The organism is Pseudomonas sp. S1_E05 (genome assembly GCF_056337105.1).
Genome location: NZ_JBFRHM010000001.1, coordinates 1826474 through 1939314, shown reverse-complemented (window position 1 = coordinate 1939314; position 112841 = coordinate 1826474). Strand labels below are relative to the sequence as shown.

103 protein-coding genes, 6 pseudogenes and 1 riboswitch (2 of these 110 running past the window's edge) are annotated in these 112841 nt (G+C 60.8%); of the genes and pseudogenes, 47 read left to right on the top strand and 62 right to left on the bottom strand.

Translation table 11 applies throughout. The features are described 5' to 3' along the window. On the bottom strand, positions 1-226 hold the beginning of the coding sequence (locus AB4N33_RS08835) for a methyl-accepting chemotaxis protein (RefSeq protein ID WP_460155229.1). Its footprint begins 866 nt before the window's first position; the window shows 226 of its 1092 coding nt (coding positions 1-226); its start codon is at positions 224-226; its stop codon lies beyond the left edge, outside the window. A 207-nt stretch (positions 227-433) separates the two neighbouring features. Next, a pseudogene (locus AB4N33_RS08830) lies at positions 434-733 on the bottom strand (PAS domain-containing protein); the annotation flags it as partial. A 204-nt stretch (positions 734-937) separates the two neighbouring features. Here AB4N33_RS08830 and AB4N33_RS08825 point away from each other — a divergent pair. After that, on the top strand, positions 938-1600 hold the full coding sequence (locus tag AB4N33_RS08825; protein ID WP_476457024.1) for an ATPase: 663 nt from the start codon (positions 938-940) through the stop codon (positions 1598-1600). Between the two features lie 72 nt (positions 1601-1672). Beyond that, complete coding sequence (locus tag AB4N33_RS08820) at positions 1673-2461, top strand: DeoR/GlpR family DNA-binding transcription regulator (RefSeq protein WP_460125730.1); 789 nt, start codon at positions 1673-1675, stop codon at positions 2459-2461. Here the strand turns inward: AB4N33_RS08820 and AB4N33_RS08815 are convergent. Next, the gene (locus AB4N33_RS08815; protein ID WP_476457023.1) at positions 2446-3345 is read right to left on the bottom strand and encodes a bestrophin family protein; all 900 of its coding nucleotides are present in this window, start codon (positions 3343-3345) and stop codon (positions 2446-2448) included. The genes AB4N33_RS08820 and AB4N33_RS08815 overlap by 16 nt on opposite strands. Then, positions 3342-4196 (bottom strand): CAP domain-containing protein, encoded by an 855-nt coding sequence (locus AB4N33_RS08810; protein ID WP_460141935.1) that lies wholly within the window; start codon positions 4194-4196, stop codon positions 3342-3344. The genes AB4N33_RS08815 and AB4N33_RS08810 overlap by 4 nt, the downstream gene beginning before the upstream one ends. 196 nt (positions 4197-4392) lie before the next feature. On the opposite strand from AB4N33_RS08810, the gene AB4N33_RS08805 reads away from it, so the two are divergent. Continuing rightward, positions 4393-5007 carry a cell wall hydrolase gene (locus AB4N33_RS08805; protein WP_476457022.1) on the top strand — a complete coding sequence of 205 codons (615 nt, stop codon included), beginning with the start codon at positions 4393-4395 and terminating at the stop codon, positions 5005-5007. A gap of 60 nt (positions 5008-5067) precedes the next feature. Here the strand turns inward: AB4N33_RS08805 and AB4N33_RS08800 are convergent, their stop codons facing one another. Genes AB4N33_RS08800 through AB4N33_RS08790 form a run of 3 tightly spaced genes read right to left on the bottom strand, consistent with a single transcriptional unit; the run spans position 5068 to position 6607 of the window. Next, entirely contained in the window at positions 5068-5778 is a 711-nt protein-coding gene (locus AB4N33_RS08800) for a dienelactone hydrolase family protein (RefSeq protein WP_476457021.1), read from the bottom strand. Between the two features lie 55 nt (positions 5779-5833). Continuing rightward, complete coding sequence (locus AB4N33_RS08795) at positions 5834-6349, bottom strand: HvfX family Cu-binding RiPP maturation protein (RefSeq protein WP_476457020.1); 516 nt, start codon at positions 6347-6349, stop codon at positions 5834-5836. A 54-nt stretch (positions 6350-6403) separates the two neighbouring features. After that, a complete protein-coding gene (locus AB4N33_RS08790; protein ID WP_460125720.1) occupies positions 6404-6607 on the bottom strand; it encodes an HvfA family oxazolone/thioamide-modified RiPP metallophore in 204 nt (67 codons plus the stop codon). Between the two features lie 319 nt (positions 6608-6926). Between AB4N33_RS08790 and AB4N33_RS08785 the strand changes: the two genes are divergently transcribed. Beyond that, complete coding sequence (locus tag AB4N33_RS08785) at positions 6927-8429, top strand: aldehyde dehydrogenase family protein (RefSeq protein WP_476457019.1); 1503 nt, start codon at positions 6927-6929, stop codon at positions 8427-8429. 7 nt (positions 8430-8436) lie between these two features. Here AB4N33_RS08785 and AB4N33_RS08780 read toward each other — a convergent pair whose 3' ends face one another. The 3 genes from AB4N33_RS08780 to AB4N33_RS08770 form a co-directional block, all read right to left on the bottom strand. Further along, complete coding sequence (locus AB4N33_RS08780) at positions 8437-8739, bottom strand: hypothetical protein (protein ID WP_460125717.1); 303 nt, start codon at positions 8737-8739, stop codon at positions 8437-8439. A 261-nt stretch (positions 8740-9000) separates the two neighbouring features. Continuing rightward, a complete protein-coding gene (locus tag AB4N33_RS08775; RefSeq protein ID WP_476458799.1) occupies positions 9001-9330 on the bottom strand; it encodes a hypothetical protein in 330 nt (109 codons plus the stop codon). A gap of 538 nt (positions 9331-9868) precedes the next feature. After that, positions 9869-11818: a DNA topoisomerase III gene (locus tag AB4N33_RS08770; RefSeq protein ID WP_476457018.1), complete on the bottom strand. Its 1950-nt coding sequence runs from the start codon at positions 11816-11818 to the stop codon at positions 9869-9871. 249 nt (positions 11819-12067) lie between these two features. Between AB4N33_RS08770 and AB4N33_RS08765 the strand changes: the two genes are divergently transcribed. Continuing rightward, positions 12068-12436: a DUF427 domain-containing protein gene (locus AB4N33_RS08765; RefSeq protein WP_476457017.1), complete on the top strand. Its 369-nt coding sequence runs from the start codon at positions 12068-12070 to the stop codon at positions 12434-12436. Positions 12437-12468: 32 nt separating this feature from the next. Here the strand turns inward: AB4N33_RS08765 and lldD are convergent, their stop codons facing one another. The 3 genes from lldD to AB4N33_RS08750 all read right to left on the bottom strand — a co-directional run bounded on the left by lldD (position 12469) and on the right by AB4N33_RS08750 (position 17156). Beyond that, positions 12469-13623 carry an FMN-dependent L-lactate dehydrogenase LldD gene (gene lldD / locus AB4N33_RS08760; protein WP_476457016.1) on the bottom strand — a complete coding sequence of 385 codons (1155 nt, stop codon included), beginning with the start codon at positions 13621-13623 and terminating at the stop codon, positions 12469-12471. Between the two features lie 193 nt (positions 13624-13816). Beyond that, positions 13817-15439, bottom strand: a complete 1623-nt coding sequence (locus AB4N33_RS08755; RefSeq protein WP_460125707.1) for an MFS transporter — start codon at positions 15437-15439, stop codon at positions 13817-13819. A gap of 10 nt (positions 15440-15449) precedes the next feature. Then, positions 15450-17156 carry a GMC family oxidoreductase gene (locus tag AB4N33_RS08750; protein ID WP_476457015.1) on the bottom strand — a complete coding sequence of 569 codons (1707 nt, stop codon included), beginning with the start codon at positions 17154-17156 and terminating at the stop codon, positions 15450-15452. Between the two features lie 120 nt (positions 17157-17276). On the opposite strand from AB4N33_RS08750, the gene AB4N33_RS08745 reads away from it, so the two are divergent. Beyond that, on the top strand, positions 17277-18164 hold the full coding sequence (locus tag AB4N33_RS08745; RefSeq protein ID WP_476457014.1) for a LysR family transcriptional regulator: 888 nt from the start codon (positions 17277-17279) through the stop codon (positions 18162-18164). A gap of 107 nt (positions 18165-18271) precedes the next feature. On the opposite strand, the gene AB4N33_RS08740 is transcribed toward AB4N33_RS08745, so the two are convergent. The 3 genes from AB4N33_RS08740 to AB4N33_RS08730 form a co-directional block, all read right to left on the bottom strand. After that, positions 18272-19372 carry a DNA alkylation repair protein gene (locus AB4N33_RS08740; RefSeq protein ID WP_476457013.1) on the bottom strand — a complete coding sequence of 367 codons (1101 nt, stop codon included), beginning with the start codon at positions 19370-19372 and terminating at the stop codon, positions 18272-18274. 142 nt (positions 19373-19514) lie between these two features. Beyond that, positions 19515-21323 carry a monovalent cation:proton antiporter-2 (CPA2) family protein gene (locus AB4N33_RS08735; RefSeq protein ID WP_476457012.1) on the bottom strand — a complete coding sequence of 603 codons (1809 nt, stop codon included), beginning with the start codon at positions 21321-21323 and terminating at the stop codon, positions 19515-19517. Positions 21324-21444: 121 nt separating this feature from the next. Next, positions 21445-22515 carry a diguanylate cyclase domain-containing protein gene (locus tag AB4N33_RS08730; protein ID WP_476457011.1) on the bottom strand — a complete coding sequence of 357 codons (1071 nt, stop codon included), beginning with the start codon at positions 22513-22515 and terminating at the stop codon, positions 21445-21447. 206 nt (positions 22516-22721) lie between these two features. Here AB4N33_RS08730 and AB4N33_RS08725 point away from each other — a divergent pair, with 206 nt between their 5' ends. Continuing rightward, positions 22722-23060 carry an FKBP-type peptidyl-prolyl cis-trans isomerase gene (locus AB4N33_RS08725; RefSeq protein WP_460125698.1) on the top strand — a complete coding sequence of 113 codons (339 nt, stop codon included), beginning with the start codon at positions 22722-22724 and terminating at the stop codon, positions 23058-23060. Positions 23061-23063: 3 nt separating this feature from the next. On the opposite strand, the gene AB4N33_RS08720 is transcribed toward AB4N33_RS08725, so the two are convergent. Continuing rightward, on the bottom strand, positions 23064-24095 hold the full coding sequence (locus tag AB4N33_RS08720) for a D-cysteine desulfhydrase family protein (protein ID WP_476457010.1): 1032 nt from the start codon (positions 24093-24095) through the stop codon (positions 23064-23066). 200 nt (positions 24096-24295) lie between these two features. Here AB4N33_RS08720 and AB4N33_RS08715 point away from each other — a divergent pair, with 200 nt between their 5' ends. Together AB4N33_RS08715 and AB4N33_RS08710 are read left to right on the top strand one after the other, a co-directional pair. Beyond that, a complete protein-coding gene (locus AB4N33_RS08715; protein WP_476457009.1) occupies positions 24296-25516 on the top strand; it encodes a putative DNA modification/repair radical SAM protein in 1221 nt (406 codons plus the stop codon). Beyond that, positions 25513-26343 (top strand): TIGR03915 family putative DNA repair protein, encoded by an 831-nt coding sequence (locus tag AB4N33_RS08710; RefSeq protein WP_460141925.1) that lies wholly within the window; start codon positions 25513-25515, stop codon positions 26341-26343. The genes AB4N33_RS08715 and AB4N33_RS08710 overlap by 4 nt, the downstream gene beginning before the upstream one ends. 283 nt (positions 26344-26626) lie before the next feature. Here the strand turns inward: AB4N33_RS08710 and AB4N33_RS08705 are convergent, their stop codons facing one another. From AB4N33_RS08705 to AB4N33_RS08685, 5 genes are all read right to left on the bottom strand, one after another. Next, complete coding sequence (locus AB4N33_RS08705) at positions 26627-27646, bottom strand: branched-chain amino acid aminotransferase (RefSeq protein ID WP_460125689.1); 1020 nt, start codon at positions 27644-27646, stop codon at positions 26627-26629. Between the two features lie 236 nt (positions 27647-27882). Further along, positions 27883-29265 (bottom strand): dihydrolipoyl dehydrogenase, encoded by a 1383-nt coding sequence (lpdA, locus tag AB4N33_RS08700; RefSeq protein ID WP_476457008.1) that lies wholly within the window; start codon positions 29263-29265, stop codon positions 27883-27885. 3 nt (positions 29266-29268) lie between these two features. Then, a complete protein-coding gene (locus tag AB4N33_RS08695; RefSeq protein WP_476457007.1) occupies positions 29269-30540 on the bottom strand; it encodes a dihydrolipoamide acetyltransferase family protein in 1272 nt (423 codons plus the stop codon). Further along, complete coding sequence (locus tag AB4N33_RS08690) at positions 30541-31599, bottom strand: alpha-ketoacid dehydrogenase subunit beta (RefSeq protein ID WP_460125683.1); 1059 nt, start codon at positions 31597-31599, stop codon at positions 30541-30543. A gap of 1 nt (position 31600) precedes the next feature. After that, positions 31601-32836, bottom strand: a complete 1236-nt coding sequence (locus tag AB4N33_RS08685) for a 3-methyl-2-oxobutanoate dehydrogenase (2-methylpropanoyl-transferring) subunit alpha (protein ID WP_460141923.1) — start codon at positions 32834-32836, stop codon at positions 31601-31603. Between the two features lie 186 nt (positions 32837-33022). Between AB4N33_RS08685 and bkdR the strand changes: the two genes are divergently transcribed. Further along, complete coding sequence (bkdR, locus tag AB4N33_RS08680; protein ID WP_460125679.1) at positions 33023-33511, top strand: Bkd operon transcriptional regulator BkdR; 489 nt, start codon at positions 33023-33025, stop codon at positions 33509-33511. 1 nt (position 33512) lies between these two features. On the opposite strand, the gene AB4N33_RS08675 is transcribed toward bkdR, so the two are convergent. After that, on the bottom strand, positions 33513-34376 hold the full coding sequence (locus tag AB4N33_RS08675; RefSeq protein ID WP_476457006.1) for an MBL fold metallo-hydrolase: 864 nt from the start codon (positions 34374-34376) through the stop codon (positions 33513-33515). A gap of 160 nt (positions 34377-34536) precedes the next feature. Here AB4N33_RS08675 and AB4N33_RS08670 point away from each other — a divergent pair, with 160 nt between their 5' ends. The 4 genes from AB4N33_RS08670 to nahK all read left to right on the top strand — a co-directional run bounded on the left by AB4N33_RS08670 (position 34537) and on the right by nahK (position 40759). Further along, positions 34537-35343 (top strand): sulfite exporter TauE/SafE family protein, encoded by an 807-nt coding sequence (locus tag AB4N33_RS08670; RefSeq protein ID WP_476457005.1) that lies wholly within the window; start codon positions 34537-34539, stop codon positions 35341-35343. Positions 35344-35532: 189 nt separating this feature from the next. Continuing rightward, a complete protein-coding gene (locus AB4N33_RS08665) occupies positions 35533-36717 on the top strand; it encodes a porin (protein WP_460125673.1) in 1185 nt (394 codons plus the stop codon). 294 nt (positions 36718-37011) lie between these two features. After that, a complete protein-coding gene (gene nosP, locus AB4N33_RS08660; protein ID WP_476457004.1) occupies positions 37012-38175 on the top strand; it encodes a nitric oxide-sensing protein NosP in 1164 nt (387 codons plus the stop codon). Continuing rightward, positions 38105-40759, top strand: coding sequence for a hybrid sensor histidine kinase/response regulator NahK/ErcS' (gene nahK, locus AB4N33_RS08655; protein ID WP_476457003.1), 2655 nt, complete (start codon positions 38105-38107; stop codon positions 40757-40759). The genes nosP and nahK overlap by 71 nt, the downstream gene beginning before the upstream one ends. A gap of 110 nt (positions 40760-40869) precedes the next feature. Here the strand turns inward: nahK and AB4N33_RS08650 are convergent, their stop codons facing one another. The 6 genes from AB4N33_RS08650 to AB4N33_RS08625 form a co-directional block, all read right to left on the bottom strand. Next, positions 40870-41535: a response regulator gene (locus tag AB4N33_RS08650; protein WP_460125667.1), complete on the bottom strand. Its 666-nt coding sequence runs from the start codon at positions 41533-41535 to the stop codon at positions 40870-40872. A gap of 56 nt (positions 41536-41591) precedes the next feature. Further along, positions 41592-42149, bottom strand: coding sequence for a PQQ-dependent catabolism-associated CXXCW motif protein (locus tag AB4N33_RS08645; RefSeq protein ID WP_460125665.1), 558 nt, complete (start codon positions 42147-42149; stop codon positions 41592-41594). 225 nt (positions 42150-42374) lie between these two features. Then, entirely contained in the window at positions 42375-43166 is a 792-nt protein-coding gene (locus AB4N33_RS08640) for an ABC transporter permease (protein WP_460125663.1), read from the bottom strand. After that, positions 43163-43894: an ATP-binding cassette domain-containing protein gene (locus AB4N33_RS08635; protein ID WP_476457002.1), complete on the bottom strand. Its 732-nt coding sequence runs from the start codon at positions 43892-43894 to the stop codon at positions 43163-43165. The genes AB4N33_RS08640 and AB4N33_RS08635 overlap by 4 nt, the downstream gene beginning before the upstream one ends. After that, positions 43891-44850, bottom strand: coding sequence for a YVTN family beta-propeller repeat protein (locus AB4N33_RS08630; protein ID WP_460125659.1), 960 nt, complete (start codon positions 44848-44850; stop codon positions 43891-43893). Before AB4N33_RS08630 ends, AB4N33_RS08635 begins: the two co-directional genes overlap by 4 nt. Before the next feature lie 33 nt (positions 44851-44883). After that, complete coding sequence (locus AB4N33_RS08625; protein WP_476457001.1) at positions 44884-46068, bottom strand: ABC transporter substrate-binding protein; 1185 nt, start codon at positions 46066-46068, stop codon at positions 44884-44886. Between the two features lie 156 nt (positions 46069-46224). Here AB4N33_RS08625 and AB4N33_RS08620 point away from each other — a divergent pair, with 156 nt between their 5' ends. The 3 genes from AB4N33_RS08620 to AB4N33_RS08610 are packed head-to-tail and all read left to right on the top strand — an operon-like array spanning position 46225 to position 48256. Beyond that, positions 46225-46347: a hypothetical protein gene (locus AB4N33_RS08620; protein ID WP_460125655.1), complete on the top strand. Its 123-nt coding sequence runs from the start codon at positions 46225-46227 to the stop codon at positions 46345-46347. A 2-nt stretch (positions 46348-46349) separates the two neighbouring features. Next, a complete protein-coding gene (locus AB4N33_RS08615; protein WP_460125653.1) occupies positions 46350-47627 on the top strand; it encodes a sensor histidine kinase in 1278 nt (425 codons plus the stop codon). Next, entirely contained in the window at positions 47624-48256 is a 633-nt protein-coding gene (locus tag AB4N33_RS08610) for a response regulator (RefSeq protein WP_476457000.1), read from the top strand. The genes AB4N33_RS08615 and AB4N33_RS08610 overlap by 4 nt, the downstream gene beginning before the upstream one ends. Positions 48257-48386: 130 nt before the next feature. Here the strand turns inward: AB4N33_RS08610 and AB4N33_RS08605 are convergent, their stop codons facing one another. Both AB4N33_RS08605 and exaA read right to left on the bottom strand, forming a co-directional pair. Further along, positions 48387-49028 (bottom strand): pentapeptide repeat-containing protein, encoded by a 642-nt coding sequence (locus AB4N33_RS08605; RefSeq protein WP_476456999.1) that lies wholly within the window; start codon positions 49026-49028, stop codon positions 48387-48389. Positions 49029-49176: 148 nt separating this feature from the next. Beyond that, positions 49177-51059 (bottom strand): annotated as a pseudogene (gene exaA / locus AB4N33_RS08600) (quinoprotein ethanol dehydrogenase). A 255-nt stretch (positions 51060-51314) separates the two neighbouring features. Here exaA and pedF point away from each other — a divergent pair. From pedF to AB4N33_RS08535, 13 genes and pseudogenes are all read left to right on the top strand, one after another. Beyond that, positions 51315-51776, top strand: a complete 462-nt coding sequence (pedF, locus tag AB4N33_RS08595) for a cytochrome c-550 PedF (RefSeq protein WP_460125645.1) — start codon at positions 51315-51317, stop codon at positions 51774-51776. A 3-nt stretch (positions 51777-51779) separates the two neighbouring features. Next, the gene (locus AB4N33_RS08590; RefSeq protein WP_476456998.1) at positions 51780-52655 is read left to right on the top strand and encodes a substrate-binding periplasmic protein; all 876 of its coding nucleotides are present in this window, start codon (positions 51780-51782) and stop codon (positions 52653-52655) included. Beyond that, on the top strand, positions 52652-53410 hold the full coding sequence (locus AB4N33_RS08585; RefSeq protein WP_460125641.1) for a quinoprotein dehydrogenase-associated SoxYZ-like carrier: 759 nt from the start codon (positions 52652-52654) through the stop codon (positions 53408-53410). The genes AB4N33_RS08590 and AB4N33_RS08585 overlap by 4 nt, the downstream gene beginning before the upstream one ends. A 10-nt stretch (positions 53411-53420) precedes the next feature. After that, positions 53421-54347, top strand: coding sequence for a quinoprotein relay system zinc metallohydrolase 1 (locus AB4N33_RS08580; protein ID WP_476456997.1), 927 nt, complete (start codon positions 53421-53423; stop codon positions 54345-54347). Between the two features lie 255 nt (positions 54348-54602). Beyond that, positions 54603-56378: a PQQ-dependent methanol/ethanol family dehydrogenase gene (locus AB4N33_RS08575; protein ID WP_460125637.1), complete on the top strand. Its 1776-nt coding sequence runs from the start codon at positions 54603-54605 to the stop codon at positions 56376-56378. 249 nt (positions 56379-56627) lie between these two features. Continuing rightward, positions 56628-58148, top strand: a complete 1521-nt coding sequence (exaC, locus tag AB4N33_RS08570; protein ID WP_460125635.1) for an acetaldehyde dehydrogenase ExaC — start codon at positions 56628-56630, stop codon at positions 58146-58148. A 254-nt stretch (positions 58149-58402) separates the two neighbouring features. Further along, a complete protein-coding gene (gene pqqA / locus AB4N33_RS08565; protein WP_003253598.1) occupies positions 58403-58474 on the top strand; it encodes a pyrroloquinoline quinone precursor peptide PqqA in 72 nt (23 codons plus the stop codon). A gap of 55 nt (positions 58475-58529) precedes the next feature. Next, complete coding sequence (gene pqqB, locus AB4N33_RS08560) at positions 58530-59444, top strand: pyrroloquinoline quinone biosynthesis protein PqqB (RefSeq protein ID WP_476456996.1); 915 nt, start codon at positions 58530-58532, stop codon at positions 59442-59444. Positions 59445-59513: 69 nt separating this feature from the next. Next, a complete protein-coding gene (gene pqqC, locus AB4N33_RS08555; RefSeq protein ID WP_460125631.1) occupies positions 59514-60266 on the top strand; it encodes a pyrroloquinoline-quinone synthase PqqC in 753 nt (250 codons plus the stop codon). Beyond that, entirely contained in the window at positions 60263-60535 is a 273-nt protein-coding gene (gene pqqD / locus AB4N33_RS08550; RefSeq protein WP_460125629.1) for a pyrroloquinoline quinone biosynthesis peptide chaperone PqqD, read from the top strand. The genes pqqC and pqqD overlap by 4 nt, the downstream gene beginning before the upstream one ends. Then, positions 60513-61655 (top strand): pyrroloquinoline quinone biosynthesis protein PqqE, encoded by a 1143-nt coding sequence (pqqE, locus tag AB4N33_RS08545; protein WP_476456995.1) that lies wholly within the window; start codon positions 60513-60515, stop codon positions 61653-61655. The genes pqqD and pqqE overlap by 23 nt, the downstream gene beginning before the upstream one ends. 191 nt (positions 61656-61846) lie before the next feature. Continuing rightward, positions 61847-63007, top strand: a pseudogene (ercA, locus tag AB4N33_RS08540) (alcohol dehydrogenase-like regulatory protein ErcA); the annotation flags it as partial. Between the two features lie 141 nt (positions 63008-63148). After that, positions 63149-64720 (top strand): ATP-binding response regulator, encoded by a 1572-nt coding sequence (locus AB4N33_RS08535; RefSeq protein WP_476458798.1) that lies wholly within the window; start codon positions 63149-63151, stop codon positions 64718-64720. A gap of 11 nt (positions 64721-64731) precedes the next feature. Here the strand turns inward: AB4N33_RS08535 and AB4N33_RS08530 are convergent, their stop codons facing one another. The 7 genes from AB4N33_RS08530 to AB4N33_RS08500 form a co-directional block, all read right to left on the bottom strand. After that, positions 64732-65694 (bottom strand): aldose 1-epimerase, encoded by a 963-nt coding sequence (locus AB4N33_RS08530; protein ID WP_476456994.1) that lies wholly within the window; start codon positions 65692-65694, stop codon positions 64732-64734. Between the two features lie 67 nt (positions 65695-65761). After that, complete coding sequence (locus AB4N33_RS08525; RefSeq protein ID WP_460125619.1) at positions 65762-67042, bottom strand: TRAP transporter large permease; 1281 nt, start codon at positions 67040-67042, stop codon at positions 65762-65764. Continuing rightward, positions 67042-67569 (bottom strand): TRAP transporter small permease, encoded by a 528-nt coding sequence (locus AB4N33_RS08520; protein ID WP_460125617.1) that lies wholly within the window; start codon positions 67567-67569, stop codon positions 67042-67044. The genes AB4N33_RS08525 and AB4N33_RS08520 overlap by 1 nt, the downstream gene beginning before the upstream one ends. Before the next feature lie 76 nt (positions 67570-67645). Next, positions 67646-68617, bottom strand: a complete 972-nt coding sequence (locus AB4N33_RS08515; protein WP_476456993.1) for a TRAP transporter substrate-binding protein — start codon at positions 68615-68617, stop codon at positions 67646-67648. Between the two features lie 69 nt (positions 68618-68686). Then, positions 68687-69574, bottom strand: a complete 888-nt coding sequence (locus AB4N33_RS08510) for an SMP-30/gluconolactonase/LRE family protein (RefSeq protein ID WP_476456992.1) — start codon at positions 69572-69574, stop codon at positions 68687-68689. Between the two features lie 45 nt (positions 69575-69619). Continuing rightward, positions 69620-70438 carry an NAD-dependent epimerase/dehydratase family protein gene (locus AB4N33_RS08505; RefSeq protein WP_476456991.1) on the bottom strand — a complete coding sequence of 273 codons (819 nt, stop codon included), beginning with the start codon at positions 70436-70438 and terminating at the stop codon, positions 69620-69622. 266 nt (positions 70439-70704) lie between these two features. Beyond that, positions 70705-72006, bottom strand: a complete 1302-nt coding sequence (locus tag AB4N33_RS08500) for an OprD family porin (RefSeq protein WP_476456990.1) — start codon at positions 72004-72006, stop codon at positions 70705-70707. A gap of 354 nt (positions 72007-72360) precedes the next feature. On the opposite strand from AB4N33_RS08500, the gene AB4N33_RS08495 reads away from it, so the two are divergent. The 3 genes from AB4N33_RS08495 to AB4N33_RS08485 all read left to right on the top strand — a co-directional run bounded on the left by AB4N33_RS08495 (position 72361) and on the right by AB4N33_RS08485 (position 77314). Continuing rightward, positions 72361-73857, top strand: a complete 1497-nt coding sequence (locus AB4N33_RS08495; RefSeq protein ID WP_476456989.1) for a helix-turn-helix transcriptional regulator — start codon at positions 72361-72363, stop codon at positions 73855-73857. A 134-nt stretch (positions 73858-73991) separates the two neighbouring features. Next, positions 73992-74246, top strand: coding sequence for a DUF1652 domain-containing protein (locus tag AB4N33_RS08490; protein WP_460125605.1), 255 nt, complete (start codon positions 73992-73994; stop codon positions 74244-74246). 551 nt (positions 74247-74797) lie between these two features. Then, positions 74798-77314: a hypothetical protein gene (locus tag AB4N33_RS08485; RefSeq protein ID WP_476456988.1), complete on the top strand. Its 2517-nt coding sequence runs from the start codon at positions 74798-74800 to the stop codon at positions 77312-77314. A 112-nt stretch (positions 77315-77426) separates the two neighbouring features. Here the strand turns inward: AB4N33_RS08485 and AB4N33_RS08480 are convergent, their stop codons facing one another. The 5 genes from AB4N33_RS08480 to AB4N33_RS08460 all read right to left on the bottom strand — a co-directional run bounded on the left by AB4N33_RS08480 (position 77427) and on the right by AB4N33_RS08460 (position 81520). Then, positions 77427-78194, bottom strand: a complete 768-nt coding sequence (locus tag AB4N33_RS08480; RefSeq protein WP_460125601.1) for an SDR family oxidoreductase — start codon at positions 78192-78194, stop codon at positions 77427-77429. Between the two features lie 39 nt (positions 78195-78233). Next, the gene (locus AB4N33_RS08475) at positions 78234-79301 is read right to left on the bottom strand and encodes a phosphotransferase family protein (protein ID WP_476456987.1); all 1068 of its coding nucleotides are present in this window, start codon (positions 79299-79301) and stop codon (positions 78234-78236) included. Between the two features lie 145 nt (positions 79302-79446). Then, positions 79447-80412 carry a 2-hydroxyacid dehydrogenase gene (locus AB4N33_RS08470; protein WP_476456986.1) on the bottom strand — a complete coding sequence of 322 codons (966 nt, stop codon included), beginning with the start codon at positions 80410-80412 and terminating at the stop codon, positions 79447-79449. Between the two features lie 112 nt (positions 80413-80524). After that, on the bottom strand, positions 80525-81109 hold the full coding sequence (locus tag AB4N33_RS08465) for a TetR/AcrR family transcriptional regulator (protein ID WP_476456985.1): 585 nt from the start codon (positions 81107-81109) through the stop codon (positions 80525-80527). 27 nt (positions 81110-81136) lie between these two features. Next, positions 81137-81520 carry a tautomerase family protein gene (locus AB4N33_RS08460; RefSeq protein ID WP_476456984.1) on the bottom strand — a complete coding sequence of 128 codons (384 nt, stop codon included), beginning with the start codon at positions 81518-81520 and terminating at the stop codon, positions 81137-81139. A gap of 266 nt (positions 81521-81786) precedes the next feature. On the opposite strand from AB4N33_RS08460, the gene AB4N33_RS08455 reads away from it, so the two are divergent. Continuing rightward, the gene (locus tag AB4N33_RS08455) at positions 81787-83067 is read left to right on the top strand and encodes an HAAAP family serine/threonine permease (protein WP_476456983.1); all 1281 of its coding nucleotides are present in this window, start codon (positions 81787-81789) and stop codon (positions 83065-83067) included. A 90-nt stretch (positions 83068-83157) separates the two neighbouring features. On the opposite strand, the pseudogene AB4N33_RS08450 reads toward AB4N33_RS08455, so the two are convergent. Continuing rightward, a pseudogene (locus tag AB4N33_RS08450) lies at positions 83158-83774 on the bottom strand (DNA-3-methyladenine glycosylase family protein). A gap of 31 nt (positions 83775-83805) precedes the next feature. Continuing rightward, positions 83806-84888, bottom strand: coding sequence for a bifunctional transcriptional activator/DNA repair enzyme AdaA (locus AB4N33_RS08445; protein ID WP_476456982.1), 1083 nt, complete (start codon positions 84886-84888; stop codon positions 83806-83808). A 181-nt stretch (positions 84889-85069) separates the two neighbouring features. Here AB4N33_RS08445 and yfcF point away from each other — a divergent pair, with 181 nt between their 5' ends. Beyond that, positions 85070-85702, top strand: a complete 633-nt coding sequence (gene yfcF / locus AB4N33_RS08440) for a glutathione transferase (RefSeq protein ID WP_476456981.1) — start codon at positions 85070-85072, stop codon at positions 85700-85702. 64 nt (positions 85703-85766) lie between these two features. On the opposite strand, the gene AB4N33_RS08435 is transcribed toward yfcF, so the two are convergent. From AB4N33_RS08435 to AB4N33_RS08425, 3 genes are all read right to left on the bottom strand, one after another. Beyond that, entirely contained in the window at positions 85767-87140 is a 1374-nt protein-coding gene (locus AB4N33_RS08435) for a J domain-containing protein (protein WP_476456980.1), read from the bottom strand. Between the two features lie 6 nt (positions 87141-87146). Continuing rightward, the gene (locus tag AB4N33_RS08430; RefSeq protein ID WP_460125583.1) at positions 87147-88838 is read right to left on the bottom strand and encodes an Hsp70 family protein; all 1692 of its coding nucleotides are present in this window, start codon (positions 88836-88838) and stop codon (positions 87147-87149) included. Positions 88839-88960: 122 nt separating this feature from the next. Next, entirely contained in the window at positions 88961-90220 is a 1260-nt protein-coding gene (locus tag AB4N33_RS08425) for a hypothetical protein (protein ID WP_476456979.1), read from the bottom strand. 313 nt (positions 90221-90533) lie between these two features. Here AB4N33_RS08425 and AB4N33_RS08420 point away from each other — a divergent pair, with 313 nt between their 5' ends. From AB4N33_RS08420 to AB4N33_RS08410, 3 genes are all read left to right on the top strand, one after another. Further along, positions 90534-91004 carry a DUF1254 domain-containing protein gene (locus AB4N33_RS08420; protein ID WP_476456978.1) on the top strand — a complete coding sequence of 157 codons (471 nt, stop codon included), beginning with the start codon at positions 90534-90536 and terminating at the stop codon, positions 91002-91004. 19 nt (positions 91005-91023) lie between these two features. Continuing rightward, entirely contained in the window at positions 91024-91473 is a 450-nt protein-coding gene (locus tag AB4N33_RS08415; protein WP_476456977.1) for a hypothetical protein, read from the top strand. Positions 91474-91538: 65 nt separating this feature from the next. Next, entirely contained in the window at positions 91539-92207 is a 669-nt protein-coding gene (locus AB4N33_RS08410) for a DUF3313 domain-containing protein (protein ID WP_476456976.1), read from the top strand. Between the two features lie 121 nt (positions 92208-92328). Here AB4N33_RS08410 and AB4N33_RS08405 read toward each other — a convergent pair whose 3' ends face one another. Genes AB4N33_RS08405 through AB4N33_RS08395 form a run of 3 tightly spaced genes read right to left on the bottom strand, consistent with a single transcriptional unit; the run spans position 92329 to position 95116 of the window. Further along, on the bottom strand, positions 92329-93093 hold the full coding sequence (locus tag AB4N33_RS08405) for an ABC transporter ATP-binding protein (RefSeq protein WP_476456975.1): 765 nt from the start codon (positions 93091-93093) through the stop codon (positions 92329-92331). After that, positions 93090-94094: a FecCD family ABC transporter permease gene (locus AB4N33_RS08400; protein ID WP_460142140.1), complete on the bottom strand. Its 1005-nt coding sequence runs from the start codon at positions 94092-94094 to the stop codon at positions 93090-93092. The genes AB4N33_RS08405 and AB4N33_RS08400 overlap by 4 nt, the downstream gene beginning before the upstream one ends. Positions 94095-94102: 8 nt before the next feature. Beyond that, positions 94103-95116: an ABC transporter substrate-binding protein gene (locus tag AB4N33_RS08395; protein WP_476456974.1), complete on the bottom strand. Its 1014-nt coding sequence runs from the start codon at positions 95114-95116 to the stop codon at positions 94103-94105. 129 nt (positions 95117-95245) lie between these two features. Then, a riboswitch (cobalamin riboswitch) is annotated at positions 95246-95440 on the bottom strand. 112 nt (positions 95441-95552) lie between these two features. Here AB4N33_RS08395 and tspO point away from each other — a divergent pair. Beyond that, positions 95553-95996: a tryptophan-rich sensory protein TspO gene (gene tspO / locus AB4N33_RS08390; RefSeq protein WP_476458797.1), complete on the top strand. Its 444-nt coding sequence runs from the start codon at positions 95553-95555 to the stop codon at positions 95994-95996. A gap of 122 nt (positions 95997-96118) precedes the next feature. Continuing rightward, complete coding sequence (locus tag AB4N33_RS08385) at positions 96119-96616, top strand: cupin domain-containing protein (RefSeq protein WP_476456973.1); 498 nt, start codon at positions 96119-96121, stop codon at positions 96614-96616. A 12-nt stretch (positions 96617-96628) separates the two neighbouring features. On the opposite strand, the gene AB4N33_RS08380 is transcribed toward AB4N33_RS08385, so the two are convergent. The 3 genes from AB4N33_RS08380 to AB4N33_RS08370 all read right to left on the bottom strand — a co-directional run bounded on the left by AB4N33_RS08380 (position 96629) and on the right by AB4N33_RS08370 (position 98665). After that, the gene (locus tag AB4N33_RS08380) at positions 96629-96955 is read right to left on the bottom strand and encodes a hypothetical protein (protein ID WP_460125567.1); all 327 of its coding nucleotides are present in this window, start codon (positions 96953-96955) and stop codon (positions 96629-96631) included. A 234-nt stretch (positions 96956-97189) separates the two neighbouring features. Further along, on the bottom strand, positions 97190-97648 hold the full coding sequence (locus tag AB4N33_RS08375; RefSeq protein WP_476456972.1) for a sn-glycerol-3-phosphate transporter: 459 nt from the start codon (positions 97646-97648) through the stop codon (positions 97190-97192). Positions 97649-97768: 120 nt separating this feature from the next. Next, entirely contained in the window at positions 97769-98665 is an 897-nt protein-coding gene (locus AB4N33_RS08370) for a DMT family transporter (protein WP_476456971.1), read from the bottom strand. Positions 98666-98928: 263 nt separating this feature from the next. On the opposite strand from AB4N33_RS08370, the gene AB4N33_RS08365 reads away from it, so the two are divergent. Together AB4N33_RS08365 and AB4N33_RS08360 are read left to right on the top strand one after the other, a co-directional pair. Next, positions 98929-100260 carry an aminotransferase-like domain-containing protein gene (locus AB4N33_RS08365; RefSeq protein WP_476456970.1) on the top strand — a complete coding sequence of 444 codons (1332 nt, stop codon included), beginning with the start codon at positions 98929-98931 and terminating at the stop codon, positions 100258-100260. Between the two features lie 183 nt (positions 100261-100443). After that, a complete protein-coding gene (locus AB4N33_RS08360) occupies positions 100444-101031 on the top strand; it encodes a LysE family translocator (protein WP_460125559.1) in 588 nt (195 codons plus the stop codon). Here AB4N33_RS08360 and AB4N33_RS08355 read toward each other — a convergent pair. Then, positions 101028-101861 carry a helix-turn-helix transcriptional regulator gene (locus tag AB4N33_RS08355; RefSeq protein WP_460125557.1) on the bottom strand — a complete coding sequence of 278 codons (834 nt, stop codon included), beginning with the start codon at positions 101859-101861 and terminating at the stop codon, positions 101028-101030. The genes AB4N33_RS08360 and AB4N33_RS08355 overlap by 4 nt on opposite strands. Before the next feature lie 256 nt (positions 101862-102117). Here AB4N33_RS08355 and AB4N33_RS08350 point away from each other — a divergent pair, with 256 nt between their 5' ends. Both AB4N33_RS08350 and AB4N33_RS08345 read left to right on the top strand, forming a co-directional pair. After that, complete coding sequence (locus AB4N33_RS08350) at positions 102118-102369, top strand: transmembrane sensor/regulator PpyR (protein WP_476456969.1); 252 nt, start codon at positions 102118-102120, stop codon at positions 102367-102369. A gap of 255 nt (positions 102370-102624) precedes the next feature. Continuing rightward, positions 102625-102873 (top strand): type II toxin-antitoxin system Phd/YefM family antitoxin, encoded by a 249-nt coding sequence (locus AB4N33_RS08345; protein WP_460125553.1) that lies wholly within the window; start codon positions 102625-102627, stop codon positions 102871-102873. Between the two features lie 75 nt (positions 102874-102948). On the opposite strand, the gene AB4N33_RS08340 is transcribed toward AB4N33_RS08345, so the two are convergent. After that, positions 102949-103860 (bottom strand): LysR family transcriptional regulator, encoded by a 912-nt coding sequence (locus tag AB4N33_RS08340; RefSeq protein WP_476456968.1) that lies wholly within the window; start codon positions 103858-103860, stop codon positions 102949-102951. Positions 103861-103975: 115 nt separating this feature from the next. On the opposite strand from AB4N33_RS08340, the gene AB4N33_RS08335 reads away from it, so the two are divergent. Beyond that, complete coding sequence (locus AB4N33_RS08335) at positions 103976-104821, top strand: oxidoreductase (protein WP_476456967.1); 846 nt, start codon at positions 103976-103978, stop codon at positions 104819-104821. Between the two features lie 200 nt (positions 104822-105021). Next, the gene (locus AB4N33_RS08330) at positions 105022-105603 is read left to right on the top strand and encodes a GGDEF domain-containing protein (RefSeq protein ID WP_476456966.1); all 582 of its coding nucleotides are present in this window, start codon (positions 105022-105024) and stop codon (positions 105601-105603) included. A 25-nt stretch (positions 105604-105628) separates the two neighbouring features. On the opposite strand, the gene AB4N33_RS08325 is transcribed toward AB4N33_RS08330, so the two are convergent. Next, positions 105629-106054, bottom strand: coding sequence for a VOC family protein (locus AB4N33_RS08325; RefSeq protein ID WP_476456965.1), 426 nt, complete (start codon positions 106052-106054; stop codon positions 105629-105631). 115 nt (positions 106055-106169) lie between these two features. Between AB4N33_RS08325 and AB4N33_RS08320 the strand changes: the two genes are divergently transcribed. Beyond that, positions 106170-107036, top strand: coding sequence for a LysR family transcriptional regulator (locus tag AB4N33_RS08320; RefSeq protein ID WP_476456964.1), 867 nt, complete (start codon positions 106170-106172; stop codon positions 107034-107036). A 178-nt stretch (positions 107037-107214) separates the two neighbouring features. Here the strand turns inward: AB4N33_RS08320 and fabI are convergent, their stop codons facing one another. From fabI to AB4N33_RS08295, 5 genes and pseudogenes are all read right to left on the bottom strand, one after another. Beyond that, positions 107215-108009: an enoyl-ACP reductase FabI gene (gene fabI / locus AB4N33_RS08315; RefSeq protein WP_056727657.1), complete on the bottom strand. Its 795-nt coding sequence runs from the start codon at positions 108007-108009 to the stop codon at positions 107215-107217. 19 nt (positions 108010-108028) lie between these two features. Beyond that, entirely contained in the window at positions 108029-109639 is a 1611-nt protein-coding gene (locus tag AB4N33_RS08310; protein ID WP_460125541.1) for an ABC transporter ATP-binding protein, read from the bottom strand. A 1-nt stretch (position 109640) separates the two neighbouring features. Next, on the bottom strand, positions 109641-110660 hold the full coding sequence (locus AB4N33_RS08305; RefSeq protein ID WP_476456963.1) for an ABC transporter permease: 1020 nt from the start codon (positions 110658-110660) through the stop codon (positions 109641-109643). A 1-nt stretch (position 110661) separates the two neighbouring features. After that, a pseudogene (locus AB4N33_RS08300) lies at positions 110662-111734 on the bottom strand (microcin C ABC transporter permease YejB). 3 nt (positions 111735-111737) lie between these two features. Then, positions 111738-112841 (bottom strand): annotated as a pseudogene (locus AB4N33_RS08295) (extracellular solute-binding protein) (it continues 737 nt past the right edge of the window).

Genomic DNA, 112841 nt, shown 5'->3' with positions numbered 1-112841 from the left:
TGACGAAGGCGGTTTCGAGGCGTGCCTGGGGACCACGAGCGTCGCTGTACATTTTTGCGATCAACCCGTCAGACGTGGTGGCTTCGGACATTTGCAACACGTGCAGCGCGCCTTGATTGCGTCGACGCGATACCAGCACGGCGAGGGGTGCCGACACCGCGACCGCCAGGATGGCGGCCGGTACAGGGCCGAGCAGGGCGCCGCCAAGGGTACCTGTCGCGCCCATCGCCAGCAGCGGCAGCCAGTCGAGGAGGGCCGGTAGCCATTTATCGCTGCCCGGCAGCGCCGCCTTGCCTTCACTGATGCGTTTGTAGAGCACTTGCGCACGGCGTATCTGATCGGCGTCAGGTTTCACCCGTACCGATTCGTAACCGACGATTTTGCTGCCGTCGAACACCGGCGTGACATACGCATTGACCCAATAATGGTCGCCGTTGCACGAGCGATTCTTGACGATGCCCATCCAGGGCTTGCCTTGCTTGAGCGCGCTCCACATATGGGCAAAGACAGCGGGGGGCACATCGGGGTGGCGAACGATATTCTGGGGGGCACCGATCAGATCCGAGCGGTTGAAACCGCTGATCTCGACGAAGGCGTCGTTGCAATAAGTGATGTTGCCATGGGCGTCGGTTGTCGAGATGAGTTTCTGCTGAGGTCCCAGGGCAACTTCATGCTGCGTGACTGGTTGGTTGTTTCTCAATCTGTGTTGCTCCTTTTGCTGATGCAGATCCATCGGCTGTCCGAAGTGAAAGGTTAGCAAGGAGAAAGAAAAACACCTGCTGTACGTCGGAAAAACGTCAGTGATGTCGTTTTGCGATCATCTAGATGCAATCATTCGTTTAATCGATGACCACCATCAACAAACGCAAGTTCTGTTTTTGCGCCAAGGGAGGAGGATGGGCACATACCGAATTCGCCTTTGTAAGGAACCCGCGCGATGAAAATGCCTAAATGGCTGGTCCTTCTTGCTGTACTGACTGGCGGCTTAACCGCCACGGCCCAGGCCGCTGAACCTTCCTGCCATTTCCTGCCGGTTACCGACAGCAGTGCCACGTTGCAGTCCGGGCAGTCGGTGGGTGTGCTCTACAGCGAGAATACCCTCGACACATTGGCCTACCTTGAGCAATACCATACGGTAGCGCTCAAGGGCGCGAGCAATCCGGCACTGGACTCGCGCATCAGCTCGGCTTTTGTCAGCAGTTCCGACCCGAAACGGGCCATCGACTGGTTACTCGGCTCGCTGCACAAGGAGTTTGCGTCGGTAACGGTCTACGACAACCTCGATGCACTGGTGGACGCCCACCCTGACGTGGTGGTGATGCTCGACACTTACAGTCGGTTGGTGTCCAAGGGTAACAACCAGGTAGAAGCGCGCTTCCTGGCCAAGTTCTACGATTCGAACCTGCAATATATCGGCAAGGCTGAAGGTTCACGGGCGCAGCAAATGCCATCTGTCTGGGTGCAGGGCAAGGCAGCGCCGGAGATCGCCGCGCAGATAGACCAGCAAACGGCATTGCAAGTGAACGCACTTCAGCAATTTGATGCTTCGCTCAAGGCATTGGTGACCGCCGGGAATGTCGCCCAGGTTGCGAGCAATTGATCACGTTGCAGCGTTTGCCATTGTGAAAGGGTTTGGCTAATCTCGCACAAACCCGCACGTTCAGGCATTACCATGCACGAGTCGCATTCCGTCACTGATCTGCCGCATCTTCGCCGGCAGAAAATCCTGTTGATTCTCGAGCGTGACGGCAAAGTCATGTCTGGCGAGTTGAGCCAGCATTTCGCCGTCTCCGAAGACACCATTCGCCGCGACTTGTCCGAACTGGCCACGGCAGGCCTGGTCCAGCGCGTCCATGGCGGGGCGCTGCCCAGGCCGAAAGACACGGGGAAGGACTACTTTACCCGGGTCAGTGAAACCGATGAGACCAAGACCCGGTTGGCGCAACTGGCTGCGGGCCGGGTTGAAGATGGTCAGATCGTCATGTTCGACTCCGGCAGCACCACCTTGCAGATCGCTCGTTCGTTGCGCCACGACATCACCATCACCGCCGTCACCCCATCGCCAATGACCGCGATCACCCTGGCCGAATACCCGGGCATCAAAGTGATCCTGGCCGGTGGTCAATTGAACCTGGCCACCCTGTCGGTCAGCGGTCACGAAACCGTGCGCCTGTTGCAGGGGATCAAGGCCGACCTGCTGTTCACCGGAGTCTGCGCGATCCATCCGGAGGTGGGCATCAGCTCGCTGCATTTTGACGAAACGCCAGTGAAGCAGGCGTTGATCGACAGCGCTTCACAGGTGGTCGCCGTCACCACGGCGGACAAGTTGGGGGCGGTAGAGCCCTTTGTAGTCGCCCCGTGCGATCGCATCCACACCTTGATCACCGAGCACCATGTGGCATCGGGTGATATCGACGACTATCGCAAGCTGGGCATCGAGGTGATTCAGCTCAGCACATAGTCAACCGGGACGAGCACGGGCGGCAGGGCCGTGTCGCCCAGGGCCGCCAACACGTCGCGCTCGATGTTGCGCACGATGGCCTGCGTCGGCAGGTCGTTTTCGTCGCGCCCGAATGGATCTTCCAGTTCATCGCCAATCGCGTCCAGGCCAAAGAAGGTGTAGCTGACGATGGCGGTGAACAGCGGGGTCAACCAGCCCAGCGATTCCGCCATCGCAAAGGGCAGGAGGATGCAGAACAGGTAGGTGGTGCGGTGGAGCAACAGGGTGTAGGCGAACGGCAAAGGCGTGTGCTTGATCCGCTCACACACGGCTTGGGCATGGGTCAGGCTGGTCAGGTGATTGGCCATGATCGTATAGCGCCACTCACTGATCGCCCCGGATTCGACCAGCGTCGAACATTGTTGGCCGACGTTATCCAGAATGCGGCCACTGATGTCCGGTGCGTTGCCGTCCGGCTGCGGCTCAAGCCAGCCGTTGGCGGCCTCCAGTTCGTTGCGAGCGTGCAGCCTGGCATTCAACGCATAGGTGAACCCGCAGAGGTTGCGCAGAATGGCCTGGCGTTGGGCCGGGTCCTTGATGACCTGGCTTTCGCGGATCATCGAACGGATCGCCACCGTCATATCGCCCCAGGCCTTGCGTGCTTCATACCAGCGGTCGTAACAGGCGTTGTTGCGAAAGCTCATGAAGATCGACAGCGATAGACCCAGTAGCGTGAAAGGCGTCGCGTTGACCTTGGCGAAGTAGTTCGGTTGCAGCGTTTCCACCAGCACGATGGCCGATGCCAGCAGCGTCACCATCAAGCAACGCAGGACAATCTTCTTGAAAATCGAACCCTTGAGCGATGTGAGAATGTTGATCAGGTTGGGTTTTGGGCGGACGATCATTGCGCCGCACCGAACATCGTTGTCCAGTAAATCCCCGAGTCACTTTTCGGGTCCGCCGCGTACGCTGCGCCCAGTTCCTGATACTGCGGGTTCATCAGGTTGGCGCAGTGACCGGGGCTGGCGACCCAGCCTGCGACTACGCGCGCCACGCTGTCCTGACCAGCGGCGATGTTTTCGCCCACCCATTGGCCGCTGTAGCCGGCCAGTTCTGCGCGGTCACCCGGTGTACGACCGTCGCGGTCCTTGTGATCGAAGTAATTGTTGTTGGCCATCGAGCGCGAGTGTTCTTCGGCAGCCGACGCCAGCACAGGGTTCCAGGTCAGCGGTGGTGCAGCGCCAAAGGATTGAGTGCCACATTGGCGTGGCTGACTGCGGGCGGCGTTGAGTTCGGTGAGCAGCTTCTGGCCTTCGGCCTGCGAGGTGCCCAGGCGTGCGCTCAGCAGCGGACGGGCGACCACGATGCGCCAGTTGCGGTCATCGCGGCTCACGCCGATGTCGACAAATTGCGGGTCGAGCACGATCTGGCAAAAGCTTTCCTGGATCGCCTTGAACGCTGACGCCGCATCCCGTGGCCCGGCCAGCGTGATGGCCTGCACATTCTTCATCGGGTACCCCGCGCTCACCATGGCCTGTTGCAAATTGCCGATGCTGGTGGCGGACAGCGCCAGTCGTGGGTCGCCCGCCAGCGGCGGCAACTCAGACGACACCTGGCCGGCACAACGCTGTATCTGGCTGCGGTAGTCGTTGATCGAATCGATCAGTTGTTTCTCATCGGCCGCCAGCGCCTGGGCGGCGAACAGCAGGCTCAATGACAACGTGGCAAGACGCAAAGCGGATGGCAGGACACCCATGGAAACCTCCCTTGATCGGACTTCGCACATGATGCGCGATGACACCCCGGTTTGCGCAATGCCTTTTACGCGAAATGCACTGCAGAGGGCGCCATGCTAAATGGCAATTGGCAACTACACTGAGGCCATGTCGCCCGAACGACGCTGTGTGCCGACATTGTGTTGATTGAATCCGCCTCATTTGAAAGGGTTGATCATGCGATTTTTCTCGATGGCAGCTTGCATCGCACTCACACTACTCAGCGGCCAGGTATCGGCCACTGAACAGGAACAGAAAGCTGCAGAAAACAAGGCAGAAGTACTCGAAGAGAAAGCGGCGCAGAAGGAGGGTGATCTGCCGGTGCCCAAGGCCGAAGCCATTACCACTTCCGAGGTGCAGGCGGTCGATCCGGCGGGCGTGGCACCACTGGATGACGCTATCACTTGCCTGGCTCGTTCCATTTATTGGGAGGCCAAGGGCAAATCCACAGCCGACATGGAAGCGGTCGCCAGCGTGGTGATGAATCGCCTGGGGCACGAAGGATTTCCGGACACGGTGTGCGCGGTGGTCAAACAAGGCTCGGAAAGCAAGAACTGCCAGTTTTCATGGTGGTGTGACGGGCGTCCCGACACGGTCCAGGAAGCCACGCAGTACGCCATCGCCAAGGAAATCGCGCGCAAGGCGCTGAACAAGCAACTCAACGACCGCACCCATGGCGCGATGTATTTTCACGATCGCAACGTGAAGCCTGACTGGGCAAGGAAATACATCAGGACCGCAGAGACAAAGATGTTTCTCTTCTACAAGCCCAAAGGTGGGGATGCACGATAACCCGGCGGACACCTGGCCCCTGTAGGAGCGAGCTTGCTCGCGCCCACAGGGGTTCAGGGTTCAATCGCCGTTTGGCATTTCCATACCCAGGAAAATCAACGTATTGCCATGGGCTTCCGCCGCTGCACGCTGGTTGTAGCTGTCGCGATGCGAGCAGTTGAAACCGTGTTCCGCGTCCGGATACACGATGATTTCCACGTTGTCGTTGTCGTCCAGACGCTGGGCGATCAGTTCCACATCGTCCAGGGAAATGTGGCTGTCCTTCTCGCCGAATTGCAGCAGCAACGGCACCTGGATGTCATCGGCGCGATCCAGTTGATTCTGGATCCCGCCGCCGTAGTAGGCGATGGCCACGTCCACCAGGCCGTTGGCGGCGGTGAGATACGACAGCAGTCCGCCGAAGCAGTAACCGATGGAAGCGACGCCGCCGTCATGGTTCGGCAGGGCCTTGAGGGCATCGATGGTCAGCTCGATGTCCTTTTGCGCCTTGACGATGTCGGTGGCGTTCATCAATTCGACGGCGCGAGTCCAGCCGGCCTGGTCGTAGCTCAGCTCGATACGCTTGCCTTCGCGCCAGAACAGGTCCGGTGCGAGCACCACGTAGCCGTCGGCGGCGTATTGCTCGGCGACAGAGCGAATGTGTTCGTTGACACCGAAAATTTCCTGGATCAGCACGATCCCCGGGCCTTTCAGGGTATGCGGGATCGCCAGGTAGGCGCCGAATTTACCTTCGGCGCTGTCGATCTCGATCCATTGGGTGGTCACGCTCATGGTGGCTCCTGTCTACGCAAGTGAGGTGGAACGTACAGGCTGCCACATTAACATTTCACTGCTGGTTGCGGCGCCAGAAATATCGGGCGAGCAAGGCGTCCAGGCTGAGTTTTCCGGGACCGGACAGCAAAAGCGGGAGCATGGCGGCGAGGTAGATCAGCGGCAGTTTGAAATTGCCGTGACCCTTGTTAGTGATGGCGTAACCCTGGGCAAGTTCACTCAGTGTCGACCAATCGGACGGCCAGTGGACTGCTGCGGTTGCCACCACCGTGACCACGATCAGGACGATCGCCGAGATGCGTGTCCCCAAACCAACCAGGATGGCGAGGGCGCAGATCAGTTCGGCCCACATTGACAGTTCCCAGTTCAGCGTGGCGGGCAGTTGGTCGAACGGAAACGGAAAGCGCTCCTGAATGTCGGCGAACCAGTTTTCGCCATTCCATTTTTCCAGGCCGGACTCGAAGAACTCCCAGGCGATAAACAGCCTCAAGGCGAGGGGAGCGAGCCACACGCCGGCACGGTCAAGATTGAGGTGCAGGCCTTTGACGGCTGATGAGATTGCGGTGTTCATGGACTGGATCTCCATTCAGTCAGTGATGCGGGGCTCGACGGCCCCGCGCAGGGTTCATTCGCCGGCGCCGCACTTGCCTTCGCCGCATTTACCTTCAGCGGGTTTTTCGGTGCCGTCGGCCTGAACCTGGCTGTAGCCGTGGGCCAGCTGTTTCATGCTGAACGCCTCGGATTCGGAAGCCGATGCCACGTTGGCCAGGGCCAGGCCGCCAGCGACGATCAGGCCGAGGGTCAGGGAAGAGGTCGAGAGCTTGAACATGGTGATACTCCGTGCATTGAGTGAGTTGAGTGTCTGAGTTGGCTGAGCCAGTCGACAGGCGTATTTCATCAATGGGGTGTATCTGCGATGTGTCGCTGGGGGCGGGTTTTGTTGAGGGGTGTGTCGAGAACGGGGGTTTATACACTGGGATACACTCCACGGCAGGAGCTGGCTTGTCGAACCGTCGCGAAGGCCGTTAAACGATCACGCTGGGTGCCCGATGCCTCGCGGTGTTCTTGATTCCATCGCGAGCGTGCTCGCTCCTACCGGGAGTTTGCTATACATTTCCTGGCCGCCCACTGCATGGTGAAACCGTTTCATGTCTCTCGCGCTCGAACGTCTAGTCGCTGGTACGCCTATCCCTTTCGCTGGTAACCGCGTCACCGTGGTCAGCCCCGAACTGGCCTTGCGCTTTCAGCCCGGGGACCACCTGTTGGTGGAGCAGGTCACTGGCGAACTGTTGCTGATCCCCGTCGCGGACCAGAAGGCTGCGGCGGTGGCGATCGAGCGCGCGCAAGCGGCGTTCACGGCGATGTCGGCGGTGTCGGATGAGGCCATCAGCGAGTTCTTCGACCTGTTCGCCCAGCGCCTGGACGATCAGGATTGCTGGGACTTGATCGAGGCAGCCAACCTGGCCGATATCGAGTGGGCCAAGTCACGGGGGCGTTCGACCACGCGTCTGCTGGCCGATGAGCGCATGCGCCGGGACATGATCGCCGGCCTCAGGGCCTGGCGCGATGCACCTGCCACGCGCGGCAAGGTGATCAGTTGCGTCGAACACGAAGGCTGGAAAGTCGAGCAGGTGGTTTCACCGCTGGGCATTGTCGCGTTCGTCTTTGAAGGCAGGCCGAACGTTTTCGCCGACGCCGCGGGTGTGCTGCGCACTGGCAACACTGCGGTGCTGCGCATTGGCAGCGATGCCTTGGGCACGGCGCAAGCCATCGTCGCCCACGCCTTGAATCCTGCGTTGAGCGCCGCCGGTTTGCCGGTGGGGGCGGTGTCGCTGGTGGAAAGTGTCAACCACGCCGCCGGCTGGGCGATGTTCGCCGACCGGCGCCTGTCGCTGGCCGTGGCCCGGGGCTCGGGACGTGCAGTCAGCCAATTGGGCAGCATCGCCCAGCAGGCCGGCACCGCCGTGAGCCTCCACGGCACTGGCGGCGCCTGGTTGATCGCCGACCAGGACGCCGATGCCACGCGATTTGCCGCTGTGGTGCGCAACTCCCTGGATCGCAAGGTCTGCAACACCCTCAACGTTTGCCTGATTCACCGCGACCGCGCCGCCGAGCTGGTGCCGTTGTTCTTGCAGGCATTGAAAGCCGCCGGGGCGGCACGGGATGAAGGCTGCAAGTTGCACATTGTCGAGGGCAGTGAGTCTTGCCTGCCTTTTGAATGGCGACATGCAACGGTCGAGGTTTGCCGTGCGGAGGGCTACCAGGCCGAGGCCATGGCCGAGCCGCAGCCGGAGGATCAGTTGGGTCGCGAGTGGGAATGGGAAGAGACCCCGGAAGTCAGCCTGAAAATCGTCGACGACCTGGACAGCGCCATCGCCTTGTTCAATCACTACAGCCCCCAGTTCACCGTGTCGCTGATCAGTGAAACGCCTGAAGCGCACGAGCGTTTCTACAATGCGGTCAACGCGCCGTTTGTGGGCAACGGCATCACCCGTTGGGTCGACGGCCAGTACGCGCTGAACAAACCGGAGCTGGGTCTTTCGAACTGGGAGAGCGGCCGCCTGTTTGCCCGTAGCGCCATTCTCTCGGGCGATGGCGTGTTCACTGTCCGCAGTCGCATGACTCAGACCGATCTGTCGGTCAAGCGCTAGGCGAGGATCAGTCGTCGACTGACTGGCACGTCCCATTGGGTGCCTTGCCGGTCGATGACACCTCCACCGAGTCGTCATCGGCGATCACGATCGACAGGGTAATGCCCGATCCCTTGGCTTCGAAGCTGCGGTCGGTGAGCGCGCGTGTTTCGGCTTCCTTGCTGTTGATCAGCACCGGCCCGTCCTGATCGGCCTGGACGAGGAATTTGCCGGGGCATTCCACGGCGAAGGAGGGCACGCCCTGAACATTGTTGGCCTGGGCCGCACCTGCTCCCACCAGCAACAGCGCAGCGATCAGCTTGGTTCTCATTGCACATCTCCAATGGACGACATCGCGTGTGTTAACGATAGCTGCGTTTGGCGGTTGCACATGCTCACACATAACCCTGTAGGAGCGAGCATGCTCGCGATGGAGGTACGGACACCGCGGGGAGTCAGGAAGCCAGCGTTATCGTTGACGACCATCGCGACGGTTCGACGCCTCGACATGCTCGCTCCTACAAGGATTGAAAAACATAAAAAAGGCCCCACTCGAATTATCGAGCGGGGCCTTTTCAGTTAAGCGACTTAATTAATAAAACCGGTCAATCACCTGAACTTCGTTCTTGTTCTGCATCGAGTCCCAGGCCTGTTTGAGTGTTTGGAAAACACTGCTGATGAAGTCTTTGTCGGCCGCGGCTTTCTTGCCGACGTAACCCTGGCCGCGACGGTACATCTTCAGGCGCGCCACCAGGTTCTCGTGGTTCTGTTCAAACTCGGCTTCGTGGGCGTGGGGCGCCAGGCAGTCGATCTGAACCTGGCCCGATTTGCTGATCCACAGGATATGGCTGTCATGGCTGTCTTTTTGCGCAGCGAACATACGAGCCAATTCATCGATGGTTGGTTGATTGTTCAGGTTCATCATTAAAGCCCCCTTGACCATTTGGTGATCTTTTTCAAAGTTGATTCGCTAATACAGTTAGCCCATCGGTTAGTTGATCCCTGGCACCGAAACCAGGACGTCAGCAGTCGTCCGCCGAAATTGGCGGGGCCTGCGTCTGTTGCATGTAGTCGTGTTGAATAACTGCTACGCAATAGCGTCACAACGAGGAGAAGCAGCGATAACCTTCAGGCCACTACCGACGTTTCACGGTCGGCCACAAGCTTCATGAGGATTGATCGCCAGCGCTTCTCGTCCTTGTACTGGACGTTCGGGCCAGGTCAGCTTCTTCAATCTGCCTTGTGGGCAGCGTGTATCCGGGAAAAACAGCTCGGCGGTCAGACGAGCTTGCTCAAACATGTTGCCTTACTCCCGATCGGGGAGATGGCTGCATCATGCAAGGGCAAATCGAAGTCGTCAACGGTTTTGTAGTGATATTTTCAAGTCACTACATATTGTCTGACAAAGCTGTTTGGAATGAGAGGACGGAACTCACGGCAGGTTTGGCAGGGGCCGCGCATCAAGCCTTGCCCGCTGGTTTTGCCGCCCGTTTGCGGCCTGTCACCGGCTTGCCCTTGGCAGACTTGCGCTTGTTTTTCCACGGTGTGGCGCCGCGTCCGGCCGGGCTTGCCGGCCCGCTGATGGTCAGGTTCAGCCCGGCGCAGCGGGCGACCTGCTTGCTCATCCACGCGGCCTGCTTGGTGACGAACTCTTCGAGGCTCATTTCCCCGCTCTGCACCATGTCCAGCGCCTGTTCCCAGATGGCCGTGGTGCCGGGGTCGGCGATGGCGCGGGGCACCGCATCGATCAGGCTGAACGCGGCCGGTGTCGCGGCCAGGGCTTTGCCATGCTTGATCAGGTAACCCCGGTCGAGGAGGCCCTGGATAATCGAGGCGCGAGTGGCTTCGGTGCCGATGCCGGTGGTGTCCTTGAGCTTCTGTTTGAGCACAGGGTCCTCCACCAGTTTGGCGACGTTCTTCATCGCCTTGATCAAGTCGCCTTCGGTAAAGGGTTTGGGGGGTTGGGTCCACAGGTCCTTGAGCTTCACCTCGGCCACCGCACATTCGTCCCCTTCGCTGAGTCTGGGCAGGGTTTGTGGCACCGGCGCTTCGCGGCCCCTGGCCGGGGCGAGGGCTTCAGGCAGGGCGCGTTTCCAGCCCGGTTCGACGATCTGCTTGCCGACGGCGCGCAAGGCTTGGCCGGCGCAGTCGAAGTCGGCCTGGGTACGGTCGAATTCATGATCGGGCAGGAACTGCGCGAGGTAGCGTGCGCGGATCAGGGTATAAACCGCGCGCTGCTTGCCGGCGAGCCGTTCTAGATTTTTTGCCGCCGCGGTGGGAATGATGCCGTGGTGCGCGCTGACTTTTGCGTCGTTCCACGCCCGTGAGCGACGCGCAGGTTGCAGGTGCTCGTGCAACGCTTCGAGCGTCGAATCCGCCTGCCTCAACGCCGCCAGGATGCCTGGCGCCTCGCTGTGCTGGCTAAGCGGCAAGTAGCCGCAATCGCTGCGCGGGTAGGTGATGACCTTGTGGGTTTCGTACAGCGCCTGGGCGATGTCCAGGGTTTCCTGTGCGCCCAGGCCGAGCTTCTTCGAACACACTTCCTGCAACGTACCAAGATCGAATGGCAGCGGCGCCACTTCACGCAGGCGCTCGGTGCGCAGCCTGGTTACCCTGGCATTCGCAGCACTGGACAACGCCGTTGACGCCTGTTGCGCGATAGCCTGATTGAGGCAACGGTCCTGGTCGTCACAGGCGTGGGAGGGCGCACGCCACTGCGCGGTGAATGTGCTGCCCTCGTGCCGCAGCTGCACGTCGATGGCCCAGTAGGCAACGGGGACGAAATCAGCAATGCTGCGGTCGCGGTCCACAACCAGCCGCAGCGTCGGCGTTTGCACCCGGCCGACGGGCAACACCCCCTGATAACCGGACTGGCGTCCAAGCAGGGTGAACAAACGGCTCATGTTCATGCCGATCAGCCAGTCGGCCCGCGAACGGCCCAGCGCCGAGTGATACAGGCTGAACGTCTCGGCGCCTGGCTTTAACGCAGCCAGCGCCTTGCGGATCGAAGCATCATCCAGTGCCGACAGCCACAGGCGCTGGATCGGTCCACGATAACGGCAGTGCTCAACGAGTTCCCGGGCGATCATTTCGCCCTCACGGTCGGCGTCGGTGGCGATCACCAACTCATCAGCTTCGCCGAGCAGACGTCTGACGGCCTTGTACTGGCTGGCCGTACGCGGCTTGACGGTCATTTTCCATTTGTCCGGGATGATCGGCAGGTCGGCCAGCACCCAGCGCTTGTAGCGTGTGTCGTAGGCATCCGGCGCAGCGGTTTCCAGCAGGTGTCCGATGCACCAGGTGACCGTGACTCCCGTTCCCAGCCAGCACCCGTCGCCACGGCGCTTGGCGCCGAGCACGGCGGCAATGTCTTTGGCCTGGGAAGGTTTTTCACAGAGGTACAGCCGCATGACCACCAACGCTCATCAATAATTGCCGGAAGGTGCACAGAATGGCGGCTGATGAGCGACGGAGCAATCTTTATCTGTATGGATGTACAGTTTTGTGTGTCAGGCGAGGCCGTATTCTGCGTGCCATCGACGAGAGCGGACGCCAGCCTCCGTTCGGCTGCGAAGCCGTCGTAATGGTTAAATGTGGGTTATACCTGACAGGGTGTCGTCTCGATTTTCAGGTTCACTTCGTGCCGAGGAATGCATTACATGAAGAGCTCAGGTCCCAGTCCTGTCATTACCATCGCCGAGCAGCCGGGCTGCGTGATGGTGAAGTTTCACGGTGTCGAAGTGGCGGCGTCCACCCGGGCGCTGGTGTTGCTGGAAGCCAACTATCCGCCGGTGTATTACCTGCCACGGGATGACATTGAGGATGAGTATTACGTGCGTACCGACCACACCAGTTACTGCCCGTACAAGGGCGATGCGAGCTATTTCAGCCTGAAGGTCGAGGGGCACGAGGCGCAAAATGCGGTGTGGAGCTACGAAGAGCCCAAGGTGTCGGTGGCGCAGATCAAGAACTATGTGGCGTTCTATCCGGACAAGGTCACCTTCGAGCTGCTTCCGGACGTTGGTTGAGCGAGGCGCCCTGCGCTGGCAGGGCGCGAGTATCAATCCTTGAGTTCGCGCGCCGCTTGCACCAGCGTCGTGGAATCGATCTGGTCAATCGAGGTGACGCCCGTCAGCGTCATCGCCACGCGCATTTCCCTGGCGAAGATGTCGAGCATGTTTTCAACCCCACGCTGGCCATCGGCAGCCAGTGCATAGGCCATGGATCGACCCAGCAGGACGCCTTTGGCACCCAGGGCGAGCATGCGCACCACGTCGAGCCCCGAGCGGATGCCAGAATCGACCAGCACCGTCAGTTCGTCGCCAATTGCTTGCTTGATCGGTGGCAAGGCCTTGGTGGTGGACAGCACGCCATCGAGTTGTCGGCCACCGTGGTTGGACACGACAATCCCGTCCGCACCAAAACTCACGGCGTCCCGGGCATCCTGGGGGTCGAGGATGCCCTTGATGATCATTGGCCCCTGCCAGAAATCCCGAATCCATTCCAGGTCGCTCCAGCTGATTGACGGGTCGAAGTTGTTGGCGAGCCAACCCATGTAGTCTTCCAGGGTGACGGCTTTGCCCAGATACCTCGAAATATTGCCCAGGTCGTGGGGGCGGCCCATGACGCCGACGTTGAAGGCCCAGTCGGGGCGAGTGATGGCCTGAAGGATCCGGCGCGAGGAGGCAAACGGCCCGGACATGCCTGAGTGGGCATCCCGGTACCGTGCGCCGGGCGTTGGCATGTCCACGGTGAATACCAGGTTTTTTATCCCTGCGGCCTTGGCCCGTTCCAGGGCGTTGCGCATGAAACCGCGGTCCTTCAGCACATACAGCTGGAACCAGATGGTTTGCTCGGTCTGGCTCGTGACTTCTTCGATGGAGCACACCGAGACCGTCGACAGGCACAGCGGGATGCCTTTGTTTTGGGCGGCCTTGACTGCCTGAACTTCACCGCGGCGGGCGAACATGCCGGTCAACCCGACTGGTGCGAGGACGATGGGCATTGCCAGCGGCTGGTCGAACAGAGTGGTTTCCAGGCTCAGGGATTCGACGTTTTTGAGGATGCGCTGGCGCAGGCTGATGCCTGAGAGGTCGGCGCTGTTAGCCCTCAGCGTATGCTCGGCGTAGGCGCCACCATCGATGTAGTCGAACAGGAAACGGGGAAGTTTGCGGCGTGCGGCCTCGCGATAGTCGGATGCGGAGGAAATGATCATGGGGCCTCGTTCGGGCAGGTGGCGGGGCGATGGTGCAAGAGTAGCGAAAGCGAAAGGTTTTGTGGGCACGATCAAGACTATTGTGGGAGCGGGCTTGCTCGCAATAGCGGTGTGCCAGTGACCGTTGATGTATCTGACACACCGCTATTGCGAGCAAGCCCGCTCCCACAGGGGGGAGGGGCTGCGGGCTAAATCAGTTGTTGTTCAAATCCACCTGCTTGGTCTCACGCAGACAGATCATCCCCACCACCAGGCTCACCGCCGTGATCAGCACCGGGTACCAGAGACCATAGAAAATATCGCCGGTGTACACCACCAGCGCAAACGACACCGTCGGCAGGAAACCACCGAACCAGCCATTGCCGATGTGATACGGCAGGGACATCGAGGTATAGCGGATGCGCGTGGGGAACAGCTCCACCATCAGGGCGGCCAGGGGACCGTAGCACATGGCCGAGATGATGATCAGCGCGACGATCAGCGCCACGATCATGGTCTTGTTGATCGACTGGGTGTCGGCCTGTGATGGATAGCCGGCCAGCGTCACGGCGCCACGCAGGGCCGCTTCGTCATAACCTTCGATCTTCACGTCGCCGATGCTGATCTGCACATTGCTGCCGGCGGGTGCGGCTTCGCTGCTGTAGGGCAGGCCCTGTTTGACCAGGAAAGTCTTGACCTTGTCGCAAGGGCTGTCGAATTTGGCCTTGCCCACCGGGTCGAACTGGAAGGTGCAGGTGGCCGGGTCGGCGTGCACCGTGATCGGCGCCTGGCGGCTGGCCAGGTCGATGGCCGGGTTGGCATAGTGGGCCAGGGTCTTGAAGATGGGGAAGTACAGCACCGTGGCCAGCAGCAGGCCGAGCATCAGCACCGGTTTGCGCCCGACCTTGTCCGACAGCCAGCCGAAGAAGATGAAGAACGGCGCGCCGATGGTCACGCTGATGATCAGCAGTGTGTTGGCCACCGCAGGGTCCATTTTCAGGAACTGGGTGAGAAAGAACAGCACATAGAATTGCGCGGCGTAGAAGGTCACGGCCTGCCCGGCGTTGATGCTGAACAAGGCGATCAGCACGACCTTGAGGTTTTCCCATTTGCCGAACGAGTCACGCAGCGGCGACTTGCACAGCTTGCCTTCTTCTTTCATTTTCACGAACGCGGGGGATTCGTGCAGGCTCAGGCGGATCCAGGTGGAGATGCCCAGCAGCACGATGGAAAACAGGAACGGAATGCGCCAGCCCCAGACTTCGAATTGATCACCGGTGAAATAGCGGCAGCCGAGCACCACCAGCAACGACAGCAGCAGCCCCAGCGTGGCCGTGGACTGAATCCAGCTGGTGTGGAAACCGCGCTTGTCGATGGGGGCATGTTCGGCGACGTAAGTCGCGGCGCCGCCGTATTCGCCACCCAGGGCCAAGCCCTGGAGCATGCGCAGCACCACAAGGATGATCGGTGCGGCAATGCCGATGCTGGCGTAGGTCGGCAACAGGCCGACGCAAAACGTCGCCACGCCCATCAGGACAATGGTAGCGAGAAATGTGTATTTACGCCCGATCATGTCCCCCAACCGGCCGAACACCAATGCACCAAACGGCCGCACGATGAAACCGGCAGCGAAGGCCATCAGGGCGAAAATGAATGCGGTGGTGTCGTTCACCCCTGCGAAAAACTGCTTGCTGATCACTGCCGCGAGGGCGCCGTAGAGGAAGAAGTCATACCACTCGAACACCGTCCCGAGCGATGAGGCAAAGATGACTTTGCGGGTGTCGCGGCCAATGTCGGCGCTGCGCGTGATGTTGAGTGGCTGAACATGTTCTGACATATCGGTTCCCTCACAGTGATTGTTTTTGTTGTTCCACTGTCGGCACCTGCCTTGTGGGCGGGTGCCGCTTCCTGTCGCACACATCTCCTACAGAGTTTGGATTATCAATTCGTGTCGCTGCCTCAAGGATCATCTGCGCCGCCTTCTCGGCAATCATCAGCGTCGGCGTGCAGGTATTGCCCGAGGTGATGCGCGGCATGATCGACGCGTCGGCCACCCGCAAACCGGGAATGCCGTGGACCTTGAGTTGCGCATCGACCACTGCGTCCGCACCGTTGCCCATCCGGCACGTGCCGACCGGATGGAAGATGGTCGTGCCGATGCGTCCGGCAGCCTCGTGCAACTGTTCTTCACTCTGCAAACTCTGGCCAGGCAGGTACTCCACTGGCTTGAACGCTTGCAACGCCGGCGCTGAGACGATGCGCCGGGTCAGGCGAATCGCGTCGGCCGCCACGCGCAGGTCCTGGGGGTGACTCAGGTAGTTCGGCTGAATCAACGGCGCCTGCTGTGGGTCGGTCGAGCGGATGTCGACGCGACCACGACTCTGTGGGCGCAAGTCGCAGACTGATGCGGTGAAGGCGGGGAAGGGGTGCAACGGCTCGCCAAAGCGCTCCAGCGACAGCGGTTGCACATGGTATTCAAGGTTGGCCGAGGTCTGTTCCGGCCCCGATCGGGCAAACGCACCGAGCTGGCTTGGGGCCATCGACAGCGGCCCGCTGCGGTCATACAGGTAGCGCAGGCCCATGCCCATCTTGCCCCACACGCTGGCGGCAATCTGGTTGAGGGTACGGGCGTTTTCCAGTTTGTAGATCAGTCGCAATTGCAGGTGATCCTGCAGGTTGCCGCCGACCCCCGCAAGCTCATGGACGACACCGATGCCGATTGTTTCCAGAAGGGGACGAGGGCCGATGCCGGAGCGTTGCAGGATACCGGGGGAGCCGACAGCACCCGCACACAGAATGATTTCCCGCCGTGCCTTGAAGCTTTTTGCCTGGCCTTGCCAACGGGCGGTGACGGCCGAGGCGCGTCCGTTTTCCAACAGCACGCGATCCACTTCGACTTCGGTCAGTACGATGAGGTTGGGGCGTTGGCGGATCGGCTTGAGAAACGCCTTGGCCGCGTTCCAGCGAACGCCGCCTTTCTGATTGACCTGGAAGTAACCGCAACCTTCATTGTCGCCCTGGTTGAAGTCATCGACGCTGGCGATGCCGCTTTGCTCGGCAGCGTTGCGAAAGGCATCGAGAATCGGCCATGACAGGCGCTGGCGCTCGACGCGCCACTCACCGCTGGCACCGTGGGCTATCGAATCGCCCGCAAAATGGTTTTCACTTTTCCTGAACAGCGGCAATACGTCGTTCCAGGCCCAGCCAGGGTTGCCATCGGCCGCCCAGCCATCGTAGTCGCCGCTCTGGCCACGCATGTAGATCATGCCGTTGATTGACGAGCAGCCACCGAGCACCTTGCCTCGGGGGTAACTGAGTGCCCGTCCTTGCAGGCCCGGCTGCGCCTCGGTCTTGAAGCACCAGTCGGTGCGCGGATTGCCGATGCAGAACAGGTAACCGACGGGAATGTGAATCCACGGGTAGTTGTCGCGGCCACCGGCCTCCAGCAACAGCACGCGATGTTGCGGGTTCGCCGACAGGCGATTGGCCAACAAACAACCGGCCGGCCCGGCCCCGACCACGATGTAGTCGAACTCATCAAGGGAAGTCTGCATCCCTGACCTCTATTTTTGTTCTTGTTGTCGGTCATCCTAGTTGTTAGCTTTCGACAAAAGAATGTTAGTTTTTGCGCAGCTGCTGTGCGTTTTTAAACAGCCAGTTCTCGGGGACGGTTCATGTTCGACTGGAATGACCTGCGGTTTTTTCTCGAATTGCAGCGCAGCGGGCGTTTGCTGACGGCGGCGCGTCGCCTGCACACCACCCATGCCACCGTGGCCCGGCACATCGAGGCCATCGAGAAGAGCCTGGGCGCGGCGCTGTTCGTCCAGCACGCCCAGGGTTACGAGCTGACACCGGCCGGCGAGGCGCTGCTAAAGCACGCCGAAGCCATGGAAAACGTCGCGTTATTGGCCCAGGAAGAGATCAGCCAATCCACGGCGCCATTGGGCAAGATACGCGTCGGTGTGACCGAAGGCCTGGGCATCATGTTCCTGACCAGTCGCATGAACGGGCTGTTCGAACGTTACCCTGGCCTGGAAGTGGAGTTGGTTGCGGTGCCGCGCTTCGTCAGCATTCTCAACCGCGAAGCGGAAATCAGCATTCACCTGGAACGGCCATCGGCGGACATGCTGGTCACGCGCAAACTCACCGATTACCGCCTGGCGTTATACGCAAGCCAGGCCTATCTCGACCGGGCGCCGCCGCTGCACAGCCGCGAAGACCTCAGCCGGCATGCCTGGATCGGCTACGTGGATGATTTGTTGTTCAGCCAGGAACTGATGTTGCTCAACAGTTTCTGCCGCAACCCGCAGGTGGTCTTCCACAGCACCAGCGTCATTGCCCAGCAACAGGCGGCACGCGCGGGTCTGGGCATCGCGGTGCTGCCCTGCTACATGGCCAGCGACGATCCGCAGTTGGTGCCGTTGTTCCCGGAGGAAAGCATCCAGCGCAGCTATTGGATCAGCACTCGTCGCGAACTGCACAAATCCGTGCGGCTGCGGGTGATGTGGGATTACATCGTGCAGATGTGCGAGCGTGAGCAGGGTCTGCTGCTACCCCTGTAGGAGCGAGCACGCTCGCGATGGTCGTTAACGATAACGCTGGAAGCCTGAAACCCCGCGGTGGCCGCACCACCATCGCGAGCATGCTCGCTCCTACAGAGGTCACGGGTTCAGGGCAAAATATCGAAATGGGTGCTCGCCAACCGCTCCCCATTCACCAGCACATGCACCGCGTGCCGGCCAGCATAGTGCCGGCGGGTGGTCAGTTCCTTGATGGATTGACTGCGACTGACAAACTCGTTGGCGCCCACCGGCAGGGTCAGCGTCTTGAGCTTGAACACCTTGGCCGACGTGCTGCCGTTGGCTTTCACGTAGTCGATGGCGTAGTCGATCACCAGGCGCTGGCTGCTCTCTACCTTGGACCTGACCGTGAACGACAGGGTGATTTTCTCCCCGAGTGTTATCACCGCCGGTTCGACCTTGACCCCGATAATCTCGACCTCGGCCTTGCCCGTGGCACCGATGATCGCCAACGCTCGCGGGTTGCCTTGCTTGATCAGGCTGCGCAAGGCATGTTTGGCGATCCAGGCTGTGTGTTTGTTGTCCAGTGACCAGCCTTCGATGATGTCCAGCACCCAGTCGGGATGGTCCTTGGTGATGTCGTTGAGGTGGTTGGCCACGGATTTGCGCACGTACAGGCTGTCGTCGGCCTTGAGGTTGTCGAGGATCGCGGCGGCCAGGCGCGGGTCGGCCTGAATCCGCTCCAGGCGAAACGACCAGGGCAGGCGCGGCCGGCTGCCTTCACTGGCCAGGCGGCGAACGTGTTCGTTGTCGTCCAGTGACCAGTCGTGCATCACGGCCAGGGTGCGCTCGAAATCGTTGCGCAGGAAATGGCGTATGGCGAACTCGGCGGAGCCGAAGGTCGTGAAATACTTCAGCGCCTCCATGGATTGCTCGAGGGCATGGCTACCGTAGGTGGCGACGTAATGCGGCAGCGAAACGCTGACGAAGCCGCTGTTGAGGCGTGGGGCGAGGGCGCGCAGTACGTCGAGCGAGTCTTCGTAACTCATTGGCAGCGTGGCGTACAGGCACTCGCTGACCCGGGCCATGCGCTGCATGATGGACAACTCGGCCAAGCCTTCGTTGGCCATTTTCAGGAAAGCCGCAGCGTTGAAATCGGGGTAAACCGCGCTCATCTCGGTGGCGATGTGCTGGAGGCGCTCGGCGTTGAAGATTTCCTTGAGGGCTTGGGCGGGTTGGTCGGTTGCCATTATTGGTTCCTTGTATTCAGGTGGACCGCGTTATCGTTCATCGTCGGAACGCCCCCGGAGCAAGCCCGCTCCCACATTGGATATGCGAACACCGGGCCATTGTGGGAGCGGGCTTGCCCGCGATGGGGCCCTGAAGCTCACCTCAACTCTTGCCAGCCTGCTCCTCAAGCTGATCCGACTCAAACAACTTGGCCAGTTCAGCCCGGGCTTCCTGCGCCGTCTGCAACACCTTCGCTGCATCGTCATACACCGCGTGCTGCGCTTCCAGCACTTGCTCGTCATGATGCTTGAAGCGCTTGATGCGCGCATCCGCCTGAGCTTGCGTCAGTCCCAGCCCGACCAATGTGCGCCGGCTCATCTCCAGGCTTGAATAGTAGGTCTCGCGGATCGCCTCGGCACCCAGGTCCACCAGGCGGTGCACGTGCTGGCGGTTACGGGCGCGGGCGATGATCTTGATGTGCGGGTACAGGCGATGGACCACCTCGGCGGTCTTGATGTTGGTGTCCGGGTCGTCCGTCGCGATGATGAAGTACTCCGCCTGCTCGACCTTGGCGGCGCTGAGGATTTCCGGGCGCATCGGGTCGCCATAAAACACCGGTACACCACCGAAGCTGCGTGACAGCTCGATGGTTTCCACCGACGTGTCGAGGGCGACGAACTTGATGTTCTGCGCGCGCAGGATACGAGCGATGATCTGACCCATGCGCCCCATGCCGGCGATAACCACGCGTGGCTCGTCGGTGTCGATTTCGCGGAATTTTTCCGGCACCACCACCGGTTGCACTTTCGGGCTGACCAGCCTTGCGCAGACCAGCAGCAACAGCGGGGTCAAGGCCATGGACAGAGTAATGGTCAGCACCAGCAGGTCGTACAGGCGCGGCTCGAACAGGCCTTGATCGCGACCGATCTTGAACACCACGAAGGCGAATTCACCGCCCGCCGCCAGCACGATACCCAGGCGAATCGCGCTGACCTTGCCCAAGCCCCCGGCCAATCGACCGACCACGAACAACAACGGCAGCTTGATCGCAATCAGCAGCAGGGTCAGGCCCAGCACGGTGATCGGCGCGCTGAGCAGCAAACTGAGGTTGGCGCCCATACCGACGCTGATGAAAAACAGACCCAGCAGCAAGCCCTTGAACGGTTCGATCTGCGCTTCCAGTTCGTGGCGATACTCCGAGTCGGCCAGCAACAGGCCGGCCAGGAAGGCGCCCAATGCCATCGACACACCGACCATGTCCATAAGCCATGCGGTGCCAATCACCACTAACAGAGCCGTGGCGGTGGACACCTCCCGCAAACCGGTGCGAGCCACAACGCGAAACACCGGACGAAGCAGGTAGCGACCACCGATCACCACCACGGCGATGCTGCCGAGCACTTGCAGGGCGTGGTTCAGGCCCTGTGCGCCGCTGGTGGTGTGATCGGTGCCCGCCAGTAATGGCACCATGGCAATCAATGGGATCGCGGCGATGTCCTGGAAAAGCAGGATCGCAAACGCCAGCCGGCCATGGGGGCTGGTCAGTTCCTTGCGCTCGGCCAGGCTTTGCAGGCCGAAAGCGGTGGACGACAGGGCCAGACCCAACCCGAGCACGATGGCACTGTTCAACGGCTGACCGAACAGGAACAGCGCGACCACACCGACGACTGAACCGGTCAGCAACACCTGCGCCAGGCCTACGCCAAATACGGATTTGCGCATCACCCATAAACGCCTTGGCGACAACTCCAGGCCAATGATGAACAGCAACAACACCACCCCGAGTTCGGAAATATGGCTGACGCTCTGCGGGTTGCCGATCAGGCCCAACACCGATGGGCCGATGATCACCCCGGCAAACAGATAGCCCAGCACCGCCCCCAGTTGCAGGCGCTTGGCGAGGGGAACGGTGAGCACCGCCGCGAACAGGAATACGACAGCGGCTTGTAGCAGGTTGCCTTCATGGGGCATTGAGGAAACTCCAGGAATCGGTGGGGCGGGGGCGCAAGGATAAAGGTTGAGGCTGCGTGCGTCAGTAAAAGCCATCGCGGGCAAGCCACAGTCGCCAAAAAAAATCAGGCTGACAAGTCAATCAATGACCAACCGCCTGCCCACCCAGCCGGTACTGATTATTCCCACTTCGCTTGGCCTCATACATCGCGAGGTCAGCAATGTGAATCAGGCGGTCCATGCTCGGCGCATGGTCGGGGAAAACGGCAACACCCAGACTGGTGCCGATATGGCGATGATCATTGCCGATGGCAATGGGCGGAGACAGCTCGATGAAAATCTTCTGGCAGATCACACGCGCTTCATCTTGCAGGCAACCGCCTTGCGCCAAACCCTGGAGGATCACCACGAATTCGTCGCCTCCGATACGGGCCACCGTGTCCGTGGCGCGTAGGATTCTTTTCAGGCGCGTCGCCATGGTCACAAGCACGCGGTCGCCGGCGCCATGGCCGTAGCGGTCGTTGATCGCCTTGAAACCGTTGAGGTCGATGAACACCAGTGCCACGCGAGTACCGCTGATTCGCGCCTGTTCCAGCGCATCCGACAGTCGCTCTTCGAGCACCAGGCGGTTGGGCAGACCTGTCAGCGGGTCGAAATGGGCCAGGTGCTGCAAGTAACTGGCGGAAGCTTTCTCATCGGTGATGTCACGGACCACGCCCATCATCTTGATCGTTTCATCGTGGGCGTTCTTCACCACGTTACCGGTTTCACGCAACCAGCGAATGGTGCCGTCGGACCAGACGACCCGGTATTCCTCGTCGTGGTTTTCACCGGTTTCCAGGCATCGCAGCTCGCCGGCTCGCACCCGCTCCCGGTCATCGGGATGTACGCAACTGCAGAACAGGGCGTAGGAGGGCACCACTTCGCCAATCTTGAACCCGAACATGCCGAAGATCGCGTCCGACCAGTACAACCGTTCAGTGTCGACATCCCAATCCCAGGTGCCGATCCGCGCAAAATACTGGCTGCGCTTGTAGCGTTCCGCATCGCCTTTTTCAACGGCGGATTGTCGGTCGGCCAAACTCGCGATCCGCCTCTGATACTCGGCCAATTGCCTGCGCAGCGTGCGCTCGCGCCAGATCATGCCGGCGATCAGGAACGCCACCGTCGCGCCAAGTCCTGCGCTGATCCAGACGAAGTTGGGTGCCATCATAGCTGGCCATCATTGCGTATTTGCGCCTATGGTAGACCACGCGCCTGCTCAATAGCAGCAAAGTCCTAATTCACTTCAGCCATTTTCGAGCACGATAGATCCCGTGCGCAGACGCAAAGCCAGGTTCCTGCGATTGCCTTTGACGATGAATTCTGCGAAAAACTGCGTCCGCGCCCGTAACCGGGCGACAGTGGATGAGTGGAACCATGAACGACGAATTGCAAATCATCGACATTGAGCCGGGCGACGGCAAAGCCGCCGTCAAAGGCGCGCTGATCACCACCCAGTACCGCGGCTGGCTGGAAGACGGCACGGAGTTCGATTCCTCCTACAGCCGAGGTAAACCTTTCCAATGCGTCATTGGCACCGGTCGGGTGATCAAGGGGTGGGATCAGGGCCTCATGGGCATGCAGGTCGGCGGGAAACGCAAGCTGCTGGTCCCGGCGCACCTGGCGTATGGCGAACGCACCATGGGCAAGATCACGCCGAATTCTAACCTGGTGTTCGAGATTGAATTGCTGGAAGTGCTGACGCGGGATGATTGAAGGTCAAGCCTCAAACGTCTCCCGATACGCATACAGCCCCGGCGTGCCTCCCGTCATGATGAACAGCACGTTGTCTCCCGAACGGAAGTGCCCTTGTTCGAAATCGGCCAGCAGGCCCGCGAAGGCTTTGCCGGAGTAAACCGGATCGAGCAGCAGGCCCTCGCTGCGGGCCATCAGGCGGACGGCGTGCTGCATCGCGTCGGTTGGCAAGCCGTAGCCTTTACCCAGTTGGTTGCCGTCGATGACGATTGCTTCAGGGGGCAAGCTGTTCGGGTCCCCCAGCAGTGCCAGGGTGTCCTCGGTCAGGCTCAGGGTGCGAATGGCCGATAGGTGCCGATCGGACAGCACAGAGTAGGACTTGACCAACGAGGTGCCGCGCCCCAGTACATGGAAGCCCGCGGCCAGCCCAGCGTGGGTGCCGGCGCTGCCATTGGGCACGACGACCTGGTTGAAGGCCACGCCGAGTTCAGTTTCCTGCCGAGCGATCTCTCCGGCACAGCGGGCATATCCGAGACTGCCCAGTGGTGTCGAACCCCCCATGGGAATGACCAGCACCTTGCGCCCCATCTCTCGAAGTTGGGTGGCGCGGTCTTCTGCCTTTGCGAGTGCATCTGTACCTGCGGCCAACACCTGTAGCTGCGCGCCAAACAGTTGGTCGAGCAACACGTTGCCATTGAGCTCGTAGTCCGTGTCCGCCTTGGGAACCGAGCGGGTCAGGATCAGCTCACAGGCGAGGTCCAGGTTTGCGCAAGCGGCGGCGGTCAACCGCGCATGGTTCGACTGGACGCCGCCCACGGTAATGACCGTGTCGACAGCCGCAGCCTGAGCGGCGCCAAGATGGAACTCGAGCTTGCGCAACTTGTTGCCACCACCGCCCAGTGACATGTGATCGTCACGCTTGAGAAACAGGCCGATCCCCCGAATATCCAGCCCCAGGAATCGTTCCAGTCGCCTGGCTCGCTGAATGGGCGTCGGGCCTTGCATCAGGTCTGTTCGCGTGAAGGCACTCAGGGATAGGTCCAGTGGGCTTTGCATCGTGGTGCCTCGTTGACGATCGATGGGGGGACTGTATGGACAAAGGCCCAGATGATAAACGGCAAGCCAGTCACAACAGCGTTAACGCGATGTAATGAATGGCGCATGAGATGGCCGCGAGCTGACCAAGGGTTGATGCGTGGGCTTGTTTGCTCGGCTCTGGCGATATACTGTATGGCTATACAGTAAAAGGCTGACCTATGGAACTCATCGACAAGCTCAGCATTCTCGCCGACGCCGCGAAGTACGACGCCTCTTGCGCCAGCAGTGGCGCGCCCAAGCGCAGCTCCGAAGGCAAGAGTGGGTTGGGCGCCACCGATGGCATGGGCATTTGCCACAGCTACACCCCGGACGGGCGCTGCGTGTCGCTGCTGAAGGTGTTGCTGACCAACTTCTGTCTTTACGACTGCCAGTATTGCGTCAACCGACGTTCCAGCGACGTGCCCCGGGCGCGCTTCACGCCGGAAGAAGTGGTGAAGCTGACCCTGGATTTCTACCGACGCAACTGTGTCAGCGGGCTGTTCCTCAGTTCCGGGATCATTCGCTCGGCGGACTACACCATGGAGCAATTGGTTCGTGTCGCGAAACTCTTGCGTGAAGAGCACGAGTTCCGTGGTTACATTCATCTCAAGACCATTCCCGAAGCCGATCCGGCGCTGATCGAGCAAGCGGGGCGCTACGCCGATCGCCTGAGCGTCAACATAGAATTGCCTACCAACGCCAGCCTGCAGACCCTGGCACCGGAAAAACAACTCGGCTCGATTCGCCAGGCGATGCGCACGATCTACACCGGTGAGCAAACCGTGCTCAACGAGCCCCGTGCGCCGAAGTTCGCGCCTGCCGGGCAGAGCACCCAGATGATCGTGGGCGCCGACGATACCGACGACAGCACCATTCTCCACAGCGCCCAGGCGTTGTATGGCAATTACAAGTTGCGCCGGGTGTATTACTCGGCGTTCAGTCCGATCCCCAACAGCCCCAAGAGCGTGCCCCTGGCCGCGCCGCCGCTGATGCGCGAGCATCGTTTGTATCAGGCGGATTTCCTGTTGCGTAGTTATGGCTACACCGCTGGCGAACTGTTCAAGGGGCCGGGGCATCTGGCGCTCGACATCGACCCGAAATTGGCCTGGGCATTGGCCAATCGCGAGGTGTTTCCGCTGGACCTCAACCGCGCCGAGGCCACCTTGATCGCGAGGATTCCCGGCATTGGCCTGCGTACCACCGAGCGTCTGGTGGAGTTGCGCCGCCAGCGCCGGATTCGTTACGAAGACCTTGCACGCATGCGTTGCGTTCTGACCAAGGCCAAACCGTTTTTCATCACCAGCGATTACCACCCACAACAGTCGGAGGTCACCAGCGATCTGCTGTACCAGCAAATGCGTGATCGACCGCAACCGCAGCAAATGGGGTTGTGGGGGTGATCAATCTCGATTGCGACGACCTGTTCGACACCTGGCGCCAGCAAGCGCGCTGGCTGTTGAGTCACGGGGTGGACCCGAGCCAGGCCAGTTGGGCTACGGAAGGCGCGACAGATCTGTTCGCCACCGACGAGCCTCTGCCGCAAGCCTTGGGGCCGTTTCAGGCACGCATCCCGCGAACGCTGCTGGAAACACTGGAACAGGCCGCCCGATATCGCGGCGACCAGCGCTGGAGCCTGCTGTATGAAGTGCTATGGCGGGTCAGCCACGGTGACCGCACGGCGATGATGGCCGGGGACAAGCTTGGAAGTGAATTACAGAGAAGAATCAAGCAGATACGACGTGAAGCTCATCATCTACATGCATTTGTGCGGTTCGTTGCGTTGCCTGAAAATAGTGGGCCGCACTATGTGGCGTGGCACGAACCGGCGCACGACATTCTGCACAGCGCCAGCGAACATTTCATCGGCCGCATGGGCCGTCACCGTTGGTTGATCGCCACGCCTCGGGATGGGGTTTACTACGATGGCGAACAACTCATCTACCAGCGCGAATGCCCGGCGCCGTGGCAGCAAATGGCACAGAACGTTGACGACCCCCATGGCGACATGTGGTTGACCTACTACAGCCACATCTTCAACCCGGCGCGGCTGAACCCGAAAGTGATGCAGGGCCATCTGCCCGCCAGGTTCTGGAAAAACTTGCCCGAAGGCGCGCTGATTCCCGGACTGATCACCCAGGCCCGCACCGGCAAGCAGCAGGATGGCCAGGCGAGCGGCATCAAGGGCAGGTCGGGTAAGCGGATTGGGCATGAGGGGCGTGAGCGATGAGGCGGGCTGTCTGGTAGCCAGCGTTGCCTGGCCCACCATCGCAACGGTTCGACGCCTCGACAAGCCCGCTCCCACAGAGGTCGGCGGTGTTCACAAAACCTGTAGGAGCGAGCATGCTCGCGATGGAGGCCAACGATAACGCTGGCTGCCTGGTGCCCCGCGGTGTCTGGTCTACCATCGCGAGCAAGCCCGCTCCTACAGGGGGAGGGGTGAATTCGCCGTTGAGACACAAAAAAGCCCTCCATCGCCAACGCGATGGGGGGCTTTTTCTTGCGGCGTCAGATCAAACCTTGACGATCCAACCCGCTGGCGCTTCGACGTCGCCGGTTTGTACGCCGGTCAGCTCTTTGTAGAGCTTCTGGGTAACCGGGCCGACTTCGGTTTCGCTGTGGAACACGTGCAGGTGGTCGTTGTAGCTGATGCCGCCGATCGGCGTGATCACCGCAGCGGTGCCGCAGGCGCCGGCTTCCTTGAAGTCCGACAGCTTGTCGATCAACACGTCGCCTTCCACCACTTCCAGCCCCAGACGAGTCTGGGCCAGTTCGATCAGCGACAGACGGGTGATACCCGGCAGCACCGATGGGGATTTCGGGGTCACGAACTTGTTGTCGTGGGTAATCCCGAAGAAGTTGGCAGAACCGACTTCCTCGATTTTCGAGTGGGTCATCGGGTCCAGGTAAATGGCATCGGCGAAGTTCGCCTTTTTGGCCTGCGAGCCCGGCATCAGGCTGGCAGCGTAGTTGCCACCGACCTTGGCGGCACCGGTGCCTTGTGGCGCGGCGCGGTCGAACGTGGAGATGAGGAAGTTGTGCGGGGTCAGGCCGCCCTTGAAATAAGCGCCGACCGGGATCGCGAACACCGAGAAGATGAATTCCGGCGCGGTACGCACGCCGATGTTGTCACCCACACCGATCACGAACGGGCGCAGGTACAGCGCGCCGCCAGTGCCATAAGGCGGGATGAAGCGCTCGTTGGCGCGAACCACTTCCTTGCACGCTTCGATGAACTGCTCGGTGGACACATGCGGCATCAGCAGGCGGGCGCAGCTACGCTGCATGCGTGCGGCGTTCTGGTCCGGGCGGAACAGGTTGATCGAGCCGTCCTTGCAACGGTAGGCCTTGAGGCCTTCGAAGCATTGCTGGCCGTAGTGAAGGGCAGTGGAGCCCTCGCTGATGTGCAGCACGTTATCTTCGGTCAGGGTGCCCTTGTCCCACTCGCCATTGCGAAAGTACGACAGATAGCGCTTGTCGGTCTTGATGTAGTCAAAACCCAATTTGTCCCAATTGATGCTTTCGTTACCCATGACACCCTCTATCACTGAACAACCGCCGAAACGGTTCAAGGCTTCTGACGTTTTTTGGATGGGCACAACAATACTTCATTCCGGGGTTGTTTCGCAGCCCGGACTATCGGATGACGGGCAGAAAATCTCGTCGTCCTGAAAAGATCGCGACGGTTCGACGCCTCGACAGGCTCGCTCCTACAGGGGAATGCGTTGCAATGTAGGAGCGGGCTTGCCCGCGATCGGTGCGCCGCGATCTAAAGGTGCAACGCATGCCCCAACGCACGCAACGCCGCTTCCTGTACCGCTTCGCCCAGGGTCGGGTGTGCATGGATGGTGCCGGCGATGTCTTCCAGTCGGGCACCCATCTCCAGGCTTAGGGCGAACGCGGTCGACAACTCCGACACGCCCACACCCACCGCCTGCCAACCGACAATCACGTGATTGTCCCGCCGCGCGACCACCCGCACGAAACCGGTTTTCGATTCCAGAGTCATGGCCCGGCCATTGGCCGCGAACGGGAAGTTCGACACGATGCAGTCCAGGCCCGCAGCCTTGGCATCGTCCGGGGTCTTGCCGACCACCACCAGTTCCGGGTCGGTAAAGCACACGGCGGCGATGGCGGTCGGGTTGAAATCGCGTGATTTACCGCTGATCAACTCGGCGACCATTTCACCCTGGGCCATGGCCCGGTGCGCAAGCATCGGTTCGCCGCTCAGGTCTCCGATGGCGTAGACGTTGCGCATGCTGGTCTGGCAACGCTCGTCGATCTTGACCGACGCGCCGTTCATGTCCAGGTTCAGCGCTTCGAGATTCCAGCCTTGAGTGTTCGGCTTGCGACCGACTGCCACCAGTACCTGATCGGTTTCCAAGGCCAAGGTATCGCCATTCGGGTCAATAACTTGCAGCGTATTGCTATTAGAATTAAAGCCTTGGACGCTATGTTTCAAGTAAAACTTCACGCCGAGCTTTTTCAGTTCTTCGTGTACGGGCTGAGTCAGTTCGGCGTCGTAGGCCGGCAGGATACGCTCCTGCGCCTCGACCACGCTGACATCCGCGCCGAGCTTGCGGTACGCGATGCCCAGTTCCAGCCCGATGTAACCACCGCCCACCACGACCAGGCGTTTTGGCAACGACTTCGGTGTCAGGGCCTCCGTGGAGGAGATGATCGGCCCGCCGATCGGCAGCATTGGCAGGTTGACGCTCTTCGAACCGGTGGCCAGCACCAGGTGTTCACAGTGGATACGGGTGTCGCCGACCTCGACGGTTTTGCCGTCGATCACCTTCGCCCAGCCCTGGACCACTTGAACCTTGTTTTTCTTCAGCAGCGCGGCGACGCCTGTCGTCAGGCGATCAACGATGCCGTCCTTCCATTCCACGCTCTTGCCGATATCCAGGCTTGGCGCGCCGACGCTGATACCCAGCGCCGAGTTCTGGCTGTGCTTTTGCGTCTGGCGGAACTGTTCGGCCACGTGGATCAGCGCCTTGGAAGGGATGCAGCCGATGTTCAGGCAGGTGCCGCCCAGTGATTGGCCTTCGACCAGGATGGTCGGTATGCCCAGTTGGCCGGCGCGAATCGCCGTCACGTAACCGCCAGGACCGCCACCGATGATCAGCAGCGTGGTATTCAAAGTCTGCATGCCTTACTCCACGAACAGGGTAGCGGGTTGTTCGAGCAGGCCACGCACGGCCTGGATGAATTGTGCCGCGTCCATGCCATCAACCACCCGGTGATCGAACGAACTGGAGAGGTTCATCATCTTGCGAATCACGATCTGGCCTTTGACGACCATCGGGCGCTCGACGATCTTGTTGACGCCGACGATCGCCACTTCCGGCAGGTTCAGCACCGGTGTACTGACGATGCCGCCCAGCGCGCCGAGGCTGGTCAGGGTGATGCTGGAACCGGACAACTCATCACGGCTGGCCTTGCCAGTGCGCGCAGCGTTGGCCAGGCGGGCTATTTCACTGGCGTTGTCCCACAGGCTGCGGGCCTCCGCATGACGCACCACCGGCACCATCAGGCCGATGTCGGCCTGGGTGGCAATGCCGACGTGCACGGCCCCGAGGCGGGTGATGACCTGGGCTTCGTCGTCGTAGCGGGCGTTGATCTGCGGGAAATCGCGCAGGGCAACGACCAGTGCGCGGACCAGAAACGGCAGCAAGGTCAGCTTGCCACGCGTGGCTCCATGTTTTTCGTTCAGGTGGGCGCGCAGCTCTTCCACGGCAGTCACGTCGATTTCCTCGACATAACTGAAGTGAGCGGCGCGCTGGGTGGCGTCCTGCATGCGTTGGGCGATCTTGCGGCGCATGCCGATTACCGGGATCTGTTCTTCGTCGTGGCGCTGGGCATACGCAGCCGGGGCGCTTGAAGCCTGGGACTGACCCTGCGCCAGGTACGCTTCCAGATCTTCATGCAGCACTCGGCCTGCCGGCCCGGTGCCGCGCACCAGACGCAGCTGGATACCCAGATCCAGCGCATGTTTGCGCACCGCCGGGGAGGCCAATGGGCGCTCATTCGCCTCACGTGCCACCATTGGACCGTGGGCCACGGCGGGTCTTGCCGCTGGCGCGGGGGCCGCGACAGGCTTGCTTTCCTGTTTGGCTTCAACAACGGGCGCCGGCGCTTCCTTGACCTCTTCAGGCTGGGCTGCCTGCTTGACGTTGCCCGCGCCTTCCACCTCGATGCTGATCAGCACGCTGCCGACCGCCATGACTTCGCCCGGCACGCCGCCCAGCGAAATCACCTTGCCATGCACCGGTGAAGGGATGTCGACCATCGCCTTGTCGGTCATCACATCGGCCAGCACTTGATCCTCGACGACCATGTCGCCGACCTTGACGTGCCACACCGACAACTCAACTTCTGCAATGCCTTCGCCAATGTCCGGCATCTTGATAACGTGCGTGCCCATTCAGACCTCCATAACCCGATGCAAAGCCGCGACCACACGGGACGGGCCAGGGAAATACGCCCACTCTTGCGCGTGCGGGTAGGGGGTGTCCCAACCCGTGACGCGTTCGATCGGCGCTTCCAGGTGGTGGAAGCAGTGCTCCTGCACCAGGGCAGCCAGTTCGGCACCAAAACCGCAGGTGCGGGTCGCTTCATGGACAATCACGCAGCGGCCGGTTTTCTTCACCGACCGGGTGATGGTTTCCAGGTCAAGCGGCCACAGGCTGCGCAGGTCGATGACTTCGGCGTCCACGCCGCTTTCTTCAGCGGCGACTTGCGACACATAGACGGTGGTGCCGTAAGTGAGGATGGTCACGTCCTTGCCCGGACGGGCGATGGCCGCAACGTCCAGCGGAACGGTGTAGTAACCGTCCGGAACCTGGGCGGCGGGGTGTTTCGACCACGGGGTCACTGGTCGCTCGTGGTGACCATCGAACGGACCGTTGTACAGGCGTTTTGGCTCCAGGAAGATCACCGGGTCATCGTTTTCGATGGAGGCGATCAGCAGACCCTTGGCGTCGTAGGGATTGGACGGCATGACGGTGCGCAGACCGCACACCTGGGTGAACAGGGCCTCGATGCTCTGGCTGTGGGTCTGACCACCGTAGATGCCGCCACCGCACGGCATGCGCAGGGTCAGGGGCGCAGTGAATTCGCCGGCCGAGCGATAGCGCAGGCGGGCGGCTTCGGAAATGATCTGGTCGTAGGCCGGGTATACGTAGTCGGCGAACTGGATTTCCACCACCGGGCGCAGGCCATAGGCACCCATGCCCACGGCGGTGCCCACGATCCCGCTTTCGGAGATCGGTGCGTCGAACACGCGGGAGGTGCCGTATTTGTTCTGCAGGCCTTCGGTGCAACGGAACACGCCGCCGAAGTAGCCGACGTCCTGGCCGAATACCACCACATTGTCGTCACGCTCAAGCATCACATCCATGGCCGAGCGCAGGGCCTGGATCATGGTCATGGTGGTCGTGGTCATGGCGGTATCCAGCGCAATATTGTTGTTGTGATCGTTCATGTCAGATCCCCAGCTGCTGACGCTGGCGCTTCAAGTGCTCCGGCATCTCTTTGTAAACGTCTTCGAACATGCTCGCGGCGCTTGGAATCTGCCCGCCGGCCAGGGTGCCGAACTGCTCGGCAGCTTTCTGTGCGGCGATGACCTCGGCTTCCAGTTCGGCGCTGACAGAGGCGTGCTCCTCTTCGGACCAGTTGCCGGTCTTGATCAGGTGTTGCTTGAGGCGGGCAATCGGGTCGCCCAGCGGGAAGCAGCTCCAGTCATCGGCAGGGCGGTACTTGGACGGGTCATCGGAGGTGGAGTGAGGGCCGGCGCGGTAGGTAACCCATTCGATCATGGTCGGGCCGAGGTTGCGGCGCGCCCGTTCGGCGGCCCAGCGCGAGGCGGCGTACACCGCGACGAAGTCATTGCCATCGACCCGCAGGGAGGCGATGCCGCAGCCTACGCCACGGCCGGCGAATGTGGTCGCTTCGCCACCGGCAATCGCCTGGAAGGTGGAGATCGCCCACTGGTTGTTGACCACGTTAAGGATCACTGGCGCGCGGTACACGTGGGCAAAGGTCAGGGCGGTGTGGAAGTCGGACTCGGCGGTGGCGCCGTCGCCGATCCAGGCCGAGGCGATTTTCGTGTCGCCTTTGATCGCCGAGGCCATGCCCCAGCCGACGGCCTGCACGAACTGAGTGGCGAGGTTACCGGAAATGGTGAAGAAGCCGGCCTCTTTCACCGAATACATGATCGGTAGCTGGCGACCCTTGAGCGGGTCCTTCTCGTTGGACAGCAACTGGCAGATCAAACCTTCCAGAGGCACGTCACGGGCCATCAGGATGCTTTGCTGGCGGTAGGTGGGGAAGCACATGTCGTCGATGTTCAACGCCAGGGCCTGGGCGCTGCCGATGGCTTCTTCGCCAAGGCTCTGCATATAGAACGACATTTTCTTCTGGCGCTGGGCGACCACCATGCGGTTGTCGTAGATGCGCGTCTTGAGCATGGCGCGCATGCCTTTACGCAGAATCTCCACGGGAACGTCCTCGGCCCACGGGCCCAGGGCATTGCCTTGATCGTCGAGCACGCGAATCAGGCCACGGGCCAGGTCGGCCGTGTCGGCGGGTTCAACGTCAATGGCGGGTTTGCGAACCGTACCGGCGTCGGTCAGGCGCAGGTAGGAGAAGTCGGTTTTGCAGCCTGGACGGCCCGAAGGTTCAGGGACGTGCAGACGCAGCGGTTCATACGCTTGGGTCATGGCTTCTACGCTCGATCTTGTGAATTTCTTGTAGTGAGCTGACGGTCATTCCATGGGTGATGGAAATCTTGTCCTACAAACATCATAGGCCCGGCGCAGGAGAATATTTATCTCTGTTTCGTTGCGTTGGCGGTCATTTGGGGATAAATAATCTGCACAAACATAAAAATCAGGTGTTTTTATCTCATGCGCAAACTGGACCGTACCGACATCGGCATTCTCAACAGCCTTCAGGAGAATGCGCGCATCACCAACGCAGACCTGGCCCGCTCGGTGAACCTTTCGCCAACGCCGTGCTTCAACCGGGTCAAGGCCATGGAAGAACTGGGTGTGATTCGTGAGCAGGTGACCCTGCTTGACGCCGACCTCTTGGGGCTGCACGTGAACGTATTCATCCACGTCAGCCTGGAAAAGCAGGTGGAGAGGGCCTTGCAGCATTTCGAGGAAGCGATTTCCGATCGTCCGGAAGTGATGGAGTGCTACCTGATGGCGGGTGACCCGGACTATTTGATTCGGGTGCTGGTGCCGAGCATTCAGTCGCTGGAGCGCTTCATGATGGACTTCCTCACCAAGGTGCCTGGCGTGGCGAACATCCGCTCCAGCTTCGCCCTCAAACAGGTGCGCTACAAAACCGCGCTGCCGTTGCCGGCCAATGGCTTGACCTTGGGGCTTTAGCTCAGAGCTTGTTCAGGGGGATTTTCAGGTAGGTGACGCCGTTGTCCTCGGCGGGCGGCAGATGCCCGGCGCGCACATTGACCTGGATGGCAGGCAGCAGCAGGGTTGGCATGCCAAGGCCTGCGTCTCGTTGCGTGCGCATGGCGACAAAGGCTGCTTCATCGATGCCGTCGCGCACGTGGATGTTGCGCTTGCGTTGCTCACCCACCGTGGTCTGGCATTGGTGCTCGCGCCCCTCGGGCGGGTAGTCATGGCATACATAAAGCCGCACGCCGGCGGGGAAGGCCAGCAATTTGCGGATCGAGGCGTACAGATGCCTGGCATCGCCACCGGGAAAGTCGCAACGGGCCGTTCCGACATCCGGCATGAACAATGTGTCGCCCACCAGAATCATGTCGTTGCCGATCAGGTAGGCCATGTCTGCCGGGGTATGGCCCGGTACATGCAATGCCATGGCGTGGAGGTTGCCGATCGCGAATGATTCGTTCGGCGCAAACAGATGATCGAATTGCGAACCGTCCACGGCAAATTCCGCTTCCAGGTTGAACAAGCCCTTGAACACCCCCTGAACAGCGCTGATCGACTGACCAATCGCGATGCGCCCACCCAGCAATTTGCGCAGGTGAGGCGCGGCGGACAGGTGATCAGCATGGGCATGGGTTTCCAGCAACCATTGCACCTGTAAACGGTGCTCCTTCACGAACGCCACGATCTTGTCCGCCTGGGTAGTCCCGGTGCGTCCGGCGGCGGGGTCGTAGTCGAGCACCGGGTCGACGATGGCGCATTGACTGCCATCAGCTTCGTACACCACGTAACTGTAGGTCGATGAGGCGGGGTCGAGGAAGGCTTCGATCAAGGCAGGCATGGCGGCCATTTCTTCTGGGACAGGTCCAGAGGGTAGTTTCATTTTCCATGCGCTGACCAGCCCCCCGTTCATTCAATGGATGAAAAAAACTGCGCGAGCTCTATCCTGTCCTCATCGATACCGGGCGTTCCCGGCTCTTTTCGCTGATTTCGAGTGTTTTATGCTGCTGGCAAGTGTGTTTGGCGTGTTGATGGGCCTGGTTCTCGGATTGACCGGTGCTGGCGGCGGCATCCTGGCGGTGCCGGCTCTGGTGCTGGGGTTGGGCCTGAGCATGACCCAGGCCGCGCCGGTGGCCCTGCTCGCGGTGGGCAGCGCGGCGGCGGTCGGCGCCATCGATGGTTTGCGCCATGGCCTGGTGCGCTACCGCGCGGCGCTGTTGATCGCGTTGCTCGGTGCGGTGTTTTCCCCTGTCGGCATCTTCTTTGCCCACCAGTTGCCGGAAAGGGTGCTGATGGTCCTGTTCAGCGGTCTGATGGTCATGGTGGCCTGGCGCATGCTGCGTCGCGAGCGCCACGATGATGGCCCCAGCGATCATGGCCATGCCAATTGGGGCCAGAAGAACTGCATGCTCGACCAGCACACCGGACGCTTTTCCTGGACCGCCAAATGCACGGCAACCCTGGCGGCACTGGGCGCGGTCACCGGTGTTGTGTCTGGGTTGCTGGGTGTCGGGGGCGGGTTCCTGATCGTCCCGGCATTCAAGCAACTGACGGATGTGCAGATGCGTGGCATCGTCGCGACCTCGCTGATGGTCATCAGTTTGATCTCCGCCATCGGCGTGATCGGCGCATTGCATGCTGGCGTGCGCATCGACGGCCTGGGCTTCGCCTTCATCGCCGCCAGCGTGGTGGGCATGATCATCGGCCGCAAGCTCTGCGCCCGGGTGCCAGCGCGAACCCTGCAAGTCGGTTTCGCTACCGTGTGCGTGGTGGTCGCGACCTATATGTTGCTCCGTTCGCAGGGATAGACGGTCTTACACCCTAAGTGGCGGGCCCTGTCGCGGCCCGGTCCTACACCGAAGTGGCCGGGCTCGATTGACGAGCGCCAACCACCCATCCAAAGCCGCGCAAAACCGCACCGAAGGCAGCGTATGACGCCGCCGGTCGGCTTTCGATAATCGCCTCCGACATCCAGTCCCCCAGCTGCGGAGCGCGTCATGCATAACAATAAGAAATTCAAGCGTCGTTATTTGCCAGCCCTTATCGCCAGCCTTTCGGGCCTCGGCGTGAGCACCCTGGTCGAAGCCGAAATCATGCTGTACGACAAGGACCAGACCACCTTTTCCACCGATGGCTACATCAACGCCTTCTACGTGAACAGCGACGTCGATCGCGCGGGCGACCAGTACGACCGGCGGCAGGCGCGGGTCAAGATGGGTTTCCTGCCCAACTACATTGGTTTCAACATGGGCAAGCAGGTCGACGACCTCAAGCTCGGTGCCCGGGCGTCCTTCTGGGTGACCATCAACGACAGCGAAACCAACGGCACCGACACCGCCATCGATGTGCGCCAGTTCTACGGCACGGTGGCCAACCCGGAGTGGGGCGAAGTGCTGATCGGCAAGGACTTCGGCCTGTTCGCCCGCTCGAACATCCTGCTCGATGAGCTGCTGGCAGGTTATGGCCAGGTGAGCGATACCCTGGGCCTTGTCGATGGCGGCGGCGTGTCGTTCGGCAACATCGGCAGCGGTTACCCGTACCCGTTCCCGACTTCGCAGATCACCTATCGCACACCCGTGATGGACGGTTTGCGCGTGGCGGTGGGCATCATGGACCCGGTGGACACCAATGACAGCAGCCCGACCGGCAAGGCCTACCAGGAAAATCCGCGTACCGAGAGCGAGATCACCTACCAGTTCGACGTCGGCGGGGCGAAGATTTACAGCTGGATCAACGGCAGCTACCAGACCTCCGACAACACCGATTCCACCGTGCAGTCGGTCACCTCCAAGGGCGTGGGTTACGGCGTGCAGGCGAAAATGGGCGGCCTGTCCCTGACCGGCTCGGGCTTCCAGGCCAAGGGCATCAACCCGTTCTTCACCAACAACGCCGGAGAGCCGACCTTGCGTAATGTCGACAGCGACGGTTACCTCTTGCAAGGCTCGTACAAACTGGGCAAGAACCGTTTGGCCTTGTCCTATGGCAAGACCAAGGATGACGGCAACGGCGCGGTGGGTACCGGTGCCGACTACGAGACCCGCGGCATTGCGCTGTTCCATGACGTCAACGACAACCTCAAGCTGGTGGCCGAGTACAACCAGTTCGAAATCAACGGCCATCAGACCAATGCGCAGAATGAAGACACCGATACTTTTGCGGTGGGTGCAGTCTTGAACTGGTAATTCTGTCCAGCACTCACACCACTCCCACATATGTTCTGTGGTGAATAAAAAGTCTGCCATTACTCCCTGTAGGAGCGGGCTTGCCCGCGATGGCGGTGGATCAGTCGATGGAAAGGGTGACTGACCTGACGCTATCGCGGGCAAGCCCGCTCCTACAGGGGGAAAGTTGCAGTGGCTATCAGATCCTGGTCACCTCATCCCATCGAACCGCCAGACCGCTACCCAAGTAGCATACGGCGCAACCACCTGCCTTCGTACACTCGTCCCACAGACAGGCGCCCGCGGGAGGCGACGATGCAAGGGCTCAACAACGACGGCATTGTCAGTGCCATGTCCCAGGCGACCGATGCCCAGCAGGCGGCCCAGGAGCTGGCGCGGCTGTTGTTGCACCCGCACCTGGGGTTCGTGCTGTTCTTCTGTTCCGCCGAGTACGACTTGCAGGCGCTGGGCCGGGCCTTGCAGGAGACTTTCGGTGGTATCCGCCTGGTCGGCTGCACCAGCGCCGGGGAAATCACGCCGACGGGGTACGGCCGCAACTGCGTAACGGCGGTGGGTTTCGACCATCGGCACTTTTCCATCGATGCCGAGCTGATCGACGAAATGGAACGCTTCAGCCTGATCGACGCACAACAGATGGTCGAGCGCCTGGTCACGGGCTGTCGCAGCAATACCCTGGCACCGATCAAGGGCAACAGCTTCGCGCTGACGTTGCTTGATGGCCTGTCGAGTCGGGAGGAAATGGTCCTCGCCGCGCTCAGCGCGGCCCTGGGTGATATCCCGCATTTCGGTGGCTCGGCCGGGGATGACAACTACCTGACCCACACCCACGTCTACTTCGGTGGCGAATTTCACAGCGGCGCGGCGGTGGTGATGCTGGTCAACACCTGGCTGGACTTCGAAGTGTTCACCACCCACCACATCCTGCCGCGTGCGGAAAAACTGGTGGTCACCGGCGCCGACAGCACCTCGCGCCGGGTGTATGAGCTGAATGCCGAGCCGGCCGCCGAGGAATACGCCCGCCATATCGGTGTGCCGGTGGCTAAACTCGATCACCGGGTGTTCGCGGCCCACCCGTTGGCGGTGCGCATCAACGACCAGTACTACGTGCGGGCGATCCAGCAGGTCCATGCGGACCTGAGCCTGAGTTTCTACTGCGCCGTGGAAAACGGCATCGTCCTTACCGTCATGACCCCAGGCCCGATGTTGCCGAACCTGCAAAACCTGTTCGACGGGTTGCAGGCCCGTCTCGGCGATCCGTTGCTCACCATCGGCTGCGACTGCTTTCTGCGGCGCATGGAGCTGGAGGCCGACGGCAGCCTGGAACAGATCGGCGGCTTTCTGCGCGATCACAGGGTGCTGGGTTTCAACACCTACGGAGAACAGTTCAATGGCATGCACATCAACCAGACCTTCACCGGGGTTGCCATTGGCAAAAGCCGGTCCCCCGGACGCAGTTGAGGCGCAGCAAGCCCGGATTGCCAGTCTTGAGCACGAAAACCAGAAACTGCGGCGTATCAACTCGGCGCTGATCGAACGCATCGAATCCGGCGTCACCCGTGGCAACGACCCATACCGGGCATTTCAGCATTCGGTGGTGCTGGCCGAACAGGTGCGCGAACGCACCGACGCCCTGAACCAGGCCATGGCCGAGCTCAAGTCGGGTAATCGGCTGCTTAGCGAGGCGCGCCTGCGGGCTGAAACCGCGCACCAGCACCTGATCGATGCCATCGAGAGCATTTCAGATGCTTTCGTGCTCTTCGATGCCGAGCAACGCATCGTCCTGTTCAACAGCCGCTTCAAGGCCTTCTGGAGCAACAGCCGGGTGCGGATCAACGCCGGCATGCGCCTGGGCGAAGTGAAACGCCTGATGTTCTCCACCGGGCTGTTCACCGAAGAGCCACGCGGGCAGGCTGACGAAAACCTGCTGTATCGACTGCACAATGGCCGCTGGTTGCAAGTCAGCGAACGGCCAACCCAGGACGGTGGACGAGTCATCCTGTTCACCGACATCACGGACGTCAAACACAGCGAAACCATGCGCCGCGAACAGGCCGTGGCGCAAAAGTCACACCTGTTGCAGCGCGCCGTGGACAACCTTTCCCAGGGTGTGGCCATGGTCAATGCCGAGGGCGTGCTGGAGTTGTGGAACCGGCGCTTTCTGGAACTCAGCGGCCTGGCCCCGGTCGCGGCCCATCGACCTTTCGCCGAAGTGATCGCCGATAGCGAATTGAGCCTGCTGACCCCAGCCAGCCGCGATCGCAATGGGCGTGCGGTGCAGGAGCTGGAACAACGGCTGTACGATGGCCGGGTCCTGGAGATTCGCACCCATCCACTCCCTACGGGCGGTTTCGTCAACACCTTCACCGACATCACCGAACGCTACCAGCACGCCGAGGCCCTCAGCGAAAGTGAGCGCTGGATTCGCCTGATCACCGACCACGTGCCGGCGCTGATCGCCTACCTCAACGCCGATCTGGTCTATGAGTTCACCAACAAGGTCTATGAGGAATGGTACTGCTGGCCGCGCGGAGTGATGCTTGGGCAGAGCCTGCGCGAAGTGCACAGCGAACAGCACTACCAGCGCCTGGAAGCCTACGTAAACCGAGCGCTGGCCGGTGAAAGCGTGACGTTCGAATTTGCCGAAACCAACGTTAACAACCAGGAGCGCTACATGCTGCGCTCCTACGTGCCCAATCGGCTCGCCAGTGGTGAAGTGGTGGGGATTTTCGTGCTGATTCGCGACATCACCGAGCGCCGGCGCACCGCTGAAGCGCTGCACCAGGCTTATCAGAACCTGGAGCTTCGAGTGCGCGAGCGCACGGCGGAGCTGACCACCCTCAATGATCAGCTATTGAGGGAAATCGACGAGCGCCGCCGCGTCGAGTCACGCTTGCGCGAGGCCAAGCTCGAGGCCGAACAGGCCAACCTGTCGAAAACAAAATTCCTCGCGGCGGTCAGCCATGACCTGTTGCAACCCCTCAACGCGGCACGGCTGTTCACCAGTGCCTTGCTCGAGCGCGGCGAGCCCCTGGCCAACGAAATTCTGGTGCGCAACGTCAGCAATTCCCTGGATGACGTGGAAAGCCTGCTGGGTACGCTGGTGGATATTTCCAAGCTCGATGCCGGGGTGATCAAGGCTGATATTGCGCCGTTCGCCTTGAGCGAACTGCTGGAGAACCTTGCCGCCGAATACACTCAGGTGGCGCGCAGCGAGGGGTTGCAACTGCACTTCATCCCCTGTTCGGCGCTGGTACGCAGCGACATACAATTGCTGGCGCGGATTCTGCGCAACTTGCTGAGCAATGCCATCCGCTACACCTATAGCGGCCGGGTGGTGCTCGGTTGCCGGCGTCATCAGCAGAAACTGTCGATCGAGGTCTGGGACAGTGGCATGGGCATTGCCGAAGATCGTCTGGAAGAGATTTTCCAGGAGTTCAAGCGCGGCGATGTGCAGCGGCCCGATCAGGATCGTGGCCTGGGGCTGGGGCTGGCCATCGTCGAGAAGATCGCCGGGATCCTTGGGCACCGCATCCACGTGCGCTCGTGGCCGGGCAAGGGGTCGATGTTCAGTGTCGAGGTGCCGCTGAGCGCGACCGCACCCAAGGCCATGCCATCGCTGCTGATCAACGAGCCGATGCTTGAGCGCCTGCGCGGTGCGCGGGTCTGGGTGCTCGATAACGACGCCGCCATCTGCGCGGGCATGCGCACTTTGCTTGAAGGCTGGGGCTGCCAAGTGGTGACGGCGTTGTCGGAACAGGATCTGGCGCGACAAGTGGATAATTACCATGCCGAGGCGGACCTGCTGATTGCCGACTATCACCTTGATGACGACCAGAATGGCGTGGACGCGGTCGCGCGGATCAATGCGCGGCGCGGCTCAGCGATCCCGGCGATGATGATCACCGCCAACTACAGCAATGAACTGAAACTGCAGATCCGCGAATTGGGCCATACCCTGATGCACAAGCCTGTGCGGCCGATGAAGTTGAAGACGGCGATGAGTCATTTGCTCTGCAGAAAGCTCACCGCCGATTCCCTGTAGGAGCGAGCATGCTCGCGATGGTCGTTAACGATGACGCTGGCTGCCTGGCTGCCCGCGGTGTCTGGGCTACCATCGCGAGCAAGCTCGCTCCTACAGGGATGGCCGCGGTCTCAACGCCGCAGGTAAGAGCCGAAATCAATATCCCCCGCACTCAAGATCGCCTGCACCCGATTGTGCACATTGAGCTTGCGCAAGATCGCCGACACGTGCGCCTTGACTGTGGTCTCGGCGATTTCCAGGGTGTAGGCGATCTGCTTGTTGGATTCACCCTTGGTCATGCGTTCCAGCACCAGCAGCTGTTTGCGTGTCAGGGCCTGCAGCAACTCGGGCGGGAAGCTCGGGGTGTCGTTCATCCGCCGGCTGGTGCCGTTCTTTTGCGTGCGGATGATGTCCGGAGGCAGGTACACGTTGCCATTGAGGATCTGCTGGATGGCATCGGTCATTTGCAGGCGTGGCGAGGATTTGGTGATGAAGCCCACCGCGCCATAGGTTATGGCTTGCAGCACGATCTGCTTGTCCTGCTCGGCGGAAACGATCACCACCGGAATGGTCGGTGCTTCGTTGCGCAGGTTGATCAGGCCGTTGAGGCCGTGCATGCCGGGCATGTTAAGGTCGAGTAGGATCAGGTCCAGGTCGTCATGTTCCTCGGTCAGCGCCAGGGCGCTGTCCAGGTCGGCGGTTTCCATGACCTCGCTGCCCGGAAAACCATCGCTGATGACGTTGTGAATGGCTTCGCGAAACAGCGGGTGATCATCGGCAATCAAAATTTTGTACATAGCCTTTCACCTCATTATTTTCGTTATGGTGTGGCAACAACACGCACGCGTAAAGCTCAAGGGAAGGGTTCCGGCTGGGCGGGGGACACGGGCAGGTTCGCCGCTTGCCACGCGTCCAGGCCATCGCGGTACCAATACAGGGTTTTATAGCCCATGGCGGCGGCCCGCTTGACCGCGTTCCAGCTCAACCAGCAATCGGAGCGGCAGTAGAACACCAGCGGTTGGCGCACATCGCCGGCGGTGAATTGTTCCAGGTGCCGGCTGAAATACGCCTGCCAGTCGGGCGTCAGGTCGCCGTCACCGGTGTTGGCCAGCCAGTGACTGCCGGGCAGGTTTTCATGGGGCTGGTCTTCGATGAAACGCCCCTGCAGGTATTGCCGACGGTAGACGTCGATCAGTACGGGACGCGGGTTTTGCCGGAGCAGGTTTTGCAGGGCCGGGGTATCGATGATGGTCGCGCCCTCGGCCTGGGCAGGCGTCGGGCTGCGGTACAGGGCGATGCGATAGCCCTCAGCGGAAAACAGCGCAGTCTCAGCCTGCGCGACGCCCAGCATCAGGCTCAGCGACAACACGGCCAGGAAAGGGCGCAGCAGACAGCGGCGGTCACGCGGCATGGGTTGGGTCCTTATAGTTATGAGCCCATTACATGCCAGTCGCGGTGCGTTGGGAATGCGACGATAGACAGGGCAAACCAGTACTAAAGTCGTAGTTTCCCGCCGATATCGCCGTCCCCTGTAGGAGCGAGCTTGCTCGCGATGGCTGACTGTCAGCCGAAACATGTGCAAGCTGATACACCGCCATCGCGAGCAAGCTCGCTCCTACAGGAGAGGAGTGTGTGGTTAACCGGCTTTGCGCAACGCCGCATGCTGCGGATTGAACGTCAGCACCGCCAGCAGGGCGAACACCACGGTGAGCCCGGCACACACCGCCAGCGCCACTGGATTGAACCGCTCATACAAGGCAAACCGCACCAGCTCCACCGCATGGCTGAACGGGTTCAGCGCACACAGCCAGTACAACCCTTCACTCGCCTCGCGCATTTTCCACAGTGGGTACAGCGCCGAAGACAGGAAAAACAGCGGGAAGATCACGAAATTCATGACTCCGGCGAAGTTTTCCAGCTGGCGAATCGCGTTGGACAGCAGCAAGCCCAGGGCGCTCAGCATCAACGCCACCAGCAGCAGCGCCGGCAGCGCGATCAACAGTCCAAGGGCCGGGGGCTGCACGCCATACACCCAGGCAATCGCCAGGAATGCGTACACCTGCAGCAATGAAATCAACGCGGTGGCCAACAGCTTGCTGCACAGCAGAAACGTGCGGGGCAGGGGGCTGGTGAGCAGCACCCGCATGCTGCCCATTTCCCGGTCGTAGACCATCGACAGCGAACCTTGCATGCCGTTGAACAGCAGGATCATGCAGGCCAGCCCGGGAATGATGTACACCTCATAGGGGATGTAGGTGTCGTATGGCTCGATGATCGCGATGCCCAGCGCCGCCCGGAACCCGGCGGCGAACACCAGGAGCCACAAAAGCGGGCGTACCAGGGCACTGAGGAAGCGCGTGCGTTGCAACACGAAACGCAGCCACTCGCGCAGTACGATGCCGCGCAAACATTGCCAGTAAGCGTTCATTGGCGGGCTCCGGAAGTGGTCAAATGGTTGAAGACCGAGCCCAAACTGCCGCCGTGCTCCAGGCTCAGGGCCTCGGCCTGACCGCTCGCCACCAACCGGCCCTGATGCAGGATCAGCAGGTCATCGCTGGGCTGCACTTCATCCAACAGATGGGTGGTCCACAGCACACTGATGCGTTGCTCGTTACACAGGCTGCGCAGGTGTTGGTTGAGCGCCAGGCGGCTGGCCGGGTCGAGGCCGACGCTGGCTTCATCGAGCAGCAGCAGGCGCGGCTCGTGCAGCAGTGCCCGGGCGATTTCCACCCGACGGCGATGGCCGCCGTTGAGTTCGCGCACCCGTTCGCGACGGCGCTCGGTCAGCGCCTGGCGCGCCAGTTCGGCATCGACGCGGATCGCGCCCTGGCGCCTCGACAGTCCGTGCAGTGCCGCGTGATAACGCAGGTTCTGCTCGACGCTTAAATCCAGGTCGAGTGTGCTCTGCTGGAACACCACGCCCAGTTGCCTCAGCGCTGGGCGCGGCGCATCGCGCAATGAATGACCGCCGACGCGGATGTCGCCGCGTTGCAGGTCGTACAGCCGGGTCAACAGCGCGATCAGCGTCGACTTGCCCGCGCCGTTGGGGCCCAGCAGCGCGGCGAATCGCCCCGGCGCCAAGTCGAAACTCACCTGGTTCAACGCCTGTCGCGCACCGTAGGCAAAGCTCAACTCACTGACCTCAAGTGCGTTCATGGCGTGACCACCACGCCCCACGGATAGCGCCCGACCTTCACCGACTTGATCACTTTAAGGCTATCAACGTCGATCACCGACACATCGCCACTGACCCCATTGGTCGCCAGCAACTGCTTGTGATCCGGGGTGAACGCCATTTGCCATACACGCCGGCCCACCAGCAGGTAATCGAGAATTTCATAGGTCCTGGCATCGACCACCGCGACGTGGTTGGCCGGTCCCAGCGCGACGAACGCGTATTTGCCATCGGCGCTGAGCTTGACACCCACGGGCTGCACCTTGTCCGGGTGCACGCCCTTGATCTGGAAATTCAGCGTCTTGAGGACCTTGCGGCTATCGACATCGAGAATGGTCACCGTGCCACCGATTTCCGCCGACGCCCAGAGTTTGGAGCCGTCGGGCGAGAACTCCACGAAGCGCGGGCGTTGATCCACCAGGGTGCTGTCGGCCAGGGTCTGGGTGCTGGTGTCGATCCAGTGCAGCATGTTGGTGGTTTCACTGGTGTTCACCGCCCACTTGCCGTCGGGGCTGACCGCCATGCCTTCGGGCTCGACGCCCACGGTAATCTGGCTGAGGACTTTGGAGGTTTGTGTGTCGATTACCGTCACCAGCGCATCATCCTCGTTGGACACGTAGAGCCAGCGGTTATTGGGGTGCAGGGCGAATTGCTCGGGGTCCTTGCCGGAAGGCAGCTCCTTGATGATCTTTCGCGTGGCCACGTCCATGACCTGGACCCGGTCCGAGTCGCTGGCGCAGATGTACAACAGCTTGTTGTCGTGGGAGAGCAGCAGGCCACGCGGGCGCTGACCGACGGGCAGGGTGTCGATGACTTGCAGGGTCTGCATGTCGATCAGGCTCAGGTTGTTGTCCTTTTCGTTGGAGACCCAGGCGGTGCTGGCCACGGCGTGCCCGGCGGCGAGGAGGAGGGCGCAGGAAAGCAGGGTGCGGCGCATGGCGTGTTCCTTATTGTTGTGGGGAGTGAACGGTCAGGGAAATTGGCAACTGACCTCGGGTTTGTCGTAGCCCAGGCTGTCCATTTCGTTGAAGGGGTGCAGGAAGCCCTCTTGAGGTGAAGTGCTGACCAGTGCACGCGGCTGCACGATGGGGATCGGCTGGCGCAGTTCGCCGTTCCACGGGCGATAGCTGAGCTTGCGACCCTTGAAGCCGTCGAGGGGCAGTTGGTCGCTGATTTCCAGGTCGCGGATAGCGATCGGATCGGCCTGGCGCAACTTGCTCACCGCACTGGCGACGCTGCGCACCGCCATCCATGCGGCGAAGTCGCGGTCGTTCATCCAGCGCCCGGCCAGGGCTTCGAAGCGTTTCTGCAATTGCGCGGCGCCGAAGGTTTCCACGGTCTTGTGCCAGCCCACCGGGGTCAGGCCCTGGGTGCCAGCCACCGGCCGTGGGTACCAGGTCTGGTAGGGCACGTACTCGCCAAAGTCGCCGCGTTCATCGGCCACCAGCACCACATCGTATTCGGCAGCCTGGGTGAACAAGGGCATGTTGGCCTGGGCGCTGCGGCGTTGGTCGTTATCGAAGCTCCAGGCTTTCTCTGCCACCAGTTTCAGACCGAAACGTTTTGCTGCGCGGCGCAGGGCGGCGGCGTAGGCCTGATCGTCGACCGTAGGACCGACGATCAGCAGCGCCTTCTGCCATTTGCGTACCACCAGAAACTGCGCCAGCGCATCGGCGAGCATCGCCCGGCTGGGCAGGGTGTGCAGCACGTTGGGCAGGCACTCGCGGGTGCGCAGGGCGTCGTCCGGGCTGCCGGCGTTGAACAACAAGCTGTCGGGCAGCGCAGCGCTGAGCTGTCGCAAGCTGTCTGCCGGAGCATTGACCACAAACAGGCGCAAGCCCTGGTCGTGCTGCGCCTTTGCCGCATCGAGCAAGGCTTCGGGGCTGTCGACGCTCGTCGCCACCAGGCTGTAGCTGTGATTGAGAAAACGCCCGGTGCTATTGCTGTCGGTGATCGCCAGTTCTGCGCCGCGCAGGCCAGCGTCCGCCGGTTCGGGAATGATGTTGGACAGCAACGGGCCCGGGTCGGGGCGATAGCCCAGGTAGCCGATCTGCACTTGCAGGGGGGCATCGGCGGCCTGGGCCTGTGTCGCCAGCCCGGCGGCGCAGGCAATCGCCAGCAGGTAGATCAGGGCGTAAGGGGCAAGCTGGCGCATAAGTCACTCCGTTACAGGTAGCGCCAGCATAGGAAGCGCAACGGGGCGAGGAAATATGCAGAAAGTACCAGGCAGCCAGTACCAAGGTAGTAACACAACGCGAGCGGCGCGGTTTTAGCATGGTGTTAACGGCCATCACCCCCAAGGAGATTGAACATGCGCATTCTCAAGGCGTTATTGTTGCCGTTGCTGTTGATCCTGAGCCTGATCGGCGTCGACAAATTGCATGGCCCGCGTCCGGCGCCGTTGCAGGTCACGCCGGCGATTCCGGGGCGCTAGGCATGTCGGCGCTGTGGCGGATCAACCTCTGGGTTTGCGGGTTTTTCAGCCTGGTGACGGTGGCGTGCATGTCGCTGCTGATGCATCAGGCGCTGGCGGATGTCGACCGCGAACTGCAGTCGGCGGAGGCGGTGGTGCAATACCTGAGCGAAACCGCTGAGCGCGACCCTGCCAGCCTGCAACCACGCCTGACCCAAAGTCTGCGCCACGTGCGAGTGCGCTGGCTGGAACCGGGCGAAGCCACGATATTCCCGGTGCAGCAGGGACTCGACGCCTGGCTTGGCAGCTTGTTGTTTGACGAGGCTCAGCATGGCGCGCGTGTCCTCGACTTGCAGGATGGCCGACGCGTGCAGATCGCCGTCGACCCACGGGACGAGATCGACGAAGTCTGGGATTCCCTGCAACAACTGCTGGGCCTGTGCACCCTGGCGTTGCTCGTCAGTTTGCTGACGATTCGTTGGGCCGTGCGTCGTGGCATGGGCCTGCTCGATGATTTGCTGCATGCCTTGCAGCAAGTCTCCGGCGGCCAGCTCACGGTGCGCCTGCGTGCGCAAGGCCTGCCGGAAGCGCGGCAACTGGCGACGCATTTCAACCAGATGACCCTGGCCCTGGAGCAGGCAAGGGCCGACAACACGCAACTGACCCAGACCCTGTTGGCGTTGCAGGAACAGGAGCGCACGCATTTGGCGCAGACTCTGCACGATGACCTCGGCCAATACCTGGCGGGCATCCGCGCCCAGGCCTGCCTGTTACCGCTGGTAGCGGATCAACCTGTGGTGGTAGCGCAAACGGTGCGTGAACTGGAACACAACTGCGAACATTTGCAGCAGGGTTTCCGCGCACTGGTCCGCGATTTGTATCCGGTGGTGTTGCAACACCTGCCCCTGGCCGAAGCGCTGGGGTTGCTGGTGGAGCAATGGCAGGTGCGGCAGGGCATCGACTGCCGGTTGCGCGTCGGCGCGCAGTTGCCGGTGCTGTCGACGCCCCACAAGACGCATCTGTATCGCTTGTTGCAGGAAGCCCTGACCAACATCGCCCGGCATGCCGACGCCAATGCCGTCAGTGTGCGTCTGCACCAGCGGGGCCAGCACTGGCGCCTGTTGATCCGCGACAACGGTTGCGGCGCCCAACAACCGCAAAGGCCGGGTGTTGGCCTGTATTCCATGTACGAACGTGCCCGCAGCCTGGGCGGCGAGCTGCGCATCATCAGCCGTCCCGGTGCCGGCTGGGCGCTGGCCTTGAACGTGCCTGTCTTGAACATGCCTGGGGAGGTGTCATGAATATTCTGCTGGTGGATGACCATGCTGTGGTCCGACAGGGCTATGCCAGCCTGTTGCGCGCCTTGCTGCCGGCGATGGAGGTGCGCGAAGCCGCCACGGGTGAGGAGGCGCTGACCAGGGTGCAGGAAGCCGTGCCGAACCTAGTGATCATGGATTTCGGCCTGCCCGGTATCAGCGGCCTGGAAACCACTCGCCGCCTGCGCCAGCGCCTGCCGCAACTGCGCGTGCTGTTTTTCAGCATGCACGATGAACTGCCACTGGTACGCCAGGTACTGGACGCCGGCGCGTCAGGCTACCTGACCAAAACGTCCGCACCGCAGGTGTTGATCGAGGCGGTGCATCGCATCCTCGCCGGTCACGTGTATATCGAACAGCCGCTGGCCACCCAATTGGCCTGCAACCCACAACAGCAAGACCCGCGCTTGCAAAGCATGACCCAGCGCGAATTGGAGATCTTTGTGATGCTCGCCAAAGGCACCCCGGCCCGCCAGATCGCCGAGCAACTGAGCATCAGCAGCAAGACCGTGTCCAATCACCTGACCCTGCTCAAGAGCAAGTTGCAGGTCAGCTCCCACGCCGAACTGGTGCATGTGGGGATTGATCTGGGGGTGGTGAGAAAGGCGGGATAGAGGTCTGCTCCGCTCTCCCTGTAGGAGCGAGCATGCTCGCGATGGTGGACCAGGCACCGCTGGCTCGCAGGCAGCCCGCATCATCGTTGACGTCCATCGCGAGCATGCTCGCTCCTACAGAGGTTGGTGTTCATCTGTCCCAGGTGGTCGGGCACCCACTGCACCCCTCCATATTCGCATCCTGAAAATTCGCATAATGCTGGCGCGAGCCACTGAGGTTCGCCTGTTCGAGGTTGCTCTCCCCCAACTTGGCTTCCTGCAAATTGGCATCCCCCAGGTTGGCGCCCATGAGGTCGGCTTTGCTCAGCCAGGTCATTTCCAGGTCGGCCGCGCGCAGGTTGGCGTTGTGCAGTTTGGCGCCCGAAAGCTTGGCGAATTGCAGGTAGGCGGCGCTGAGGTTGGCGTCCTGGAACTGCGCGCCCTGAGCGAACAGCCCCCAGCCCTGAATCGCCATCAGGTTGGCCCCGGTAAAATCCGCCAGCCGCGCATTGCTCTGTTGCAGGCTGGCGCGGGACAGGTTGGCACCTTGCAGTTGGGCCTTTTCAAGGTTGGCCAGGTCCAGGCGTGCATGGCGCAGGTCGGCATCGCGCAGGTCCGCGCCGCTGAGGTTCATGCTGCGCAGGTCCTGGTTACTCAAATTGGCACCCCGCAGGTTGGCGCCGGGACACTGACTGTGTTCGGCGAGGGTGCATCCGTTGATCGTGGGTGGGCTGTCGTCGTCGGCGTGGGCGGCGGATAGGGTCAGGAGCAGGATTAGGGGAAGGTAGTTCATCAGGTGTTCTCCAGGGGCGCGCGTCCTCTGTAGGAGCGAGCTTGCTCGCGATGGGCTCCAGAACGCCGCTGGGTGTCAGGTGTCCAGCGTCATCGTTGACGACCATCGCGAGCAAGCTCGCTCCTACAGGGGAGGGGTGGTGAGTGAGTTATTTTTTCGCGACCTTGTTATCCCAACTCGGAATCTTGAACACCCAGAACGACCCGCCCTGGGCCACGGGTTTGGTCAGCTCGGCCATGTCGCCGCCCCACAACGGCACCGCGCCACCGTAGCCGACGGTTACGCCGATGTACTGCTCGCCGTCCTGTTCCCAGGTGATGGGCGGTGAGACGATGCCGCTGCCGGTCTGGAACTTCCACAGCTCCTTGCCGGTTTTCGCGTCGAAAGCCTTGAAGAACCCGTCGCCAGTGCCGGTGAACACCAGGTTGCCCTTGGTCGCCAACACGCCTGCCCACAACGGCAAATGCTCCTTGTGCTCCCACACCACCTTGCCGGTGGTCGGGTTCATCGCCCGCAGGGTGCCTACGTGATCGTCGTACATGCGCTTGATGCGAAAACCCATGCCCAGGTACGCCGAGCCCTTCTTGTAGTTGACCTCTTCGGTCCAGTATTCCTCTTTCCACTGGTTGCCCGGGATGTAGAACAGGCCGGTGTCCTGGCTGTACGCCATGGGGTTCCAGTTCTTGCCGCCCAGGAACGGTGGCGAGACTTCCACGGGCTTGCCCTTGGTTTCGCCGGGCAGCGGTTTGGCCGGGCGCTGGCCCTCGTTTTCCACCGGACGGCCGGTCTTGAGATCGATGTGGCTGGCCCAGGTGATGTTATCGACGAAGGGGAAGGCGTTCTGCAGCTTGCCGTTGTTGCGATCCACCACGTAGAAGAAGCCGTTACGGTCGGCGTGACCGGTGGCCTTGACGGTCTTGCCGTCCTTGTCCTTGTAGTCGAACAGCACCAGCTCGTTGTTGCCGGAAAAGTCCCAGGCATCGTTTGGCGTGTGCTGGTAGAACCATTTCACCTCGCCAGTGCTCGGGTCGACACCGACTTGCCCTGAGGTGTACAGGCTGTCGTAGTCGTGCGGGTTGCCGTCCTTGGACGTGCGTGCCCAGGTGTTCCATGGGCCGGGGTTGCCGGCGCCAACGATGATAGTGTTGGTCTCGGCGTCGAAACTGGCGCTCTGCCAGGGCGCGCCACCGCCGTGGCTCCAGGCTTCGACCTTGCCGGTTTCGGTGGTCGGGTCATCAGGCCAGGAGGGTGCCTTGACGTCGCCGGTCGGGGTGCTGTCCTTACCGTTGAGGCGCCCCATGTGGCCCTCGACGAAGGCCGCATCCACACTTCATCGCCGGTGTCCGGGTCGCGGGCGAACAACTGGCCGACCACGCCGAACTCATCGCCGGAACTGCCGTGAATGAGCAGCACCTTGCCGCTGGCCTTGTCCTTGATCAGCACCGGCGCGCCGGTCATGGTGTAACCGGCGGCGTGGTCACCGAACTTCTTGTTCCACACCACTTTGCCGGTGTTCTTGTCCAGCGCGATCACCCGCGCGTCCAGGGTGCCGAAGTAGATCTTGTCACCGTAGATGGCTGCACCACGGTTGACCACATCGCAGCACGGACGAATGTTGTCCGGCAGGCGGTGGTTGTAGGTCCACAGGCGCTTGCCGGTCTTGGCGTCGAGGGCGAATACCCGCGAATAGGAGCCGGTGACGTACACCACACCGTCGCTCACGATCGCCTGGGATTCCTGGCCGCGCTGCTTCTCGTCACCGAAAGAATAGGACCAGGCCGGGGTCAGCTTGAACACGTTCTTGTCATTGACCTGAGCCAACGGGCTCCAGCGTTGGGCGTTGGTGCCCATGCCGTATTGCAGCACGTCCCTGGTGGTCAGGTGATCGTTGGCAATGTCTTCCCAGGTCACGTTTCGGGACGGGGCCGCCTTGGCGTCGGCGCCATGGCTGGTGGTGCTCAGGGCGAGACTGCCCGCCAATACCAAGGCGAGGGTCAAGGGGGAAAGGGCGGGTAGCGATCTTATTGTCATGGTTTGCAGTTCCCAGTGGAGGTTTTGGCCTGCACAGGGTGGTCTGCGGGGTGGGGTGGCGACTACGGAAAAAGTCCCGCCGTTGCCGGGAACATTTCCCATGGGGCACCTGATTTGGGCGTGCACCACAAGCCCTACTACCAAGGTACTAAGCCCCGACCACCAAAGCAGCATGGGGATGGCTGCAGGTGCTTTCTAAGATGACTGCCATAGCCTCTGAGAAGAGGTTTTGCGTGCAATCCTGAGGGCATAACAATGACAACTAAACGCAACGCCTTGCTCGTTGCCGGCCTGCTGGCCGGCGTTATCAGTGCAGGTTCGGTTTTTGCTCACGGCAACGTGGTACCGCAGGCCGTGGAGACCAAGGGACTGACCCCGATCAAGGATGCCGGCGTACAGGTCGATGCCGATGGCTGGGCGACGGTCAATCCTTACCGCAAATCCCCCGAGCACGACAAAGCCGTGGAAATCGGCTCTTCGGCCTACAACCAGAACTGCGCGGCGTGCCATGGCCTGGAAGCCAAGTCCGGCGGTATCGCCCCTGACCTGCGCATGCTCGACGCCGACGACGCCGGTGATGAATGGTTCGTCGAGCGCGTGCGCCACGGTGCGGTCCGCGATGGTCGGGTGTACATGCCAAAAATGGCCGACTACCTGAGCCAGGAAGCCCTGTGGGCGGTGCGCACCTATCTCGACAGCGTTCGCGTCGAGAATTGACCCGTGCGCCTGCTCGCGTGGTTGATCAGCGCTGTGTTGTGCTGCCCGGCGGTGCAGGCGCAGGTTCGCACCTATGACGAAATGATCGCCGCCGGGGAGTTGAAAGTGGCGGTGTACAAGGACTTCGCTCCCTACAGTTTCGAAGACGCCGGCAAGGCGCGCGGCGTAGACGTCGAGCTGGCCAGCGCCCTGGCACAAAAGCTCGGCGTGCGCCTGACGCTGATCTGGGCGCCACCCGGCGAGAAACTCGACGATGACCTGCGCGACTACATCTGGCGCGCCAGCCAGTTGCACAACCAGCAACTGGCCGACCTGATGATGCGCGTCCCCTACGACCAGGATTACGCGCGCAAGCGCAATGACGTCGGCGAGCTGGAAAACGGCCACGTGGTGATGTTCGGCCCCTACCAGAACGAGCAATGGCAGGTCGCCTATGATCGCCGTCGCCTCGACTCGGTGGCGAGCGTGGCGGTGTTCCAGGCGCACCCCATTGGCGTGGAGGTCGACAGTGTGCCGTCGTTCTACCTGACTTCGGTGTTCAACGGCATGCTCGCCGGCAAGACCCGTCACTATCCCGGTGTACCCCAGGCCTTTGCCGCGATGAAGGCCGGCGAGGTGGACGCGGTCATGGCCATGCGCGGCGAGATCGACTGGCAAGTACACGAAGCGGCTGACCCGCAAATCGCGCTGGCGGAAAACGCCTACCCGAACATGGGCAAGCAGCGCTGGGAGATCGGCATGGCCGTGCATGAAAGCAATCGCCAATTGGCCTATGCCGTGGAAGAGGGGCTGGAAGCGCTGATCCTCGAGGGTTCGGTGAAAGCCATTTACGCCCGCTACGGCCTGCGTTACGACGTACCCGAGATGTACCAGCCATGAGCTGGCGCGCCTGTTGGCTCCTGGCCTGCTGGTTGCCCCTGGCCGCGCAAGCTGCGATCGATCCAGGGCCGGACCCGGTGCCATCGGTGATGTGGGCCTTCTACCACAAGCAGATACTCGGCGATGCGCCGTTCGTGTTCGATGATCGAGTCAAGCTGCTGGCGCCGCCGTTTGCCGAAGATGCGCGGCAAGTTCCGCTGGAAATCGATGCGCGGGCGTTCAAGGGCGACGTGGTGAAAATCCTCGCCTGGGCCGAACTCAACCCGCTGCCGAAAATTGTCGACTTCCAACCCCAGGCCGGTGTGCTGCCCTGGCTGTCGATCCGCATCCGCATCGAACAGGCCACACCGTTGCGCGCCGCCGTGCAGACGCGCGATGGCCTGTGGCATGTGGGCTCGGTCCTGATCGATGCGGCCGGTGGCGGCTGCACGGCACCGAGTGTGGTGCGCACCGAGCCGGGCTGGGAAGAGCGCCTGGGCCAGGTGCTGGGCGGGCGTTACCCGCGTGGCGACTTCAATCGCCTGCGCGTGCAGGTCTCGCACCCGATGGACAACGGCCTGGTCAGCGGTATCCCGGAATTTTTCATCAACCACGCCGAACTGCGCGCCGAGGATGGCCGCTTGCTGGCCAATCTGGAACTGTTTCCCGCCGTCAGCGAAAACCCCAACCTGGCCTTCGACGTCGAAGGCCCAGGGCAGACGCGCCTGATGCTGCGCGACAACAGCGGCAATGAATTCGATGCGGCCATACCTTGAGGAGCGCGCGATGCGTTGGATGCTGCTGTTGCTTGCGAGCTTGAGCCTGCCGGCCCTGGCTGATCTCGACTACACCCTGACACCCCGGCAGATCGCCGAAGACACCTGGCTGCTGGAAGGCAGCACCGACAATTTCGCCAAGAGCAACGGCGGCAACATCGTCAACACGGCGTTCATCATCACCGAGTGGGGTGTGGTGGTCATCGACACCGGGCCATCGCGCCGCTACGGCGAGGCGATGCGCAAGGCCATTGCCGCGACCACCGACAAGCCGGTGATCGAAGTGCTGTTGACTCACCATCACCCGGACCATGTGCTGGGCAACCAGGCATTCCAGGATGTGCCGATCGCCGCATTGACCGGCACCACTGAACTGCTCCGGCAGCAGGGCGATGCCATGGCCGAGAACATGTACCGGCTGGTGGGCGATTGGATGCGCGGCACCGAAGTGGTATTGCCCACCGAAACGCTTGTGCCGGGCGTGCGAACTTTTGGGAATCACGATTTGCGTCTGCTGAGCCTGGGTGGGCATACGGGCGCGGATCTGGCTATTCTCGACCAGAAGACCGGCGTGCTGTTCGCCGGCGATCTGGTGTTTTATCAGCGGGCGCTGACCACGCCCAACAGTCCGGGGCTTTCGGTGTGGCTTGCGGACATGGCCACCCTGCAAGGCTTGCCCTGGACCCGGGTCGTACCCGGCCACGGCCCCGTGGCCACCGACGCCAAACCCTTCGAGCAGATGCGCGATTACCTCGGCTGGCTTGACCAACTGATGCGCGACGGCGCCGCCAATGGCAGCGACATGGCCGAGATGATCCGTAGCCCCATCCCCGAACGTTTTGCCGCCATCAGCCTGAGTCGTTATGAGCTGATCCGCAGTGTCAGCCATCTGTATCCGCGTTATGAGCGGGAGGCGATGAAACGCGTGGATCAGTAACCCCCTGTAGGAGCGAGCATGCTCGCGATGAATTCAAGAACGCCGAGGGGGATCAGGCCTCCCGCGTTATCGTTGACGACCATCGCGAGCATGCTCGCTCCTACAGGAGGGCAGCGGTGTTGATCAAGACCCCCTACCAAGGAACTACAAATCTCAACACTGCGTGCAATTGTTGCAGGGCCCCCGGCGACCAAGAATCTGCACCAGACCGGGAAAATTTCCCGGGTATAACAAAAACCCGCAGAGGTAGCCGCCATGACCCAACCCGTACGTCGCCAACCCTTCGTCCTGAGCGTGCTGCTCAGTGCCATGCTGCTGTCCGGCACGGCCTTGGCCGCCGTCAGTGACCAGGACATTCTCCAGGACCCCAAGAACCCGGAGCAGATCGTCACTAATGGTCTGGGCGTCCAGGGTCAGCGCTACAGCCCCCTCGACATCCTCAACATTGACAACGTCAAGGACCTGCGCCCGGCCTGGGCGTTCTCCTTTGGTGGTGAAAAACAACGCGGTCAGCAAGCACAGCCGATGATCAAGGACGGCGTGATGTACATGACCGGTTCCTATTCGCGGGTGTTCGCTGTCGACGCACGCACCGGCAAGAAGCTCTGGCAGTACGACGCGCGCCTGCCCGATGACATCCGTCCGTGCTGCGACGTGATCAACCGTGGCGTGGCGTTGTACGGCGACCTGGTGTTCTTTGGCACCCTGGACGCCAAGCTCGTGGCCCTGAACAAAGACACTGGCAAGGTGGTGTGGAGCAAGAAAGTCGCCGACCACAAGGAAGGCTACTCGATCAGTGCCGCGCCGCTGGTGATCAACGGCAAGCTGATCACCGGTGTGGCCGGTGGCGAGTTCGGCGTGGTCGGCAAGATCGAAGCCTACGACCCGAAAAACGGTGACCTGTTATGGAGCCGTCCGACCGTGGAAGGCCACATGGGCTACGTCTACAAGGACGGCAAGGCCATCGAGAACGGCATCTCCGGCGGCGAAGCCGGCAAGACCTGGCCGGGGGACCTGTGGAAGACCGGCGGCGCGGCCCCCTGGCTGGGCGGCTACTACGATCCGGAAACCAACCTGCTGCTGTTCGGCACCGGCAACCCGGCACCGTGGAACTCGCACCTGCGTCCCGGCGACAACCTCTACTCGTCGTCGCGCCTGGCGCTGAATCCGGATGACGGCACCATCAAGTGGCACTTCCAGAGCACACCGCACGACGGCTGGGACTACGACGGCGTCAACGAGCTGGTGTCGTTCAACTACACCGAGGGTGGCAAGGAAGTGAAAGCGGCGGCCACCGCCGACCGTAACGGGTTCTTCTACGTGCTGGACCGCACCAACGGCAAGTTCATTCGCGGCTTCCCGTTCGTGGACAAGATCACCTGGGCCACCGGCCTGGATAAGAATGGTCGGCCGATCTACAACGAAGCCAGCCGTCCTGGTGCGCCTGGCAGCGAGGCCAAGGGCAGCTCGGTGTTCGTGGCACCGGCGTTCCTGGGGGCGAAGAACTGGATGCCGATGGCCTACAACAAGGACACCGGGCTGTTTTACGTACCGTCCAACGAGTGGGGCATGGACATCTGGAACGAAGGCATCGCCTACAAGAAAGGCGCAGCGTTCCTCGGTGCCGGTTTCACCATCAAGCCGCTGAACGAAGATTACATCGGCGTGTTGCGCGCCATCGACCCTAAAACCGGCAAGGAAGTGTGGCGGCATAAAAACTATGCGCCGTTGTGGGGCGGCGTCCTGACCACCAAGGGCAATCTGGTATTCACCGGCACCCCGGAAGGTTTCCTTCAGGCCTTCAATGCCAAGACCGGGGAGAAGGTCTGGGAATTCCAGACCGGCTCCGGCGTGCTGGGTTCGCCCGTCACCTGGGAAATGGACGGTGAACAGTATGTGTCCGTGCTCTCCGGCTGGGGCGGCGCCGTACCGCTGTGGGGCGGCGAAGTGGCCAAGCGCGTGAAGGACTTCAACCAGGGCGGCATGCTCTGGACCTTCAAGTTGCCGAAGGAGTTGGTGGCCAAGCATTGATCCCGGGCTAACAGGACCTCTGTAGGAGCGAGCTTGCTCGCGATGAGGGCGTGTCAGCCGCCAACGATGTGACTGACATTCCGAGATCGCGAGCAAGCCCGCTCCTACAGAGGCCGAAGCAGCGCGAATCTACTACCAAATAACGAGAGCCCCTCCTGCCAACGGCGCATTCGTCTGGCCGGCGGGGCTCTCTACTATCGGTTCATCGCCTGTCGAACCGACGGGCAGCGACCCAGACAGAGGCTCACCATGATCTACGCACAACCCGGAACACCTGGCGCCGTCGTGTCCTTCAAGGCGCGCTACGGCAACTTCATCGGCGGTGAGTTCGTGGCGCCGGTCGGTGGCGAGTACTTCACCAACACCTCGCCGGTCAACGGTGAAGTGATCGCCGAGTTCCCGCGCTCCAGCGCCGCTGATATCGACAAGGCCCTGGATGCTGCGCACGCAGCCGCTGACGCCTGGGGCAAGACCTCGGCGCAGGACCGCTCGCTGGTGTTGCTGAAAATCGCCGATCGCATCGAGCAGAACCTGGAAATCCTCGCCGTTACCGAAACCTGGGACAACGGTAAGGCCGTGCGTGAAACCCTCAACGCCGACGTACCGCTGGCCGCCGACCACTTTCGTTACTTCGCCGGCTGCATCCGTGCCCAGGAGGGCGGCGCCGCCGAGATCAACGAGCTGACCACCGCCTACCACTTCCACGAGCCACTGGGCGTGGTCGGGCAGATCATTCCGTGGAACTTCCCGCTGCTGATGGCCGCCTGGAAACTTGCGCCGGCCTTGGCTGCCGGCAACTGCATCGTCCTCAAGCCCGCCGAACAGACACCGCTGTCGATCATGGTCTTTGCCGAACTGATAGCCGACCTGCTGCCGGCCGGCGTGCTCAACATCGTCCAGGGGTTCGGTCGCGAAGCTGGCGAAGCGCTGGCCACCAGCAAGCGCATTGCCAAGATCGCGTTCACCGGCTCCACCCCCATTGGTGCGCACATCATGCATTGCGCGGCCGAGAACATCATCCCGAGCACTGTCGAGCTGGGCGGCAAGTCGCCGAACATCTTCTTCGAAGACATCATGAAGGCTGAGCCTGCGTTCATCGAGAAAGCGGCCGAAGGCCTGGTGCTGGCGTTCTTCAACCAGGGCGAAGTCTGCACCTGCCCATCCCGCGCCCTGGTGCAGGAGTCGATCTACGAGCCGTTCATGGCCGAGGTAATGAAGAAGATCGTCAAAATCAAGCGCGGCAACCCGTTGGACACCGATACCATGGTCGGTGCCCAGGCGTCCGAGCAGCAATACGACAAGATCCTCTCGTACCTGACCATTGCCCAGGAGGAGGGCGCCGAGCTGCTCACTGGTGGTGCGGCCGAGCGTCTGGAGGGCGACCTGTCCAGCGGCTATTACATTCAGCCGACCCTGCTCAAGGGCACCAACAAGATGCGCGTATTCCAGGAAGAAATCTTCGGCCCGGTGGTGGGCGTCACCACCTTCAAGGACGAAGCCGAAGCCCTGGCCATCGCCAACGACACCGAGTTCGGCCTCGGTGCCGGCCTCTGGACCCGCGACATCAACCGCGCCTACCGCATGGGCCGGGCCATCAAGGCCGGGCGCGTGTGGACCAACTGCTATCACCTGTACCCGGCCCATGCCGCGTTCGGTGGCTACAAGAAGTCCGGGGTAGGGCGTGAAAACCACAAGATGATGCTCGACCACTACCAGCAAACCAAAAACCTGCTGGTGAGCTACGACATCAATCCGTTGGGGTTCTTCTAACCCTCTGAAGCAAACACGACCCACTGTAGGAGCGGGCTTGCCCGCGATGAGGGTGTATCAGTCGCCGATGATGTGGCTGACACACCGCCATCGCGGGCAAGCCCGCTCCTACAGTGGGTATTGTGTTTTTATCAGATTGATCACCTCCTACCAACGCACCCCACACCTTCGTTCGAAAGTAGCATTCGACCCCCGCACGCACCGTGCATTAATGACCTTACCGGAATTGCCCGGCATAAGAAGAGGATTGACCCATGTGGACTAAACCCGCGTTTACCGACCTGCGCATTGGCTTCGAAGTGACGATGTATTTCGCCAATCGCTGATCGATCACCCGGCCAGCCGTGGTGTTGGCCGGGCCTGCCTTCTGGAGCATTGCCCATGCACATCCGTGTTCTCGGCTCCGCCGCTGGCGGTGGTTTTCCGCAGTGGAACTGCAATTGCCGGCAATGCTCCGGCCTGCGCAATGGCAGCCTGCGCGCGCAGCCGCGGACGCAGTCCTCGATTGCCCTGAGCGACAACGGTGTGAACTGGCTGCTGTGCAATGCCTCCCCGGATATCCGCGCGCAACTGGAGAGTTTCGCGCCGCTGCAACCGGGTCGCCGTCTGCGTGACACGGCGATTGCCGGCGTATTGTTGATGGACAGCCAGATCGACCATTGCACCGGTCTGTTGAGCCTGCGCGAAGGTTGTCCGCATTCGGTGTGGTGCACCGCGCGGGTGCATGAAGACCTGAGCAGCGGTTTCCCGTTGTTCAACATGCTCAAACACTGGAATGGCGGCTTGCAGTGGCGGCCAATCGAACTGGACCATGAGCCGTTCCACATCCCGGCCTGCGAGCATTTGCGCCTGCGCGCCATTCCGCTGGTCAGCAACGCACCACCGTACTCGCCCAATCGTGGCAACCCGCAACCCGGCGACACCATCGGCCTGTTCATCGAAGACCTGCGCTCCGGCGCGTCCGTGTTCTATGCCCCGGGCCTGGGGCAGGTCGATGACCACGTGGCGAGCTGGATGGACCGCGCCGATTGTCTGCTGCTGGACGGCACGTTGTGGCGTGATGACGAGATGCGGGTATGTGGCGTCGGCCAGAGCCTGGGCAGCGAAATGGGCCACCTGCCGCAAAGCGGGCCGGGTGGGATGCTGGAGTTGCTCCAGGATTTCCCCCGCCAGCGCAAGGTGCTGATTCACATCAACAACACCAACCCGATCCTGGATGAGGACTCGGCGGAGCGGGCGTTGCTCGAGCGGCGGGGGATCGAGGTGGCTTATGACGGGATGAGTATTGTGTTGTAGCTGCCGGCTTTATCGCGGCGGTGCGACGAGGCCCGCCCAGACAACAACAAAAATAACCGGAGAAACAACATGCCCCAACCCCCCATGACCCGCACCCAATTCGAGCAAGCCCTGCGCGCCAAGGGCGCCTACTACCATATCCATCATCCCTTCCATCAGGCGATGTACGCAGGCCGTGCCACCCGCGAACAAATCCAGGGCTGGGTCGCCAACCGTTTTTACTACCAGGTCAATATCCCGCTCAAGGACGCCGCCATCCTCGCCAATTGCCCCGACCGCGACGTGCGCCGGGAATGGTTGCAACGGATTCTCGATCATGACGGTGCGCCTGGCAGCGAGGGCGGCATCGAAGCCTGGTTGCGCCTGGGCGAAGCGGTCGGCCTGGACCGCGAACAGATCCTGTCCCAGGAGCTGGTGTTGCCCGGCGTGCGCTTCGCCGTGGACGCCTATGTCAACTTCGCCCGCCGCGCCTGTTGGCAGGAAGCCGCAAGCAGCTCATTGACCGAGCTGTTCGCGCCGCAGATCCATCAGTCGCGGCTCGACGCCTGGCCGACGCATTACCCGTGGATCGACGCCACAGGCTACGACTATTTCCGCACCCGCTTGAGCCAGGCTCGTCGCGACGTGGAGCATGGCTTGCGGATCACCCTGGAACATTACGTGACCTTCGAGGGCCAGCAACGCATGCTGGAAATCCTCCAGTTCAAACTCGACATTTTGTGGAGCATGCTCGACGCCATGAGCATGGCTTACGAGCTGGAGCGTCCGCCGTATCACACCGTCACCCGGGACAGCGTCTGGCACCGGGGGATCGCCTTGTGAGCCCGATCGACCGCACGCAGTCGCCGGTGTTGCGCCGGGGTTTTCGCCTGCAATGGGAGCCACGCCAGGACTGCCACGTATTGCTGTACCCCGAGGGCATGATCAAGCTCAATGGTAGCGCCGGGCAGATTCTCGGTCTGGTGGATGGCCAGCGCAGCGTTGCGGCGATCATTGAGTTGCTGGCCGCAGAGCACCCCGGCGTGCCCGGGATCGACGAGGATGTGCTGGCGTTCCTGGAGGTGGCCCATGCGCAGTTCTGGATCGAATGACACGCTGCCCGGTCCACCGCTGTGGCTGCTCGCCGAGCTGACGTATCGCTGCCCCCTGCAATGCCCGTATTGCTCGAACCCCCTTGATTTTGCCCAGCAGGGCACGGAGTTGACCACCCAGGAGTGGATACGCGTATTCGCCGAGGCCAGGGAAATGGGCGCGGCACAATTGGGCTTCTCCGGTGGGGAACCGCTGGTGCGCCAGGACTTGGCCGAACTGATCAAGGCGGCCCGGGACATGGGCTATTACACCAACCTGATCACGTCGGGTATCGGCTTGACGGAAGACAAGATTGCCCAGTTCAAGGTGGCTGGGCTCGATCACATCCAGATCAGCTTCCAGGCCGCGGACGAGACGGTCAACAACATGCTCGCCGGCTCACGCAAGGCCTTCGCGCAGAAACTGGCGATGGCCAGGGCGGTGAAGGCCCAGGGTTACCCGATGGTGCTGAACTTCGTCACCCATCGGCACAATATCGATCACATCGACCGCATCATCGAGCTGTGCCTGGAGCTGGAAGCGGATTTCGTCGAATTGGCCACCTGCCAGTTCTACGGTTGGGCCGAACTCAATCGGGTCGGCCTGCTGCCGACCCGCGAGCAATTGCAGCGCGCCGAACAGGTCACCCACGACTACCGCCAGCGTCTGGAAGCCCAGGGTCATCCTTGCAAACTGATCTTCGTCACCCCTGATTACTACGAGGAGCGCCCCAAGACCTGCATGAATGGCTGGGCCAACCTGTTTCTCGACATTACCCCTGATGGCACCGCGCTTCCCTGTCACAGCGCCCGTCAATTGCCGGTGCAGTTTCCCAACGTACGTGAACACAGTATCGAGCACATCTGGAACGACTCGTTCGGCTTCAACCGCTTTCGCGGCGATACCTGGATGAAAGAGCCTTGCCGCTCGTGCGATGAAAAACACAAGGATCTCGGCGGTTGCCGCTGCCAGGCGTTCATGCTCACCGGCGATGCCGAAAATGCCGACCCTGTTTGTGCGAAGTCGCCGCACTACGGGATCATCCTCAAGGCCCGGGAGGAGGCCGATGAGCCGGGGTTGGGGATGGCGCAGCTGACGTTGCGCAACGAAAAGGCGTCGCGGCTGATCTATCGCGGTTAGGCCCAACACTGGCACTGCCCCTGTGGGAGCGGGCTTGCCCGCGATAGCGGTGTATCAGTCACACCATCAGTGCCTGACACACCCTCATCGCGGGCAAGCCCGCTCCCACAGGTAAATTGGTCTGATTGCATTCGCAGCAATATCGGTTAACGTGACCCTATCTTCCAAAACAATAAGAAACAGGCTTTCAAATGAGCCAGAGTCTCAGCCAGCTGCGTAAATTCGTTTCACCTGAAATCATCTTCGGTGCCGGGTGCCGGCACAATGTGGGCAATTACGCCAAGACCTTCGGCGCGCGCAAGGTGCTGGTCGTCAGCGACCCCGGGGTGATCGCCGCCGGGTGGGTGGCCGATGTCGAGGCCAGCCTGCAGGCGATCGGTATCGATTACTGCCTGTACACCGACGTGTCGCCCAACCCACGGGTCGAGGAAGTCATGCTCGGTGCCGAGATCTACCGGGAAAACCATTGCGATGTCATCGTCGCGGTCGGCGGCGGCAGCCCGATGGATTGTGGCAAGGGCATCGGCATCGTCGTCGCCCATGGTCGCAGCATTCTCGAATTCGAAGGCGTGGACACCATCCGCGTGCCCAGCCCGCCCTTGATCCTGATCCCGACCACGGCCGGCACGTCGGCGGACGTGTCGCAGTTCGTGATCATTTCCAACCAGCAGGAGCGCATGAAGTTCTCCATCGTCAGCAAGGCGGTGGTGCCGGACGTATCGTTGATCGACCCGGAAACCACGCTGAGCATGGACCCGTTCCTGTCCGCCTGCACCGGCATCGACGCGCTGGTGCATGCCATCGAGGCGTTTGTGTCCACCGGAAACGGGCCGTTGACCGATCCCCATGCCCTGGAGGCGATGCGCCTGATCAATGGCAACCTCGTGCAGATGATCGCCAACCCGACGGACATCGCCCTGCGCGAAAAGATCATGCTCGGCAGCATGCAGGCCGGCCTGGCATTCTCCAACGCGATTCTCGGCGCAGTGCACGCCATGTCCCACAGCCTGGGCGGTTTCCTCGACTTGCCCCACGGCCTGTGCAATGCCGTGTTGGTCGAGCACGTGGTGGCGTTCAACTACAGCTCGGCGCCGGAGCGTTTCAAGGTCATTGCCGAGACGTTTGGCATCGATTGTCGGGGCCTCAATCACCGGCAGATCTGCGGACGCCTGGTGGAACACCTGATTGCCCTCAAGCACGCCATCGGCTTCCACGAAACCCTTGGCTTGCATGGCGTTCGCACGGCGGACATCCCCTTCCTGTCGCAACACGCCATGGACGACCCGTGCATCCTGACCAATCCGCGCGAGTCCAGCCAGCGTGATGTCGAGGTCGTCTATGGCGAAGCCCTCGACGACCAGCAACGCGCACTTGCGGGGCTGCTTGGCCTGGGCAGCCACTCGGCGCGCAAGAGCCACTACCCGGAACTCGCCGCGCGCCTGGATGAACTGGAAGCCGAGCGCAACCGCTACAAATGGCTGTTCGAGAACGCCGTGCACGGGATTTTCCAGGCCAGCCTGGAGCAGGGCATGCGCGCCGCCAACCCGGCGATGGCGCGCATGCTCGGCTACCAGAACCCGCAGCAGGTGCTGTTTTCCCTGGCGGACCTGGCGAGCAACCTGTTTGTCGGCGGCGCGCAAGAGTTGGAAAACATCGGCGAAATCCTTCGTCACCAGGGCAGCCTGCACGGTTACGAAACCCAGTTGCGCCGTCAGGACGGCAGTCACCTCGATGTGTTGATGAACCTCTTGCTCAAGCCAGGCCAGGAAGGTCTGGTCGAAGGCTTCGTCGCCGACATCACCGAGCGCAAGCAGGCCCAGCAACGCCTCCAGCAACTCAACGACGAACTGGAGCAGCGAGTCACCGCGCGTACCGATGAACTGCTCGAGGCCAATCGCAACCTCCAACAGCAGATCACCCAGCGCAAGCAGATCGCCGAAGCGCTGCGCGATGCCCGCGACGCCGCCGAAGCGGCCAACCGCAGCAAGGACAAATACCTCGCCGCCGCCAGTCACGATCTGTTGCAACCGCTCAATGCCGCGCGTTTGCTGATTTCCACCTTGCGTGAACGAAAGCTGCCGGAGGTCGAGCAGGTGCTGGTCGAGCGCACTCACCAGGCCCTGGAGGGTGCGGAGGACCTGCTCACCGATTTGCTCGATATTTCCCGTCTCGATCAAGCGGCGGTGAAGCCGGACGTGGCGCTGTATCGCCTCGACGAATTGCTTGGGCCTCTGGTGTCGGAGTTTCAGTCGGTGGCGGCTGCCGCCGGGCTGAATCTGCGTGCACACATTGGCGACTACGCCATTCGCACTGACTTGCGCCTGGTGACGCGCATCCTGCGCAACTTCCTCAGCAACGCCTGCCGCTATACGGAACAGGGCAGCATCCTGCTCGGTGCACGCAAGCGCGGCGAACACTTGCGCCTGGAAGTCTGGGATACCGGGCGTGGTATCCCCGCGGATCGTCTCGAATCGATCTTCCTGGAGTTCAACCAACTGGATGTCGGTCGCGCCGCCGACCGAAAGGGCGTGGGCCTGGGGCTCGCGATCGTCGAGCGCATCGCCAAGATCCTCGACTATCGCATTCAGGTGCAGTCGCGGCCGGGGCGCGGCTCGATGTTCAGCATCGAGGTGCCGATTTCCCTGGAGGTGCCATTGCCCATCAGCCTTGCTGCGCCACAGGCGAGCACCGGCAATCCGCTGCCGGGACGTCGGCTACTGGTGCTGGACAACGAAGTGGCCATTTTGCAAAGCATGAGCGCATTGCTCGGCGAGTGGGGTTGCGAAGTGGTCACCGCCACCGACGAAGAGGCAGCGCTGGCGGCGTTGCAGGGCCGAGCGCCCGAACTGATCCTGGCGGACTACCACCTCGATCATGGCGTGGTGGGCTGTGATGTGGTGCGCCATCTGCGCGAACATTTCCGTCGGGCGATCCCGGCGGTGATCATCACCGCCGATCGCACCGACCAATGCCGGCGTTCGCTGCAAAAGCTCGAAGCGCCGTTGCTGAACAAACCGGTGAAGCCCGGCAAGTTGCGGGCGGTGTTGAGTCAGATGTTGGTCTAGTTGTGGGAGCCTTACCTGTAGGAGCGAGCATGCTCGCGATGAGGGGTGTCAGTCACCGAGGATGTGATTGATTGACCGCCATCGCGAGCAAGCTCGCTCCTACGAGGGTAGGGTGAATACTTCAGGGTGAAACTCATTTCCACGCTTTGGTCTTGCTCCAATAGCACCAACCCCGGACGCCCCGGCAAGTGGTGCGCGTTGACTGGGTGGCTGACCGGTTCGATGCAGAAAAATCCCAGGTCCACCGGGCAATACAGCAGGAAATAGTCGCTGCCCTGAGCCTGGCATTCCAGCTGGTAACCCAGGTCAGGTTGCTGGATCAGGCAGTAGCCATCCCAGCCGCAGAAGCCGTTGTCGACGAGGGTGTCGGGCAAGGCTCCCAGCGCCTGAAAATTCCACTCGGCCGGCAACGCCACCTGGCGGGTCGGCAACTTCGCGGCGTCGCTCAACCACACCTGATCCGCCCTGGCCTGCAGCCGCGTGGCTTGGGTACGTGGCAGGTACGGGTGCAAGCCCAGGCCATGCCACGCCGCCCGTTCGGCCAGGTGGGTGACGTGCAGTTCAATGGTCAGCTTGCCGCCACTCAACTGAAAACGCTGCCGGGCGCGGTAGGCGAAAGGCTTCACGCTGTCCAGTTGCAGGACCACTTCAGAGGAGGACTGCGAAACCACCTGCCACGGCTGTTGCCACGCCGTGCCATGGATCGGAAACGGGTCGGTCAGGCTGTTCGGTTCCAACGCCAGCCAGCCATCCGGGCGGTCGAAACCACCGTCGGAAATACGGTTGGACCACGGCGCCAGAGGAAAGCAGCCGAGCTTGCCCGGCAGGCCGGTCTCGAGCGCGTGACTGTCGGCGTGACGCAACAGCGGCTGGCCGCTTTCGCGCACGCGCCAGTTGACGATGCTACCGCCAATTTCAGGGGAGAGGGTGAGGAGGGTGAATGGGTCTTCGAGTTCAAGCAGGGTTGGCGTCATGTTGACTCGCAATAGGATCGAGAACAAACAGCAGGAGCTTTAGGGGCTCCTGCTGGTCAGTGCGTGATTACAACACCAGGTGTGGCAGCCACAGCGACAGCGCAGGGATGTAGGTCACGGCCATCAGTACCAGGAACAGCACGGCGTAGAACGGCAGCAGCGCCTTCACGGTTTTCTCGATCGACACTTTACCCACGGCGGAGCCGACGAATAACACCGCGCCCACGGGCGGTGTTATCAAGCCAATCCCCAGGTTCACCAGCATGATCATGCCGAACTGCACTGGGTCGACGCCAATGCCGAGAATCACCGGCATCAGGATCGGCGTCAGGATCAGGATCAGCGGCGCCATGTCCATCACCGTGCCGAGCAACAGCAGCATGACGTTGATGCACATCAGGATCACGTAGCGGTTGTCCGACAGGGTCAGGAACATCGTGGTGATCTTCGCCGGGATCTGCATCAGCGTCATGATGTAGCCGAAGCTCGCGGCGAAGCCGATCAGGATCATCACGATCGAAATCGTGCGCACGGTGCGGTGCATCAGTTTCGGCAACTCGCTCCACTTGTAGTCGCGGTAGATGAACATGGTCACGAAGAACGACCAGAGCACGGCGATCGCCGCCGATTCGGTGGCCGTGAAAATACCCGACAGAATCCCGCCGAGAATGATGACCATCGCCATCAGGCCCCACAGCGCTTCGCCGCAGATCTTCAGCGCCTGGCGCATCGGGATGACTTCACCCTTGGGGTAGTCGCGCTTTTTCGCGAAGATCAGGCACAGCACCATCAGGCACGCGCTCATCAACAGGCCCGGGACAACGCCGGCCATGAACAGCGAGGCAATCGACACCGTGCCGCCCGCGGCCAGCGAGTAGAGCACCGAGTTGTGGCTGGGCGGGGTCAACAGCGCCTGTACCGAACCGCTGACGGTCACTGCCGTGGCGAATTCCCGTGGGTAGCCACGGCGTTCCATTTCCGGAATCAGCACCGAGCCCACCGACGCGGTGTCGGCCACCGACGAGCCGGAGATCGCGCCGAAGAATGTCGAGGCCATGATGTTGACCAGTGACAGGCCGCCACGCACAAAACCTACCAGTACCCCGGCAAACGCCACCAGTCGGCGAGACATGCCGCCCTCGGCCATGATCGCGCCCGCCAGGACGAAAAACGGAATCGCCAGCAGGGAGAATTTGTTCACGCCACCGGCGACCTGAATCATCAGCGCCTGGAACGGAATATCGATCCACCACGCCCCGATCAGGGCGGAAAGACCCAGCGCATAGGCGACCGGCATGCCGATCAGGATCAATGCGATAAAACTGCCGATCAGAATCAGAGCGTCCATTAAGCGGCACCTTCGCTTTCTTCAACGAGGTCGAAACGCACGACCTTACGGTTGCTCTGGTCACCGAGCAGGAGTTTTTCCAGGACAAAAATCAGCGTCAGCACGCCGCCCACCGGAATCGGCATGTAGGTGATGCCTACGCGCAAGGTGGGCAGGGCGCTCATGAACTGATTCCAGGTGGACATGCACAGCTTGGTGCCCCAGATGGCCATGAACAGGCAGATGGTCGCCATCAGCAACTGGGAAACGATGCTCATGGTCCGGCGCAGTGGCGGGGCCATGCGGTCGGTGAGCATCGCCACCGCCATGTGTGCACCGGCGCGATAGCTGGCGGCAGCACCGATGAAGGTGAACACCATCATCAGCAGGATCGCGGTGGGCTCGGGCCAGCTGGAGCCGGTGCCGAGGACGTAACGGGCGAACACGCCCCAGGGGATGATCAGGGAAATGGCCAGGACAGACAGGCCCGCGACCCAGATACAGGTCATGTACAGCCTGTCGTTGATACGCAGCAGTAGATTCTTCATCGGGTTCCACCGTAACCGGGCGCACACGCACGTTCACCAACGTACGCGGCGCCGGGCCTTTCATGAGTGCAGAGGGTTACTGGACGGCTTCGATGCGCTTGATCAGGTCGGCATAAGGCGCGCCGTACTTCTCACGGATCGAGGCGGTGGCCTCATAGAAGGGTTTTTTGTCGACGGTGATGAACTCGACGCCGGCTGCCTTGAGTTTTTCTTCACTGCTGGCGGATTTCGCGTCCCACAGGGTGCGTTCCTGGGCCTGTGCGGCCTTGGCGGTTTTCTTCACCAGGGCTTGCTGCTCGGGGGTGAGCTTTTCCCAGGTGATCTTCGACATCACGATGGGTTCAGGCAGGATCAGATGCCCGGTCAGGCTGTAGTACTTGGCGTTCTGGTAGTGGTTGTGTTCGAGCAGGGTCGGTGGGTTGTTCTCCGCACCGTCGATCACGCCGGTTTGCAGGGCACTGAAGATTTCGCCGGTGTCCATCGCGATGCCGTTGGCGCCCATCGCGTTGAAGGCGTCGATGAACAGGGGGTTGCCTTGCACGCGGATTTTCATGCCCTTGAGGTCTTCGATCTTGCGTACCGGTTTTTTCGTGTAAAGGTTACGGGTGCCGCCGTCCATCCAGGCCAGTGCCACGAGGTTGAATTCGGAGTTGGTGATCTTGTCGAGGATCGCGTCGCCGACCTCACCGTCGATGACTTTGCGCATATGAGCCTGGTCGCGGAACACGAACGGCAGGTTGAACACGTTCACATCCGGCACCACCGGCCCGACGATACCGAGGCTGACGCGAGCCATCTGGATTGCGCCGACCTGAGCCTGCTCGATCACTTCCTTCTCGGAACCGAGCACGCCGCCGGCGAACATCTTGAAGGTCAGTTTGCCGTCGCTCTCGGCGACCAGGGTTTTGCCCAGTTGCTCTTCCGCCACGACGGTCGGGTAGCCGGCAGGGTGGATGTCGGCGAATTTGATTTCCAGCGCATGGGCGGCGCTGCTGAGGGTGAAGGCCAGAGGGAGTGCAGCGGCGAGAAGAGTGCGTTTGAAGTCCATTGGGGGTGTCTCCAGTGTTGTTATTTTTTGTATTCAAGGCACAGCGGTGCAGCAGCGTTGCTGTTGTTGCTAGGGGGTGAACTGGGGTTCGGCCAGGCCCTTGACGCCGGGGTCGAGGGCGAACACGCCACCGGCCAGCGATTGCGGGTCCTGGTCATCGCCTGGGCGGATCGAGGTCACGAACAGCGTGTCCAGTCGACTGCCACCAAAGGCGCACATGCTGGGTTTCTTCACCGGCACGGTGAGGGAGCGGTCAAGGCGACCGTCCGGGGTAAATCGATGAATCAAGCCGGCATCGTTGGCACAGATCCAGTAGCAGCCCTCTGCATCGACGGCGGCGCCATCGGGGCGTCCCGGGAGCGGCTTCATGTCAACGAACAGCTGCCGATTGGACGGCGTGCCGCTGTCGGTGTCGTAGTCGAAGGCCCAGATCTGCTGGACCTGCGGATGGGAGTCGGACAGGTACATCGTCTTGCCATCCGGGCTGAAGCCCAGCCCGTTTGGCACGATGAAACCGTCCAGTTGCGCACCCAGTGGCCCACGTTGTCCGGCGCTGTAGCGATACAGTTTGCCCTCGACGGCATTGGCGCCCATGTCCAGTACCATGCTGCCGCCCCAGAAGCGCCCCTGGCGATCGCATCGACCGTCGTTGAGGCGCATGTCGGTGCGGGCATGATCGACGTGGGCCAGCAACTGGCTGTCGATCGTGCCGTCGGCGTGGGGGTGCAAGGCAAAAAATCCGCTTTCCATGCCGGCCACCCAATGGCCGTCACGATGACGAGCGATGCAGGCGAGCATTTCCGGCGTGGTCCAGCTTTCGACCTGGCCACTGTCGGCGCTCCAGCGCTGTAGCGCGCCGACTGGAATATTCACCCAGTACAGCGCGTTTTCCTCGGGCACCCAGACGGGGCATTCACCCACGGCGTTGCGGGCATCGACAATCAGTTCGGCTTGCATGGCGCGTCATTCCCTTGGTTGTTTTTATGGGTGAAACGCAATGAATCAGTCGCCGAACGGGCCTGCCGCCACGAAGGCGCCACCCTGATAAACCATCGCTGGATCGTCGGCGGCGGGCATGGGCTGCGCTTCGACCTTGTCGCGGAACACTTCGGACGTGTCCTTGGGCGCATAGCCCAGCGCGCTAGCGTAGCGGTTGTCCCACCAGACGTTCTTGTTGTCCGAGGCGCCATAGACCACGGTGTGGCCGACGTTTGGCGCGTACAGGGCGCGTCCGATCAGGTGGGTCAGATCGCCGAAGCTCAGCCAGGTGCTCATCATTCGGCGGTTCTGTGGTTCCGGGAACGAAGAGCCGATACGGATGCTCACGGTCTCGATGCCGTAGCGGTCGAAATAAAACGTCGCCACGTCTTCGCCGTAAGACTTGGACAAGCCGTAGTAGCTGTCCGGGCGGCGCGGGGAGCGCGCGTCGATGACTTCGTCCTGCTTGTAGAAACCGATGACGTGGTTGGAACTGGCAAAAATGATGCGTTTCACGCCATGGCGTCGTGCTGCTTCGTAAATGTGGAAGACGCCACAAATGTTGGCGCCGAGGATGTCTTCGAAACAATGCTCGGTCGATACCCCACCGAAGTGCACGATTGCGTCCACGCCTTCGACCAGGTGATGGACGGCTTGCTTGTCGCCCAGGTCGCAGGTGACGACTTCTTCGCGCTCGTCGATGGCCGGCGCAATATTGGCGATGTCCGAGAGGCGAATGACTTTGGCGTAAGGCCGCAGGCTTTCGCGCAGCACTTTGCCCAGGCCGCCGGCGGCACCGGTCAGCAGAAGACGATTGAAAGGGGCATTGGGCGTGGAGGTCATGGCAGTTCCTGTACGCAAAATCATTGTTGAATTTGTTGTAGGTTGTCGTACGACACAGCGGAAGTATCGTAAGGGTTTTCAGCTCTTGTCAACGCGACTTTGGTCAAAATTGGACGAAGGGTTTCACCTGAGCCATGGGGCTGAAACTGTGGGAGCGGGCTTGCCCGCGATGGACGTCAACGATGACTCGGACATCCTGATGCCCTGCCATCGCGAGCAGGTTCGCTCCCACAATAAAACCATGTGATCAGGTCACGATCCGGCGCTTACAACAACGAAATCGGATAGCTGATGAAAATCCGGTTCTCGTCGAACTCGTTGGTGCTGAAGCTCTTGCGAATGCTTGCGTTACGCCATTTGACGTTGAGATTCTTCAGCGGGCCGCTCTGCACGGTGTAGGCCAGCTCCGACTCGCGACCCCATTCCTTGCCGTCGGTAATCGTGCCGGTGTGCACGTTGTCGCCACTGATATAGCGGTTCATCAGGGTCAGGCCCGGCACGCCCAGCGCCACGAAGTTGTAGTCATGACGCAACTGCCAGGACTTCTCCTTGGCGTTGTCATAACTGGAGTTGTAGCTGTCGTTGGCCAGGGTGCCGCCACTGGTGCCGTTGACGCGCATCCACTGGTCATCACCGCTGAGTTTTTGCAGGCCGACGTAGAAGGTGTTGCCGCCGTACTTGGCTGAGAGCAGGGCGAACGCGGTCTTGTTGTCCAGATCGCCCGCCAGTGCGCTGCCGTCTTCCTTGCCGATGAAATAGCCGAGGTTGGCGCCCAGGGTCCAGTCGCCCATGGGCTGGCTGTGGCTGAGGTTGAAATACTGCTGTTGGTAGATGTCTTTCAGCTCGGAGTACCAGACGCCGACCTGGGTGCGCTTGTCATTGAACGCATATTCGCCGCCGCCGAAGTTGAAGCGGTCAGAGTTGAACGACGCCGATTTGCCGTTCATGAACATGTCTTCCATGCTCGCATCGTTGCGCGGGCTGTTCTTCTGGAACTGGCCGCCGTACAGCGTCAGGCCGGCGATTTCGTTGGACGTGACCTGGCCGCCTTGAAAGGTCTGCGGCAGCGAACGACCGTCATCGGAACGCAGGATGGGCAGCACCGGCATCCACTCGCCGACTTTCAGTTCGGTCTTCGAAATCTTGCCTTTGAGGGCCACGCCCAGCCGGCCGAAGTTGTCCGCCGGACGACCGTCGTCATGGATCGGCAGCAACTGCGTACCACCGGTGCCTTTACCACCGTCGAGCTTCTGCGAATACATGCCCAGGATGTCAACGCCAAAGCCGACGGTGCCCTGGGTGAAGCCCGACTTGGCATCGAGGATGAAGTTCTGCGTCCACTCCTCAGCCTTGCCTTGCGGGTAGGCCGGATTGACGTAGTTACGGTTGAAGTAGGCGTTACGCAGGTTCAGCGTAGCCTTGCCATCATCGACAAAACCTTCGGCGCTGGCAGACATCGGCATGGCCAGCACGGCCAGGCTGCTGCAACCGATCAGGCTGAGGGTATTGCGGCGAATGAAGGTAGGGCGAGGGGTGCAAATAGAGGAATTGCGGGCGAGTTGACTCACAGTGACGCTCCCTTGTTTTTTGTTGTTTTTATTTTTTGTTATACGTCGTCGTACAACATTGGGGCGAATATTTGCTAGGTTTTCGAGGCTTGTCAATCAAAAGTTATAGGATGACTTAGGGCGTATGGCACGCCCCTGTAGGAGCGGGCCGCGAAGAGGCCGGCACATCCAACAACGATGGTGCCTGACCTTGCGCTTTCGCGGGCCAGCCCGCTCCCACAGTGGATGTGTGCAGTCTGAACGATCCGTGCTCAGCGTGCGCAGGTCGCGTATCAAGAGGCGTTATCGTTTTGTTGCACTATCGACAGCCGCTGCGGTCGACATTTTCACCCAATGCCGCCCAGTGGAGAGCCAATGAGCAAGGACGTCCCAACCGCCGACACCAACCGCCGTCAATTGCAGCAAATCATCGCCGGCCTGTCCGATGGGGTGATTCTGCTGGAGCTCGATCAGACCATCCACTGGGCCAATCAGGCCGCGTTGGCCATGCATGGGGTCAGCGAGATCGGCGATCTGGGTGCTAATGCGCAGCAGTACGCCGAGCGCTTTACCCTGCGCTATCGCAACAATCACCGGGTTTCGTTCGAAAACTATCCGATCGCCCGAGTGGCGCGTGGCGAGCTGTTCGATGATGTATTGGTTGAAGTGACCAAGGCCGATGACGAGGAGCGCACCTGGGTGCACAAGGTGCGCAGCATGGTCCTGACTGACAGTCGCGGCGAACCGGAGTCGCTGGCGTTGATCATGGGCGACGTGAGCGAGTGGGCCAGCGCCGAGCAGCGGTTTGAAAGAACATTCAATGCCAACCCGGCCCCGGCGGTGATCTGCCGGCTCAGTGATTTGCGCTACATCAAGGTCAATGCCGGCTTTCTGGAAATGACGGGCTATGCCCGCGATCACGTGATCGGCTCGTCGGCTTATGAGCTGGACGTGCTTGAAGGGGCCGAAAACCGCGACCTTGCGATCCAGCGCCTGCGCGAACATGTCACCATTCCCCAGATGCAGGCCGATCTGAAATTGCCGGGCGGCGGCAGTAAACAGGTGATCGTCGCCGGGCAACCCCTGGAACTCAACGAGGAAGACTGCATGCTGTTTTCCTTCGTCGACATGGAGCCGCGCCGCAAGGCCGAGGTGGCTCTGCGCCAGAGTGAAGAGCGATTTGCGAAGGCCTATCGCATGACCCCGGTGCCGATCCTGGTGTGTGGCGCTGAAGACCAGGTGGTGCTGGATGTCAACGAAGCCTTTCTTGAAACCTTGGCTTATCCCAGTGAAGAGGTGCTGGGCAAGACCCTGGCCGAGATCGATTTCATCCAGGACAAAGGTGCACGCACGCGCATGTTTGCCGCGCTGGAAAAAGCCGGCAGCCTGGATCGAATCGACGCCAGCGTGCGCAAGAAGGACAAGGAATTGATTGATTGTGCGATTTCCGCCGACACCGTGAACATCCAGGACCGTCCCTGCTACCTACTGGTATTGATGGACATCACTGAGCGCAAACGCACCGAGCTTGAACTGGTGGCGGCGATTGAAGAGGTCATGAAAGACGCGTCGTGGTTCAGTCGCACATTGATCGAAAAACTCGCGAACGCCAAGAACGTCAACAAACCCAAGCTGCCCACGGCGTCCTTCACCGACCTGACGGCCAGGGAGCGCGACGTGTTGGGGCTGATCTGTGAAGGCCTCGCCGACAAGGAAATCGCCGCACGCCTGAAGCTGGCACCCAACACCGTGCGCAATCATGTGGCCACGGTGTATTTCAAACTGGACGTGCACAGCCGCAGCGAAGCAATTGTTTGGGCGCGTGAACGTGGGCTGTTTTCAGGGGAGTGGGGTGGCAAGGGGCAGCGCTAGGGTGCAAATGCACTAATACCCCTGGTGCAAATGGAGGTGTTTGGCTGGCGTCGGGATTCTTAGGCTTATGGCATGCGAAGGGTGTCTGCGGATACCCCGACCGTACCCTACGAAACAGCCAAAGGACCCATTACATGATTTCACTGGCGCAACTGCGTATGTTGATAGAACGCAGTTTTTCGCCCCTGGCGTGCGAATGCGCGATCACGGGCGACCATTCGCTGACCGTCAAGCTCTATCACCCCGGTTCCGGCCAGGTCGACCTTGTTGTCAGCGGCTTGAGCATCGCCAAATTGCAGTCCGCCGAATCGGTGGCTGCATTGATCGAAGAATTGCGCTACGAACTGCAAAGCAATGCGCTGCACTCACCCCGCTCGCAGGTGCAATAGGGCTCTTCAGACGCTGGAACCTGGCGATAGGCGAAACGTCGACCATTTTTATGACCTGTGCACGGATTTAGCACGCCCGTTCTGTTGTCACAAACAGTGTGTCGATCACTTATCGCGGGTCAACCTATGAAAATTCCTGGGAAACGCGTTTTCACACCCCTGTCGCTGGCCTTTTGCGCGGCGATTCTCGCCGGTTGCGCCAGTCCGCCACCACCGCCGCCTCTTGCTCCGCCACCGCCTCCTCAAACCACTTGCCAGGCCATGGATAAAACCGATGTGCTCGGCGAACCTCGGGCTGAGAGCGGAGAGGTGACCCGAGTGACAACCACCACGCGCTGTGTGACTCAATAGCGATTTACAACGCGGCGCCTTGGTGTGCCATTTGCAGAGGCAGGTCCCGGGAGGTACCGGCCTGCCTCGTTGCAGTTAGACGCGTTTATTTCGATTAGATCTAACCGAACTGTCACATCTGACAGTTACCTCAACCCGTTTTTTTCTCGATAGTCGGACTTCCAGGCTTGCCCTCCGAACCCGATTATCGAGGCCCAATCATGAACAGCAAAATTCGCCAGGTTACGATGCTCGGTCCAGTGTACATCTGCCATGGGGCTGAGAATGAACTGTGTCATGTCTTGAGCCTTGCGGGCGGAGACGATAGTCCCTGGGTCAACCATCGGGTCACCTGTCTCGAAATCGCCGGCGATCCAGCCCATGCAATTAGTCTGGAACCCGAGCTGGGCGAGTTTCAAACCCTGGCCCCGACCGGCGCTTCCTTCAAGTTGCATTGTCCCGCCACGGGTGAAGATCGCGATCTGGAGATGCGAGTGGCCAGTGAGTTCACGGCTCCTGCACTTGTAATCCCGTTGAAGCTGGGGCATTACCGCTGCGAGTTTGCAGACCTGCGGCCGCCCATCGGGGCGCCTATCGTCGGGCAAACAGTTACCGCAACCGTCCGACTGGTGTCCTTCTATACGCAGCAGCCTGCTAAAAACGTGGAGGTGGTGTGGACGTTCGACGGCAAGGACACCACTGTTGCGACAGATGCTGCGGGCGATAGCGAGTTCACTCAAACCGTCATGAATGAGGGCGAGCAGACAATTACGGTCAGCGTGCACAATCTCTACGACGATCAGCCGATTTCCACTGAGTTTCGCTTCACCGGCTACCTGGAAAGCCCGTGGCAACAGGCCAAATTGATCGTCAACGGTGCGCAGGCAGCGTTTGGCGACCCGGTGGCGCTGATACGCGGGCAGGCTAACGTGGTCAAGGTTCAAGCCACGGCGGACATTGCCAGGCAACTAACCCTCGAACTGGCCGAAGCAGGCGGGTTGACGGTTCAGGCCGTGCCGGCGTTCCAAACGCCGGTCGATCCACAGGGTGGCGAATTTACCTGGCAGGTGACACCGCAAGCCGGTGCCAGTGGCGTGGTGACCCTGGCGTTCGGCAGTGAGCAGGTCGAGCGCCCGTGGGAACGGCGGTGTTGGGTAATGTCCGTCAATCTGGCAGATGAGGTGGACAAGGTCCTGGTGAACGGCGTCGAGTCGCCGCCAACCCAGGTCCTGTTCTACCGGAACGAAGCGCAGACGGTCACGCTGACCTACAAGGCCGGTAGCCCCTTGAACACGTTCCCGCTGAAGATGACCGGAACACCCCTGACGGGCGTACAGCCATCGAATCTGAGCGTGACCCCTGCGGGTGAAGCCAATGTGAACAGTTGGACCGTCAAGTCCCATACCAACAGTGGCACGTTTCAGCTGGAGTTGCTGGCGGCTGAAAGTATTACCGGTATCAAGCTCCCGGTTTGCAGTGTGATGGCGCGCTACCTGCGTGAAGAGGTGCAGGAGTTTCGGGTGGATGGTGTGGCTTACCCCGTCGAGGCCGTGTTCTTCAGGGGGACCCCAAGGACCATTACGCTGGTTTACAAGGAGCACAGCCCGCTAAGAGGTCGTGCGCTGGTGCTCAATGCCATTGCTCTTTCAGGGCTGCAACCGGGAGACCTGAAAACCACGTTGGTATCGGCCGATCCCCATTCGTGGAAGGTGGAGGCATCCAACAGAAGCGGGACGTTCAAGTTGCAGTTGGCGGGAGAAGGGTTCACCCAGAACCTGGAAACGGCAGCGAGCAAAGTCCTGTCCAGTCATCTGGCAGACGAGATGGAGCTTAAATTGAACAAGTTGCCCGTGCCCGCAGATCCTTTCGTGGAGGCACGCAAGCCGTTTGAATTGTCGTTGACACCAAAAAACGCCATGGCAGACATTCCGGTCAGTTTGAAATACATCAGTGGCAGTGGAATTGATAAAAGTAAATTTACCGTGACTCCACCTTTTGATGGAAATACGACGAGTTACGCTTGGGCCATCACAGCAAATATTGATACGGCTGCCACGTTCAAACTGGCGTTGCAATCCGCTATTGTCGGGATGGCAGGTCCAATAGAATTTTCCAGCAAAGTCTATGCAAATCCTCCCCAAATTTCATTTGCGGGCAAACTTGTCGCCACGGGTGACAACGTTCAGGGGGCGATGGGGGGGCGTCATGCCCTACTCGTGGATTCAACCGGCAGCGGTTACGAGAGGACCCGAGTGAAAGTGGAGCTGGTGGGGGATGGAGCGCTCGGAGAGATTATTCCTGCGACGTGGTTGACCATGGATCCGACGGCGAAATTTACCTTTGACGCTGTGCACACGAAGACGGGCTCGGCTCAACTGAAGTTTACTTTCGAAGACAGGCCTGAATCCCCTGTCGTCCTCAATATGTCGATTGCCAAGGAACTACCCGTATTTAACCGGATTGTTCCGGATCGAGTGAAGTTCATTGCTAATGAGCTGGGGTATTTTCATGTGTATGTTGAAGCCAAAAATCATCCGTCGGTAATGCTGACCAATATTGCGGTTCGCGGGCTCGTCTTAGGGATTCCCGTTAATTTTGTTGACACGGATAGAGATGGTTTTTCTCGAGTTCCCGTACAGCTTGCAGCGGGTGATTACACATTGAAGGCATATGTCCTGTCCTATGACGGTGTCGCGCAGGAAACGACCGAGATACCCTTTATCGTGCACCAACAATAAACATACTCGACCAACATACCGATACTGATTGTTCAAATACACTCGCACTTGATCTGCCTTCGACACGGCCATCGAAGACAGATCGGTGCATCCTAATCATTCATGGCAGCAATCAGGACAAGAATCCCCCATCCACATTCAACGAAACCCCAGTCGTATAACTGGACGCATCACTGGCCAGGTACAAAACGGCCCCCGCCATCTCACTCGGATCTGCCACACGCTTCAGCGGAATCTGTGCCAGCGCGGTATTCAGGATCGCCTCGTTCTTCACCAGTGCCGAAGCGAACTTGGTATCCGTCAGCCCCGGTAGCAGGGCGTTGCAACGGATGCCGAACTGCGCGCACTCTTTGGCGAAGACCTTGGTCATGTTGATCACGGCGGCCTTGGTCACCGAGTAGATGCCCTGGAACACGCCTGGCGACACACCGTTGATCGATGCGACGTTGATGATGCTGCCGCCGCCGTTTTCGCGCATCAACTTGCCGGCTTCCACCGACATGAAGAAGTAGCCGCGGATGTTGACGTCGACGGTTTTCTGGAAGGCGCTGAGGTCGGTGTCCAGGACGTTGCAGAACTGCGGGTTGGTCGCGGCGTTGTTGACCAGGATGTCGAGGCGGCCGAATTGCTCGCGAATGCCGGCGAAGACCTGGTTGATCTGTTCCATTTCACCGATGTGGCAAGCAACGGCGGTGGCCTTGCCACCGGCGGCGATGATGGCGTCGGCGACGTGCTGGCAGCCGTCGAGTTTGCGGCTGGAGACGATGACGTGAGCGCCTTGCTGGGCCAGCAGTTTGGCAATGGCTTCACCGATGCCACGGCTGGCGCCGGAGACGAATGCGATCTTGCCGTCGAGGTCGAACAAAGGGGTCTTGGACATGGGTGTTCCTTATTGTTGGGCCTGAGTGTCGTGTTTGGCTCAGAGGCTGGATTTCTCGATGACTTGCAGGCTCATCTGCTCCAGCAGTTTGTTCACTTGAATGAACGAAGCGAAGCGTTTGTCCTGGGTCTGTCCATGGAAAAAGCGGTAGTAGATCTGCTGCACGATGCCGGCGAGGCGGAACAGGCCGTAGGTGTAGTAGAAATCGAAGTTGTCGATCTGGATGCCCGAGCGCTGGGCGTAGTAGTCAACGAATTCGCGACGGGTGAGCATGCCCGGTGCGTGGCTTGGCTGACGGCGCATCATCTGGAACGGTGCCGGGTCGTCGGCCTGGATCCAGTAGGCGAGGGTGTTGCCCAGGTCCATCAGCGGGTCGCCGAGGGTGGTCAGTTCCCAGTCGAGCACACCGATGATCTGCATCGGGTTGTTCGGGTCGAGGATCACGTTGTCGAAGCGGTAGTCGTTGTGCACGATGCTCGATGTCGGGTGGTCGGCCGGCATCTTGTCATTGAGCCAGGCCTTGACCGCTTCCCAATGCGGCGCGTCAGGGGTCAGCGCTTTTTCATAACGATCACTCCAGCCCTTGATCTGCCGTGCTACATAGCCTTCGGGTTTGCCGAGGTCGCCCAGGCCGTAGGCGTTGTAGTCAACCTGATGCAACTCGACGAAGCGGTCGATGAAACTCTTGCACAGGGCTTCGGTTTTTGCAGAATCCAGGCCCAGCTCCGGCGGCAGTTCTGCGCGCAGGATGATGCCCTTGACCCGTTCCATCACGTAGAACTCGGCGCCGATCACCGATTCGTCGGTGCAGTGCACGTAAGCCTTGGGGCAATAAGGGAAACCGTCACGCAGTTGATTGAGGATGCGAAATTCTCGACCCATGTCGTGCGCGGACTTGGCCTTGTGGCCAAAGGGAGGGCGGCGCAGGACAAATTCCTGCTCCGGGTATTCGAGCAAGTAGGTGAGGTTCGACGCGCCGCCCGGAAACTGGCTGATCTGTGGCAAGCCGCTGAGCCCCGGAATGTGCGTCTTGAGGTAAGGATCGATCAGGCTGGCATCGAGCTCTTCGCCGGTACGGATGCGAGTGGACTTGTCAGTGAGCGTCATGCGTATCCCTATTGTGCTTGTTCTAGAGGCCTGAGGGCTGTGATCAATCTAATGCCCACACCCGGTCCCCACAACCGCGACGAGCCCTTATAGGCAGGCGTGTTGCCGGACAATCATTGCTTTTGATACAACCGTTTGAATTGTCCTACAAAAACGCCTTGGTCTCGGATGTCGGCAGTTGGATCGGGGTGATGACCGGTTGACCGGAGAAGAACGCCGTCAGGTTGCGCCCGACCAGTTCGACCGTGCCTTGCGTGGCCTCGGGGGACAAACCTGCCACGTGGGGGGTGAGCACCACGTTGCTCAATACCTTGAGTGAGTCAGGCACCTGCGGCTCGTGGTCGAACACATCCAGCGCCGCGCCGGCAATGCGCCGCTGCTCCAGCGCACTGACCAGATCCACCGTCGACACCACGCTGGCGCGGGCGATGTTGATCAGGAAACCGTTGGGACCCAGGGCCTCCAGCACCGATTTGTTGATCAGGCCGCGAGTGCCGAGGCCGCCAGGGGTGGCCACCACCAGGAAATCCGAGGCACGGGCCAGTTCGGTGGGCGTTGAGCAGAAGGAGTAGGGCACATCGCTGCGGTGCTGGCGGTTATGGTAGCTGATGGTCATGTCGAAGCCATTCGCCGCCCGTTTGGCGATGGCCATGCCGACGGCGCCAAGGCCCAGGATGCCCATGCGCTTGTGGGCCAGCGATGGGCGCATGATTTTTGGCCACTCACCCCGGCGCACGGCAGCGTCGGCTCGGGGGATGTCGCGCACCAGCGACAACAGCATCGCCATGGCGTGGTCAGCCACCGACGAGGCGTTGACCCCCGCACCATTGGTGACGGTGATGCCTCGGTCGGCGGCGGCTTGCAGGTCGACGTGTTCGTAGCCGGCACCGATCACGCAAATGATCTTCAGCGCCGTCAGTAAAGCGATTTCATCGGCGTAAAGCCCCAGTGGTCCGCGAGTCAGCACCGCATCGATCCGTGCGCCGTGGGTGGCAATGGCTTCGGCGCGTTCGGCGGGGGTGGGGGCCAGAATCAGGTGGAAGCCCTGATGTTCGAGAATGGGCAGGTAATCGTTGATGGTTTCAACCAGGACCAAAACGGTTGCGGGCATGCTGGGCTCCTGTTGCGCGAATATTCCCTGAGATTGCTGGCGTGCAAGTGCGGTGGCAACGCACGCATTGTGCGGCGCTGCCAGATGATCATAGCGGAACGGCAGAGGGTGGTTATGACGTTGTCAAAAAGCTTTGTGCGGCCTGCAGGATTTCATCCGACAGTTCATCGCCACGGGTGGCCCGGGCCAGGGTCAACGCACCGACCATCAGCGCATATTGCACCAGCGCCTGTTGCCGATCGCGCTTGGGGTCACCGCTGTCCATCAGCGGTGCAAAGGTGTCGAGCACCGAGTCGATGCCTTTGACGAAGGTCTGGCGTAGAGCGCTGTCGGTCGCTTCGTGGCACATATCGCCGACAAACGCTGCCACAGGGCAGCTTTCCCCCGGATTGTCGCGGCTGGTCGCCGACAGGTAGGGCTCGATCACCGCCTGGCGAGCGGCATTTTTGTCCTGGTGGGCATTCATCCGCTCCAGCCAGCGTTCGCCGGACTCCTGGAAGGCGCGGCCAAAGGCTTCCCGGGCCAACGCCTCTCTCGATTCGAATTGCCCATAAAAGCCACCATGGGTCAGCCCCGCTGCGCCCATGAGATCAACGACGCTGATGCCGTGCAGGCCTCGTTCGCGGAACAGCCGCGTGGCGGCCTCGACGACGATTTCGCGGTTGAGTTCGGCTTGCTTGCGGGAAACACGGGGCATTGGCGGCTCACAAAGATCAATGTGGGTTCAGAGGGCGTACTGGGCGATTCCGTTACCGAAGGACCAGTTTTCTTTTTTCACTTCCACCAGATTAATGAAAATGTCTTCAAGGCGCACGGCCAGCTCTGCGTGGAGGCTCTCGGCGATGGTTTTGTAGAGCAATTTCTTCTGATCCACGGTGCGACCTTCGCTCAGGGTGATTTGGATCACCACCAACTGATCGGTACGATGGATCCCCAGATACTGCGGGTCGAAGATGAAGTGCTGTTCGTCGTGTTCGTTGAGGATCTGGAAGTTATCATTCTCAGGCACACCAATGGACGTGTGCATGGCCGCATAGACCAATTGCCCGACACGCTTGGCGAAGGAGGGATCCTGACGTTTTTTGATGTCGATGCGAACGAGTGGCATGAGCAGGCTCCAGAAGGGTGCAGGTACAGGCTAAAATACATGATGAAAGCACTTTATAGAATCGGTGAATGCTGACGTGCTCCCGCAAACGTTGGCGTACACGTGGCATTTCATCTGATCCGTAACGCCGTTGCTCAGCTAAGTCTTTGCTTCTGTTGATTAATCCCGGACAATCGCGCCCCTGTTTCGGCCAGGGCACTGCCTGTCGGGTTTTCCGACTCGTCCTGGCCGGGTAGCAACCGACCGGAATGCGGAGATCCCACCGGATGAATGATCAGGCCAATAGCGTCAGCGAACGCTATGCAGCGGCGAAACCTGTCAGCCTTGAAGGCTGGAATCGTCATGACACCACCTGGATGCTGGGCCTGTTTGGCACGGCCATCGGCGCCGGCACCCTGTTTTTGCCGATCAATGCGGGCCTGGGCGGCTTCTGGCCGCTGCTGGTCCTGGCGCTGCTGGCATTTCCCATGACGTTCTACGCCCATCGCGGACTCACCCGCTTTGTATTGTCCGGCCGCGAAGGCGCGGACATCACCGAAGTGGTGGAAGAACACTTTGGCATCAAGGCCGGTGCGCTGATCACGTTGCTGTACTTTTTCGCGATCTTCCCCATCCTGTTGATTTACAGCGTGGCGCTGACCAACACCGTGGGCAGTTTCCTTGAACACCAACTGCACATCACGCCACCCCCGCGCGCGGTGCTGTCGTTTGTGTTGATTCTCGGCCTGCTGGCGGTGGTGCGCTGCGGCGAACAGGCAATCGTCAAGGCCATGAGCCTGATGGTGTATCCGTTTATCGTGGCGCTGCTGTTTCTCGCGGTGTTCCTGGTTCCGCACTGGAACGGTGGCATCCTCACCACGGCCAGCACGGTGCCTGAGCCGTCGTCGCTGCTGCACACGTTGTGGCTGGCCATTCCGGTGATGGTGTTCTCGTTCAACCATTCGCCGATCATCTCGGCGTTCGCCGTGGACCAGAAACGTCGTTATGGCGAGCACGCCGAAGAGCGCAGTTCGCAGATCCTGTCTCGCGCCCACCTGTTGATGGTGGTGATGGTGCTGTTCTTCGTCTTCAGCTGCGTGCTGACCCTGTCGCCCGCGCAACTGGTCGAAGCCAAGGCGCAAAACCTGTCGATCCTGTCGTACCTGGCGAACCATTTCAGCAATCCGACCATCGCGTTTGCGGCGCCGTTGATTGCGTTCGTGGCGATTTCCAAGTCGTTCCTTGGCCACTACATCGGTGCCAGCGAAGGCCTCAAGGGCCTGATCGTCAAGAGCGGCAAACGCCCAGCGCCCAAAACCCTGGACCGCATGACCGCCGCTTTCATGCTGGTGGTGTGCTGGATCGTCGCGACGCTGAACCCGAGCATCCTGGGCATGATTGAAACCCTGGGTGGGCCGGTGATTGCAGCCATCCTGTTTCTGATGCCGATGTACGCGATCCGCAAGGTTCCGGCCATGGCCCCTTACCGCGGCCAGGCATCGAACGTGTTTGTGGTGGCTGTCGGGCTCGTGGCGATCACGGCATTGATCTACTCCCTCAGCGCCTGATTGCCTTCGATTGATCCTGATGGGAGCGGCCTCGCTCCCATCAGGATCTGAAGCAGCGATTGAGTCGCGATGGCGGGACCATGACGCGGTCTATCGTCCGGGCACCCGCCACAAATACCACGCTGCCACCGTGCGATAGGGCTGCCACGCCAAGCCTATCGTCATGATCTGCTTGCGCGTTGGCTGCACCTCCCATCCTTTCAACCGCCGATACCCTCACGCACGCCGAAGTCGTCGGCGGGCAGGATATCCATGCGTTCCAGGCTGTAGATCAGCAGCATCTCGACCGTCCAGCGCCCGACGCCGCGCAGACGGGTCAGCCTTTCGATCAGCGCTTCATCGTCCATGCCCAGGGCGGTCGCATAGTCCGGCACCACTCCGTCAAGCGTTGCCTGGGCGATGCCCTGAATGGTTGCGATCTTGTTGGCGGAAAAGCCACACGCGCGCAGGTCATCGAACTGGGTGGCCAGAATCTGCTCTGGCCGTGGGAAGCTTTGGGCTTCGAACAAACCTCGGAGCCGCCCGATAATCGCATCCCCGGCGCGGGCGTGCAGTTGTTGATAGGCAATCGCCCGCACCAATGATTCGTAGGGATCACGGGCGGGGTGCGGTTGGTGCAGGCAGGGGCCGATGGCCGCGATATGGCGCGCCCAGTCGGGGTCGAGGGTGGCGAGCCATTCGCTCGCCGGCTGATAGGGATCGGGCAGGGTGCTCAGACGTGGTTTCCTTGCATGGGCTTTAAAACGCCAGTTGTTGCGTGACTTGCACGGCTGCATTTTCCAGCCGCAGCAGAAACGCCTTGCGGGGCTGCCCACCACCATAACCGGTCAAGGAGCCATCCGCGCCAATCACCCGGTGGCAAGGCACAACGATGGAAATGCGGTTATGCCCGTTGGCCAGGCCCACGGCACGGCTGGCACCAGGTTTGCCCAGCAGGGCAGCGATGGTGCCGTAGGTACTGGTCTGGCCAAAAGGGATTTTCCCAAGTTCTGCCCAGACTTGCCGGGAAAATTCGCTGCCGGGCATATGCAATGGCACCTTGAATTCGCTCAGTTTCCCGGCGAAGTAGCGGGCCAGTTCATCCTCTATTTGCTGCAAATGCGCGTTGTGTCCAGGCGCTACCGCATAGCCATAGCGGTTTTGCAGGGCTTGCACTTCGCCGGTCAATGCCGGCCGGTCCAGGAACTCCAGCAGCACCAGCCCGCGCCGTTCGGCCATGGCGATCATCGGTCCCAGCGGTGTCGTCAGGCGGGTGAACAGCAAGGGTTCACTGTTGGCCGTACGGCCGGGAGTGATGTGGAAGGACTTCTGAAAGGCGTCCCGAAAGCCGCTGAGGGATTCATAACCCGAATCAAAGGCGGCACCGTCGATGGAATCTCCCTGTTTGATCCCGCCCAACGCCACGCCCAGGCGCCGGGTGCGCAGCCATGCATGAAACGTCATGCCCATGTGTTGCTTGAACCAACGTCGCAGCTTCAACGGCTCGATGCCCTCGGCCAACAAGTGTGCATCGGTCCAGCGCAGGTCGGGGGCTACGTCCACGGCCTTGAGCAGTGTTTTCACCCAGTCTGGCGCGATGGCGGCGGCATCCAGCGGTTTGCAGCGCAAACAGGCGCGGTAACCCGCGGACAGGCACTCATCGGCATGGGCGAAGAACTCGACGTTCTCCGGCTTTGGTTTGCGCGCCGTGCAACTGGGGCGGCAGAAAATGCCGGTGGTCTTGACCGCCGTGAAGAACACCCCTTCGTAGGTGGTGTCGCGCTCGAGCATGGCGCGAACCATTTCGGCGTGGGGTGGGAGCATCGCATTTTGTAGGTTCATGGGCTGAGCATACGGCCCACCGGGGCAGGTCACCACCGGAAAATCGACACGGAATTTTCTGGGCTGGACGTCACACGCATCCGCGTATTCCGCAAGGGAATACGCCCATGAAAATCATGCATTTCATTTATGGCAATGGATCTCGTAGCTTAGCGGCTGCATGCATATGGAGATGACCGCGGTGAACCATTCCCCCCTGCGCTTGTACGTTGATGCTCAATTCACCAGCCCTTATGCGATGTCCGCTTTTGTGGTGCTTCGCGAGAAGGGCATCGATTTTGAGCTGAGTACGCTGGACCTTGATGCCTGCGAAAATCAGTCCGCAGACTACGCCAACCTGTCGTTGACCCAGCGTGTGCCTACGCTGGAGCAGGGCGATTTTGCCTTGTCGGAATCCTCCGCCATCACCGAGTACCTGGAAGACGTTTACCCTCAGGTGCCGGTGTACCCGCAGGACGCGAAGCAGCGGGCGAAAGCCCGGCAAGTCCAGGCCTGGCTACGCAGCGACCTGTTGCCGATTCGTCAGGAACGATCCACCCTGGTGGTGTTTTACGGCGAGCAATATGGCCCGCTTTCACCAGCCGCCGAGTCGACCGCGCGCAAGTTGATCGGTGCCGCACAGGCGCTGCTGGCCGACGGTCGCCCATTCCTGTTCGGTCAATGGTCGATCGCCGACGTCGACCTGGCGGTGATGCTCAACCGGTTGATCCTCAACGGTGATCGCGTGCCGCCGGCACTGGTTGAATATGCGCAACGGCAGTGGCAGCGGCCTGCGGTGCAGGAATGGGTCAACCTGCAGCGTCCGGCGTTGTGATCGACGGCGCGTCATGGACAGCACACTAATGGCGTATCGGGGGCTGCCGGTGTAGCGACAGCCCCTACACCACCCCCTTCATCTTCGAATACACCCAGGCTGCCATCAGCGCAACGGCGATCAAAATCAGCATGCCTTTACTCTGGATCAGGTGCCAGGGTAGTCGCCCCACCTTCAGTTTGATCGCTCGTATACCACGGGCCCACAGTGAAGGCTTGCCGCCGCTCAGCGCCGCGTTGGTGAAATAAAGCGTGCCCAGGAAAACCACGACCGGGCTGACCCACTGCAACCACGTCACATGCTCGGACCAGAGGAATGCGAGGCCGGCGGGTACGACGCAGGGGATTATGTGGCGCAGCAGCAGAAGACCGGCACCTTGCCGGTACATCCGAGACGGGAGTAACCATCGACTGAGCCGCACATCCACATGGCCTGCAAATACAGCCCCGGTGTGCCACACCTGATAGGCCTTGTTGCCAATCCACAACAGCGCCGGGACGAACAACGGCATCAGCAGCAAGGCACCCAGACCGTTTCCTTTCCGGGGGCCGGCGAGCAGCGAAACGATGAGCAAAACCGACAGGCTGAACCAAAGGAAAAGCGAGGCCCCACTGTAACTGGTAGCGGGCAGCCAATCGCGCCAGTTGTCGAGTGGCTTGAGGCCAAGGCGCTCAGGCAACTCGGGGTATTGGTATTCGATGGTTTCCGCCAACTGGGAAAAGCGCTGCCAGTCGAGCGCGGTGAAGGCATCAGCCATGCCCCGGCGCTGCTCGTCGCTCATGGGCCCGAGCAGCAAGGCAGCAGCCTGTCCATGGACCTTGTCGGCCTCGTATTTGCCGAGGTCGGCGCGCACGGTTTGTTCCATGGCCTGGATTTCGCAGCGCCGGATCAGGCGATCCCAACGCCAGTACTCGCACGGCAGGTTGCCTTGGTTTTCATCCCAACCCATCGCCTGGCACACGCCTTCGAAGAAACCAGGGGACCAATCGGGTGCGTCTTCCAGCCACTCCAGTACCCACTGTTCGAACTGCTGGCGGCGCTCAAAAGGGAGTAGCCATTCACTGGCCAGCCAGTGGCGCAACGCGTCGACCACCTGGCGCTCCCTGCCGTCGGTCAGCCATTGCTGCATGTGTTCCAGGGAAGGTTCTGGAGGATTGATGGTGATCGTCGACTCGACGTGCCCAAGGGTGGGGGCCGGCGTGGGGTGTTCCGGGATCGGCACGGCCAAAGGAGCAACCATGACGTCCTCGTCATGCTCCTCGTCAGCGTCCGCACGCCAGCGAACCTCGGCCAACGACGTTTCATAGGCTTCACGCAGGCGCTGGAACGCTTCAGGGTCATCGTCCGGGCGGCAGGTTTTAAGCAGCCGGGCGTACGCACGCTTGATGCTGCGTTCGTCCGCGTCCGGGGTCAAATCGAGCAACTGCCAATGGCTCATGACGGCTCAGATCTCCCGCTCGAAGTGCGCCAGGCGCTGGGTGATGTCGCTGCGTGCTTCGCGGATCTGACGTTCGTCCTGGGTGTCGAGCGTCCGCTGGAAATAGTTCGCCAGCTGCGCAATGTGCTCGCGGCCATCGCCCAGGCTTTCCTGATACAGACGGTCGAGTCGAGCCAGCAACAGGGTATTGACCTGCTGGTCGCGGGGATGCACTTTCAGCGCTTCGAGGGCCGACAGGCGCTGGGCGATTTCATCGGGCGCCAGTACACCGGGGTTGTTCTCTATCACCAGCTTGCGGGTTTCGCCGTTGATGGGCAGGTGCACCTGGGCTTCGAGCAAGCCGTTGTTGTCGTAGGTGAACCGTACGTCCAGGGCGACCTCACCGGCCTTGCGCGGTGGTACCGGGATTTCCAGTTCACCGAGGAAAATGTTGTGGCTGACCATGCGGCTTTCGCCCTGATAGATCCCCAGTGTGACCACTTTCTGGTTGTCGCTGAGGGTGTACACCGTGCGGGAACGGCTCACCGGCACGACGGTGTTGCGCTCGATGATCGGCAGGTAATGGCCGTTCTGGAAACCCGCACCTTGGCGTACTGACGTCTCGATGCCCAGGGTGTAGGGGCAGACGTCGGTCAGTACCACTTCTTCCAGTGATGCGTGGCGCGCCTGAAGTGCAGCCTGAATGGCCGCACCTTGTGCGACGACTTCATCCGGGTTGAGCTGCATGGCCGGAATGCGCCCGAACAGGGAGGCAACCAGCTTGCGCACCAGTGGCATGCGCGTTGTGCCGCCCACCAGCAGGATTTCGTCGAGGTCCGCGACCTTGATCCGGGCATCACGCAGCGCTCGTTCGATCGGCGCACGCAAACGGTCCAGCAACGGGCGGACAATCTCCGCCAGTTCGCCCTGGGTCAGTTCAATGCTCCACTCGCGGGATTGCTCGCGAAGGGTAAAGGCTGTGACCTGTGCCTGCCCCAGCGCATGGCGGACCTGCTGCGCTTCGCGTCGCAGGCGCTGGGCAATCGCGGGCTGGGTGGTGTCGGGCAGGTCGGCCGCACCGATTTTGTTAATGAAATGCTCCACCAGCAGGTCATCGAAATCTTCACCGCCGAGGAAGTTATCGCCGGCGCTGGCGCGAACTTCCATCACCCCTTCGAACAGTTCCAGGATGGACACGTCAAAGGTGCCGCCACCGAGGTCGAATACCAGGAAGGTGGCTTCGTTGCGCTGTTCCAAACCATAGGCCAGGGCCGCAGCAGTGGGTTCGTTGATCAATTTTTCAATTTTCAGCCCGGCCAATTCGCCGGCGATGCGTGTGGCCTTGCGCTGGGCGTCGCTGAAGTACGCCGGCACACTGATCACCGCTTCGTGAACAGGTTCACCCAAGGCGCGCTCGGCGTCTTCCTTGAGGCTGCGCAGTAGCATCGCCGAGAGTTCTTCCGCCCGATAGGCGCGCCCGCCAAGCCGCGTTTCACGGGCGCTGCCCATGTAGCGCTTGAACAGGGCGGAGGTCAGTTGCGGGTGAGTGTGCAACCGCTCACGAGCGATCTCGCCGGCCACCAGTTGGCCGTGGTCGTCGAGGCCCACGACGCTGGGGGTCAGGAAGTTGCCCAAGGCGTTTGGGAGAATCCGGGCGCGTTCGCCATCCCAAGTCGCCACGAGGCTGTTAGTGGTGCCCAGGTCGATGCCGATGATCACAGTTACTTTTCCTTCCTTGATGCGATCGGGCTGTTGGCTGGTCGGATCGCAGGTCAATCATGTGTGCCGGTGGTGCACAGACCCATGGCCGGGGTTATCGGCCATGGGGGCGGTGGCTTTAATCAGCGCACGACATCCAGCGCGGTGTAGGTGTAAACGCTTTTCGATTTATCCGACGTCGACTCCAGCGTCAGGACAACACCGAGGTCCTCGATAAAGGCGCTGGCGTTCTTGCTGGTGGTTTGGTCGCAATCCAGCGCGATGGCATCGCCGCTCAAGGAGGCAAACACCTGCCGGGCCGGGAAGCGCTTGCCGACGGTGCAGGACGACGACAGCTTCATCGGTTTGTCGGTGGGTTTGGCCGGCACGTTCTCCATGACCGAGCGCGTGCTCAGGGTCTGGCCCGGGGTCCAACTCGTTGGAAGGTTCACTTCAAGCTCGCGGGTGAGCAATACGCGGCCATCGCCGATCCCGTTCATTTTTGATTTCAACTGAATCCACCCGGCCTGTGTCAGGCGCTCAACGTGGAACGTGTCGCTGTAAATCTCGTTTTTCTTCAGCAAATTGCCGTCTGCGGTGTATTCAACCGTGACCGGGCGATCCTTGATCGGGTCGCCGGTCCGGGTGGCGAAGGTGACTTTGAGCGTCTTGAATTTCGGTTGCAGCAACGGCGAGTCGAGATGCTTGAGCACCTCTTGCGGCACGGTGACACTGCCAATGCTGGTCTCTGGGGCCGTTGCCGGGTAATCGGCCGGCGCGATGTCCGGCCGCAACTGGGCAAGCATCGGGCCGTCGACCGCGCCTTGCAACGAGCAATTGACCCGCGTCTGAGTACCGGTCTTGCCTTGTGCTTCGACGATCAGCACACGTTCCACAAGTTTGCCCGGCGCCGTGCTCGGCTGCGGCTTGATGAGTCGCCATTGATCACCCACCTTCAGCTCACTGCGCACATAGCTCGAACCCAGATTGATCAATTGCCCGGGCGAGTCCATCAGCGGTGCCAGTTTTTTCGCTACCTCGTCAACGCCGCCTTCGACAATGAAACCCCAAAAGTAGTACTGGCCGAGTTGGCCGAGATCGCTGCTTTCGTCTACATAAGACAATAACTTCAAGCCGGCAACGGTCGGCGCGCCACGCAGCGCGACGGTATTGTCGGGGCTGGCACCACGATTTTTCACGGCCATCCACGCCACGTCTTTTTCCCGCTTGAGCGGGGCAAATGCCTGCCAATCCTGGCTATGGCGGTCGAGGCTGGTGAAAAAACTGGCATCGCAACGCGTGAAAGCCTTGAGCGAATCGCTCAGCGTGGCGTCGTTGGCTTGGGCGGTCGAGGGCAGCAACAGGGCGAAAGCGAGGAGCAGGGAAGGGGACGGCAACTTCATCGAGCGGGATGTCCTTATCAGCGGGCAGTGGCAGGTGGAGGCATATAGCCATTATCCAGAAAATCGGAAGTCAGCTCCAGTTGTTCGTGGGCCTGGACTCAACCGATTGTCCGACCAGGATGTTGCACTGAAATGTTCGTCTAGAGTTGCCTTATCTCCACCGAATCCGGTTGAGGTCCCCCACGCACGGACGATCGCCATGCTGATATCTCAGACATTGACAGCCGTTGCTTTAACCCTCGTTGCTTCCCTTGTTTTTGCGCAAACCCCTGTTACCGCAGCTGAGGCCACTCCGGCGCCGGGCGATGTTCCGATGAACATGTTTCTCAGCGTGCCGGCGTATGTGCCGGTGGATTATCAAGGGGGTGTACCGCCCAATACGGTGTACTCGATCGCCTGGCTCGATCTGACCCGGGAACCGCTGGTGGTGACGGCGCCGAACACCGAGGCAAGTGTCTACCTGCTGCCGATGCTCGATATGTGGAGCGATGTTGTGGCTTCGCCTGGCTGGAGCACGGCGGGAACCGAAGCCGATCACTTTCTGGTGACGCCGCCGGGGTGGACCGGAACCGTACCTGTGGGCCTGGTTCATCTGCCGGCGCCCAGCGCTGTGGTCTGGATCATCGGTCACAGCAAAACCGATGGCCCCTCAGATGAAACCTCCGTGCAGAAGATCCAGGCGGGCTACTCCGTGACGCCTTTGTCGCGGTTGGGCAATGCCCCTGAGGTCGTCCCAGTGAGGGTTGAGCCAGCCCCGGCCATCAAGCCGCTGCCGAAGATATGAGTCATTGGAGGAGGTCGTCATGAATCTCAGCAGAACACTGGTCGGTGTGTTGCTCACAGCCGGACTGCTTGGCTGCACCCACTCATCCAGTCAATCGGTGAACCTGGCGCTGCAAGCCACCGGCAGGAATGCCGGGCAGGTCGGTCGCGTGACGTTGACCGACATGGGCGATAAAACCAACTTCAACTTCTACATCACCGGTGTACCCACCGGCACCATCTTGCCGCCGCGGCTCTACAGCTTCATCAACCAGGGCAGTTGCCAGCAACCGGGGCCCGTCGCCTTCGCCATGAACGATCAGGTCAACACGCGAAGCGATGCCGGGACCAAGGGGTGGAGTTTTTATCGCAGTGCGCCGATATCGTTGACCCATTTGCTGGCGAGTGCGCATTCGATCGTGGTACGCAGTGCGCCGTCGGATGGCGACGGCGATATTTTCTGCGGTGACGTAGCGCAGGCGAACCGATGATAACGGCGAGCTTGCGGTTCCAGATGTTCTCCTCATCAAACCCTGATTTTCCAGGAGCATTGCCCATGAAGCTATCCCGTAACCTGTTTGTCGGCGTGACATTGGCGGTTCTTTTGCTCGGCGGTTGCACCTCGAAAGTGACAGAGCGCGCTCAATACTCGGGCTTTCTTCCCAACTACAACAACCTCAGTGAAGTCACCACGACGAGTGGCGAGACAGCCATGCGCTGGGTCAGCCCGTCGTGGAATCCGAATGCATACGACACGGTGGTGTTCAACAGGCTGGAACTCTATCCGGCGCCCAAGCCCAATGAGCGGGTGAACCGGCAGACCCTGGACGAATTGCAGAGCTACATGACCGGAAAGGCCAAAAGCACGCTGGGGCAGAAATACCGGGTGGTGAGCAGCACGGCACCTGCCGGCTCCAAGGCGCTGATCCTGCGTGCCGCGATCACCGGCGTGAGTGCGTCCAACGAAGGCATGAAATGGTACGAAGTCGTCCCTATCGCGGCCGTGGTCGGGGCGACACAGGCGGCTACCGGTTACCGCGATCAAGACACCAACCTGTTCATCGAAGCCGAATTCATCGACGCCAAGACCAACCAGACCGTAGCCAAGGTCGTGCGCAAGGTATTCGGCACCCAGTTGTCGAACGAGAGCGAGAAAATCAGCACCAAGGACTTCAAGGCTGCGATCGATAAATTGAATGCCGATCTGGCGGCGTTTATTCGCTGATCAACGCATGACATGCAGGAGTTTCACTCGCGATGGTCGTTGGCGTAGACGCTGGCGGCCTGATGCCCGGCGGTGGCTCTGACTCCATCGCGAGCGTGCTCGCTCCTGCATCAACGCGGCATCAGGTAGAGCGCAACCTCAGTATCTGCGCGCCATCGAACGGGTCGGTGAGGTAATGTGCCTGCACGCCAAAGGTGTCGAGCAACCGTTGCGGCGTCAGCACCTCAAGCGGTTTGCCGAGCGCCACTAACCGGCCGTGATCAAGCACCGCCAGGCGATCACACGTCAGCGCCTGATTGAGGTCATGCAGTGCAATCAATGTGGTGACAGGCAATGATTGCACCTCGCGAAGAATCGCCAGTTGATGCTGGATATCCAGATGATTGGTTGGCTCATCCAACAACAAGATCTGCGGCCGTTGGGCGAGGGCTCGGGCGATGTGCACGCGTTGGCGCTCGCCACCCGACAGGCTGCGCCAGGTGCGCTTGCTCAGGTGCGCGGCATCCACGTCATGCAACGCCTGGCGGACAATGGCGTCATCTTCGCTCGACCATGGGCTCAACGCTGACAGCCACGGTGTACGCCCCAACGCCACCGCATCAAATACCCGAATGGCCTCGTCGGTATCCGCCTGTTGCTCGACCACTGCCAACTGCTGCGCGATGCTGCGTCGCGACAGCTCGCCCAAGCGCTGGCCACCCAGGCGCACTTCTCCGGTCGCCGGTGGACGCAAACCGGCGAGCAACTTCAGCAGCGTCGATTTGCCCGATCCATTCGGTCCGACAATGCCCAGGGTTTCGCCCAACCGGACCTCAAGATCAATGTCATTGAGCAGTTCGGCGTCCCGCACGCGAAAGCCCAGGCCAGAGCAGCTTAAGACACTCATCGAGCATTCCTCCGACCAATCAGAATCAGCGCAAACACCGGTGCGCCAACCAGTGCGGTAATCACACCGACCGGAATCACCTGACCCTTGATCAAGGTTCGCGATAACACATCCGCTGCAATCAGGAACAACGCACCGCCCAAGGCGCTGGCCGGTAACAGCCGCGAATGCCCGGTGCCCAGCATCAGCCGAGCCGCATGGGGAATCACCAGCCCGACGAAGCCGATGGAGCCGACAATCGACACCATCACCGCCGTCACCAGCGCTGCGCAACCAATGAGCACCAACTGCACGCGCCGTACCGCAATGCCCAATGACGCCGCCGAGTCGACGCCAAAGGTAAACGCATCCAGCGCACGCCGATGCCATAAACACACGACCAGGCCAGCGACGGCCACCGGTACCGCCAGCCACACCGACGGCCAGCGCACACCACTGAGATTGCCCAGCAACCAGAACAGAATGCCGCGCGCCTGCTCGGAACTGGCGGACTTGGTGATCAGGAATGCGGTCATTGCATTGAATAGTTGCGACCCGGCAATGCCCGCCAGGATAATCTGCCCGGTCCCCCCCGACGTACCGCTGACTCGCGCCAGCAACACCACCAGCGCAAAGGCGGTCATGGCGCCGACAAAGGCCCCCGCCGACAACGTCAGCAAACCCGCGCCGACACCCAGCAACGCTACCAGGACGGCACCCGTCGAAGCACCCGCGCTGATGCCCAGCAGATAAGGTTCCGCCAACGGATTGCGCAACAAGGATTGCAAGATGACTCCGCACGTCGCCAGCCCGGCGCCGCAAGCGGCGGCCACCAGCGCGCGGGTCAGGCGGTAGTTCCAGACGATGCCTTCATCGATGGGGTTCAGCGCATAACCCGCGCCCCACAGTTTATTGGCCAGCACCTGGAGCACCACGAGCGGGTCGATGGGCGTTTCACCAATGGCAACACCCGCCAGCACCGCCAGCGACAGCATCCCCAGCGCAAGCAGTGTACGTATCAAGGTTGCAGTCATTTCGGCAGATCGTAACCGTCGATGGCCGTGGCCAGTTGCTCGAGGCCGTCGAACATCCGAGCGCTGGCCTGCAGGGCCATGGCGTCGACGATGATGATGCGGTTGTGCTTCACCGCGTCCATGTTGCGGGTGACCGGATCGCTGCGCAGGAAGGCCAGTTTTTTCTCATGGTCATCCGCCGGGAAGCGGCGACGGTCCATGCGTGCGATCACCAGGAAAGTCGGGTTGGCCTTGGCGATGGTTTCCCAGCCCACGGTTGGCCATTCTTCATTGGAGTCCACCACGTTACGCACGCCCAGGGTGCTGAGCATGAAGTCCGGAATGCCCTTGTGCCCGGCCACAAACGGATCGACGTTCATGTCGGTGCTGGAAAACCACACCAGGGCACTGGCCTGTTTGCCACCTTTTTGCTGGACCTTGGCCACGGAGGCGGCCAGCTTGGCTTTAAGCTCGGTGACCCACTGCTCGCCACGGTCCTGCACGTCGAAAATCTGTGCCAGTTGCTCGATGCTCTTGTAAATGGTGTCAATGCGAAACGGCTCCAGGCGCGTGCCGTCGGCGCCTACCCGATTGTCCTTGCCCTCGCAGTCGGACGGGAGCAGATAGGTCGCGATCTTCAGTTCATGAAACTGTTCACGGGTGCCGACCGCGCCTTGTGGCCCGACCATCCATTCGAACTCCACGGTCACCAGTTCCGGACGCTTGCCGATCACGGCTTCAAAACTCGGCTCGTTGTTCGCCAGGCGTTCGACCTTGTCGTTTTGCGTCTTGTAAGCCGGCAGCACATCGTTGAACCACAGCGAAGTGGCGGCCACCTTGTTGCCCAGGCCCAAGGCATACAGCATCTCGGTGCCAGCCTGTCCAATCGTCACGGCGCGGGTTGGCGCGTGAGCAAAGGTGAGGGGAGTGCCGCAGTTGTCGATGGTCAGCGGGTACTGCGTCGGGGCGGCTTGTGCGAAGGCGCACAGGCCAAGGCTGGTGAACAGCGCAGTAAGGCGGGGCAACAGCATGGGGCAATCTCCATTTGAACCGTACTTGAAACGGGCGCGGTACGGGTCTGGAAACACACCATCGAACGCTGCTGTAAAAGCAGGGCAAGGCCGCTCGGCACGGATGTCCTCCCCGGACACCCCGCCGGTTAGTGATTTGTCTGGCCGGCAGGTCTCCTGACTGATGCGTCGTCGCCACGCTCCAGCCTTCCCGGATCAGGTCCAGTGACTATCGAGGAGCAGGCTCAGCACCTACAGTTGCGGGGGCAGTTTCGATTGACGCCCGTTGCGGCGTTTCGAATTCCCTATTAGTCCCGTTCGGGAACCGGCGGCGTATGGTAGTCGATCAGGCCGCCGAGGGGGAACGTGGTTTTTTTCACCTTGTACGCCGTGAACTTTTAACGGGTCAGCACCCGTCCAAGTTCCAAATACACCGACACAGGGACCGATCATGACCATGACCTTCTTCATCTTCCTCCTGGCCTGCGCGGCGGCCGCCAGCACCGGTGTGCTGTTCAAGCCGGGCGAGTGGTACCACTCGCTGGTCAAGCCAGGCTTCACGCCGCCCAACTGGTTGTTCCCGGTTGCCTGGACGATCATCTACCTGCTGCTCGCCTGGGCCGGCTACCGCTTGAGCCTGATCCCCGGCAGCCAGATCGTGTTGGCACTCTGGGCCGCGCAAATCGCGCTCAACACCTTGTGGACGCCGGTATTCTTCGGCGCGCATCACGTGTTGGCGGGGATGGTGATTCTGGTGGTGTTGTGGCTGGTGGTCGCGGCCATGGTCGTCATGGCCCTGCGCCTGGACCTGATTACCGGTTTGATCCTGTTTCCCTACCTCGCCTGGCTCTGCGTCGCCGCCGCGCTGAACTTCTCCATTCTGCGTAACAACCCTCGATAGTTTGTTACGCGGTGTAAGAACAGAAGTGCCCGGGACGTGATTTATCCGCGTCCCGGGCAAAAATTATCATCGCGTTCCAGTTCGCAGGCGGTGCGCCGCGACAGCTTTCAGGGAACGCACACATGAAAACCATCGGCTTACGCCACGCTCTCCACGCCTTGCTTCTCGCCGCGACGACCACCACCCTCTGCGCTCCCGCGAACGCCGAGGCGCTGGACAACAAGCAATTTTCGTCAATGCGCAGCGAAGATGTGCAATGGCAGGGTTTTCCCGCGTTCCCCGACGGCGCCAAACTGGCGGTGATCGTTGGCAACCCGAGTCAGTCGGGGCCTTATGTGGTCAGGGTCAAAGTACCGAACGGCTTGAAACTGATGCCGCATACCCACCCGGAAGATCGCATCTATACCGTCATTTCCGGCGTGTTCTATATCGGCCAGGGCAGCACCTTCGACGCCGACAAACTTGTGGCCTACGGGCCGGGCAGTGTGGTCGTGCTGCCGGCGAACACGCCGCACTTCCACTGGGCGAAGTCCGGTGAGTATGTGTCGCAGGTGTATGGGATCGGGCCTCTGGGGCTCAAGTACATCAATGACGCGGATGACCCGCGTCACGACAAGTAGCCCATTGGTGTGTCAGCTGAGCAACGAAAACCGCAGACGCGGCAGTTTAAAGGCCGTCACGCTGGATGGGGTGGACTCGCGACGTTGATCGACGATCATCTGGCCGATTTCCAAGCCCAGCTCTGCAGCATCCTCACGGGTCACGAACCTCAGCGCCGGCGTCTCGCGCGCCTCCCGGATTTCCTGGCCGTCGTACCAGACCGAAACGGTCGTGGTGTGATGGCTCTGCAGGCTTTGGGCCTCGCGGGGTTCCACTTTGATGGGGCCAAACGTTTCGACGAGGATTTCGTAGCCCAGGTAAGTCGCTTGTTTGATTACGGCTGAAGGTTGTGCGGTCATTGCTGCTTTCCATAGCTCTACATCGGACAATGGAAGGCAAAATACTCGAAAATTGGCGCAATGCCAAACTGATATCATGACAAAATGATTACAGTCAATAACCGAGGAAATTGCTGGGTTTCAGGGGAGGGCGGGCTGACCGGTATCCGCATGGAGTGAACCGGCCCGTGGTACGCGCGCCACCCTGAGGCTCGCGGAAGGCTTGGCGCTTTGGAAATATCGGGCGCCCGATGGTCAGTACCGGTAACCCACATTAATCATGGCCGCAGCGCCACCCAGGATTACCAGCTCGGCACCGACCGGCCCGTAAAACGTGCCAATCGCCGGAACAAGTACCGGTGCAACGCCGTAGCGATTGAGTGGAATCCGGTCCTTGTATTTGCCTTTGTAGCCATGAACCAGACCGCCACTGAGCTTGGCGTACACCGGATACTCGTCAGCCACCCAACGATGCCCGTAATAACCGTAGTACGAGCGCTGGTCGAAGGAGTTGAGAAACGTCGCGCCTCCCCAAAGCGAGCCGTCTTCACGATTGCGTTCTACGCCGATCAGCTTTTGGCGGTTGTTGTGATCAGGATCGGGTTTCCAGTGTTTGGTGTAGGCGCTTGTCTGGAAGTACCAGAACTCTCCATCCATGGCGAGGGCACATGGGCTGATCAGGAGTGCGCCCAGGGTGAGCAGTAGAGGTTTCATCGATCACCATTTTTTCGGCAGCAGGCGGGAATGCCGAACAAGCGTGCCATCGAAAACGGTGACCATCCGGTCGTTTGGTTTGCCGGACGTTTCGTTCGAAATGATTGGTCACACGCTGTTTTATTTCGAGAACCTTTTTGCACCCGCGACACACACAATGACCGCCAACGTCACTGCAATCATGCCAACGCTCACGTGTTCATGCAGTAGCCCGGCCGCCAGGGCCAGACCGAAAAAAGGTTGCAGTAATTGCAGCTGGCCCACGGCAGCGATGCCACCTTGGGCCAACCCGCGATACCAGAATACAAATCCGATCAACATGCTGAACAGTGACACATAACCCAGGCTGAACCACGCCGAAAGGCTGACACCGGTGAAGGAAGCGGGTGCACGCCACACGCTTAGTAACACCATGGCCGGCAACGCCAGCACCAGGGCCCAGGAAATCACCTGCCAACCACCCAGCGTGCGTGACAGTTTTGCGCCCTCGGCGTAGCCCAGGCCGCAGGCGAGGACGGCCAATAACATGCAGAGGTCGCCGGTGGGGTTGGCGCTCAGGCCTTGGGAAAGGGCGAAGCCGGAAACGAGCATGCTGCCCAATATCGAGAACAGCCAGAACGCCGGGCGTGGCCGTTCGCCTGTGCGAATGACGCCGAAAAGAGCGGTGGCCAGCGGCAGCAGGCCAATGAAGACAATGGAGTGCGCCGAGGTAACGTATTGCAGGGCCAGGGCGGTCAGCAGCGGGAAGCCGACCACCACGCCGAGCGCGACAATCAGCAGCGGTAGAAGTTGATGGCGCGTTGGGCGTTGTTGCTTGAGCAAGGTCAGCAGGCCCAGGGCGAGCAAGCCGGCGATAGTGGCGCGCATGACCGTGAGAAAAACCGGGTCAAACTCCAGCACGGCGACCCGGGTAGCGGGCAGGGAGCCGCTGAAAATGAGCACGCCAATAAAGCCGTTCAGCCATCCACTGGCTGATTTCTCGCGGGGCTGGGTGCTGAGGTGTGTGGCTCTTTCCATGGCGTTCGCTCGGAGGTGATTGGGTGGCAGGTGCCGTGGGTGCATCGTGGGCCGCGCCGCGCAGACAATCAAAAAATTGTCATGGATACACCGGCACGTCGTAGTGATCGTTCCTCGACGCGACCCCCCCTGCGCATACCGATACATCGCCGTGTGCGCCTGGCGGAGGGGCATCTTTGGGACTGCAGCTGAGGTAGAGGCTGGACAGCGCCTGGCCAGAGCGAGTATCAAGACAATCTGCCAATTGTCCTGGATGTCCGCCGATGCCTCGCTTGCGCTACAAGTCACTGGTCGACACCTACGCCGCCGACATTCGTTCGGGACGCCTGCCGCCGGGCACGCGTCTGCCGCCGCATCGCCAGTTGGCCGCCGAACACGGCCTGGCGCTGGTGACCGCCAGCAGGGTGTATGCCGAGCTGGAGGCCATGGGACTGGTCAGTGGCGAGACCGGTCGCGGCACCTTTGTGCGGGAGATGTCACTGCCCATGGGGCAGGGGGTGAGCCAACACGTAGTGGCCGTGGGGATGGCCGATCTCAACTTCAACTATCCGTCGCTGCCGGGACAGGCGGATCTATTGCGCGTGGCGTTGCGCCAGTTGGCATTGTCCGGGGACCTGGAAGCCCATCTGCGTTATCAACCCCATGGCGGTCGCTTGCATGAGCGCGCATCGATCGCCCGGCACCTGGTCTCACGAGGGGTAAGCGTAGAGGCCGAGCAAGTGTTGATCGTCAGCGGCGCCCAGCATGGCCTGGCGGTGACGATGATGGCGCTGCTCAAACCAGGGGATGTGATTGCGGCGGATGCAGTGACCTACACCGGGTTCAAGGTGCTGGCGCAGTCACTGCATCTGGAGATTGTGCCGATACCGGTGACGGACAATGGGCCGGATCTTCAGGCACTTGAGGTGTTGTGCCGCAAGCGCTCGGTGCGGGCGGTGTACACGATGCCGACCCTGCACAACCCTTGCGGTTGGGTGATGGATCTGGCGTGGCGCAATCGGTTGGTGGCGATTGCGCGGCAGAATGATCTCTTGATTATCGAAGACGCGGCCTATGCGTTTCTGGTGGAGGATGCGCCTTCACCGGTCTCACAACTGGCGCCGGAGCGGACGGTGTATGTATCGGGGTTTTCCAAGAATGTTGCCACCGGGTTGCGGGTGGGCTTTGTCGCGGCGCCGTTGGAACAGGTGCCGGCGTTAGAGCGAGCGATACGGGCGACGACCTGGAACACGCCCGGGGTGATGACAGCCATTGCCTGCGGATGGATTGACGATGGCACCGTCGCTCAACTGGAAGCGCAAAAACGTGCGGATGCGCAGGCTCGGCAGGCATTGGCCGCCGAATTATTGAGCGGTTTGCGCTGCATGACGCATCCATCCTCGTACTTTCTGTGGCTGCCGCTGGGCGAGGATGCTCGGGCGGATCAAATTGCGGTGGAGCTGATGCATCAGCAGGTCGCTGTGTCCACGGCCGAGCCGTTTGCCACCTCGGTACACGTGCCCCACGCGATTCGGCTGGCTCTGGGGTCGGTGGACCTGGATTCGTTGCGCGATGCGTTGATCAAGGTCAAGCGGATAGTCGGCGCGTATTGCTGACACAAACAGCCCCTGTAGGAGCGGGCTTGCCCACGATGGCGGTGTATCAGCCAACACAGATGTCGTCTGGTTTATCGCATCGCGGGCAAGCCCCCTCCTACAGGGGGCAATTTTCTTCAATACGCCAACCCTACCGCTCTTTATCTTCAAGCCTCTGGTTCAACTGAAGAGAAGAAGACAACCATGAGTCTGATCATGTCGATGGCCGCATTTGCCCTGGTGGCCTCCATCACGCCCGGCCCGGTGAACATCGTGGCGCTTAGTTCCGGGGCGCAGTTTGGCTTTCGCGCCAGCCAGCGGCATGTGGCCGGGGCGACATTGGGGTTTGTGTTGTTGCTGGTGTTGATGGGTTTGGGTTTGCATGAAGTGCTGGAGCAATGGCCGCAGTTGACGCGGATCGTGCAACTGGCCGGCGTGGGGTTTCTGTTGTTCATGGCCTGGAAACTGGCCGCCGACAGCGGCCAACTCGATGCGAAGGATTCGACGCGGGCGCCGTCGATGGTGTATGGCGCGGTGATGCAATGGCTCAACCCCAAGGCCTGGCTGGCCTGCGTCGCGGGTATGGGCGCGTTTGTCGCCGATGGTGAAGCACGGCTGATCTGGCAATTCGCGGCGGTGTATTTGGTGATCTGCTACCTGTCCGTCGGCTGCTGGGCCTACGCCGGGACTTTCTTGCGTGGCTACCTGAATAATCCCAAAGGCATGCGTCTGTTCAATCGTGCCATGGCAGGGTTGCTGGCCTTGAGCGCGGTATACCTGCTGTTGCCCTAAGCGTCGCGATATTGGCCTGGTGTCGCCGCCAGATGCTGTTTGAACGCCCGCTGAAAATGCGCCTGATCGGCAAACCCGGCTTCCAGCGCCACATCGGCAATCAGCCGGCCGCTGCGCAGGCGCTCGCGGGCGAACTGAATGCGCCGATTGACCAAAAAGGCATGGGGTGTCATGCCGTAATGCTGCTTGAAGGCGCGTATCAGGTAGGACGGCGACAACTGCGCTGCGTCGCAAATGTCCTCGAGCTTGAGCATCCGCGTGCAGTTATCTCGGATGAAGTCCGCCGCACGTTCCAACTTGAAATTTGGCTCGCGCAACGATTGTTCGCCCGGGTTGAGGCGCTGCTGCACCTCGGTGAAAAACTCGACGATCGCGGACTGTTTGCCCAGTACTTCGCACTCGCTGTCGATGAGCGTGGCGTGCAGCGCCTCAAGGCCGTGAAACAGGCCAATGTCCTGCGTGTGGGTGGCCGCAAAACGTCGAAATTCCAGGTCCTGACCAAACCCAAGCTGATGCTGCAAATCGGTCAGCCACGCCGTTTCGACGTAGAGCATCAAATAGGACCAGGGCTGGTCATCGATCGGGTTGCAGGCATGCACATCGCCTGGATTCATCAACACTACGGTACCGGCGCTGACCTCGAACGACGCTTGCTCATGGAGGTAAGTACTGCGGCCGGCCGTGATTGCGCCGATGGAAAAGTGTTCGTGGGAATGCCGGCTGTAGCAAACCTCGCGGCCGTCGGCGATGGAGCGGGCTTCGATGAAGGGCAGGGCGTCGTCGCGCCAGAAGCGTGGGGCCTTGTCGGTATTTTTGGCGGTGGACTTCATCGTTGCTTCCTCGGCATATCCGAAGAGCAGTGTATGCGCTGCGTCATCAGAAAACACAGCGTGGTACTCCGAGGGTCGTTTATGGATGTAATGCGGGTTGTTGTCATTAAGACTTGAATCCGCGTCATGTTGACCAGTTTCCTGTGCGGTCAATTTGACCATTTGCGGATTAAGCTATTGATTTTATTGACGATGCGATTTGGCACGAATGGTGAAATAACCCACGTACAACTGGTCTGAGTCAGGAGTACGAAAAATGTTCGCCTATTTCAACGATCCACATAAAGTCCTCCACCTGTCGAGTGAAGTCCTGATCGCGGGGCTTGCGATGCTGCTGGTTGGCATCTATGGCGCTTACCTCTATACCGGACACCTGTCGATCGTCGTCCAGGTCGCGATGCACGCCATGACCATCGTAGGCCCGACGCTGATCAAGATCGGCTACGTCATGCGCCTGCTGTCGCAACACCGTTTGGGCAAAGGGGTGATCAGCAAAATCACTGCGTAATCCCGGAAGCTGCCTACCCCGTAGGAACGAGCGTGCTGGTGGTAAATTTCTTGAGATCTGCCTACATGGATTGAGCTGCTGCCGACGCGATTGGAAGACGTGCCTGATAGAACACGCAGAAATGGTGAAGCCGTAGAGCTGTTACCTTGGTCGTTCATCCAGTCTCGGACACTAGCCATGTCAAATCCAATGACGTTACCTCAGCTTCAGAGTGTTATTTTTAGCACTTCTAAAAGCACTCTTGGGAACACCCTTATGCCACATATCGTGCTTTCGCATGTTGTAGCGAGCATTTCGGAGCTGAAGAAAAACCCGATGGGCACTGTCGCCGCCGGGCGGGGGCAGCCGGTCGCGATCCTCAACCGCAACGAACCTGCCTTTTACTGCGTCCCGGCCAAAGAATATGAAAACTTGATGAATCGGTTAGACGATCTTGAGTTGGTCGCCTTATGCAAGGAACGAGAGAACGATCCCACCCTCCGGATTTCGATTGATGACCTATGACTTGGCGTTCTCTGAGAAGGCCTGGAAAGAATAAGTGTATAAGGAGGCAAGCGATCGTTCAGTTCGAGACGAAAACTAAATGCCGCCTTTGCTGGCAATCCACGCTTTCGCCAGTTCGATAAAGGCTCGCAGTTTCGGCTGAGTTTGCGTGCGGCTGGGAAAGTACAGGTACAGTGCAGAACTCAGCGGCACGAACGGTTGCAACACGCGCTCGAGTCGGCCGTCCGCCAATTCTGCCGCGATCTCCAGGTCGCAGGCATAGATCAGTCCGCAACCACTGCGTGCTGCCGATACCAATAGTTGTCGATCATTGACGATAATGCCCCCTTCGACACCCACCGTGAAGTCACGCCCCTCCCGGCGGAATTCCCAGCGGTGTGCATTGCCTGACGTCGAGAAGCGAAAACCGATGCATTCATGGTCAGTGAGGGCTTCGGGGCTCTCCGGCCTCCCGACCTTGGCGAAGTACTCCGGGGAACCGACCACCGACCATTGCAGATCAGGGGTCAGGCGCACGGCGATCATGTCTTTTTCGATGGATTCGCCCAGCCTGATCCCGGCATCAAAGCCACCCGACATCAAGTCCACCGTGGCGTCATCCAAAGAGATGTCGAGGGTCACTTGCGGGCAAGCCTCTCGAAACAGCGGAATGAGCGGCTCGATCAGTAACGCCCCTGACAACCTTGGCGCAGTGATGCGAAGCGTGCCCATGGGCTGGTCGCGATAACCGCTGAGCATCGCCATTGCTTCGTCAATTTCACTGGCCGCTGGGCGTAGCCGGGCGAACAGGCTGACGCCGGCCTCGGTCAACGCCACCCGCCGGGTGGTGCGTTGGAACAACAGCACGCCGGTGCGCCGCTCCAGCAGCTTGATCGCGTGGCTGACCGCCGTCGGTGTTACCGCCAGGCGGGTGGCCGCGAGGGTGAAACTCTTGTGTTCAGCCACCGCGAGAAACTCGGTCAAGCCATCGAACGGATCATGGTTCATTGCGGGGCGCCATTATGAAAGAGCGTTTCATAGTGCTTGTAACATAATGGCGTTTTTCCGGGCAATCATCCTGCGTACCTTGTGCCTACCCCAACGCAAACAAGGAAACACGATCATGACCGCTTCCAATACGTTTAACCGCATCTGGCTTATCACAGGCGCTTCCCGTGGCATTGGCGCGAAGATCGCGGCCGCGGCCCTGGCCAATGGTGACGCAGTGGTCGCCACCGCCCGCGGCGCGTCCAGCATCACTCAGCGTTTTGGCCAACAGCCCGGCTTGCTTGCTGCCAGCCTTGATGTGACCAATGAAGCCCAGGGCATCGCCGTGGCCCAGCAGGCCATTGAGCACTTCGGGCGCATCGATGTGCTGGTCAACAATGCCGGCTTCGGTGTGCTCGGAGCAGTGGAAGAAGCCTCCGCCGATGAAGTGCGTCGCGTGTTCGAGACCAACGTCTTCGGTCTGCTTAATATTACCCGCGCCGTCCTGCCGCACATGCGCGCCGCACGCAGCGGCCATGTCATTAACCTGTCGTCGGTGGGAGGCTACCAATCGGGAGCGGGTTTTGGTGTCTACTGCTCGACCAAGTTTGCGGTCGAAGGCCTGACCGAGGCCCTTTACGCTGAATTGGCACCGCTGGGCATCAAGGTGACCGTGGTCGAACCAGGCTATTTCCGTACTGAATTCCTGGAAGGCAACTCGCTGGTGGAATCGCCGTCGACGATTGCCGATTACGACAGCACCGCTGGCGAAGTGCGTCGGATGGCCAAGAGCGTGAGCCTGAACCAGCCGGGAGACCCGGACAAACTGGCCCAGATCATGATCACCCTGGTGCAGGCGCCGAACGCGCCGCTGCGGCTGCCTCTGGGTAGTGACTGCGTGGCGGCCATCGAAGAGAAAAACAGCTTTGTTGCGGGCGAGTTGCAGGCCTGGCGTGAGGTGTCGGTGTCCACTGATTTCTAAGGCCAGACCCAGCCCCCTGTAGGAGCGAGCTTGCTCGCGATGCGATATGACAGACACGGACAAGGTGACTGACACACCGCATCGCGAGCAAGCTCGCTTCTACAGGTCATGAGCCCCTCCAAAAGACCTTCGGTCCGTTACCGGGGAGTCATACCGACTACGTGCCACTCTAAAGAACATACCCACTACTGGAGTATGTAATGCTGATTTCCGGCAAACCGCTTAAACACGGTGCCAGCGCATCACTGTCGTTGTCGCCGCAACAGATCCGCACCACCCTGCGGGACCTGGCCCGCACGGCCGAGCAGCAAGTGATGGGCGTAACCATGGCAAGCATGGACGAGCTGACGTTGCTCTCCAACCGTCACGGTTTCACCGCACTCGCGCAACTCGGTCTGGACGCCTGCCAACACCTCGAAATTCCAGCCACGCTGGTGTGCTTCGATCTGGACAACTTCAAGCACATCAACTATTTGTACGGCCGCGCCGAGGGTGATGATGCGCTGAAGACCTTTGCCGACGTGTTGCGAATCGCCTTTCGTGAAAGTGACGTGATCGGGCGGTTGGGTGATGATGAGTTCGTGGCCCTGTTGACCGGTGCAAGCGCCGTAGACCTGGGCGCGATCAGGGGACGCCTCGAGGAGATCCTCGATGAGCGCAACGCGACGATGCGACGCGGTTATGCCATCAGATTCAGCATGGGCCAGGTGGAATATGACCCCGGGCGACATGGCGCGGTGGAGGCGATGTTGCTTGAGGTCGAGAGTTGTTTATTGACGTAGGGTGAGGCGCTTCCCCGGGTGTCATCTATTTGGCAAACAACTGCCCAATATCCTTGAATGCCTTGAATTCCAGGGCATTGCCGCAAGGGTCGAACAGGAACATGGTCGCCTGTTCTCCAACCAGCCCCTTGAAACGAATCCCCGGTTCGATCACAAACCGAGTTTCACGCGCCTTCAGTCGCTCGGCCAGCGCGTCCCACTCGGCCATTCCCAATACCACGCCAAAATGCGGCACCGGCACGTCGTGCCCATCGACGGCGTTGGTGTGTGCGGCGTCCTGTGAGGCGTTCTTCGGCGCCAGGTGGATTACCAATTGATGGCCGAAAAAGTTGAAGTCGACCCAGTGATCACTGGAACGACCTTCTTCAAGGCCAAACACCTCGCCGTAGAAGGTCCGGGCGGCTTGCAGGTCGTAAACCGGGATAGCCAGGTGGAAAGGGGACAATTGCATGGTCGAGTCTCGCAGGCGATGGGGTCAGTGCGGTTGAGTTTAGCGCTGTGCTTTTTGATTGAAAGACGATAGTTTTTGCGTCGAGCTCAAATTATTTCGATCAATCGGGGGCATTATGCTGCGAGAGCTGAAGACGTTCATCGCGGTGGCGCGCTACGGTACGTTCGCGGCGGCAGGCATGCACATTGGACTGACGCAGTCGGCGGTCAGCGCCCAGATGCGTAACTTGGAGCAGGCGCTGGGCATTCGGCTATTCGACCGCACTGGACGGCAGGCCATTCTCAACGCGGCGGGGCAACGGGCATTGCCGATGGCCAGGGAAATGCTGGACACCTTCAGCCGCATGGCGGTCACCGAAGATGTCAGCGAGTACCGAGGCGAGCTGAAAATCGGCGCGGTCGCCACGGCCCAGACCGGTTTGCTGCCCCAGGCGTTGCTGCGCCTGCGCCAACAGGCACCGCTGCTGGAACCGAAACTCGTCCCTGGCGTTTCGCTCAATTTGCTGAGCCAGGTGGACACTGGCGAAGTGGACCTGGCGATCCTGATCAAGCCGCCATTCGACCTTCCCAAGGAATTGTCGGCCCAGGTCATCCGCCGCGAGCCGTTCGTGCTGATCGTCCCGCTCACACTGGAAGGTGATGATGCCGTGCAATTGCTGACTGAGCATCCGCATGTCCGCTACGACCGCAATTCCTTCGGCGGGCGTTTGGTGACGCGGTTCCTGCGTGAGCAGCAAATTGACGTGCAGGTGGCGCTGGAGCTGGACGAACTGGAGGCCATCGTGAAAATGGTCGAATGCGGGCTGGGAATTTCACTGCTGCCCGAGGCCGGGTTGTGGCTGGAATATGGGGCGAGGGTCAGGGTCATCCGCTTGGGTGAATTGACCTTCTACCGCGACATCGTCCTGCTGCAGCGCTACAGCCAGAGGCAGCAGCCGATTCAGCAGTTGTTTGCCGACTGCTTGATGGCATTGCCCCTGTAGGAGCGAGCATGCTCGCGATGGATTCAAGAGCACCGAGGGGTATCAGACCACCCGCGTCATCGTTGACGACCATCGCGACGGTTCGACGCCTCGACATGCTCGCTCCTACAGGTTGGGGGGGCGTAGAGGCACAAAAAAACCCGCCATCAGGCGGGTTTTTTATCAGGCAAACCGAAGATTACTCTTCGATGCTGCCCATGGCGGTGGTGTTGAAGCCACCGTCCACGTACATGATTTCACCGCTGATGCCGGACGCCAGGTCCGAGCACAGGAAGGCGCCGGCGTTGCCGACCTCTTCGATGGTGACGTTACGACGCAGCGGGGTTTGCGCTTCGTTGGCCGCCAGCATCTTGCGGAAGTTCTTGATGCCGGAAGCGGCGAGGGTACGGATCGGGCCGGCCGATACGCAGTTGACGCGGGTGCCGTCCGGGCCCAGGGAGCCGGCCAGGTAACGTACGCCAGCTTCCAGGGAAGCCTTGGCCATGCCCATGACGTTGTAGTTAGGCATGGTGCGCTCAGCGCCCAGGTACGACAGGGTCAGCAGGCTGCCATTGCGGCCTTTCATCATTTCGCGACCGGCCTTGGCCAGGGCGACGAAGCTGTAGGCGCTGATGTCGTGGGCAATGCGGAAACCTTCACGGGTGGTGGCTTCGGTGAAGTCGCCGTCCAGTTGATCGCCCGGTGCGAAGCCCACGGAGTGCACGATGCAGTCCAGACCGTCCCACTTCTTGCTCAGTGCTTCGAAGACCTTGGCGATCTCTTCGTCGCTGGCCACGTCGCACGGGAAGCACAGCTCAGGGTTCGAGCCCCAGCCTTGAGCGAATTCTTCAACACGACCCTTGAGTTTGTCGTTCTGATAAGTGAAGGCAAGCTCAGCGCCCTCGCGATGCATGGCGGCGGCGATGCCGGATGCGATGGACAGCTTGCTGGCGACACCGACGATCAGTACGCGCTTACCGGCGAGAAAACCCATGTGTTGCTCCTCTTTCAGGTTATTGCGCAGTGGCTGGAGCCAGGAAAGCGGCTTCCAGCAACTGCTGTGTATACGGATGTTGGGGGGCGGCAAAGATACTTTGCGCGTCTCCCTGTTCGACCACTTGGCCATGCTTGACCACCATCAGTTGGTGGCTCAGCGCCTTGACGACAGCCAGGTCATGGCTGATAAACAGATACGTCAGGTTGTACTTGCTCTGCAGTGAACGCAAAAGCTCCACCACTTGACGCTGCACTGTCCGGTCGAGTGCCGAAGTCGGCTCGTCCAGCAGGATCAGCGCCGGTTTCAACACCAGTGCCCGGGCGATGGCGATACGCTGCCGTTGCCCTCCGGAAAATTCGTGGGGGTAGCGGTTCCGGGTGTCCGGGTCCAGGCCTACCTCCTTCAATGCCGCGATTATCGCTTGTTCCTGTTCCGCTTCGGTGCCGATCTTGTGGATCCGCAGGCCTTCGCCGACGATCTGGCTCACGCACATCCGTGGGCTCAGGCTGCCGAACGGGTCCTGAAACACCACCTGCATCTCGCGCCGCAGTGGCCGAACCTGTTGTTGCGTCAAACAGTCTAGCTGCTTGCCTTCAAAACGGATCGCACCCTGGCTGGCGATCAACCGCAAAATCGCCAGGCCCAGCGTGGATTTGCCGGAACCGCTCTCGCCGACAATGCCCAGCGTCTGCCCCTGGGGCAGGCTGAAATTGATTCCGTCCACTGCCTTGATGTGGTCGACGGTCTTTTTCAGCAGGCCTTTCTTGATCGGGAACCACACCTTCAGGTCCTCGACCTGCAGCAAGGGCGGGCCAATTACGTTGGTCGCAGGCTTGCCGCTGGGCTCCGCTGCCAGCAGCTCCCGAGTGTACGGATGCTGCGGCGAACGGAACAACTCTTCGCACGATGCCTGTTCGACGATGCAACCGCGCTGCATGACACATACGCGATGCGCAATTCTTCGCACAAGGTTCAAATCGTGACTGATCAGTAACAATGCCATGCCCAGACGAGCCTGCAATTCCTTGAGCAATTCAAGGATTTTCAGTTGCACGGTGACGTCCAGCGCGGTGGTCGGCTCGTCCGCGATCAACAGCTCTGGTTCGTTGGCCAGGGCCATCGCGATCATTACCCGTTGACGCTGGCCGCCGGACAATTCATGGGGCAGGGCCTTGAGGCGCTTTTCAGGCTCTGGAATGCCGACCATCTCCAGCAGTTCAAGGGTACGTTTGGTGGCGACCTTGCCGACCAGGCCTTTATGGATGCCCAGCACTTCGTTGATCTGCTTTTCAATCGAGTGCAGCGGGTTGAGCGAGGTCATCGGCTCCTGGAAGATCATCGCGATCCGGTTGCCCCGAATGTGACGGATGGTCTTGTCTTTCTGGTCGAGCAGGTTCTTTCCGGCGTATTCGATGGTGCCGGACGGGTGCCGGGCCAGCGGGTAGGGCAACAGGCGCAGGATTGAATGGGCGGTGACTGATTTGCCGGAACCGCTTTCACCCACCAGCGCCAGGGTTTCGCCACGCTTGATATCGAAGCTGATGCCTTCCACGACGCGCTGACAGTGTTCGCCGACGACAAATTCGACGGCGAGGTCGCGCACTTCGATCAGATTGTCCTGATTCATTTCACTTCCTCGGGTCGAAGGCATCGCGAGCGGACTCGCCGATGAACACCAACAGGCTCAACATAAGTGCCAGCACGGCAAACGCACTCATGCCCAGCCACGGCGCCTGAAGGTTGGATTTGCCCTGTGCCACCAGCTCACCCAACGACGGTGCGCCAGGTGGCAGGCCGAAACCCAGGAAGTCCAGCGCCGTCAGGGTGCCGATTGCGCCGGTGAGGATGAAGGGCATGAAGGTCATGGTCGATACCATGGCATTGGGCAGGATATGGCGGAACATGATCGCACCATTCTGCATGCCCAACGCCCGAGCGGCTCGCACGTATTCCAGGTTACGCCCACGCAGGAACTCGGCGCGGACCACGTCCACCAGGCTCATCCACGAAAACAGCAGCATGATGCCCAGCAGCCACCAAAAGTTCGGCTGTACGAAACTGGCCAGGATGATCAGTAGATAAAGGACCGGCAAGCCTGACCATATTTCCAGGAAACGCTGCCCCGCCAGGTCGACCCAACCGCCATAAAAACCCTGCAACGCGCCGGCAATCACGCCGATGATCGAGCTGAGCACGGTGAGGGTCAGGGCGAACAATACGGAGATGCGGAAGCCGTAGATCACCCGTGCCAGCACGTCGCGGCCCTGGTCGTCGGTGCCCAGCAGGTTGTCCGCCGAGGGCGGTGCGGGCGCCGGGACTTTCAGGTCGTAATTGATGCTCTGGTAGCTGTAGGGAATCGGCGCCCACAGTACCCAGGCGTCCTTGGCCTTGAGCAGTTCGCGGATGTACGGGCTCTTGTAGTTGGCCTCCAGCGGGAATTCGCCACCGAAAGTGGTTTCCGGGTAGCGCTTGAGCGCCGGGAAATACCAGTTGTTGTCGTAGTGCACCACCAGCGGTTTGTCGTTGGCGATCAGTTCGGCGCCGAGGCTCAGGCCAAACAGCACCAGGAACAGCCACAGCGACCACCAGCCACGCTTGTTGGCCTTGAACAGTTCGAAACGTCGGCGATTGAGAGGGGACAGGTTCATCTCAATGCTCCCGGCTTTCGAAATCGATACGCGGATCGACGAAGGAATAGGTCAGGTCGCCGATCAGTTTCACCAGCAAGCCCAGCAAGGTGAAGATGAACAGCGTACCGAACACCACCGGGTAATCGCGGTTGATCGCCGCTTCAAAACTCATCAGGCCCAGGCCATCGAGGGAAAAGATCACTTCCACCAGCAGGGAGCCGGTGAAGAAAATCCCGATGAAGGCCGACGGGAAGCCAGCGATCACCAGCAGCATGGCGTTGCGGAACACGTGGCCGTAGAGCACGCGGTTTTTGTTAGGCCCTTGGCCTTGGCGGTGATCACGTACTGCTTGTTGATCTCGTCCAGGAAGCTGTTCTTGGTCAGCAGGGTCATGGTCGCGAAGTTACCGATCACCAGCGCGGTCACGGGCAGCGCCAGGTGCCAGAAGTAGTCGAGGATCTTGCCACCCATGCTCAGCTCGTCGAAGTTGTTCGAGGTCAGGCCGCGTAGTGGGAACCAGTCGAGGTAGCTGCCGCCGGCGAATACCACGATGAGCAGGATGGCGAACAGGAAGGAGGGGATCGCATAGCCGACGATGATCGCCGAGCTGGTCCAGACGTCGAAGTGGCTGCCGTGTCGCGTGGCCTTGGCGATCCCCAGCGGTATCGACACCAGGTACATGATCAGGGTGCTCCACAAGCCGAGGGAGATGGACACCGGCATTTTTTCCTTGATCAGGTCGATGACCTTGGCGTCTCGGAAGAAGCTGTCGCCGAAGTCCAGGCTGGCGTAGTTCTTGATCATGATCCACAGACGTTCCGGCGCCGACTTGTCGAAGCCGTACATGTGCTCGATTTCCTTGACCAGCGCCGGGTCCAGGCCCTGCGCGCCGCGGTACGAGGAACCCGCTACCGAGACTTCGGCACCGCCGCCGGCAATGCGGCTGGTGGCGCCTTCGAAGCCTTCGAGCTTGGCGATCATCTGCTCGACCGGCCCGCCGGGAGCTGCCTGGATGATCACGAAGTTGATCAGCAGGATGCCGAACAGCGTCGGGATGATCAGCAGAAGTCGCCGAAAAATATACGCCAGCATCTATTACTCCGTGCCCGCAGGGTCGGCTTGCAGTTTGGTTTCGACTTCGATGGCCGGTGCAACGTTTGGCTTGATCCACCACGTGGCGATGCCAATGTCGTACTTGGGCGAGGTTTTCGGGTGACCGATGTGGTTCCAGTAGGCCACGCGCCAGGTCTTGATGTGCCAGTTGGGGATCACGTAATAACCCCATTGCAGCACGCGGTCCAGTGCGCGGGCGTGGGCCACCAGGCTTTTACGCGAGTCGGCGTTGATCAACTGCTCCACCAGTTGATCAACCACCGGGTCCTTGAGCCCCATGGAGTTGCGGCTGCCAGGCCGGTCGGCGGCCTCGGTCTTCCAGAACTCGCGTTGTTCGTTCCCCGGTGAATTGGATTGCGGGAAGCTGCCGACAATCATGTCGAAGTCTCGCGAGCGCACGCGATTGACGTATTGAGAGACGTCCACGCGGCGGATCACCAGGTCAATGCCCAGGTCGGCCAGGTTGCGCTTGAAGGGCAGCAGCACCCGTTCGAACTCGGTTTGCGCGAGGAGAAACTCGATGGTCACCGGCTTACCGTTGGCGTCGACCATCTTGTCGTCGACGATGCGCCAGCCGGCTTCCTGCAACAGTTGGTACGCCTTGCGTTGCTGTGTGCGGATCATGCCGCTGCCGTCGGTGACCGGGTTCTCGAAGGCTTCGGTGAACACCTGTTCGGGGATCTTGTCGCGAAACGGTTCCAGGATCGCCAGTTGCTCGGCGTCCGGCAGGCCGGTGGCGGCCATCTCGGAGTTTTCGAAGAAGCTGCGGGTGCGTGCGTAAGCTCCGTTGAACAGCTGCTTGTTGGTCCACTCGAAGTCCATCAGCAATGTCAGCGCGTGGCGCACTCGTACGTCCTGGAACACCGGGCGGCGCATGTTGAAGACAAAACCCTGCATGCCGGTCGGGTTGCCGTTCGGGATCTGTTCCTTGATCAGCCGGCCTTCGGTGACCGCCGGGACGTTGTAGCCGTTGGCCCAGTTTTTTGCCGTCATCTCCAGCCAGTAGTCGAACTGGCCGGCCTTGAGCGCTTCCAGGGCCACGGTGTTGTCGCGGTAGTAATCGGTGAGCATCACGTCGAAATTGTA

What these genes read in the sequence shown, in the direction of transcription:
- AB4N33_RS08675 (WP_476457006.1), bottom strand. Translation starts at nt 34,376, where the DNA reads ATGCCTGCCTTGATCGAAGCCTTCCTCGACCCCGCCTCATCGACCTAC.
- AB4N33_RS08330 (WP_476456966.1), top strand. Translation starts at nt 105,022, where the DNA reads ATGCTGATTTCCGGCAAACCGCTTAAACACGGTGCCAGCGCATCACTG.
- AB4N33_RS08805 (WP_476457022.1), top strand. Translation starts at nt 4,393, where the DNA reads ATGCGATTTTTCTCGATGGCAGCTTGCATCGCACTCACACTACTCAGC.
- AB4N33_RS08730 (WP_476457011.1), bottom strand. Translation starts at nt 22,515, where the DNA reads ATGATGGCACCCAACTTCGTCTGGATCAGCGCAGGACTTGGCGCGACG.
- AB4N33_RS08630 (WP_460125659.1), bottom strand. Translation starts at nt 44,850, where the DNA reads ATGCGCCGCACCCTGCTTTCCTGCGCCCTCCTCCTCGCCGCCGGGCAC.
- AB4N33_RS08690 (WP_460125683.1), bottom strand. Translation starts at nt 31,599, where the DNA reads ATGAACGATCACAACAACAATATTGCGCTGGATACCGCCATGACCACG.
- AB4N33_RS08525 (WP_460125619.1), bottom strand. Translation starts at nt 67,042, where the DNA reads ATGGACGCTCTGATTCTGATCGGCAGTTTTATCGCATTGATCCTGATC.
- AB4N33_RS08305 (WP_476456963.1), bottom strand. Translation starts at nt 110,660, where the DNA reads ATGAACCTGTCCCCTCTCAATCGCCGACGTTTCGAACTGTTCAAGGCC.
- AB4N33_RS08800 (WP_476457021.1), bottom strand. Translation starts at nt 5,778, where the DNA reads ATGAGCGTGACCACCCAATGGATCGAGATCGACAGCGCCGAAGGTAAA.
- lldD (WP_476457016.1), bottom strand. Translation starts at nt 13,623, where the DNA reads ATGATCATTTCCTCCGCATCCGACTATCGCGAGGCCGCACGCCGCAAA.
- AB4N33_RS08790 (WP_460125720.1), bottom strand. Translation starts at nt 6,607, where the DNA reads ATGTTCAAGCTCTCGACCTCTTCCCTGACCCTCGGCCTGATCGTCGCT.
- nosP (WP_476457004.1), top strand. Translation starts at nt 37,012, where the DNA reads ATGCAAGGGCTCAACAACGACGGCATTGTCAGTGCCATGTCCCAGGCG.
- AB4N33_RS08320 (WP_476456964.1), top strand. Translation starts at nt 106,170, where the DNA reads ATGCTGCGAGAGCTGAAGACGTTCATCGCGGTGGCGCGCTACGGTACG.
- tspO (WP_476458797.1), top strand. Translation starts at nt 95,553, where the DNA reads ATGACCTTCTTCATCTTCCTCCTGGCCTGCGCGGCGGCCGCCAGCACC.
- AB4N33_RS08740 (WP_476457013.1), bottom strand. Translation starts at nt 19,372, where the DNA reads ATGGCAACCGACCAACCCGCCCAAGCCCTCAAGGAAATCTTCAACGCC.
- AB4N33_RS08735 (WP_476457012.1), bottom strand. Translation starts at nt 21,323, where the DNA reads ATGCCCCATGAAGGCAACCTGCTACAAGCCGCTGTCGTATTCCTGTTC.
- AB4N33_RS08505 (WP_476456991.1), bottom strand. Translation starts at nt 70,438, where the DNA reads ATGACCTCCACGCCCAATGCCCCTTTCAATCGTCTTCTGCTGACCGGT.
- AB4N33_RS08580 (WP_476456997.1), top strand. Translation starts at nt 53,421, where the DNA reads ATGCGTTGGATGCTGCTGTTGCTTGCGAGCTTGAGCCTGCCGGCCCTG.
- AB4N33_RS08815 (WP_476457023.1), bottom strand. Translation starts at nt 3,345, where the DNA reads ATGATCGTCCGCCCAAAACCCAACCTGATCAACATTCTCACATCGCTC.
- AB4N33_RS08405 (WP_476456975.1), bottom strand. Translation starts at nt 93,093, where the DNA reads ATGAGTGTCTTAAGCTGCTCTGGCCTGGGCTTTCGCGTGCGGGACGCC.
- pqqC (WP_460125631.1), top strand. Translation starts at nt 59,514, where the DNA reads ATGCCCCAACCCCCCATGACCCGCACCCAATTCGAGCAAGCCCTGCGC.
- AB4N33_RS08715 (WP_476457009.1), top strand. Translation starts at nt 24,296, where the DNA reads ATGGAACTCATCGACAAGCTCAGCATTCTCGCCGACGCCGCGAAGTAC.
- AB4N33_RS08625 (WP_476457001.1), bottom strand. Translation starts at nt 46,068, where the DNA reads ATGCGCCAGCTTGCCCCTTACGCCCTGATCTACCTGCTGGCGATTGCC.
- AB4N33_RS08495 (WP_476456989.1), top strand. Translation starts at nt 72,361, where the DNA reads ATGAGCAAGGACGTCCCAACCGCCGACACCAACCGCCGTCAATTGCAG.
- AB4N33_RS08520 (WP_460125617.1), bottom strand. Translation starts at nt 67,569, where the DNA reads ATGAAGAATCTACTGCTGCGTATCAACGACAGGCTGTACATGACCTGT.
- AB4N33_RS08480 (WP_460125601.1), bottom strand. Translation starts at nt 78,194, where the DNA reads ATGTCCAAGACCCCTTTGTTCGACCTCGACGGCAAGATCGCATTCGTC.
- exaC (WP_460125635.1), top strand. Translation starts at nt 56,628, where the DNA reads ATGATCTACGCACAACCCGGAACACCTGGCGCCGTCGTGTCCTTCAAG.
- AB4N33_RS08375 (WP_476456972.1), bottom strand. Translation starts at nt 97,648, where the DNA reads ATGAAACCTCTACTGCTCACCCTGGGCGCACTCCTGATCAGCCCATGT.
- nahK (WP_476457003.1), top strand. Translation starts at nt 38,105, where the DNA reads ATGGCATGCACATCAACCAGACCTTCACCGGGGTTGCCATTGGCAAAA.
- AB4N33_RS08755 (WP_460125707.1), bottom strand. Translation starts at nt 15,439, where the DNA reads ATGTCAGAACATGTTCAGCCACTCAACATCACGCGCAGCGCCGACATT.
- AB4N33_RS08530 (WP_476456994.1), bottom strand. Translation starts at nt 65,694, where the DNA reads ATGACGCCAACCCTGCTTGAACTCGAAGACCCATTCACCCTCCTCACC.
- AB4N33_RS08725 (WP_460125698.1), top strand. Translation starts at nt 22,722, where the DNA reads ATGAACGACGAATTGCAAATCATCGACATTGAGCCGGGCGACGGCAAA.
- AB4N33_RS08720 (WP_476457010.1), bottom strand. Translation starts at nt 24,095, where the DNA reads ATGCAAAGCCCACTGGACCTATCCCTGAGTGCCTTCACGCGAACAGAC.
- AB4N33_RS08745 (WP_476457014.1), top strand. Translation starts at nt 17,277, where the DNA reads ATGTTCGACTGGAATGACCTGCGGTTTTTTCTCGAATTGCAGCGCAGC.
- AB4N33_RS08610 (WP_476457000.1), top strand. Translation starts at nt 47,624, where the DNA reads ATGAATATTCTGCTGGTGGATGACCATGCTGTGGTCCGACAGGGCTAT.
- AB4N33_RS08445 (WP_476456982.1), bottom strand. Translation starts at nt 84,888, where the DNA reads ATGAACCTACAAAATGCGATGCTCCCACCCCACGCCGAAATGGTTCGC.
- AB4N33_RS08465 (WP_476456985.1), bottom strand. Translation starts at nt 81,109, where the DNA reads ATGCCCCGTGTTTCCCGCAAGCAAGCCGAACTCAACCGCGAAATCGTC.
- AB4N33_RS08825 (WP_476457024.1), top strand. Translation starts at nt 938, where the DNA reads ATGAAAATGCCTAAATGGCTGGTCCTTCTTGCTGTACTGACTGGCGGC.
- AB4N33_RS08685 (WP_460141923.1), bottom strand. Translation starts at nt 32,836, where the DNA reads ATGACCCAAGCGTATGAACCGCTGCGTCTGCACGTCCCTGAACCTTCG.
- bkdR (WP_460125679.1), top strand. Translation starts at nt 33,023, where the DNA reads ATGCGCAAACTGGACCGTACCGACATCGGCATTCTCAACAGCCTTCAG.
- AB4N33_RS08575 (WP_460125637.1), top strand. Translation starts at nt 54,603, where the DNA reads ATGACCCAACCCGTACGTCGCCAACCCTTCGTCCTGAGCGTGCTGCTC.
- AB4N33_RS08665 (WP_460125673.1), top strand. Translation starts at nt 35,533, where the DNA reads ATGCATAACAATAAGAAATTCAAGCGTCGTTATTTGCCAGCCCTTATC.
- AB4N33_RS08365 (WP_476456970.1), top strand. Translation starts at nt 98,929, where the DNA reads ATGCCTCGCTTGCGCTACAAGTCACTGGTCGACACCTACGCCGCCGAC.
- AB4N33_RS08770 (WP_476457018.1), bottom strand. Translation starts at nt 11,818, where the DNA reads ATGCGGCTGTACCTCTGTGAAAAACCTTCCCAGGCCAAAGACATTGCC.
- lpdA (WP_476457008.1), bottom strand. Translation starts at nt 29,265, where the DNA reads ATGCAGACTTTGAATACCACGCTGCTGATCATCGGTGGCGGTCCTGGC.
- AB4N33_RS08605 (WP_476456999.1), bottom strand. Translation starts at nt 49,028, where the DNA reads ATGAACTACCTTCCCCTAATCCTGCTCCTGACCCTATCCGCCGCCCAC.
- AB4N33_RS08385 (WP_476456973.1), top strand. Translation starts at nt 96,119, where the DNA reads ATGAAAACCATCGGCTTACGCCACGCTCTCCACGCCTTGCTTCTCGCC.
- AB4N33_RS08475 (WP_476456987.1), bottom strand. Translation starts at nt 79,301, where the DNA reads ATGACGCTCACTGACAAGTCCACTCGCATCCGTACCGGCGAAGAGCTC.
- AB4N33_RS08335 (WP_476456967.1), top strand. Translation starts at nt 103,976, where the DNA reads ATGACCGCTTCCAATACGTTTAACCGCATCTGGCTTATCACAGGCGCT.
- AB4N33_RS08415 (WP_476456977.1), top strand. Translation starts at nt 91,024, where the DNA reads ATGAATCTCAGCAGAACACTGGTCGGTGTGTTGCTCACAGCCGGACTG.
- AB4N33_RS08810 (WP_460141935.1), bottom strand. Translation starts at nt 4,196, where the DNA reads ATGGGTGTCCTGCCATCCGCTTTGCGTCTTGCCACGTTGTCATTGAGC.
- AB4N33_RS08620 (WP_460125655.1), top strand. Translation starts at nt 46,225, where the DNA reads ATGCGCATTCTCAAGGCGTTATTGTTGCCGTTGCTGTTGATCCTGAGC.
- pqqB (WP_476456996.1), top strand. Translation starts at nt 58,530, where the DNA reads ATGCACATCCGTGTTCTCGGCTCCGCCGCTGGCGGTGGTTTTCCGCAG.
- fabI (WP_056727657.1), bottom strand. Translation starts at nt 108,009, where the DNA reads ATGGGTTTTCTCGCCGGTAAGCGCGTACTGATCGTCGGTGTCGCCAGC.
- AB4N33_RS08585 (WP_460125641.1), top strand. Translation starts at nt 52,652, where the DNA reads ATGAGCTGGCGCGCCTGTTGGCTCCTGGCCTGCTGGTTGCCCCTGGCC.
- AB4N33_RS08455 (WP_476456983.1), top strand. Translation starts at nt 81,787, where the DNA reads ATGAATGATCAGGCCAATAGCGTCAGCGAACGCTATGCAGCGGCGAAA.
- AB4N33_RS08785 (WP_476457019.1), top strand. Translation starts at nt 6,927, where the DNA reads ATGTCTCTCGCGCTCGAACGTCTAGTCGCTGGTACGCCTATCCCTTTC.
- AB4N33_RS08645 (WP_460125665.1), bottom strand. Translation starts at nt 42,149, where the DNA reads ATGCCGCGTGACCGCCGCTGTCTGCTGCGCCCTTTCCTGGCCGTGTTG.
- AB4N33_RS08350 (WP_476456969.1), top strand. Translation starts at nt 102,118, where the DNA reads ATGTTCGCCTATTTCAACGATCCACATAAAGTCCTCCACCTGTCGAGT.
- AB4N33_RS08425 (WP_476456979.1), bottom strand. Translation starts at nt 90,220, where the DNA reads ATGAAGTTGCCGTCCCCTTCCCTGCTCCTCGCTTTCGCCCTGTTGCTG.
- AB4N33_RS08340 (WP_476456968.1), bottom strand. Translation starts at nt 103,860, where the DNA reads ATGAACCATGATCCGTTCGATGGCTTGACCGAGTTTCTCGCGGTGGCT.
- AB4N33_RS08370 (WP_476456971.1), bottom strand. Translation starts at nt 98,665, where the DNA reads ATGGAAAGAGCCACACACCTCAGCACCCAGCCCCGCGAGAAATCAGCC.
- AB4N33_RS08775 (WP_476458799.1), bottom strand. Translation starts at nt 9,330, where the DNA reads ATGAACCTGAACAATCAACCAACCATCGATGAATTGGCTCGTATGTTC.
- AB4N33_RS08345 (WP_460125553.1), top strand. Translation starts at nt 102,625, where the DNA reads ATGCCACATATCGTGCTTTCGCATGTTGTAGCGAGCATTTCGGAGCTG.
- AB4N33_RS08695 (WP_476457007.1), bottom strand. Translation starts at nt 30,540, where the DNA reads ATGGGCACGCACGTTATCAAGATGCCGGACATTGGCGAAGGCATTGCA.
- AB4N33_RS08750 (WP_476457015.1), bottom strand. Translation starts at nt 17,156, where the DNA reads ATGCAGACTTCCCTTGATGAGTTCGACTACATCGTGGTCGGGGCCGGG.
- AB4N33_RS08635 (WP_476457002.1), bottom strand. Translation starts at nt 43,894, where the DNA reads ATGAACGCACTTGAGGTCAGTGAGTTGAGCTTTGCCTACGGTGCGCGA.
- pqqE (WP_476456995.1), top strand. Translation starts at nt 60,513, where the DNA reads ATGCGCAGTTCTGGATCGAATGACACGCTGCCCGGTCCACCGCTGTGG.
- AB4N33_RS08650 (WP_460125667.1), bottom strand. Translation starts at nt 41,535, where the DNA reads ATGTACAAAATTTTGATTGCCGATGATCACCCGCTGTTTCGCGAAGCC.
- AB4N33_RS08485 (WP_476456988.1), top strand. Translation starts at nt 74,798, where the DNA reads ATGAACAGCAAAATTCGCCAGGTTACGATGCTCGGTCCAGTGTACATC.
- AB4N33_RS08355 (WP_460125557.1), bottom strand. Translation starts at nt 101,861, where the DNA reads ATGAAGTCCACCGCCAAAAATACCGACAAGGCCCCACGCTTCTGGCGC.
- AB4N33_RS08765 (WP_476457017.1), top strand. Translation starts at nt 12,068, where the DNA reads ATGAAGAGCTCAGGTCCCAGTCCTGTCATTACCATCGCCGAGCAGCCG.
- AB4N33_RS08640 (WP_460125663.1), bottom strand. Translation starts at nt 43,166, where the DNA reads ATGAACGCTTACTGGCAATGTTTGCGCGGCATCGTACTGCGCGAGTGG.
- AB4N33_RS08515 (WP_476456993.1), bottom strand. Translation starts at nt 68,617, where the DNA reads ATGGACTTCAAACGCACTCTTCTCGCCGCTGCACTCCCTCTGGCCTTC.
- AB4N33_RS08780 (WP_460125717.1), bottom strand. Translation starts at nt 8,739, where the DNA reads ATGAGAACCAAGCTGATCGCTGCGCTGTTGCTGGTGGGAGCAGGTGCG.
- AB4N33_RS08380 (WP_460125567.1), bottom strand. Translation starts at nt 96,955, where the DNA reads ATGACCGCACAACCTTCAGCCGTAATCAAACAAGCGACTTACCTGGGC.
- pedF (WP_460125645.1), top strand. Translation starts at nt 51,315, where the DNA reads ATGACAACTAAACGCAACGCCTTGCTCGTTGCCGGCCTGCTGGCCGGC.
- AB4N33_RS08615 (WP_460125653.1), top strand. Translation starts at nt 46,350, where the DNA reads ATGTCGGCGCTGTGGCGGATCAACCTCTGGGTTTGCGGGTTTTTCAGC.
- AB4N33_RS08670 (WP_476457005.1), top strand. Translation starts at nt 34,537, where the DNA reads ATGCTGCTGGCAAGTGTGTTTGGCGTGTTGATGGGCCTGGTTCTCGGA.
- AB4N33_RS08420 (WP_476456978.1), top strand. Translation starts at nt 90,534, where the DNA reads ATGAACATGTTTCTCAGCGTGCCGGCGTATGTGCCGGTGGATTATCAA.
- AB4N33_RS08795 (WP_476457020.1), bottom strand. Translation starts at nt 6,349, where the DNA reads ATGAACACCGCAATCTCATCAGCCGTCAAAGGCCTGCACCTCAATCTT.
- AB4N33_RS08325 (WP_476456965.1), bottom strand. Translation starts at nt 106,054, where the DNA reads ATGCAATTGTCCCCTTTCCACCTGGCTATCCCGGTTTACGACCTGCAA.
- AB4N33_RS08435 (WP_476456980.1), bottom strand. Translation starts at nt 87,140, where the DNA reads ATGAGCCATTGGCAGTTGCTCGATTTGACCCCGGACGCGGACGAACGC.
- AB4N33_RS08470 (WP_476456986.1), bottom strand. Translation starts at nt 80,412, where the DNA reads ATGCCCGCAACCGTTTTGGTCCTGGTTGAAACCATCAACGATTACCTG.
- AB4N33_RS08510 (WP_476456992.1), bottom strand. Translation starts at nt 69,574, where the DNA reads ATGCAAGCCGAACTGATTGTCGATGCCCGCAACGCCGTGGGTGAATGC.
- AB4N33_RS08310 (WP_460125541.1), bottom strand. Translation starts at nt 109,639, where the DNA reads ATGAATCAGGACAATCTGATCGAAGTGCGCGACCTCGCCGTCGAATTT.
- AB4N33_RS08360 (WP_460125559.1), top strand. Translation starts at nt 100,444, where the DNA reads ATGAGTCTGATCATGTCGATGGCCGCATTTGCCCTGGTGGCCTCCATC.
- AB4N33_RS08395 (WP_476456974.1), bottom strand. Translation starts at nt 95,116, where the DNA reads ATGCTGTTGCCCCGCCTTACTGCGCTGTTCACCAGCCTTGGCCTGTGC.
- AB4N33_RS08490 (WP_460125605.1), top strand. Translation starts at nt 73,992, where the DNA reads ATGATTTCACTGGCGCAACTGCGTATGTTGATAGAACGCAGTTTTTCG.
- AB4N33_RS08460 (WP_476456984.1), bottom strand. Translation starts at nt 81,520, where the DNA reads ATGCCACTCGTTCGCATCGACATCAAAAAACGTCAGGATCCCTCCTTC.
- AB4N33_RS08820 (WP_460125730.1), top strand. Translation starts at nt 1,673, where the DNA reads ATGCACGAGTCGCATTCCGTCACTGATCTGCCGCATCTTCGCCGGCAG.
- AB4N33_RS08705 (WP_460125689.1), bottom strand. Translation starts at nt 27,646, where the DNA reads ATGGGTAACGAAAGCATCAATTGGGACAAATTGGGTTTTGACTACATC.
- AB4N33_RS08410 (WP_476456976.1), top strand. Translation starts at nt 91,539, where the DNA reads ATGAAGCTATCCCGTAACCTGTTTGTCGGCGTGACATTGGCGGTTCTT.